At 59.6% G+C, this 115,343-nt stretch carries 99 protein-coding genes and 2 tRNA genes (2 of these 101 running past the window's edge); 54 read left to right on the forward strand and 47 right to left on the reverse strand.

Going from position 1 to position 115,343, the window contains the following annotated elements; translation table 11 throughout:
- The 4 genes in view from infC to WC529_02540 are tightly spaced (each overlapping or abutting the next) and all read left to right on the forward strand, a layout consistent with a single transcriptional unit that may run on beyond the window.
- Positions 1 to 400: the 3' portion of a translation initiation factor IF-3 gene (gene infC / locus WC529_02525; protein ID MFA5113154.1), read on the forward strand. 140 nt of this gene lie to the left of the window's left edge; only the last 400 of its 540 coding nucleotides appear in the window; the start codon falls outside the window, past its left edge; it ends in the stop codon at positions 398 to 400.
- Positions 357 to 563, forward strand: coding sequence for a 50S ribosomal protein L35 (rpmI, locus tag WC529_02530; protein MFA5113155.1), 207 nt, complete (start codon positions 357 to 359; stop codon positions 561 to 563). The genes infC and rpmI overlap by 44 nt, the downstream gene beginning before the upstream one ends.
- On the forward strand, positions 556 to 906 hold the full coding sequence (gene rplT / locus WC529_02535) for a 50S ribosomal protein L20 (protein MFA5113156.1): 351 nt from the start codon (positions 556 to 558) through the stop codon (positions 904 to 906). Before rpmI ends, rplT begins: the two co-directional genes overlap by 8 nt.
- A complete protein-coding gene (locus tag WC529_02540; protein ID MFA5113157.1) occupies positions 903 to 1,394 on the forward strand; it encodes a bifunctional nuclease family protein in 492 nt (163 codons plus the stop codon). Before rplT ends, WC529_02540 begins: the two co-directional genes overlap by 4 nt.
- Here the strand turns inward: WC529_02540 and WC529_02545 are convergent.
- The 10 genes from WC529_02545 to ybgC form a co-directional block, all read right to left on the reverse strand.
- The gene (locus WC529_02545) at positions 1,391 to 1,750 is read right to left on the reverse strand and encodes an EamA family transporter (protein MFA5113158.1); all 360 of its coding nucleotides are present in this window, start codon (positions 1,748 to 1,750) and stop codon (positions 1,391 to 1,393) included. The two genes, WC529_02540 and WC529_02545, sit on opposite strands and share 4 nt — an antisense overlap.
- Entirely contained in the window at positions 1,747 to 2,070 is a 324-nt protein-coding gene (locus WC529_02550; protein MFA5113159.1) for a hypothetical protein, read from the reverse strand. The genes WC529_02545 and WC529_02550 overlap by 4 nt, the downstream gene beginning before the upstream one ends.
- Positions 2,067 to 2,429: a type II secretion system protein gene (locus tag WC529_02555; protein MFA5113160.1), complete on the reverse strand. Its 363-nt coding sequence runs from the start codon at positions 2,427 to 2,429 to the stop codon at positions 2,067 to 2,069. Before WC529_02555 ends, WC529_02550 begins: the two co-directional genes overlap by 4 nt.
- On the reverse strand, positions 2,426 to 2,680 hold the full coding sequence (locus WC529_02560) for a prepilin-type N-terminal cleavage/methylation domain-containing protein (protein ID MFA5113161.1): 255 nt from the start codon (positions 2,678 to 2,680) through the stop codon (positions 2,426 to 2,428). The genes WC529_02555 and WC529_02560 overlap by 4 nt, the downstream gene beginning before the upstream one ends.
- On the reverse strand, positions 2,673 to 2,984 hold the full coding sequence (locus WC529_02565) for a type II secretion system protein (GenBank protein MFA5113162.1): 312 nt from the start codon (positions 2,982 to 2,984) through the stop codon (positions 2,673 to 2,675). Before WC529_02565 ends, WC529_02560 begins: the two co-directional genes overlap by 8 nt.
- 26 nt (positions 2,985 to 3,010) lie before the next feature.
- Positions 3,011 to 3,859 (reverse strand): pantoate--beta-alanine ligase, encoded by an 849-nt coding sequence (gene panC, locus WC529_02570; GenBank protein ID MFA5113163.1) that lies wholly within the window; start codon positions 3,857 to 3,859, stop codon positions 3,011 to 3,013.
- 95 nt (positions 3,860 to 3,954) lie between these two features.
- Positions 3,955 to 6,135 (reverse strand): type I DNA topoisomerase, encoded by a 2,181-nt coding sequence (gene topA, locus WC529_02575; GenBank protein ID MFA5113164.1) that lies wholly within the window; start codon positions 6,133 to 6,135, stop codon positions 3,955 to 3,957.
- A 93-nt stretch (positions 6,136 to 6,228) separates the two neighbouring features.
- Positions 6,229 to 7,878, reverse strand: coding sequence for a DNA mismatch repair endonuclease MutL (gene mutL, locus WC529_02580; protein MFA5113165.1), 1,650 nt, complete (start codon positions 7,876 to 7,878; stop codon positions 6,229 to 6,231).
- A 9-nt stretch (positions 7,879 to 7,887) separates the two neighbouring features.
- Complete coding sequence (locus tag WC529_02585; protein ID MFA5113166.1) at positions 7,888 to 8,460, reverse strand: hypothetical protein; 573 nt, start codon at positions 8,458 to 8,460, stop codon at positions 7,888 to 7,890.
- 34 nt (positions 8,461 to 8,494) lie between these two features.
- Positions 8,495 to 8,875 carry a tol-pal system-associated acyl-CoA thioesterase gene (gene ybgC, locus WC529_02590; GenBank protein MFA5113167.1) on the reverse strand — a complete coding sequence of 127 codons (381 nt, stop codon included), beginning with the start codon at positions 8,873 to 8,875 and terminating at the stop codon, positions 8,495 to 8,497.
- 57 nt (positions 8,876 to 8,932) lie between these two features.
- Here ybgC and WC529_02595 point away from each other — a divergent pair, with 57 nt between their 5' ends.
- Positions 8,933 to 9,745 carry a hypothetical protein gene (locus tag WC529_02595; protein MFA5113168.1) on the forward strand — a complete coding sequence of 271 codons (813 nt, stop codon included), beginning with the start codon at positions 8,933 to 8,935 and terminating at the stop codon, positions 9,743 to 9,745.
- On the opposite strand, the gene aroA is transcribed toward WC529_02595, so the two are convergent.
- Positions 9,742 to 11,043 (reverse strand): 3-phosphoshikimate 1-carboxyvinyltransferase, encoded by a 1,302-nt coding sequence (gene aroA, locus WC529_02600; GenBank protein ID MFA5113169.1) that lies wholly within the window; start codon positions 11,041 to 11,043, stop codon positions 9,742 to 9,744. The genes WC529_02595 and aroA overlap by 4 nt on opposite strands.
- A 59-nt stretch (positions 11,044 to 11,102) precedes the next feature.
- Here aroA and WC529_02605 point away from each other — a divergent pair, with 59 nt between their 5' ends.
- Positions 11,103 to 11,531, forward strand: coding sequence for a hypothetical protein (locus tag WC529_02605; protein ID MFA5113170.1), 429 nt, complete (start codon positions 11,103 to 11,105; stop codon positions 11,529 to 11,531).
- Positions 11,532 to 11,541: 10 nt separating this feature from the next.
- Here WC529_02605 and WC529_02610 read toward each other — a convergent pair whose 3' ends face one another.
- From WC529_02610 to WC529_02635, 6 genes are read right to left on the reverse strand one after another with little or no spacing between them, the layout of a single operon-like run.
- Positions 11,542 to 12,399: a prephenate dehydrogenase/arogenate dehydrogenase family protein gene (locus WC529_02610; protein ID MFA5113171.1), complete on the reverse strand. Its 858-nt coding sequence runs from the start codon at positions 12,397 to 12,399 to the stop codon at positions 11,542 to 11,544.
- Positions 12,396 to 13,139, reverse strand: coding sequence for a hypothetical protein (locus tag WC529_02615; protein ID MFA5113172.1), 744 nt, complete (start codon positions 13,137 to 13,139; stop codon positions 12,396 to 12,398). Before WC529_02615 ends, WC529_02610 begins: the two co-directional genes overlap by 4 nt.
- Complete coding sequence (locus WC529_02620) at positions 13,126 to 14,307, reverse strand: cofactor-independent phosphoglycerate mutase (GenBank protein ID MFA5113173.1); 1,182 nt, start codon at positions 14,305 to 14,307, stop codon at positions 13,126 to 13,128. The genes WC529_02615 and WC529_02620 overlap by 14 nt, the downstream gene beginning before the upstream one ends.
- The gene (locus WC529_02625) at positions 14,304 to 14,696 is read right to left on the reverse strand and encodes a hypothetical protein (protein MFA5113174.1); all 393 of its coding nucleotides are present in this window, start codon (positions 14,694 to 14,696) and stop codon (positions 14,304 to 14,306) included. The genes WC529_02620 and WC529_02625 overlap by 4 nt, the downstream gene beginning before the upstream one ends.
- On the reverse strand, positions 14,696 to 15,151 hold the full coding sequence (gene purE / locus WC529_02630; GenBank protein ID MFA5113175.1) for a 5-(carboxyamino)imidazole ribonucleotide mutase: 456 nt from the start codon (positions 15,149 to 15,151) through the stop codon (positions 14,696 to 14,698). Before purE ends, WC529_02625 begins: the two co-directional genes overlap by 1 nt.
- A gap of 13 nt (positions 15,152 to 15,164) precedes the next feature.
- Positions 15,165 to 16,400 (reverse strand): homocitrate synthase, encoded by a 1,236-nt coding sequence (locus WC529_02635; GenBank protein MFA5113176.1) that lies wholly within the window; start codon positions 16,398 to 16,400, stop codon positions 15,165 to 15,167.
- 75 nt (positions 16,401 to 16,475) lie between these two features.
- On the opposite strand from WC529_02635, the gene WC529_02640 reads away from it, so the two are divergent.
- Both WC529_02640 and WC529_02645 read left to right on the forward strand, forming a co-directional pair.
- Positions 16,476 to 17,327 (forward strand): shikimate dehydrogenase, encoded by an 852-nt coding sequence (locus WC529_02640; GenBank protein ID MFA5113177.1) that lies wholly within the window; start codon positions 16,476 to 16,478, stop codon positions 17,325 to 17,327.
- Positions 17,328 to 17,387: 60 nt separating this feature from the next.
- Positions 17,388 to 18,368 (forward strand): GspE/PulE family protein, encoded by a 981-nt coding sequence (locus WC529_02645; protein MFA5113178.1) that lies wholly within the window; start codon positions 17,388 to 17,390, stop codon positions 18,366 to 18,368.
- On the opposite strand, the gene WC529_02650 is transcribed toward WC529_02645, so the two are convergent.
- Genes WC529_02650 through WC529_02665 form a run of 4 tightly spaced genes read right to left on the reverse strand, consistent with a single transcriptional unit; the run spans position 18,331 to position 24,898 of the window.
- A complete protein-coding gene (locus WC529_02650; protein MFA5113179.1) occupies positions 18,331 to 18,582 on the reverse strand; it encodes a hypothetical protein in 252 nt (83 codons plus the stop codon). The genes WC529_02645 and WC529_02650 overlap by 38 nt on opposite strands.
- A complete protein-coding gene (locus tag WC529_02655; GenBank protein ID MFA5113180.1) occupies positions 18,583 to 19,593 on the reverse strand; it encodes a ribose-phosphate pyrophosphokinase-like domain-containing protein in 1,011 nt (336 codons plus the stop codon).
- A gap of 1 nt (position 19,594) precedes the next feature.
- The gene (prs, locus tag WC529_02660) at positions 19,595 to 20,749 is read right to left on the reverse strand and encodes a ribose-phosphate diphosphokinase (protein MFA5113181.1); all 1,155 of its coding nucleotides are present in this window, start codon (positions 20,747 to 20,749) and stop codon (positions 19,595 to 19,597) included.
- A 51-nt stretch (positions 20,750 to 20,800) separates the two neighbouring features.
- Positions 20,801 to 24,898 (reverse strand): BamA/TamA family outer membrane protein, encoded by a 4,098-nt coding sequence (locus tag WC529_02665; protein ID MFA5113182.1) that lies wholly within the window; start codon positions 24,896 to 24,898, stop codon positions 20,801 to 20,803.
- A 68-nt stretch (positions 24,899 to 24,966) separates the two neighbouring features.
- Between WC529_02665 and WC529_02670 the strand changes: the two genes are divergently transcribed.
- A complete protein-coding gene (locus tag WC529_02670; protein MFA5113183.1) occupies positions 24,967 to 25,686 on the forward strand; it encodes a lysophospholipid acyltransferase family protein in 720 nt (239 codons plus the stop codon).
- Here the strand turns inward: WC529_02670 and radA are convergent.
- Positions 25,655 to 27,010, reverse strand: coding sequence for a DNA repair protein RadA (gene radA, locus WC529_02675; protein MFA5113184.1), 1,356 nt, complete (start codon positions 27,008 to 27,010; stop codon positions 25,655 to 25,657). The genes WC529_02670 and radA overlap by 32 nt on opposite strands.
- The gene (locus WC529_02680) at positions 27,007 to 29,370 is read right to left on the reverse strand and encodes an ATP-dependent Clp protease ATP-binding subunit (protein MFA5113185.1); all 2,364 of its coding nucleotides are present in this window, start codon (positions 29,368 to 29,370) and stop codon (positions 27,007 to 27,009) included. The genes radA and WC529_02680 overlap by 4 nt, the downstream gene beginning before the upstream one ends.
- Before the next feature lie 90 nt (positions 29,371 to 29,460).
- On the opposite strand from WC529_02680, the gene WC529_02685 reads away from it, so the two are divergent.
- The gene (locus WC529_02685) at positions 29,461 to 29,649 is read left to right on the forward strand and encodes a hypothetical protein (GenBank protein ID MFA5113186.1); all 189 of its coding nucleotides are present in this window, start codon (positions 29,461 to 29,463) and stop codon (positions 29,647 to 29,649) included.
- On the opposite strand, the gene WC529_02690 is transcribed toward WC529_02685, so the two are convergent.
- The 4 genes from WC529_02690 to WC529_02705 are packed head-to-tail and all read right to left on the reverse strand — an operon-like array spanning position 29,646 to position 35,642.
- Positions 29,646 to 31,844, reverse strand: a complete 2,199-nt coding sequence (locus WC529_02690; protein ID MFA5113187.1) for an ATP-binding protein — start codon at positions 31,842 to 31,844, stop codon at positions 29,646 to 29,648. The two genes, WC529_02685 and WC529_02690, sit on opposite strands and share 4 nt — an antisense overlap.
- Positions 31,844 to 32,734 carry a hypothetical protein gene (locus WC529_02695; protein MFA5113188.1) on the reverse strand — a complete coding sequence of 297 codons (891 nt, stop codon included), beginning with the start codon at positions 32,732 to 32,734 and terminating at the stop codon, positions 31,844 to 31,846. The genes WC529_02690 and WC529_02695 overlap by 1 nt, the downstream gene beginning before the upstream one ends.
- Complete coding sequence (locus WC529_02700; GenBank protein MFA5113189.1) at positions 32,731 to 34,416, reverse strand: S-layer homology domain-containing protein; 1,686 nt, start codon at positions 34,414 to 34,416, stop codon at positions 32,731 to 32,733. The genes WC529_02695 and WC529_02700 overlap by 4 nt, the downstream gene beginning before the upstream one ends.
- Positions 34,413 to 35,642, reverse strand: a complete 1,230-nt coding sequence (locus WC529_02705) for an S-layer homology domain-containing protein (protein ID MFA5113190.1) — start codon at positions 35,640 to 35,642, stop codon at positions 34,413 to 34,415. The genes WC529_02700 and WC529_02705 overlap by 4 nt, the downstream gene beginning before the upstream one ends.
- 41 nt (positions 35,643 to 35,683) lie before the next feature.
- Between WC529_02705 and WC529_02710 the strand changes: the two genes are divergently transcribed.
- Together WC529_02710 and WC529_02715 are read left to right on the forward strand one after the other, a co-directional pair.
- The gene (locus tag WC529_02710; GenBank protein MFA5113191.1) at positions 35,684 to 37,915 is read left to right on the forward strand and encodes an AAA family ATPase; all 2,232 of its coding nucleotides are present in this window, start codon (positions 35,684 to 35,686) and stop codon (positions 37,913 to 37,915) included.
- The gene (locus WC529_02715; protein ID MFA5113192.1) at positions 37,915 to 40,674 is read left to right on the forward strand and encodes a hypothetical protein; all 2,760 of its coding nucleotides are present in this window, start codon (positions 37,915 to 37,917) and stop codon (positions 40,672 to 40,674) included. Before WC529_02710 ends, WC529_02715 begins: the two co-directional genes overlap by 1 nt.
- Here WC529_02715 and metK read toward each other — a convergent pair.
- Complete coding sequence (metK, locus tag WC529_02720; GenBank protein ID MFA5113193.1) at positions 40,671 to 41,867, reverse strand: methionine adenosyltransferase; 1,197 nt, start codon at positions 41,865 to 41,867, stop codon at positions 40,671 to 40,673. The genes WC529_02715 and metK overlap by 4 nt on opposite strands.
- 76 nt (positions 41,868 to 41,943) lie before the next feature.
- On the opposite strand from metK, the gene WC529_02725 reads away from it, so the two are divergent.
- Positions 41,944 to 43,788 carry a DUF2723 domain-containing protein gene (locus WC529_02725; protein MFA5113194.1) on the forward strand — a complete coding sequence of 615 codons (1,845 nt, stop codon included), beginning with the start codon at positions 41,944 to 41,946 and terminating at the stop codon, positions 43,786 to 43,788.
- A gap of 3 nt (positions 43,789 to 43,791) precedes the next feature.
- Here the strand turns inward: WC529_02725 and WC529_02730 are convergent, their stop codons facing one another.
- Entirely contained in the window at positions 43,792 to 44,889 is a 1,098-nt protein-coding gene (locus tag WC529_02730; protein MFA5113195.1) for a YCF48-related protein, read from the reverse strand.
- Positions 44,890 to 44,948: 59 nt separating this feature from the next.
- Here WC529_02730 and WC529_02735 point away from each other — a divergent pair, with 59 nt between their 5' ends.
- The 15 genes from WC529_02735 to WC529_02805 are packed head-to-tail and all read left to right on the forward strand — an operon-like array spanning position 44,949 to position 60,196.
- A complete protein-coding gene (locus WC529_02735; GenBank protein MFA5113196.1) occupies positions 44,949 to 45,374 on the forward strand; it encodes a hypothetical protein in 426 nt (141 codons plus the stop codon).
- Complete coding sequence (gene xerC / locus WC529_02740) at positions 45,364 to 46,239, forward strand: tyrosine recombinase XerC (GenBank protein MFA5113197.1); 876 nt, start codon at positions 45,364 to 45,366, stop codon at positions 46,237 to 46,239. Before WC529_02735 ends, xerC begins: the two co-directional genes overlap by 11 nt.
- A gap of 17 nt (positions 46,240 to 46,256) precedes the next feature.
- Positions 46,257 to 46,694 carry a DUF177 domain-containing protein gene (locus WC529_02745; GenBank protein ID MFA5113198.1) on the forward strand — a complete coding sequence of 146 codons (438 nt, stop codon included), beginning with the start codon at positions 46,257 to 46,259 and terminating at the stop codon, positions 46,692 to 46,694.
- 1 nt (position 46,695) lies between these two features.
- Positions 46,696 to 46,920, forward strand: a complete 225-nt coding sequence (gene rpmF / locus WC529_02750; protein MFA5113199.1) for a 50S ribosomal protein L32 — start codon at positions 46,696 to 46,698, stop codon at positions 46,918 to 46,920.
- Entirely contained in the window at positions 46,920 to 47,903 is a 984-nt protein-coding gene (gene plsX / locus WC529_02755) for a phosphate acyltransferase PlsX (GenBank protein MFA5113200.1), read from the forward strand. Before rpmF ends, plsX begins: the two co-directional genes overlap by 1 nt.
- Positions 47,900 to 48,862, forward strand: a complete 963-nt coding sequence (locus WC529_02760; GenBank protein MFA5113201.1) for a beta-ketoacyl-ACP synthase III — start codon at positions 47,900 to 47,902, stop codon at positions 48,860 to 48,862. The genes plsX and WC529_02760 overlap by 4 nt, the downstream gene beginning before the upstream one ends.
- Positions 48,863 to 48,872: 10 nt before the next feature.
- On the forward strand, positions 48,873 to 50,033 hold the full coding sequence (locus WC529_02765; protein MFA5113202.1) for an acyl-CoA dehydrogenase family protein: 1,161 nt from the start codon (positions 48,873 to 48,875) through the stop codon (positions 50,031 to 50,033).
- 1 nt (position 50,034) lies between these two features.
- Positions 50,035 to 50,817, forward strand: coding sequence for an electron transfer flavoprotein subunit beta/FixA family protein (locus WC529_02770; GenBank protein ID MFA5113203.1), 783 nt, complete (start codon positions 50,035 to 50,037; stop codon positions 50,815 to 50,817).
- Positions 50,817 to 52,046, forward strand: coding sequence for an electron transfer flavoprotein subunit alpha (locus WC529_02775; protein MFA5113204.1), 1,230 nt, complete (start codon positions 50,817 to 50,819; stop codon positions 52,044 to 52,046). The genes WC529_02770 and WC529_02775 overlap by 1 nt, the downstream gene beginning before the upstream one ends.
- A complete protein-coding gene (gene fabD / locus WC529_02780; protein MFA5113205.1) occupies positions 52,047 to 52,922 on the forward strand; it encodes an ACP S-malonyltransferase in 876 nt (291 codons plus the stop codon).
- Positions 52,903 to 53,646, forward strand: a complete 744-nt coding sequence (gene fabG / locus WC529_02785; protein ID MFA5113206.1) for a 3-oxoacyl-[acyl-carrier-protein] reductase — start codon at positions 52,903 to 52,905, stop codon at positions 53,644 to 53,646. The genes fabD and fabG overlap by 20 nt, the downstream gene beginning before the upstream one ends.
- Before the next feature lie 43 nt (positions 53,647 to 53,689).
- Positions 53,690 to 53,935 (forward strand): acyl carrier protein, encoded by a 246-nt coding sequence (gene acpP, locus WC529_02790; protein MFA5113207.1) that lies wholly within the window; start codon positions 53,690 to 53,692, stop codon positions 53,933 to 53,935.
- Between the two features lie 3 nt (positions 53,936 to 53,938).
- On the forward strand, positions 53,939 to 54,901 hold the full coding sequence (locus WC529_02795; GenBank protein MFA5113208.1) for a nitronate monooxygenase: 963 nt from the start codon (positions 53,939 to 53,941) through the stop codon (positions 54,899 to 54,901).
- Positions 54,895 to 56,136, forward strand: coding sequence for a beta-ketoacyl-ACP synthase II (gene fabF / locus WC529_02800; protein ID MFA5113209.1), 1,242 nt, complete (start codon positions 54,895 to 54,897; stop codon positions 56,134 to 56,136). Before WC529_02795 ends, fabF begins: the two co-directional genes overlap by 7 nt.
- A 16-nt stretch (positions 56,137 to 56,152) precedes the next feature.
- On the forward strand, positions 56,153 to 60,196 hold the full coding sequence (locus WC529_02805; GenBank protein ID MFA5113210.1) for a hypothetical protein: 4,044 nt from the start codon (positions 56,153 to 56,155) through the stop codon (positions 60,194 to 60,196).
- Here WC529_02805 and WC529_02810 read toward each other — a convergent pair.
- Positions 60,193 to 62,406, reverse strand: a complete 2,214-nt coding sequence (locus WC529_02810) for a S8 family serine peptidase (GenBank protein ID MFA5113211.1) — start codon at positions 62,404 to 62,406, stop codon at positions 60,193 to 60,195. The genes WC529_02805 and WC529_02810 overlap by 4 nt on opposite strands.
- Positions 62,407 to 62,448: 42 nt before the next feature.
- Between WC529_02810 and WC529_02815 the strand changes: the two genes are divergently transcribed.
- The 10 genes from WC529_02815 to WC529_02860 all read left to right on the forward strand — a co-directional run bounded on the left by WC529_02815 (position 62,449) and on the right by WC529_02860 (position 70,149).
- A complete protein-coding gene (locus WC529_02815; GenBank protein MFA5113212.1) occupies positions 62,449 to 63,645 on the forward strand; it encodes an aminotransferase class III-fold pyridoxal phosphate-dependent enzyme in 1,197 nt (398 codons plus the stop codon).
- Positions 63,638 to 64,153, forward strand: a complete 516-nt coding sequence (gene rlmB, locus WC529_02820) for a 23S rRNA (guanosine(2251)-2'-O)-methyltransferase RlmB (GenBank protein MFA5113213.1) — start codon at positions 63,638 to 63,640, stop codon at positions 64,151 to 64,153. Before WC529_02815 ends, rlmB begins: the two co-directional genes overlap by 8 nt.
- Before the next feature lies 1 nt (position 64,154).
- Positions 64,155 to 64,280: a hypothetical protein gene (locus WC529_02825; protein ID MFA5113214.1), complete on the forward strand. Its 126-nt coding sequence runs from the start codon at positions 64,155 to 64,157 to the stop codon at positions 64,278 to 64,280.
- Between the two features lie 66 nt (positions 64,281 to 64,346).
- Positions 64,347 to 64,429 (forward strand) — tRNA-Tyr (locus tag WC529_02830).
- A gap of 40 nt (positions 64,430 to 64,469) precedes the next feature.
- On the forward strand, positions 64,470 to 66,914 hold the full coding sequence (locus WC529_02835; GenBank protein ID MFA5113215.1) for a glycosyltransferase: 2,445 nt from the start codon (positions 64,470 to 64,472) through the stop codon (positions 66,912 to 66,914).
- Positions 66,915 to 66,980: 66 nt separating this feature from the next.
- A complete protein-coding gene (locus WC529_02840) occupies positions 66,981 to 67,184 on the forward strand; it encodes a DUF2892 domain-containing protein (GenBank protein MFA5113216.1) in 204 nt (67 codons plus the stop codon).
- A complete protein-coding gene (locus WC529_02845; protein ID MFA5113217.1) occupies positions 67,184 to 67,678 on the forward strand; it encodes a hypothetical protein in 495 nt (164 codons plus the stop codon). The genes WC529_02840 and WC529_02845 overlap by 1 nt, the downstream gene beginning before the upstream one ends.
- A gap of 5 nt (positions 67,679 to 67,683) precedes the next feature.
- Complete coding sequence (locus WC529_02850) at positions 67,684 to 69,522, forward strand: AsmA family protein (GenBank protein MFA5113218.1); 1,839 nt, start codon at positions 67,684 to 67,686, stop codon at positions 69,520 to 69,522.
- A gap of 63 nt (positions 69,523 to 69,585) precedes the next feature.
- Positions 69,586 to 69,915: a hypothetical protein gene (locus WC529_02855; GenBank protein MFA5113219.1), complete on the forward strand. Its 330-nt coding sequence runs from the start codon at positions 69,586 to 69,588 to the stop codon at positions 69,913 to 69,915.
- 69 nt (positions 69,916 to 69,984) lie between these two features.
- Positions 69,985 to 70,149 (forward strand): hypothetical protein, encoded by a 165-nt coding sequence (locus WC529_02860; protein ID MFA5113220.1) that lies wholly within the window; start codon positions 69,985 to 69,987, stop codon positions 70,147 to 70,149.
- Between the two features lie 6 nt (positions 70,150 to 70,155).
- Here WC529_02860 and WC529_02865 read toward each other — a convergent pair whose 3' ends face one another.
- Complete coding sequence (locus tag WC529_02865) at positions 70,156 to 71,112, reverse strand: SPFH domain-containing protein (protein MFA5113221.1); 957 nt, start codon at positions 71,110 to 71,112, stop codon at positions 70,156 to 70,158.
- A 41-nt stretch (positions 71,113 to 71,153) separates the two neighbouring features.
- Between WC529_02865 and pyrE the strand changes: the two genes are divergently transcribed.
- From pyrE to WC529_02880, 3 genes are all read left to right on the forward strand, one after another.
- Positions 71,154 to 71,672 (forward strand): orotate phosphoribosyltransferase, encoded by a 519-nt coding sequence (gene pyrE, locus WC529_02870; protein ID MFA5113222.1) that lies wholly within the window; start codon positions 71,154 to 71,156, stop codon positions 71,670 to 71,672.
- Positions 71,673 to 71,686: 14 nt separating this feature from the next.
- Positions 71,687 to 71,759 (forward strand) — tRNA-Thr (locus WC529_02875).
- Positions 71,760 to 71,787: 28 nt separating this feature from the next.
- Entirely contained in the window at positions 71,788 to 72,858 is a 1,071-nt protein-coding gene (locus WC529_02880) for a CHASE4 domain-containing protein (GenBank protein MFA5113223.1), read from the forward strand.
- Here WC529_02880 and WC529_02885 read toward each other — a convergent pair.
- The gene (locus WC529_02885; GenBank protein ID MFA5113224.1) at positions 72,855 to 73,811 is read right to left on the reverse strand and encodes a hypothetical protein; all 957 of its coding nucleotides are present in this window, start codon (positions 73,809 to 73,811) and stop codon (positions 72,855 to 72,857) included. The genes WC529_02880 and WC529_02885 overlap by 4 nt on opposite strands.
- Before the next feature lie 118 nt (positions 73,812 to 73,929).
- Between WC529_02885 and tuf the strand changes: the two genes are divergently transcribed.
- Genes tuf through lpxB form a run of 5 tightly spaced genes read left to right on the forward strand, consistent with a single transcriptional unit; the run spans position 73,930 to position 79,679 of the window.
- Positions 73,930 to 75,123, forward strand: a complete 1,194-nt coding sequence (gene tuf, locus WC529_02890) for an elongation factor Tu (protein ID MFA5113225.1) — start codon at positions 73,930 to 73,932, stop codon at positions 75,121 to 75,123.
- Positions 75,124 to 75,134: 11 nt separating this feature from the next.
- A complete protein-coding gene (locus WC529_02895; protein MFA5113226.1) occupies positions 75,135 to 76,463 on the forward strand; it encodes a VanW family protein in 1,329 nt (442 codons plus the stop codon).
- 44 nt (positions 76,464 to 76,507) lie between these two features.
- On the forward strand, positions 76,508 to 77,296 hold the full coding sequence (gene lpxC / locus WC529_02900; protein MFA5113227.1) for a UDP-3-O-acyl-N-acetylglucosamine deacetylase: 789 nt from the start codon (positions 76,508 to 76,510) through the stop codon (positions 77,294 to 77,296).
- The gene (gene lpxA, locus WC529_02905; GenBank protein MFA5113228.1) at positions 77,293 to 78,576 is read left to right on the forward strand and encodes an acyl-ACP--UDP-N-acetylglucosamine O-acyltransferase; all 1,284 of its coding nucleotides are present in this window, start codon (positions 77,293 to 77,295) and stop codon (positions 78,574 to 78,576) included. Before lpxC ends, lpxA begins: the two co-directional genes overlap by 4 nt.
- Before the next feature lie 5 nt (positions 78,577 to 78,581).
- Positions 78,582 to 79,679, forward strand: coding sequence for a lipid-A-disaccharide synthase (lpxB, locus tag WC529_02910; protein MFA5113229.1), 1,098 nt, complete (start codon positions 78,582 to 78,584; stop codon positions 79,677 to 79,679).
- On the opposite strand, the gene WC529_02915 is transcribed toward lpxB, so the two are convergent.
- The 11 genes from WC529_02915 to WC529_02965 all read right to left on the reverse strand — a co-directional run bounded on the left by WC529_02915 (position 79,676) and on the right by WC529_02965 (position 100,409).
- Positions 79,676 to 83,605: a S8 family serine peptidase gene (locus WC529_02915; protein MFA5113230.1), complete on the reverse strand. Its 3,930-nt coding sequence runs from the start codon at positions 83,603 to 83,605 to the stop codon at positions 79,676 to 79,678. The genes lpxB and WC529_02915 overlap by 4 nt on opposite strands.
- 95 nt (positions 83,606 to 83,700) lie before the next feature.
- A complete protein-coding gene (locus tag WC529_02920; GenBank protein ID MFA5113231.1) occupies positions 83,701 to 84,888 on the reverse strand; it encodes a hypothetical protein in 1,188 nt (395 codons plus the stop codon).
- A gap of 10 nt (positions 84,889 to 84,898) precedes the next feature.
- Positions 84,899 to 86,896, reverse strand: a complete 1,998-nt coding sequence (locus WC529_02925) for a hypothetical protein (GenBank protein MFA5113232.1) — start codon at positions 86,894 to 86,896, stop codon at positions 84,899 to 84,901.
- A gap of 56 nt (positions 86,897 to 86,952) precedes the next feature.
- The gene (locus tag WC529_02930) at positions 86,953 to 88,407 is read right to left on the reverse strand and encodes an Ig domain-containing protein (protein MFA5113233.1); all 1,455 of its coding nucleotides are present in this window, start codon (positions 88,405 to 88,407) and stop codon (positions 86,953 to 86,955) included.
- A gap of 14 nt (positions 88,408 to 88,421) precedes the next feature.
- Positions 88,422 to 89,642, reverse strand: coding sequence for a hypothetical protein (locus WC529_02935; protein MFA5113234.1), 1,221 nt, complete (start codon positions 89,640 to 89,642; stop codon positions 88,422 to 88,424).
- A 32-nt stretch (positions 89,643 to 89,674) separates the two neighbouring features.
- Complete coding sequence (locus WC529_02940) at positions 89,675 to 91,261, reverse strand: carboxypeptidase-like regulatory domain-containing protein (protein MFA5113235.1); 1,587 nt, start codon at positions 91,259 to 91,261, stop codon at positions 89,675 to 89,677.
- Positions 91,262 to 91,282: 21 nt separating this feature from the next.
- Positions 91,283 to 92,575: a hypothetical protein gene (locus WC529_02945; protein MFA5113236.1), complete on the reverse strand. Its 1,293-nt coding sequence runs from the start codon at positions 92,573 to 92,575 to the stop codon at positions 91,283 to 91,285.
- Between the two features lie 27 nt (positions 92,576 to 92,602).
- Positions 92,603 to 93,826: a hypothetical protein gene (locus WC529_02950; protein MFA5113237.1), complete on the reverse strand. Its 1,224-nt coding sequence runs from the start codon at positions 93,824 to 93,826 to the stop codon at positions 92,603 to 92,605.
- Positions 93,827 to 93,838: 12 nt separating this feature from the next.
- Positions 93,839 to 96,517, reverse strand: coding sequence for a tail fiber domain-containing protein (locus WC529_02955; protein ID MFA5113238.1), 2,679 nt, complete (start codon positions 96,515 to 96,517; stop codon positions 93,839 to 93,841).
- 25 nt (positions 96,518 to 96,542) lie between these two features.
- Positions 96,543 to 98,447: an S-layer homology domain-containing protein gene (locus tag WC529_02960; GenBank protein MFA5113239.1), complete on the reverse strand. Its 1,905-nt coding sequence runs from the start codon at positions 98,445 to 98,447 to the stop codon at positions 96,543 to 96,545.
- Between the two features lie 6 nt (positions 98,448 to 98,453).
- Positions 98,454 to 100,409: a YCF48-related protein gene (locus WC529_02965; GenBank protein MFA5113240.1), complete on the reverse strand. Its 1,956-nt coding sequence runs from the start codon at positions 100,407 to 100,409 to the stop codon at positions 98,454 to 98,456.
- A 147-nt stretch (positions 100,410 to 100,556) separates the two neighbouring features.
- On the opposite strand from WC529_02965, the gene WC529_02970 reads away from it, so the two are divergent.
- From WC529_02970 to rseP, 8 genes are all read left to right on the forward strand, one after another.
- Positions 100,557 to 102,623, forward strand: coding sequence for a hypothetical protein (locus WC529_02970; GenBank protein MFA5113241.1), 2,067 nt, complete (start codon positions 100,557 to 100,559; stop codon positions 102,621 to 102,623).
- Positions 102,624 to 102,671: 48 nt separating this feature from the next.
- Positions 102,672 to 103,955: a PorV/PorQ family protein gene (locus WC529_02975; GenBank protein ID MFA5113242.1), complete on the forward strand. Its 1,284-nt coding sequence runs from the start codon at positions 102,672 to 102,674 to the stop codon at positions 103,953 to 103,955.
- A 99-nt stretch (positions 103,956 to 104,054) separates the two neighbouring features.
- Positions 104,055 to 106,256, forward strand: a complete 2,202-nt coding sequence (locus WC529_02980) for a DUF1565 domain-containing protein (protein ID MFA5113243.1) — start codon at positions 104,055 to 104,057, stop codon at positions 106,254 to 106,256.
- The gene (locus tag WC529_02985) at positions 106,256 to 107,563 is read left to right on the forward strand and encodes an S-layer homology domain-containing protein (protein ID MFA5113244.1); all 1,308 of its coding nucleotides are present in this window, start codon (positions 106,256 to 106,258) and stop codon (positions 107,561 to 107,563) included. Before WC529_02980 ends, WC529_02985 begins: the two co-directional genes overlap by 1 nt.
- Positions 107,564 to 107,615: 52 nt before the next feature.
- Positions 107,616 to 108,806 carry a hypothetical protein gene (locus tag WC529_02990; GenBank protein ID MFA5113245.1) on the forward strand — a complete coding sequence of 397 codons (1,191 nt, stop codon included), beginning with the start codon at positions 107,616 to 107,618 and terminating at the stop codon, positions 108,804 to 108,806.
- Positions 108,807 to 108,844: 38 nt separating this feature from the next.
- Positions 108,845 to 109,951: a DegT/DnrJ/EryC1/StrS family aminotransferase gene (locus WC529_02995; GenBank protein MFA5113246.1), complete on the forward strand. Its 1,107-nt coding sequence runs from the start codon at positions 108,845 to 108,847 to the stop codon at positions 109,949 to 109,951.
- Positions 109,948 to 110,868, forward strand: coding sequence for a Gfo/Idh/MocA family oxidoreductase (locus tag WC529_03000; GenBank protein ID MFA5113247.1), 921 nt, complete (start codon positions 109,948 to 109,950; stop codon positions 110,866 to 110,868). The genes WC529_02995 and WC529_03000 overlap by 4 nt, the downstream gene beginning before the upstream one ends.
- 4 nt (positions 110,869 to 110,872) lie before the next feature.
- Positions 110,873 to 111,904, forward strand: a complete 1,032-nt coding sequence (gene rseP / locus WC529_03005) for an RIP metalloprotease RseP (GenBank protein MFA5113248.1) — start codon at positions 110,873 to 110,875, stop codon at positions 111,902 to 111,904.
- A 4-nt stretch (positions 111,905 to 111,908) separates the two neighbouring features.
- Here rseP and folD read toward each other — a convergent pair whose 3' ends face one another.
- The 4 genes in view from folD to WC529_03025 are tightly spaced (at most 49 nt apart) and all read right to left on the reverse strand, a layout consistent with a single transcriptional unit that may run on beyond the window.
- Positions 111,909 to 112,760 (reverse strand): bifunctional methylenetetrahydrofolate dehydrogenase/methenyltetrahydrofolate cyclohydrolase FolD, encoded by an 852-nt coding sequence (folD, locus tag WC529_03010; protein MFA5113249.1) that lies wholly within the window; start codon positions 112,758 to 112,760, stop codon positions 111,909 to 111,911.
- A gap of 49 nt (positions 112,761 to 112,809) precedes the next feature.
- Positions 112,810 to 114,156: a tRNA uridine-5-carboxymethylaminomethyl(34) synthesis GTPase MnmE gene (gene mnmE / locus WC529_03015; GenBank protein ID MFA5113250.1), complete on the reverse strand. Its 1,347-nt coding sequence runs from the start codon at positions 114,154 to 114,156 to the stop codon at positions 112,810 to 112,812.
- Between the two features lie 12 nt (positions 114,157 to 114,168).
- Positions 114,169 to 114,792: an RNA-binding cell elongation regulator Jag/EloR gene (gene jag / locus WC529_03020; GenBank protein ID MFA5113251.1), complete on the reverse strand. Its 624-nt coding sequence runs from the start codon at positions 114,790 to 114,792 to the stop codon at positions 114,169 to 114,171.
- Positions 114,789 to 115,343 carry the 3' portion of a YidC/Oxa1 family membrane protein insertase gene (locus WC529_03025; protein MFA5113252.1) on the reverse strand. The gene runs 69 nt beyond the window's last position, so 555 of the gene's 624 nt are visible here — the last part of the coding sequence; its start codon lies off the right edge, out of view; the stop codon is at positions 114,789 to 114,791. The genes jag and WC529_03025 overlap by 4 nt, the downstream gene beginning before the upstream one ends.

Genomic DNA, 115,343 nt, shown 5'->3' on the forward strand with positions numbered 1-115,343 from the left:
ACCGCCGGTCGCGCGGATCGCCGATTACGGGAAGCTAAAGTACGAGCTCGCCAAGAAGGACAAGGAATCGCGCAAGTCGTCGAAAATCGGGACGATCAAAGAGGTCAAACTTTCGCCGAAGATCGCGTTACATGATTTTGACGTCCGGGTCGACAAGACCAAAGAGCTGATCGACAAGGGCCACAAGGTCAAGATCGTCATTATGTTCCGGGGCCGGGAAATGGCCCACGTTAATTTAGGCCGCAGAGTGCTGGACCGCGTGCTCGAAGCGGTCAAGGAGGTGGCGAAAGCGGATGCCCCGTCCAAGCTGGAGGGAAAGAACCTGCATCTGATGCTTTCGCCGGTGAAAAAACAACATGCCGAAGATCAAGACAAGAAAAGCAGCAGCGAAACGGTTTGAGGTCAAGAAATCGGGCAAGATCATGCGCCGGTCAGCCGGTCTGCGCCACATCTTGGAATGGAAATCGTCCCGCCAGCGCCGGAAACTGCGCCGTAAATCGGTCGTTGCCCGCTCCGACGAGCGGCGGATCCGCGACATGATCCCGGGAGGGTCCAATGGTTAGAGTTAAAAGAGGTTTCACCGCCCGCCGCCGCAAGAAAAAACTTTTTGCCAAGACGCGCGGCTTTCGCATCACCCAGCGGACCCAGCTCCGGCGCGCTAAACAGGCCGTTATCAAGGCCGGGGTCCACGCTACCCGCCACCGCCGCGACAAGAAGGGGACGATGCGCCGGCTCTGGACGACCCGGATCAACGCCGCCGCCCGCCTCCTGGGGATCAAATACAACCAGCTGATCCATTCCCTGAAGCTGGCGAACATCAAGCTGGATCGCAAGATCCTGGCCGATCTCGCCCTGCAGGACCCGAAGACCTTCGCCACGATCGTTAACGCCGCCCGAAAACAATGATCGAAATGCAGGTCGGGGGGCTTGGTTTTGACCCCCGCAACCTCTCGCCGCTGGTGCTGCTCCGCGATCAGGAAGAGCTCAATTTCCTGCCGATCTGGATCGGCGTCTTTGAAGCGGCCGCCATCGCCATGGAACTGCAGAACGTCCAACCGCCCCGCCCCATGACCCATGATCTATTACGCAACGCGATCGAAACCCTGGGCGGCAAGCTGAAAAAAGTCGTGATCAACGACGTCAAGGACGGCACCTTCTACGCCACGGTCGAGGTCGAGGTCAAGGACAACAAGGTCATCAACCTCGACGCCCGCCCCTCCGACGCTATCGCGCTAGCCGTGCGCGGCCACACCCCGATCTTCGTTTCCGAGGTCGTGATGATGCAGGCCAAGCTGGTCAATTCCGAGAAAGACGCGGAAGAAACCAAGAAGTTCAAGGATTTTATCGAGAACATCCGCCCCGAAGACTTCACCAAGTACTACAAGCAGGACTAGCTTCTCGAGATCAGGAAGACCCCGAGGATAATAACGACGATCCCGGTCCAGCGGATCAGGGAAACGTGTTCCTTAAAGAAAAAGACCGATAACAGCGCGACCAGGACGTAGCCAAAGCTGACCATCGGATACACCAGGCTAAGCGGCATCCGCGAAAGAACGACCAGCCAGAAGACCGAAGAGAGGCCGAAGCAAGCCAGCCCGGCAAAGACCCACGGATTAAGGAAGATCGGGACAAGCTTGACCAGCAGCTGGCTGACCGGGAACGTTCCGAACGCGATCATCCCCCGCTTCATCAGTAGCTGGCCGGCGATCGCCAGGGTGATCGAAACGATCATGATCAGATAATTCATCATTTTATTGCTCCCTCCAAAACATAAACCGCTTTGCCTTTGTATCCTATCGCTTGAAGCCCGGGTTTCCCCATCTCCCGGACCACTTTGTATCGCCCTTCGCCCAGCGCCCGCTCTTCTGTCCCGTACCAGCCCGGATTACGCGTTAACTGTCCCCTTGCCCATGTCAACCCGCCCTTGGCCAACCAGTAAGCTTTTTCCCGGTCGATGAGCAGAACGGCTGTTACCTGCTCATTATAGACCATTTTCACGAGCATTACACCCAGCGCGAGCAATAAACCGGCCAGGACCGTCGCGATGATCAGCGCCGCCCCTCTTTTCATGGGGTCGCGACCTCCCAGGAAAGGTCGTCAAGTTGCACGACGACCCTTTTGGCCGCCAGAGGGGTAAAGAGCAGCCGTCCGATCTCCCCGGGTGAAGTTAAATAGGCGACCGTCCCGTTCTTCCGGCGCTGAACCTTACCGGCCTCATAAGAATAAGCGATGGTCGGATCGCCCGCCCGCAGGTCGGTCGTGATCCTTTCGGCGACCAGGTTCTTGATCTGGGCCAGGCTCGCTTGCTTAGTTAACTTCCGCCAGTTCCGCCAATAACTGCCGAAAGCCAGCGTGATCGTACCCGCTACCAAAGCGAAAAGCGTTAAAGCAACGACCAGCTCGACTAGAGTAAAGCCCCGGCGCGTCATTCCTTGCCCCGCAACGAATAAAGACGGACCGGCGGCGCTTCGATCATGATCACTTCGAGCTCAGCCGAGGCCGGCGCCGAGTAAGCGGCGGTCATTTTGCTCCTCGCTTCGTAAAGAGTCCGGGAAAGCCCGGCTGTTCTGGCGTGGCTCCGGCAAGCTGCCCGGTAAAGATAGCTCGCTGACGATAACGAGGTCAGCAGGATAGTTAGCGCCGTCAGCAGCTCGACCAGGGTAAAGCCTTTTCTATTCAATCCTGACCCTCCCGACCGAGGAAACGATGATCTTTCTGTGCGGTGAAAGGGTTAAAGTCCCGCTATAACCGGGCAGAGGGAAACCGGAACCGGCGAACTTGAACGGCAAGCGCTCGACCGTCTGCGCCCGCGTCAGCGCTTCGATCTCCGCTCGTCTCAAGTCGGCAGCGCGCGTCCCGCATTCCCCTTCGATCAAGGCGGTTTGGCGGAGTTTCATTAATGGAGGGGAAGAAACGGTCAGGATTATCCCGACGATCGCAATAACTACCAGCAGTTCAACTACAGTAAACCCCCGCCGCCCCATCCTGCCAACCCCCTTAGTCCCTGATCCTACCCCGCGTCAACCATAATATTATCGATCAATCTCGCCTTGCCCAAATAGGCGGCGACGGCAAAAACGACCTTCCCTTTTAGCTTCTTCACTTCCGCCAGGGTTTCCGGATCGACCGCCGCCAGGTAATCGAGGCGGACCGCCGGTTCGGTGCCGATCAGCGAGCGGAGCTTGTACATTATCTTGTTCAGGTCGCGCTCGCCCGCGCCGACCAATTTCTGGGCCTGCATCAGCGCCCGATAAAGGATGGTCGCCGTTTTTCTCTCCCGGGCCGTCAGGTAAGCGTTGCGCGAGCTCATGGCCAGCCCGTCGAACTCGCGGACGGTCGGCAGGGAGACGATCTCCACCGGCAGGTCGAGATCGCGGGCCATTTGCCGGATAACGACCTGTTGCTGGTAATCTTTCAGGCCGAACAGGGCGACGTCGGGCAGCACGATATTAAAAAGCTTGGCGACGATGGTCGTCACGCCGCGAAAATGGGCCGGGCGCGAGCGGCCGCAAAGTTTCCGGGACAGGCCCTCGACCTCGACGTAGGTCTTGAAGCCGGGCGGGAACATCCGTCCGGCGGCCGGGACAAAGAGGGCGTCGACCCCCAGCTCCTTGAGCGCCTTTTTGTCGCGCCCCAGGCGGCGCGGGTACTTTTTCCGGTCCTCGCTCGGGCCGAACTGGATCGGGTTGACGAAGATCGAAACTACGACCACGTCCGCCCGCTTGCGCGCTTGCGCGACCAGGGAGAGATGCCCCTCGTGGAGCGCCCCCATGGTCGGCACCAGCGCGACGCGCTTGCCGTGCGCCTTCGCTTTTTGGGAATAGAGCCGCATCTCGCCGGGGTCGCGGATCTCGCGCATTTTAGTGGCCGAGCCGGTAGCGGGCGATCGCCCAGAGCACCGCGGCCACGCTCAGGGCGATCGCTTTCAGCGCCAGGTTCTTGGTAAAGAAATCTTTAAGCATTGCCCGGCGCCTCGCCGCTCTTCTTGGGCGGCTCTTCGCTCTTGGGACGCTGCCAGGTGGCAAAATCGCACTTGGGATAATTGCTGCAGCTGTAGAAGAGCCGGCCTTTCTTGGTCCGCCGCTCCACCAGGTCGCCGCCGCACTTGGGACATTTGACCCCGAGCTTTTTCAGGATCGACTTGATGTTCTTGCAGTCGGGATAACCGCTGCAAGCCAGGAACTCGCCGAACCGGCCGCGCTTGACCACCATCGGCTTGCCGCACTTCTCGCAGTTCTCCGCCAGCGCCGCGAACCGGGCCTCCTCCTCCGGCAGATTCTTGGTGAACTTGCATTTCGGGTAGGTGGAACAGGCAATGAACTTGCCGAAACGCCCTTCGCGGATCACCAGCTTGTTGCCGCAGGTCGGGCAGTTCTCGTCGGTCATAATCTCGGTCTTGACCTTTTCCATCTTTACGTCGGCTTCGGCCAGGGCGGCTTTGAACGGTTCGTAGAACTCCTTCAGAGCGTTCCCCCATTGCAGTTTTCCCTCCGCCACTTCGTCCAGCTGGTCTTCCATCCGGGCGGTGAACTTGACGTCCAGGATCAGCGGGAAATGCTTGACCAGCAGGCCGTTGACCGTGACCCCGACCTCGGTCGGCTTCAGCGCCTTCCCTTCCTTGGTCACGTACCCCCGGTCCTGAACGGTCGAGATGATCGGCGCGTAGGTCGACGGCCGGCCGATGCCGCGCTGCTCCAGCTCCTTGACCAGCGACGCCTCGGTGTAGCGCGGCGGCGGTTCGGTAAAATGCTGGGCCGGCGCGACCTTCAGGAGCGTCAGCGCTTCCCCTTCTTTCAGCGGCGGCAGGAAGCCTTCTCTTTCTTCCGCCGGCTCGTTCTCGTCGGTGCTCTCGACGTAAAGCTTGAGAAAACCCTCGAACTTGATGACCGAGCCGTTGGCCCGGAGCAGGTATTCGCCGGCCGCGATGTCGACCGCGGTCTGGTCGAACACGGCCGCTTCCATCTGGCAGGCGACGAACCGTTTCCAGATCAATTCGTACAGCTTGAACTCGTCCCCCTTCAGGTCCTCTTTCAATTTGTCCGGGGAACGCAGGACCGAGGTCGGGCGGACCGCCTCGTGGGCGTCCTGCGCCTGTTTCTTCTTCTTGTAATGGATCGGCGCGGCCGGCAGGAACTGCTTGCCGTAGCTCTCGGCGATATATTTTCTGACCTCCAGCTCGGCCTCGTGCGCGATGCGGACCGAGTCGGTGCGCATGTAGGTGATCAGACCGACGCGCCCGTGCCCTTTGACCTCTTCGCCCTCGTACAGTTTCTGCGCCAGGGTCATCGTTTTCTTGGCCGAGAAACCGAGCTTGCGGGCCGCCTCCTGCTGCAGCGTGCTGGTGATGAACGGCGGGGCCGGGTGGCGCTTTTGTTCTTTCTTGCGGACTTCCTTGACCGCGTAAGCGGCGTCTTCCAGCGCTTTGGCGATCTGCTGCGCGTCCGCCGCCGAGCCGATGACCTTCCCTTTCTCCTTCGGCCGGACGCCGAGCGCCGTTTCGCCCCGGGCGACCAGCTTGGCGGCGAATTCCGTGCCCGCCAGGCTGGCAAGGTTGGCGATGATATCCCAGTACTCTTCTTTTTTGAACTTGCCGATCTCTTCTTCCCGCTCGCAGATCAGGCGGACCGCGACCGATTGGACCCGGCCGGCCGACAGGCCTTTACGGACCTTTTTCCAAAGGAGCGGGCTAAGCTTGTAACCGACCAGGCGGTCGAGGATCCGGCGCGCCTGCTGGGCGTCGACCCGGGGAAGGTTGATCTTGCGCGGGTGTTTCACCGCTTCGGTGACCGCCTCTTTGGTGATCTCGTTGAACTCGATCCTTTTGACCTTGCCGTTCCCTCCCAGGATGGTCTGCAGATGCCAGGCGATCGCTTCCCCTTCCCGGTCCGGGTCGGGAGCCAGGTAGATCAGCTTGGCCTTGGCGGCGGCGCTTTTCAGCTCCTTGACGATCTTTTCCTTCCCTTTAATGATCTGGTAGTTCGGCTCAAAGTCCTTATCGACTTTGACGCCGAGCGACTTGGCCGGCAGGTCGCGGATATGTCCCCCGCAGGCGGCCACGGCAAAGTCCTTCCCCAGGAACTTTTCCAGTGTCCGGGCCTTGGCGGGCGATTCGACAATTACTAAATTCTTGGCCATTGCGAACCTATACTATCAGACATGTTAATAAACTGTCAAATTACCAGCAATTTTATTGCCACGCTTAGCGAGGCCGGAGTGTAGTGGTTTTCGTCAGCGGCCGAAGCGTTTGGCCAGCTCTTCCGGGGTTATCCTGACCATCGTGGGCCGGCCATGGGGACAGGTCAGCGGGTTCTCGGTCGCGTAAAGGTCCTTGATCAGGCCTGCCATCTCCTGGGGGGTCAGCGGGTCGCCGGCCTTGATCGCGCTGTGGCAGGCGACCAGTTTCCTGATATTCTCTCTTTTAACTTCTAACTGGGTACTGCCGCCGGTTTCCAGCAGCTCGGTCACGATATCGAGCAGGAGCTGCTTGACCGGGATCTTGGCCGAAACAGCCGGAACAGCCCGGACAATAAAACTATTCCCGCCAAATTCGGCGATCTCGAAGCCGATCCCCTTGAGGTTGTCCAGGTTGCTCATTAACGCCATCGTCTCCCCGACCGACAGTTCGATCGTCTCCGGAATTAATAACGACTGGCTGCTCGCGACCCGCGGCCCGCGGCTCAACTGGTCGTAAATGATCCGTTCGTGGGCGGCGTGCTGGTCGATCAGCGTCAGTTCGCGGCCATCGGTCGCCACTATATATGTAGGCATTAGTTGATAGATCGGCGTTAGCGGTTGAGTTTCTGACAAGGCTGACTCCGGTATCTCGAAGTTGGGTGTAGGTTGTAAGGCCAAGAAGCCGGACGGGATGTTGGAAATAGGAAGTTGGTCGGCTGTTCCCATCTCCACCATCTCACTGCCGCCTTCCCTTCCGGCCTCTTCGCCTGTAACCTGACTTCTAACCTCCAAAGCCTCCCGGACCGCTTCCCTAACAGCCTGCATGACCATAGTGTTGTCCGCGAATTTAACCTCGCGTTTGGTCGGGTGAACGTTAACGTCCACCTGGCGCGGATCGATCTCAATGAACAAAATGGCGACCGGGTAACGGTTGTTCGGGATCAGCGTCCGGCAGGCTTCTTCCAGGGCGCGGTTGAGCAGAAAATTCTTGATGTAACGGCCGTTGACGAAAAAGGTCTCGTAATTCTTGTCCAGGCGGCTAATGGTCGGGCGGCTGACCAGTCCGACCACCCTCCCGGCGGCGAACGGACGGTCGACCTCGACCAGCTCCCGGGCCAATTCCGCGCCGTAGATCGCGAGGACCGCGTCGAGCAAGTTTCCCGTGCCCGGCGAATTGATCAGCGGCTTCCCGTCCGAGATCAGGCGGAAAGCGACGCCCGGGCAGGCCAACGCGTACTTGGCGATAATATCGCCGATGTGACCGAGCTCGGTCGCGTTCGACTTAAGGAATTTTTTGCGGGCCGGGGTGTTGTAAAAAAGCGCGCCGACCTCGACCGTCAGTCCGTTCCCCGACGGGTTCGGCTCGATCTTCATTTGCGCGATGCTGGCGATCGACGGGAGCGCTTCGCCGCGAAAGCCGAGGGTCTTGATGGCAAAGAGATCGTCAGCGGTCGCGATCTTGGAGGTAGAATGGCGCTGCAGGGCCAGTTCGATCTCGGCGGCGGTCATCCCGCTCCCGTTATCGGCCACCCCGATCAGTTTCTTGCCGGCATCCTGGACCTCGACGCTGATCTGGCTGGCCCCGGCGTCCAGCGCGTTCTCGATCAGCTCCTTAACGACCGAGGCAGGCCGTTCGATCACTTCACCAGCGGCTATCTTGTTAATAAGGTCATCGGACAGGACCTGGATCGGGTGTTTGTTCACCCCTCCATTTTACCTTAACGGGCGGGGTAAAAAAAGGTTGCGGCCTTCGATCTTTTCTCCCGGTTTGACCACTTGCCCGGCCGCCAGCGTCAACTCGCCCCACAGTTCGCTGTTTTCCCGGAGAATGATCGGCTTGTCCGCCTGCGTGTCGAAACGGACCCCGTCGCCGATGTATGTACCCCGGAAAGCCAGTACTTTTCCCTTTCCGTTAACCCCGAATTCGTCGTGGTTCCGGTTCACGTAATCAGGTATGCCCAGCGTGTCCGCCAGCGGCAGAGTCTCCCGCAACGCGTAGTCCAGGATTTCGATCGGGATGATCATCGCCCGGCAGGTTTGCTGGACGAACTTCAGCCGCGGCTGCGCGTCAAGGATGTTCAGATAGGGAAGCCCCCGCCCGGCCGAGATCTCCGCCAGCTCATCCAATAAGCGGTCATCGTTTTCCAGCCGCTCCATCAAGGAACGATTGGGATGAGCGGTCAAAAGTTGCCGGTCGATCCGGACCCGTTCAAAAGAATGCCTGAACTTGCCTGCCGGCCGGTAAATATGCGAACCGCCGGAATCGGAAATAATACGGACGCCCATAGTAATTGGTTATCAGGCGATCAGCGGGGTGATTTCACCGCAATTCGGCGGGGAGGCGGACCGGGCGGAAGCCGTCGGCGCTCAAGGCGCAAAGCGTGATCCGGGCGGAAACCAGCGCCTTGCTCCCTTTGAGAACTTGCTGTTGAAAAACGACCCGGGCCGGGGTGGTCTCGGCAATCTCCGTGGTAACAGTTAACTCATCATCATAAACCGCCGGGGCATGGTAATCGCATTCGACCCTGATGACGGCAAAAAGGATCCCTTGCTTTTCCTTGAATTCTTTAACCTTAAGCCCCATTTGGCGGAGCAGTTCCGTTCTCCCCCGCTCGAATAAACCCAGATAGTTCGCGTAGTAGACGACTCCCTCGGCATCGGTGTCCTGGTAAATGACCCGGTGGGCGAACTGGTGTTTCATGGCTTAATTATAACATGGCTGAAATTAATCGGGCCGGCCAACGAAAACAATAGTGATATGGGCACGCCTGCGCTGCAGAGATTAGTCGCCAGGATGGCGAAAAGATACCCGACCGCTAACTACGGCTGGGGTAACGCCGCCCGTTCCGGCCGCCTGGCCAGGGCCGGCGATACGGTCGTGCTTTATCCCGCTAACGTTCGGGAACAATTCGACTGCCTGACGGCCAGCGTCAGCGCCAAGGCCGCGATCACTAAAGCCGGTTATGACGCGACCATTCTCGGCCTGTCCATCCCGATCGGCGACACCGGCGCCTTTGCGCATAATGTCGTCGAGGTGAGCGGCGAGCGCGGCGACTGCACCCTGGTCGGCTTTACGCCGCTCGACCGCCTGCTGGGGATCGATCCGCTCCGCCATTTCACCCCGGCCGCTTACAAGCAATTGACCAGGGAGTGCGATGGCTATTTTTTCGGGGTCATGAGCGCGGAGCCGGCGACCGAGCTGCAGCTTGACGAACAATTCTACCCGTTCCGGGCGCGCTTTGCGGACCGGACGCTGGTCCTGACCGAGATCAGTTACCGGCGCAGCTTCTTCTCCCACCACTTCCAGCTGCGCGGCGCATTCATCGATTTTGACGCGGCGAACTACCGCCTGGTCGAAAACCACCCGCTGGAAGCCACTTATTCGTTCAACCGGATGTGCAAGAGCGTGCGGCTTTTCCCTGATTTCTGGCAGGAGATCTCGGCCAATCGGCGCCGCTGGTCGTTCAATGAGGATTTTTCCCCCGCTACCCTGAACCGCCCCTGGCCGATCCTGGAAGCGCTGCGGGAAGACTGGCCGGACTTCGCCCGCCTGATCTCCCAGCTGTTTTAGCGGAGAACGCTCTTCAGCAGCGGCTCGAACCCGGGGAAAGAAGTCTCGATGCAATCGGTATTATCAATGATCGTTTCGCCCCGGGCGATCAGGCCGGCAACCGCCAGCGCCATGGCGATCCGGTGGTCGCCGTAGCTTTCGCACCGCGCCCCGGTCAGTTTCGCCGGACCGGTGATCCGTAAACCGTCAGCCAATTCCTCTACCGCCGCGCCGAGCTTGCGCAGTTCGGTCGCTACGGTCTTGATCCGGTCGCTCTCCTTGATCCGCAGCTCCTGCGCCCCGCGGATCTCGGTCACTCCTTCGGCCTGCGTCGCGGCGACCGCGATGATCGGGATCTCGTCGATGATCCGGGGAATGATCTCGCCGTCGAGCTTGATCGCTTTCAGCCGGCCGCTCCGGATAATGATGTCCGCTCTCGGCTCTCCCGCCAGCAGCCGTTCGTTCTCCACCCTGACCTGCGCCCCCATCCGGTGCAGGACGTCAAGAATCCCGGTCCGGGTCGGATTGGTGCCGATGTTGTTTAAGCGCAGTTCACTCCCCGGGACCAGCGTTGCGCCGATCAGGAAAAAAGCGGCCGAGGAAATGTCGCCGGGAACGTCGATCTCCGTCCCGTCGAATTCCTGCTGACCCGTGACTCGCGACTCGCGACCCGTAACGGTAATGGCCGCCCCGAAATGGGCCAGCATCCGCTCGGTATGGTCGCGCGAAGCGGTCCTTTCCGTCACGCTGGTCGTGCCGGCCGCAAAAAGACCGGCCAGCAGGATGGCGGACTTGACCTGCGCCGACGCGACCGGCAGCTCGTAAGCGATCGCCCGTAAATTGCCGCCAAAGATCTTTAGCGGCGGATAAAGCTCTTCTCTCGCCCCCCCGCCCCGGCGCCCCTCCAGGCTCGCGCCCATCTCCCGCAGCGGCAACGCGACCCGCCCCATCGGCCGTTTCCGGATCGATTCGTCCCCGTCGATCTCTACGGGAAACGCCTGCCCGGCCAGGATCCCCGAGATCAACCGGATCGTCGTGCCGGAATTGCCGACGTATAACGGTTCGGACGGTTTGACCAGCCCTTTAAGCCCCTTCCCTGTGATCGTGACCCGCGACCCGTGACTCGCGGCTTCGATCCCTAATTTTCTCAAGCAGTCGATCGTCGCCAGGCAGTCGGCGCTGGGGAGAAAATTATCGATCACCGTGGCGCCGCGCGCCAGCGCGCCGATCATGACGGCGCGGTGGGAGATCGACTTGTCGCCGGGAACGGCGATCGCGCCGCGCAGGCTTTGCGCCGGAAAGACGTGCAAGTTTTCCATCAAAAGTGATTATAACACCAAGGCCTGAAATTTTCTATTTGACCGGGCGAAATATGGGCATGATCACCCGTCGCGCCTGTTTGCGCCTGCTCAGTTACTCCGCCGCCGCGCTGGCCTTGCCGGCCGGCTGCCGGAACAGCGAACGTTTTCGGCTGACGCCGGGCGCGGTCCTGTCCGACCTGCGGGCAAATGAAGTGCTCGGTAAAATGCGCGATTGCCGGCTCTCGTTCCGGTCCAAGCACATTGAAAAATTGACCGAGCGGGGGAAGGAGGCGCTCACGATCGTCCAGCGCGGCCTGATCGTACTGAGTTTGATCGGCGTTGAACCAGCGGAATTCAACTTCGGCGTGTACGGGCCGCAAACCGCGGCCGCGGTCGAAAAACTGCAAAGCTGGGGAAGGTTAACGCTGGATGGCGATCATTTTGCCTGCCGTGAGCTGCAGCTGTTGGAACAAGGGCTGGAAGCCAAGCTTAACGAGGAAGAGTGAGCGCGGAAGCCTACTGGTAGATCGAGTCGCGGAACTGTTTCGCCTTATCCAATTCGGCCTTTAATTCCTCGCCCTGCCCCGCCTTGATCAGCCGTTCCAATTGTCCCAGGGCCTTTTTGAAGCCGCCGATCATCTTCAAGACCGCTTTTTTATTGGTCGTGAACATGTCCACGCCGAGGATCGGGTCGCCGGAAGCGACGCGGGTCGTGTCGCGGAACCCGGAGGCGGCGCATTGCTTCATCAAGGCTTGTTCCGGCTCCGCGGCTACCGCGTTAACCAACGCCGCCGCGAGCACCAGCGGCAGGTGGCTGACCGCCGCGACCGCCAGGTCGTGTTTCCTGGGCTCCATTTCCACGATCTTAACGCCGAGCTGACCGAGCAGCTGGCCGACTTGTTCCAGCGCCCGAATGCTGGTGCGGCCTGTCCGCGTCAGCAGCCAGCTCTTCCCCTGGAACAGGTCGGGCTCGGCCGCCTCCAGCTTACTGGTTTCTTTCCCCGCCATCGGGTGGCCGCCGACAAAAAAGACGCCGCGCGGCAGCAGCCGTTCCGCCTGCGCCACGATCTCCTGCTTCGAGCTGCCGACGTCGGTCACGATCGCTCCCTTCTTCAGGGCCGGCGCGATATCCTTGATGACCGCCGTGATCAGGTTGATCGGCGTGCAAACAAAGACCAGGTCGGCGTCCGCCACGCCCTTGACGTGATCGGTCGTCCCTTCGTCAATCGCCCCCAGCTGTTTGGCCAGGTCGATCGTCTCGGCCCGCCGGGGGATCCCGACGACCTTCAATTTGGCGGCAGGCGGCAGCTGTTTCTTCAACGCCAGCCCCAGCGAACCGCCGATCAAGCCTAAACCGATGATCGCTATTCTCATGGCTTAATATTATAACCTTTCTCGTTTTTTTCGGCCAGCTTATCGATCTCCGCCGCGATCTGCCCCAGCTCGTCCAGCGAGGAGTCGCAGATCCGCGCCCGCGATTGGCCGCCAGTGATCTGCCGGAGAGCAGTCAAATAACGCCGCAGCCGCAGGCCGGTGGAGTTCGCGATCAGGTAGCCGTAGTAATAAAGGAAAAGGAAGCCGAGCGGGGCCAGGATAATGTCCAGCAGCAGGACCTGGTTGATCCGTTCGATGAATTTCATCTCCGCCAGCTCGGTGTAGCTGCGGCTCCGCTCGATCTCGTAAAAGGTCCGGCCGTCAAGGAGGTTGAAGGTCCTCGTCAGTTCAGCCGGGGACCCGCGCCCCACCAGGATCAGCTCGGCTTGCATCCGGAATCGATTGATATCGGTGACCAGCACGATCAAGTCGAGCGGGATGCCGCCCTGTTTCAAGGTCAGGTACTTATCGAGGGCGAGATCAATCAAGGTCAGGCTCCGCCTGGCCCGCTCCGGATTGTCCGGCAAGCTCATTTTCGCCTGCAAGACGCCGGCCCGGATCGTCTGCAGGCTGTCGAGCTGCCGCCAGGAGTCGTTCATCAGGCGGTTATAATCGCCGACGATCGTCGCGAAATGCCGGCTGCTCATCGAGAAAAGGATGACCAGGACCAAGATCCCGGTCAAATAACCGGCCATGATCTTGAGCGGGAACGACCAATCCCGGAAGCTAAGGTCCTTCAAATAACTGCTCCAATAGCCGGGCGCCGGCCGCGACCCGGAACTTCGACCGTTGCAGCGCCCGCTCGTTATAGGCCGCGATCCCCGTCGGCTCGCCGTCGTCCCGGGAATCGTAGATCAGGAACGGCACGTCGGCCCGCGTGTGCGTCATGTATTTGATCGGCGTCGGATGGTCGGGCAATACCAAAATTTTAACTTTTAACTTTTGACTTTTAACTTTCTTAAGGATGGTCCCAACGACCAGCCGGTCGAAATCCTCGATCGCCTTGATCTTGTGCCGCACGTTCCCCTCGTGGCCGGCCTCGTCCGGGGCTTCGACGTGGACAAAGACGACGTCATGACGCCGCAAGGCCCGCAGGGCGTATTCCGCTTTCCCCCGGAAGTTGGTATCCAAGTAACCGGTCGCTCCCGGCACGTCGAGCACGCTCATCCCGAGCGTCTTGCCCAAGCCCTTGAGCAGGTGAACGGCGGTAATGATCGCTGCGCGCTTGCCGAAGCGCGCCCGGAACGACGGCAGATGCGGCGTGGCCCCCTGTCCCCACGGCCAGATCAGCGTCGCCTTGCTCCCTAGCTGATGCAGGATGACTTCCGCTTCGTTCATCAAGCGGATAACCTGTCCCTCTCCCCGGCCGCGCGGCAGGTAAGGAGAGATCTTTTTGCCGGTAATGTCGTGAGGCGCGGTGGTCTTGAGCCTGGCCAGCGTCCCCCGTTTATCATCCTTCATGACCAGGAGGTTGCGATAACTTAATCCCGGGTAAAATTTGACCGCCTTTCCCCCGATCTCTTTATTCAGCCGGGCAAAGACCCGCCGCGCTTCGGCCGTGGCGACATGGCCCGCGGTAAAATCCTTCATCTTGCCGCCGGCAATGCCGACCAGGTTGCAGCGAAAAGCGACTTCGCCCGGCGCCAGTTTAACGCCGAGGCTTGCCGCTTCCAGCGGGCCGCGGCCGGTGTAATATTTTTTCGGGTCGTAACCGAAGATGCTCATCGCGGCGACGTCGGAGCCGGGTTCCAGCCCGGCCGGGACGTTATTCGTCCAGCCGCACAAGGCGCTCTGCGCCAGATGGTCGAGATTCGGGGTTTTAGCGTATTCCAGCGGGGTTTTGCCGCCCAGCTGTTTGAGCGGCAAGTCCGCCATCCCGTCGCCGATCAGGACGAGGTATTTTGTCATTTTTTCTTGGCGGGAGCGTCCGGGCCAAGCAGGTCGATCTCATCCGGGATCTTGATCTTCACCGCCGGAACGGTCACTTCCCTGGTCGGCGCGGCAATGATCTTTTCTTTGATGAACGAGTTCACTTGCGGCGCCCCGTTCTCCACCGCCGGATAAGCCGCCTTGATCATGACCGTCGAGAGGTTAACGAAATATGACCCCTCCAGGGTCTTGCGGGCTTCGCCGGAGATCATCGTCGTGTCCAGCAGCAGCCGGGCGGCGATCGTGAAGATAAGCAGGAAGATCAGGACAAAAACGATATTCTTGGCTGTTTTCAACAAACCGCCGGCGTTTTTCAAAAGATAGAACAGGATCAAAACGCCGATGACGATGTCAATGACGTTCAGCATCACTTTTTGGCCATCCCTTGCTTGAAGTGTTTCAGCTTGGCCGCCAGCGCCGGGTATTTTAACGCCAGGATCTGGGCCGCCAGGATAGCCGCGTTCTTCGCGCCGTCGATCGCCACCGTCGCCACCGGCACGCCCGGCGGCATCTGGACGATGGAGAACAAGGCGTCATGGCCGCCCAATCCGGCCGAATGGAGCGGGATGCCGATCACCGGCAGGTGCGTGTGCGCCGCCACTACTCCCGGCAGCGCCGCCGCCATCCCGGCCGCCGCGATGATCAGGTCGTAATTCCGCTCGGCGCTTTTGGCGTACTGTTCAACTTGCCTGGGGTTGCGGTGGGCGGAGGCGACGGTGATATCGTAGGCGATGCCGAACGCTTTGAGCTGGGCCTCGGCCTTGGCCAGCGCCGGCAGGTCTGACTTGCTTCCCAGAATGATCCCGACTCTTGGCTTAGCCATTGTTGCGCTCCTTTTATTCAGGAGTCACGGTCATGATCTTGCGGGCCTGTTCCGGATATTTGGCGCAGAAAAGCAATTCCGCTTTGGTCAGCGGCTTTTGCGTGTGCACGTTGGCGTAGCGCGTCAGCTCCAGGACCCGCTCGGCTTCCTTGTCGTCCTTGAACTCGACCTCCAGCTTGCCGTAAACGTTGCGGAATCCTTTGATCCCGCTGTACTCGCCGACGGTGATCAGCCGGCCGGTCTCCACCAGCTCGGGCTCGCCGCGGCCGAGCTCCTCATAATCGTACAGCTCGTAATTGCGCCGGTCCTTGAGCGCCCCGTCGGCGTGGATGCCCGATTCGTGGGCGAACGCGTTCGCCCCTACCCCGACCTGGTTGACCGGGATCGGGATGCGGAAAGCGTAGGAAGCGTAATTGGCGATCTGCCAGGCCTTGTTCAGCTTGATCGTTTCGGGCAGCAGATTCTGGTCGCGCAGGCCGCTGCTGTATTTCAGCGCCAGCAGACAGGAAAGCAGGTCGGCGTTGCCGGCGCGCTCGCCGACCGCGTTGACCGTCGTGTTGATGTAAGCGTCCTGCCCGCCGGCCACTGCGCCCCTGGCCCCCATCACCGAGCAGGCGACCGCCATCCCGAGGTCGTTGTGGCAGTGGAGCTCGATCGGCAACTTGATCTCCTGCGCCAGGATCTTGATCCGGTTGTAGATCGTCTGCGGGTCGTCCGCGCCGAGCGTGTCGCAATAGCGCAGCCGTTTGGCGCCGTGCTCTTTGGCCGCCTTGCCGTATTTGACCAGGTAGTCGAGCTCGGTCCGGGAAGCGTCTTCCGCGTTGACGCCGACCGTTTCGGCGCCGAGCTTATAAGCGGTGTCGACCGCTTCCGCCATGCTGCCGATGATCTGGTCTTCCGACAGTTTCCCCATGAACTTATTCTCCAGCATGATGTTGGAGGTGGAGATCGACAGGTTAAGGTGCTTGATCTTCGGGGTCAGCTTGAAAGAAAGCTCGACGTCTTTCTTGATCGCCCGGGCCCAGCCTTCCAGCTTGATGGGCGAGAGAACGCCCATTGCCGCCAGTTCCAGGTTCGCGTTGAGGTAATTGGTCTCGTGTTTGGTGAAGGGAAAACCGAACTCGGACTGGAAGATCCCCATCTCGTTCAGGTACATGTTAATGATCGTTTTTTCCAGTTTGGCCAGGCCGATCCGCGAGGTCTGGACCCCGTCGCGGTTAGTTACGTCGATGATATAAACCTTTGGCATCTTTTTTCCTCCTTATCCTCTCAAATTATAGCGAAAATTTGTATATTTTTCAAGCCGTGATATACTATGAAAGTCATGCGCAAAATAGTCGGTATTATCGGCCACCCGCTCGGCCACAGCGTCTCGCCGGCCATGCATAACGCGGCCTATCGCGAACTCGGGCTGGATTACGAATACCTGCCGTTCGAGGTCCAGCCGGAAGACCTGCCGGAAGCCCTGAACGGTTTCCGGGCGCTCCACATGGCCGGTTTCAACGTCACCATCCCGCACAAGGAACGGATCGTCCCCCTGCTGGACGAGGTGACCAAGCTTGCCCGGATCATCGGCGCCGTCAATACGGTAGAGAACCAGGACGGCCGGCTGGTCGGCTACAATACGGACGGGCCCGGTTTCCTCAACGCGCTGACGGAAGAGGCGGGTTTCGAACCGAAAGGAAAAGAAGCGGTCGTCCTCGGCGCCGGCGGCGCCGCGCGCGCCGTGGCGATCATGCTGGCCGAGGTCGGGGCGAAAAGGGTGACCGTCACCGATGTCGATGAATTCAAAGGCCAGGAACTGGCTGAATACCTCGGTACCTTGTCAAAAACCAAAGCCACATTTGAAAAGATCGGCAGCGCAAGCCTAAAAGAGTCGATCGCCGGCGCCGACCTGCTCGTCAACGCCACCCCGGTCGGGATGCACCCCAACGTTAATGATTCGCCTTTGCCGGACAAGGTCAAACTGAACAAAAAAACCGTCGTTTACGATCTGGTCTATAATCCGGCGGAGACTAAACTGTTGAAAACCGCCCAAGCTGCCGGCTGCCGGGCAGTGAGCGGCCTCGGGATGCTCGTTCAACAGGGGGCATTGGCCTTCACGGTCCTGACCGGCGAAGAAGCGCCGCTCGAAACGATGTGGAACGCCGCGAAAAAAGCCCTCCGCGCCAACTGACGAAAATCACTACACTTCCGCCCCGCTGAGCGTGGCAATAATCTTGCTGTATTTTCTGCTATGGAAGCCACTGGTGTTGTTGCCCTGCTGGACGACCTCTTAAGCAAGGCGATCGAGCTCGGCGCCTCCGACATTCATCTGGAGCCGCGGGAAGAATTCTTCCGCGTCCGTTTCCGGGTCGACGGGCTGCTGCAGGACGGGGCCCCGGTCAATAAGCACAAACAGGCCGCCCTGCTCTCCCGGGTCAAGGTCCTGGTTAACCTGGACATCGCGGAAAACCGGCTGCCGCAGGACGGGCGGGCAACGAGCAAGCATCACGACCTGCGGGTCTCGATCCTGCCGACGATCCACGGGGAAAAAGCGGTCATCCGCCTGCTTAACCGGAAACACGCGCACTGGCGCCTCGACCAGCTCGGCCTCGAGTCCCGCGATCTGGCGAACTACCGGTCGCTGATCAATAAAAAAACCGGTCTGCTCCTGGTGACCGGGCCGACCGGTTCGGGTAAAACAACGACTTTATACGCCACCCTGGCCGAACTGAATTCCAAAGAAGTGAACATTGTGACGATCGAGGACCCGGTGGAATACCAATTGCCGGGAATCAACCAGGTCCCGGTCAATACCAAGTCCGGCCTGACGTTCGCCCGGGGCTTGCGCTCCATCCTCCGGCAGGATCCCGACATCATCATGATCGGCGAGATCCGCGACCTGGAAACGGCGCGGATCGCCATTCAGGCCGCCCTGACGGGGCACCTGGTCCTGGCCACCCTGCATACTAATGACGCTCCCTCGGCGGTCACCCGGCTGGTGGAAATGGGGATCGAAAGTTTTTTAGTGGAAGCGACCGTGATCGGCGTGGTCGCCCAGCGGCTGGTCAGGACATTAACGGGGGGCGCCCTGAAAGGGCGGACCGGGCTTTACGAAATACTGATCGGTTCCCGGGTAACGGCAGAACGACGGACCATGGCCGACGATGGGCGGGATAAGATCGAGCGGGGGATCACTACCCTAGCGGAGGTTGCTCGGGTTCTTTCAGATTAAGCAGCTCGGCCGCCAGCTGTTTGATCTTTTCGAACAGGTTGGCAGCGGCCTGGTGCGGATTGATCCGGCAGCAGCCCCGGCAGCTGGCGAATTTGATCCGGGGCGCGGTGCAGACCTCTTCATAATAATAGAGGCACTGGCGGACGCTACCTTTCGCTCCGGCGCCGGTGATCTGGCCGGTCCCGGAAAAATCTTCGACGCGCGTAACTTCCATTTAGCCTCCCTGTAGACGGAACTTTTCCAGCAGCGCTTTGGTGACCAGCCCAATGGTGGAAAAGACCCTCATTTTGGGCAGCAGCGGGGCTTGCGCCTGCGATTTAACCGCGCCGTTGACCAGCCATTTTTCGCCCGGGATCCCGATCGTATCGGTCGTGACGACCGCTTTGACCAGGTCGTTCTGCTCCAGTTCCCGCCTGATCGCCGCGCCGAAGATCGCGTGGGCGACCGCCACGTGCACCCCGGTCGCGCCGCTGGCGCCGAGCAGGTCGAGGCCGCGGGCCAGTTTATCCCAGGAGGAAATTTTATAGTCGATCAAGCTGACCGGCATTCCTACGACCGGGTCGCCTTGCAACCGGGCGGCAACCACTTTCTTGCCCGACTTGGACAGGTCAAACCTGATCGCGGTCTTGCCGGCTTGCCAATCTGCCTCTTGTTTAAGGCCCTGCGACAAGCCCATTTCATTGATCATCCGGTATGTTTCCAGCGACGAGGTCACCAGCCGCTGGCCGACGGTCGTGAAATAGTCCTCAAAGAGCGGCAGGGCGCTGATATTGGTCAGCGGAATGCCCGGCTGGATGATCAGCCCTTCCCTGATCAGGTCGATCGCCGGCTGCCTGATCAGCGCCTTGCTCTCTCCCCGGAGCGCGATAGTGTCATAAGGGATCCCGATCATCATCAGGCTCTTGATCCCGGCGTAGAGCGGGGCCAAATCGGCCGCCTTGGGGAAATGGAGGCCGACGAAATCGACCCCTTTGACGTCCATCCGCCGCAGACCGTCATGCATGATCAGCAGGCGAACGGCGTCCTGGCTGGCGGTCTGCGGATTAAAGGTAAAAAGGACGGTCGCCGATTTTCCCCGCAGGCTCTCCCGCGGTTTGGAAAAAAGCTCCCCGCAGGAAAAGACCGTGTGCTGGTACGGGACCAGGCGCAGCCCCGCCTCTTTCGCGACGCGCTGCGCGAAATAATGCGGGACCGACGGAGTATGGATTAGTACTCTTTGCGTCATGTTATGTTTCGCTCTGATAGCCGACGATCGTCCGTTCCAGGAACGTCCGGCTGATCACTTCGGCCAACAGCGGCGCGAAATTCAGGACGACCAGCCTGTCTCCCAGTTTCGCCCTGGTCTCGGCCGCCACCGCGATCGTGTTGACGACCCCGATCCGGTCGATCAGCCCCTCGTCGACCAGGCGCCGCAGCCGCTCGGCCGCGGGGCCCGACAGCACACCGTGCACCGCCACTACCAGGATCCGCCTGGCCCCTTCCGCCTTCAGCTTGAGCACCGCTTTTTCGATCGTCCCGCCGGTATCGATCATGTCGTCGACGATCACGACGACCTTGCCGCGCACGTTGCCCAGCACCCGGCTCTCGATCTGGGTCTTGCCGGTCGCGTCCTTTCTCCCCCGGACCTTGACGATCTCGATGACGTGCCGGTGCGCCTCCGCGCCGTAGATATCCTCGGCGATCTTCTTCGCCATTCTGACCCGGCCGATATCCGGCCCGGTGATCACGCCCCTGTGCCGGTCGGCGCCCAGCTGCTCTTTAATGAATATGTTGACCATCAGGGAGCGGGCGTCCAGATGGTCGACCGGGATCGGGAACGCCGCCTCGATCGCCGCCGAATGGAGGTTCACTACCACCAGACGGTCGACCACGCGTTTCTCGCAGATCCGGAAAAGCAAACCGCTGTTCAGGCCGCTCGCCTTCAGGTAATAGACGCCGGAGATCAGCTTTGCCATGGCCGCCGCCGAGATCGGCTCGCGCGGTTCGGCCTTGCGCTCCTGGCGGGCGTAAGGGAAATGCAGCAGCGAGATCACGACCTTGGCCGGCCGTTTGGCCTGGGGGAGTTTGGCGATCTCGGTCAGGAGCGCGTGAAGCTGCATGACATCTTCATTGATCGTGCCGGTGTTCGCGGTATGGACAATGAAGAGTTCGCGGCCTGCCAGACTTCCCGGTAAATGGGCTTCCCACAGGCCGGACAAACTTTTTTGAAAACCGACCGCGAGCAGTGGCGTCCCCAGCCGCCGGGCGACATCGCTCGCCAGCGACACGTTCGCCGGGGTCGTCAGCAAGGCGATCCGCTTGCCGTGGTTGCCTGTTGCCTTATTGGCCAGTTGTTCGATCCTGGTCAAGAAGCGCGCATTGATTCTACCTAAGCTGACCATATTGTGTTATCGGGCGTCAGACCGCGAAATTTCACTCTTAACCCGCTCCTTTTAGTACTGGGGGGCCGGCGAGCCGACCGCAAAACCGATCCCGGCCGGGAAACCGTAATAAACGTTCAACAATCCCAGGAACGGGATGGCTAAACGGACCCCGCCACCTACTCCCCAACCGAACGTGGTCCGTCCGGAAAAATTGAAGATCGCCCCAATGTCGGCAAAAACATAAGGTTGGACCTTGGCGTACTCTCCGTACTCGCCGATATTCCAGACCGGCGACCTCAGCTCCACCGTGCCGGCGCTGATCATCGGCCCGTATTGCGCGAAGTTCTTGGCCCCGCGGACATAACCATTCCCGCCCAGGGCGAAAAGGTCGCTCCCGAGCACGTTATAACCGATCTCCCCTTTGGCGCCGAACATCAGGACAAAATCGGCCGGCAGGGCAAAATACTTTTCCGCCGCGATCCCGGCCTTGATAAAGCCGGCCGCCGGCATCCCGCCGTAATAAACGCCCGGCTGAACGTAGAACGTGGCAAATTGGCCTTCCGACGGGAGCAGCCAATCGTCCCGGTCGTCGTAATCGACGCTGATCCGGAACCCGTTGCGCAGGTAGTTTGCCCCGGCATCGTTCTGGACATAGTGCAGGCTGGGGGAGAAGTGGAGGCCGACGTATTGCGACAGCTGGATCCCGAGATCGACGGCCCCGCCATTCATGATCTCCAGCCCCCCGGTCGTCAGGTCGCGCTGGCCAAAACGCTCGGCATTGATCCCGAACGAGACCGGGTAACTCTGGCCTAAACGGAAAAGGTGCGGGTCGCGGTAATAAAGCCGGCCTTCCAGCAGGCTGAAGCTTTTGAACCCCTCCCCGTAAAACCAGTGATAAGCGACGCCGCCGCCCAACAGCTCACCCCCGCCCAGTAAATTGTTGATCCCGCCGTCGAGATACACTTTCGCGTCCATCGTCCCGCCGCCGCCGCCCACTTTCAGGAACGCCGGCGGTTTTTCCGCTATCTCGATCTCCAGCTTGGCTTCACCGCTCCGGTCATCCACGGTCACGCGCCAATCGACGATGTCAAAGGTCTTCAGCCGCAGGCGGGCGACCTTCAGCGCCTCGGCGATCTTCGCTTCATCGATCTCGTCGCCGGTCTTGAACCCGAAATACCCCAGTTCGCGCAGTATTGCCTCATCCTTGGTCTCGATCGGCACCAGGGAATTGGGCCGGTGTTTCTCGATCTTGATTTTCTTAACGGTCGGCTCGTTGAGGTGAACGACCAGGATCCCCGAACGGGTCGTTTCGTGGCTGACGATCAGCCGATAACCGCCTGCCTCGTACAGATCGCGCAAGCCCTGCTCGATCGCTGCGGGCTTGTCCCCTTCCAGCCAGTGGCCGTAGAGGATCGCCGTGGCCCGCAAAGCGTGATGCGGGAAATGCGGCGAACTTTCCAGAATGATATCGGCCGGCATGATGTCGGAGTTATGCAGGTATTCGATCTCGCGCTCGATGTCCGCCTGGCCGGGAACCTCGGCCAGGATCTTCTCAAAATAAGTTTGCGCCTGTTCCTTGTCGTCGCGGGCCAGGGACATGTAAGCCAGGTCCAGGAGCAACTGCAACCGGATCATTTGGTCCGTCGCCCGGCTAAGATTCTCGGTAAAAACCGCGGTTGCGGCATCGTAATCTCCCAGGCGCCAGAGCTGGATCGCCGCTTTCAGCCGCGGCTGGTCGTCCGGCCCGGCCTGCAGGATCTCAAGCTGGCCGTTCAACGCAGCCAGGGCGAACTTCCGGTATTGTCCCCGTTGCGCCTGGCTCTTTGCTCCGCTCCTAGCCTGATAAAGCGCGAATTCCGCCGCTTGCTCGAGCGCCGGCCGCTCTTTGTCCTCGATCGCCGTTTCGATCGCGGCATCCAAACTATCGAGCGCGAACCGGCCCAGATGCTCCTGGTCTTTGGCCAGCTCCAGCAGCGTGGCATAGTCTTTCTTGGCCGCGGCGATCTCGATCAGGGAGCTTATGGCCTGCCGGAAAAATGCGGCCGTCCGCTCTTGTTGCTTGGCGATATCAAGCTTTGCTTCTTTGACGGTCGGGCCGAGCCGGTCCAGCATGCCGCCCGCCTGCGAAACCAGGCGGAAGCAGGCAAAGGCGGTCTCCAGATCGTTGGTATCTTCCGCCAGTTCCAGTAAGTCGTCAAAGCGGTCCTCGGCCAGCGACCAAACCGCTTTCCGCTTGGCCGCTAATCCTTCCTTGAGCGCCGGATCAATGTCCGGACGGGCGGAAAAAACCAGGACCGCGAAATAATTTTCGAGGGTGGACTGAAAAAGCGCGGTCAGTGCCGGGCGGTCTTTTTTGGCCAGCGCTTTGTCCCATTCGTAATCGGAGGTCAACCATTCCAGATTGCTTTCCGCTTCCGCGGCGTAATCCCGCTCCAGCGCCTTGAGCTCGTCGATCAGCTCTTTTTCGACCAGCCCTTTTTTTGAGCCGGCCAGCTGCGCGGCGGCGTTCTGGCGCAAAACCGAGAATTCCCGGGCGTTGGCCAGATAAAAATTGGCGTCATGGCTCTGTTGCCGGTAGCGATTAACGGTCCGCGCCTCGAACTGCGGCATCTCGGCCAAAAAACCGGCCAGTTGTTCTTTGCTGTATTTCGGTTTCTTGTGCTTGACCGCGTGGATGATCATGTTGACCGGATTGGCAAAATACAGCAGGTCGCCGGTCAATCTGACCAGCAGCCGCAGCGGGTTCGGCGAAAACCTGGCCGACAGCTGGGCATATTGCAGCCGGCATTGGAGCTTCATTTTTTGCCAGCGGGCGAAAACCGCCGCGTACGCCAGCCCTGGCTCCGGCGCCTTTAAAGCCAGCTCAAAAGCGCGCCGGTAAGCGGTCAGCGCGGCGTCAAACTTACCGTTGCCCGCCTGCAGATCGCCGCGCATCGCATAAAGTTCGGCATCGTCCGGTCTTTTCTCCAGTAAACCGTCGATGACCGCCAGCGCCTGATCTTCCTCGTCCAGCTGGTTCAGGATCGGGACCAGCCGGATGCCGGCCTCGCTCGAGCGCGGATCGAGCGATAACACCTTGTAACATTCGGTCCGCGCCCGCTTTAAGTCGTCTTCGCTCCCCTGCAGCTGTCCGCGCAACAGCAGCGCGTCGACCAGTTTCAGGCGGAAAGTGATATTTTCCGGGTCGCGGTCAATTGCCGCCTGGTAAAAGTCGATCGCCTGACCAATCTTGGCCTGGGCGGCTTTTTCCTCTTCCTTTTGCTGGTCGACATTGGCCAACAGCAGGGAAACATCGCCCAGCTTGACGCGGGAAATGGCTTGCGCCGCCGGCGCATTATCGACCAGCAGCGCCCGCCGGTAACAACTTTCGGCCAGCGGCAGAAGTTCCCCTTGCGAGCGCCAGTGCGTTTGCGTATTCGCCCAGAGCAGCAAATAATCGCCGAACTTGTTCAAGAGCGCGCCGTCGTTCACCCGGGCGATCAACCCGGCCGCCCCGATCCGCAGATCGTTATCCGGCAGAGACCAGCCGGTTTCCAGCTGCAGCAGGCGGGCGAACGTCTCCGCCGCCCGCAGCGCCTTGCCTTCGCGAACGTAAAGCTGGGCGTAAAAATCGTAGTAACGGACGTCTTTGACTTTTTCCCGCAGGAGGCTTTCCAGCCGTTCTTTCAATTGCTGGACGTCGATCCGGTTATTCTTAAAAAGCGTTTGGGCGATCAGGAACTTCAAGGCCGCCCTGGTCTCGCGCGAATCGATCGCCGCGACCTGGCGGTCCAATTGCTTGATGAAGGTGTCGTCAAGCGGGCCGGTGATAATCTTGTCGAGCAGGTAAAAAGCAGCTAGGTCGGCCTCCTTGATCTCCAATGTTTTCATTTCGCCGCGGTGCTCGTCGACCAGCTCCTGTAGGTTCAGATAGCGCAGTTGGATGCTGAGGTCGATCGGTTGCTCGTTTTCCGCCGGTAGTTGAGCGGTCTCGATCGGGATCACTGTTCCATCTTCCAGCGTGATCAGCGCGGCAAGCTGTACGGGGATCGGCGCCGGAGAGGTGGCCGGTACAGGGGCGACGGACGGGTCGGCCGGTGTGACAGCCGGATTTACCGGCGGTTGGGTAACCGTTAACGGTCTTAAGGGGTCGAGTCTTAGGCTAGCTCCGGTGATTGGTCCACTCATGGCATTTCCCGATATATATCGTCATTTTCCCGGACTAATTTCGCTGTTTTTGCTATAATGATGAGGAAATGATCGTCATTAGGTTCGCTCATACGTTCCTGCTCTACCTGTACACGGTCGTCAGCTTCTTTGTCGGCTGCGCGATCATTTTCTGTTTTTACCCGTTCGCGCGCAACAAACACCGGTTGTTCCAGAACGCCGCCCATCTCTGGGCAAAAACGATCGCCTTTATGTCCGGGATCAGTGTCACGGTCCAGGGCTTGGAAAATGTGCCGAAAAACCAGCCGCTGATCATCGTCGCCAACCACCAGGGAGCGGCCGATATCCCGGTCCTGCTGGCCAAGATCCCGGTCTGCTTCCGCTTTGCCATCAAAAAAGAGCTGTTCGGTATCCCGGTCTTCGGTTGGTACCTCCGCCAGGCCGGTTATTTCCCGATCGACCGGGCGCTGATCCTCTCCGCCTATAAGATGGTCGAGCGGATCATCGAGATCCTTAAGACCGGCGAATCGGTCATGATCTTTCCCGAAGGGACGCGGAGCCGCGACGGTTCGCTGGGCGAGTTCAAGCGGGGAAGCTTAATGGCGGCGCTCAAGGCGGGAGTGCCGGTCCTGCCGGTCGCCATCGACGGCAGCTACAACATCATGCCGCGCGGCACCTGGCTGGTCCGCCCGACCAAGGTTTTCCTGGGGATCGGCAAGCCGATCCTGATCGGCTCGGAAGCGGAGTATGACGCGAAAGTAAAAGAGGTCCGCGAGACTATTGCAGCGCTGCTGCCAAAGCGCCCTTAAGGTCGGCGACGCCGATCAGTTCGATCCGCGTTTTTTTCAGCTCTTTAAAGTTGTTCTGCGGGATGATTATCGACTTAAAACCGAGCTTTTCCGCCTCTTTGACCCGCCGTTCAATGTGGTCGACCGAGCGGATCTCGCCGGATAAACCGACTTCGCCCAGCGCGGCGACCTTTTGTTCGAGCGGCTTGTTCTTGTAGCCGGAAGCGATCGCCAGGGCGATCGGCAGGTCAACGGCCGGTTCGGTCGCCTGGATGCCGCCGGCGGCGCTGGCAAAGACGTCCATGACCGAAAGCTTGAGGTTGAGGTGCCGCTCCAATACGGCAATGATCATCGCGAAGCGGCTCAGGTCGACGCCGGTCACTTTGCGCGACGGATAGGCCATCTTGGTCGGCGCGACCAGCGCCTGGACCTCGACCAGCAGCGGCCGCGAACCTTCCATGATCGCGGTCACGACCGAGCCGGGGGCGTTGGCCGGGCGTTCCGATAAAAATAGTTCCGACGGGTTCGCCACTTCGGCCAGGCCGCTCTCCTTCATTTCGAAAATGCCGATCTCGTTAGTAGAGCCGAACCGGTTCTTGGTCGCCCGGAGCAGGCGGTATTGCTTGTGCTGTTCCCCTTCGAAATAGAGGACCGTGTCGACGACGTGCTCCAACACGCGCGGGCCGGCGATGTTCCCTTCTTTGGTGACATGGCCGACGATAAAGATCGGGATGCCGGTCGACTTGGCGATCCGGACCAGGTAGGCGGCGCACTCCCGGACCTGGGCGACCGAGCTCGGCGCCGAGGCGACGTCCTCGCGGAAGATCGTCTGGATCGAGTCGATCACGATGAATTGCGGCTTGAGCTCCTCGCTCGCCTTTTCGACGGCAAAAAGGTTGGTCTCCGGATAAATGATCAGGTTTTTGGACAGCGTCCCCAAACGTTCGGCCCGCAGGCGGATCTGCTTGGCCGATTCTTCGCCGGAAACGTAGAGCACCTTGGCTTTTTTGGCCAGCGCTTCGGCCGCCTGCAGCATCAGGGTTGATTTGCCGATCCCCGGCTCGCCGGCCAGCAGGACGACCGACCCGGCTACCACTCCCCCGCCCAGGACCCGGTCCAATTCGGCGATCCCCGTTCCAATCCGCTCTTCAACCTTGTAGTCGACTTCCGTGATCGGAACAGGTTTTTGGGCGTTGGCGTTTGGCTTTTGCAGCCCTTTTGGATGTTTGAGGTTGGAAGTTGGCAGTTCCTCCACCAGGCTGTTCCATTCCTGGCAGGAGGGGCATTGCCCGTACCAGCGGGGGAAATCCTGGCCGCAGGCCTGGCAAACGAACCGGGCGGTCATCGCGCCCGGCCGGCCAGATGGCCGCCGGCGGCCGGCTTGGACCGCGGGCGCCTGGCCCGGGCGGCCGGCGCGGTCTTGGCCTCTTGCGGCGGCCGCTCTACGAACTTTTTCGGCTTGCCGGAGAAGACCATCTTCTCTTTTTTGATATCGGCCTTGATCTCCGTGCCGAACTCGAACCGCCCCCGCAGCACTTCTTCGGAGAGCGGATCTTCCAGCTTTTCTTCCAGCGCCCGGCGGAGCGGCCGCGCCCCGTATTTGGGGTCGTAGCTCTTGTCGACCAGGAACTGTTTCGCTTTTTTGCTCAGGACGAGCAGGAAGCCTTTCTCCTCCAGCCGCTGGTTGACTTCCGCCAGCATCACGTCGATGATCGCCGCCAGGTCCTCTTTGGCCAGCGGCCGGAAAACGACCGACTCGTCCACCCGGTTCAGGAACTCCGGCCGGAAGCTCTTTTTCAATTGTTCCAGGACGGTCGCTTTCATCTTTTCGTAGCCGGCCTGGGCGTCGTCCCGCGTCACGAAACCGATCTGGCTTTCCTTGCGGAGCAGGTCGGCGCCGACGTTGCTGGTCATAATGATGACCGTGTTCTTGAAATCGATCTGGTGTCCCTGCGCGTCGGTGACCTGCCCTTCGTCCAGGATCTGCAGCAGGATGTTCATCACGTCGGGGTGCGCTTTTTCAATCTCGTCGAACAGCACGACCGAGTGCGGCCGCCGGCGGACCGGTTCCGTCAGCTGCCCCCCTTCGCCGAAACCGACGTAGCCGGGCGGCGAGCCGACCAGCCGGGAAACGGTGTGCGATTCCAGGTATTCCGACATGTCGAGCCGGATCATGGCGTCGGTCTCGCCGAACAGGAACTCGGCCAGCCTTTTGGCCAGTTCGGTCTTGCCGACCCCGGAGGGGCCGAGGAAGATAAAAGAGCCGATCGGCCGGCGCGGGTCCTTGAGCCCGGCCCGGGCGCGGCGGATCGACCGGGCGATCACCTTGATCGCTTCTTCCTGGCCGATGACCTTGGCGCTCAATTCCGCTTCCATCTTCAGCAGCCGCTCCGTTTCGGCGGCGGTCAGCTGGGTGACCGGGACCGAGGTCCAGGCGGAAACGACCTGGGCGATCACTTCGGCGTCAACGATCTTGTTCTCTCCCCCTTTTAACATGATGCGGGAGGCCGCTTCATCGATCAGGTCGATCGCTTTGTCGGGAAGAAAGCGGTCGGGGATATAGCGGGCGGACAATCGTCCCGCCGCCAGCAGCGCGTCGTCGGTAATCTTAACTTTGTGGAACTCTTCGTAGCGGGCCCGCAAGCCCTTGAGGATCTCGATCGTCTCCGCCACGGACGGCTCGCCGACCATGACCGACTGGAAACGGCGTTCCAGGGCCGGGTCGGACTCGATCCGCTTGCGGTATTCGTCGATCGTGGTCGCGCCGATGCACTGGATCTCGCCGCGGGCGAGCGCCGGCTTCAGGATGTTGGCCGCGTCCATCGCCCCTTCGGCAGCGCCGGCGCCGATCAGGGTGTGCAGCTCGTCGATAAAAAGGACCACGCTCTCGCTCTTGATCACTTCGTCGATCACTTTTTTCAGCCGCTCCTCGAATTCGCCGCGGTAGCGGGTGCCGGCGATCAGCAGCCCCAGGTCAAGCGAGACCAGCCGTTTGTTCTGCAGCGTCCGGGGAATGTCCCCGGCCACGATCTTTTGCGCCAGCCCTTCGACGATCGCCGTCTTGCCGACCCCCGCCTCGCCGATCAGCACCGGGTTGTTCTTGCGGCGCCGCGACAGGATCTGGGTGACGCGCTCGATCTCGCGGGCGCGCCCGACGACCGGATCGAGCTTTTTCTCGGTCGCCAGCGTGGTCAGGTCGCGGCCGTAGAGCTCGAGCAGCGGCGTCTTGCCGCTGCGGGGCGTTTTTTTCAGGGCCGCGGCCGGTCCTTCGCCGAGCAGGCTCACGATCTTGCTGCGGGCCGAGGTCCAGGTGATCCCCAGGTCTCCCAGCGCCTTGTTGACCAGGCCGCTGCTGTCGCGCAGCAAGCCGAGGAACAGGTGCTCCACACCAACATAATTATGGCCCAGGCCCCGCGCCTCGTCCCAGGCGTATTCGATCACTTTCTTGGCCTGGGCGTTGAACGGCAGTTCCAGCGCCAGCGCCCCCTCGGGCGCCGCCGCCCCCACCTCGGTCTCCAGGCTTTCCTTCAGCGCCGGGGGGTCGACGTGGAAGTATTCCAGCGTCTTAACGACGATCGGCTCCGATTCGCGCAGCATCCCCAGCAGAAAATGCTCCCCGCCGACAAAGCCGCAGCGGAGCCTTTTCGCCTCTTCCTGGGAAGCCATGATGACGCGGATCGCCCGCTCGGTAAAACGCTCGAACATAAGCGAATTATAACACAAGTTTTAGCCGCTTAATTACGATAAATATAGTGAGGGCGTGAGGCAATGAGCGAGGAAAAGCCCGAAAAAATAATGGATAACAGCAGCCTGACGATCGGCAATACCACCTATAAGACCGGCGGCAACATCGTTTTTGCCGACTGCGAAGAAGGCGCCTACTACCTGGCCGAAAGCGCCGTGCTCGATAACATGGACAAGGCGATCGAGAACGGCATTCTGGTCAACGGCATGCAAAGCTTGATGAAAAAGATCCGCGGCTAGAGCTTCTGCGGCAGCGTAATAATAAACGTCGTCCCCTTGCCCCCCCGGCTTCTGACCTTCACCGAGCCCTTGTGTTCTTCGATGATCCGGAGCGTGATCGGCAATCCCATCCCGGTCCCGGTCATCTTGGTGGTGAAGAACGGGTCGAACAGACTCTTTAAATTTTGTTCCGAGATCCCTTCGCCGGTATCGGTGATCTCGATAAAGACCACCGGGATGGGCTTGCCCAAGTCCTCTTCCTCACCCCAAACGATCTCGTCCCCTTTCTGCACTCCCTGGCGCCCCCGGATCTTGCCGAGCTTGATCACTTCGCCGATATCGGTCTTGACGATCAGTTCGCCGCCCTTGTCCATCGCTTCGATCGCGTTCTTGATGATGTTAACGAACGCCTGCGACAGCTGGCCGGCATCGCCGGAGATCTCGGGCAGCTCCGCCAGCTTTTTGGTCACGCTGACGTCGTGTTTCTTGCACTCGCTCTCGAACAGCAGCAGGACCTCTTCCAGCAGCGAGTTGACGTCCACCTTGGTGAGCTCCGGCTTCATCGGCCGGCCGAACTTGAGCAGGCTCTCCGCGATCCGGTTGATCCGCTCGATCTCGGTGGGGATAATGGCGGAGAATTTTTCCCGGAACTCCTTGTCGTCCCATTTTTGCTGCAGCAGCTGGGTGAATGTGCGCAGCGAAACGAGCGGGTTCTTGATCTCGTGGGCCATGCCGGCCGCCATGGTCCCGAGCGAGGCCAGCTTCTCCGACAGGATCAGCCGTTCCTGGCTGTCGCGCAGGTCGCGGGTCATCTGGTTAAAGGCGGTCGCCAGTTTGCCGATCTCGTCGTTGGAATCGACGGCGATCTTGTAGCCGAGCTCGCCGCGCGACACCGCTTCGGTCCCCCGGATCAGCTCCATGATCGGCCGCTCGATCGAGCGGGCGAAGAATATCCCGGTCAGGGCGGTCAGCAGGATCCCGGCGATCACGAACAGGAGCGAGTTCGTTTCCAGCCGCCGCATCTCAAAATAAGCGGTCTCGATCGGCTGCTGCACCACCACGCCCCAGCCGAAACGCCTGACCGGCACGAAAGCGCCGACCACTTTGGCGCCCAATTCGTTGCGGAACTCCGCGACCCCCTCTTTGCCGGCCAGCAGCCGGCCGACCGCTTCATTGGCCAGCATCGATTGGCGCTGCAGCGCCACCTTGCGGTCAGGATGGGCGATGACCGCGCCGGTCCGGTCGATCACGAACGCTTCCGCCATTTCCGGCGGGGCGGTCCGGGCCAGGATATTATGCAGCGCGTCGGGCGACGGTTCCGCGTCGCTGGCGCCGATCTTGGCGGCGATCTCCGCCGCGCTCTTCAGGTAGGCCGCCTGGATGCTCTTGGAGAGGGCGCTCTTGCTGATGTTGATCGTGGCCACGGTCGTCGCCTCGAACAGGATGATGATCAGCAGGACAAAGATCAGCATCAACTTGAAGAGGATCCGCGTGCGCAGGAAGCGGAGCGGCGCGGCCGCCTCGGGCGATTCGGGCGGGATCAATTCGGCCAGGATCAGGGCCAGGGCGGCAATCATGGTCACGATCCAAAACGCCAGCAGGTACCCCGCCTCGCCGTAACGGCCGTAAGCGACCGACAGCGGGAACGTCGCCAGGACCAGCAAGGCGGCCAAACCGGAATAGACCGATAAGACGCGCCGGCCGCCGGCCGACCGGAAAGCCGACCAGAAAGACAGGCCGGCCAGAAAGGCCCAGACAAAGGCAAAGAACGGTTTGACGGAAACCAGGTTGGAAAAATAGACCAGCGGCTCAATAACGTCTTCCCGGTAAGCGAGGTTAACGGTCGAATCGAAGACCTGGAAGATCAGGCCGCCGGTGAAAAAGAGGAGCAAGAGCGTGACCAGGTGCCCCCAGCGGAGCGCGAACTTCTCGACGATAAACAGCCAGAGGGCAAAAGCGCAGAGCGCCAGGCTGGTATAGACCCAGCGTTGGACCGGGATCAGCTCCGGCGCCCCCCACCCCAGGTCGAACATCAGCTGGGAAAATATCCCCAGGGCGACGTACAGGAAAAAGAACAGGAGCGTCAGCGCAAAAGCCAGGTCTTTGGAGCGGCGCCCCAGCAAAAACACGCGGATAAACGTCAGCGCCCCGGACAGGAGGATCCCGGCCGTGAAGATCTCCGTAAAGATACTGATGATCGTCAGGTTGGAAAGCATTATTTGACCACCGTCAGGGTCGCTTCGCCGACCGCCAGGCCGCCGACCAGGTTGGTGACCTGGAGCGGAATGATATAGGTCCCGGCCGGCACTTCTCTGGCCAGGGTGAACTGCAGCGACCAGATGTTATCGGCCGCCGCCGCATCCCCGTTCTCGCCGCCGTTCAGCAAACCGACCCGGTCGCCCAGCCGGAGCGCCCGCAGGTCGGCGGTCACGCCGGACACATCCTCCAGCCTGCCGGGATTGTCGACTTTCACCGTTATTGTAACCAAACTCTTTCCGTCTGCCAAGACCCTTTCCGGCTGGCAGCGGGCGTCCAGGATCGTCGGGTTCTTTTTGACATCCAACGAGGTTTTAGCCAATGCCAGCCATCCCTTTTTGTTGGCGACCGCCACCGGGATATCTTTGGCCCCCATCTCGATCCGGGGCGAAACGCTGGTCTGCAGGGTAAAGACGCCGTCGCTCGCCTTGTCGTCGCCGAACAGGCCGTTGTCGACCAGCATCGTGTTCGGCAGCCGGCCGATCGCCGACAGGTCGGCCCGGACCCCGGCGATGTTGACCAGCCCGCCCGGATCGTCAACCGACGCGATCAGCTCCACGACCGTCCGGCCGTCCGGCGGCGCTTTCTTCGGCAACGCCCTGACGTAATTAATGACCGGCGTCAGCCGGACGCGGTTGACCTTGGAAACGTCATAACCGACCGTCCAGGAAAGCAGCTCGCCGATCTTCTGTTTCATAAAATCGGTCGCCGAGAGCATCATGACCGCTTCGCCTTTCGTCAGCGTTTCCCCTTCGACCGCTTTCGGCTGCGCGCCGGCCGGCGGCGCCAGCCAAAGCAACGCGCCCAGCAACAACCAACCGATCAGTAGTAGTCTGCTTGAGTTCTTCACTTTTGGGCCTTTTTCAGGATCGAGAACAGCTTCTCGCCCTCTTCCTTGGACACCGGCGATCCCGGCCGGAAATAACCGTCCGGGAACGGCTTCATCAGGTTCCAATCGGTCACCGCCTTGATGTACGGCGCCAGGGGATTGTCCTTGGAGACGTCGGGATAAACGTCCTTATCAACTTTAGGGAGGCGGTTGCCGGTCGATTTTGCCAACCAGGAAGCCAGTTCGCCCCGGGTGATGCTGGCGTCGAGCCGGAATTCCGCTTCGGCCGTGACCTCGATCACGCCGAGCGTGACCAGCTCTTCGACTTTCTGTTTGCGCGCGGCGATCTCCGCCTCTTTTTTCCGGAGCGCGGCCTTTTCCGCCTCATCCTTGGCCCGCTCCAGCTCCCGCTTGACGTCCTTTTCTTCCGCGACCTTGATCCGGGCTTTGCGCAGGACCTTGTATTTCCAGCTCTTCTTGTCGCCTTCGTAGCGCGCCTCGACAATTATTAAATTCTTCTCGAACTGCAGCGGGACGACGACCTTGAACGTGTTATCCTCCGCCGTGGCGGCCCGCAGGTCGTTGACGTAGACCTCCACGCCCGGTTTGACCCGGCCGAAGACTTCGATCTTGTCTTCGTAAGTGATGATATTGTCTTCGAGCGAGATCTTCTCCAGCGCCGACTCCAGGTAGAGCGACGGTTTGTCCACGTCGAGCTTTTTCAGGACGATCCAGTCCTTCGGGAAGTAGAGCACGGAGCAGTAGAACAGCGCTTCGTCGCGCAGCGGCTCGCGGCAGATCACCAGGTCGGCGCCCCAGCTTTCGGTCCGGTAACCGGCGCCGAAATTCAGGCCGGAGACGACGCTGTCCACTTTCAACTGCTGCATGACGCCGGTCCGGAAGAACCAGGTCTTGTTCAGCCCCCATTCGCCGCCCAGGCGGACCAGCGGCTTCCCGCTGGCATAGTTCAGTTCCCCGGCCACGGTCAGCTCGCGGCCTTCCAGGAAAACCGGCGTGTTCAGATCGCCGATCACCCTGGCCGAGCCGCCCAGCTTAAACGACGCCGGCACCCCTTCTTCTCCCCCCTGGTCCCAGTAAAGAACGCCGCCGCCCAGGGCTTTGGCCGGCAGGAAATTTTGGGCGGCAAAGCCGACGGACCACCATTCGGTCGCCTTGTACAGCACGCCAAGGTCCAGGTCCCAGCCGGTCGCCGACCGGTCGCGCACGCCGGTGCGGCGCAAGGTTTCGCCTAACAAGCCCTTGATCGCCAGTCCGACGCCGACCTTTTGCCAAGCCGGGTTTTTATATAACGCGGGGATAAAGTTCAGTTTGGTCCCGTATGAAAGCAGGACCACGTTGCTGTTGGTACTGGCCACTCCGGAGCCGCTGGGGATATCGTTCAGTTTTTGGCTGACGACCGCCAGGCCGAGGGAAGAGCCAAAGCCGGTCGGATAAGCCTGCAGCGCGACCAGGTTGTCAAAATCCTTGATGGTCAGCGCGATCCCCTTGACCCAGGCCAAACCGCCGGGATTGTACAGCGCCGAGTTAACGTCGTCGGCAAGCCCGGTGAACGCCCCCCCCATCCCCAGCGGCCGCGCGGCCACTTCCAGGCGGAGCGGGTTGAGCCCGATCTCCGCCAGTTCCGCCGCGGCCGGCCCGCAGCAGCAGAGGCACAGCGCCAATAACAGCGTTAACCTTTTCATTCCGTTACCGTCAAGTATTCCTCGCTCTTGCCTTCCCAACCGAGCCGGTCGGCGGCGGTTACCCGCAGCGCCTTGTCGCCGGTCGTTGTCGGTTCGTAAGAAATGTTCAGCGAGTAGATCAGGTCGCCGGCGGTCTCGTCGCCGGCCGTGGCATCGTCGAACATTTCCGCGTCCGGCATGCCGCCGACCGCGGTCAGGTCGATCTTGACCCGGGCGATCGGCACGAACGATTCCCGGGAAGCGATCGCCGCCCGCAGCCGGATGGTCGAGAGCTTGCCGGCCGGCACGGTGGCCGGCTCGATCGTGAAAGCGGCGATCTGCGGCGCCACGTTCAGGCGGCAGAGCCGGTCGGGCCCGTAGCCGGACTCAAAATCGGAGAGGGCGCGGACGCCGAGCTGGGAAGCGTAAAAGCGGGAGATCAGCGTGGCGGCTTCAGCGCGGGTGATCGCCCGTTCCGGGTCGTAGACCGGCAGATCGGGCGACACGCCGATGACCAGGCCGCGTTCCCGGGCGGTGTAGATTGGCGCCGCCCCGGTCTCCTCCTGCGGGACGTCGCGGAACAACGGAGTGATCCTGGCGATGATGCCGAGCCCCTCGGCCTTGACCGCGATCTCGGCGGCTTCCCGCCGGGAGATCGGCTCGTCGATCCCGAAGATCTCCCGGGAGAACGGGACCATGTAACCACGGTCGGTCACCGCTTTCACGAACGGGGCCCGCCAGTGCTCCTTGGGGACGTCAAAGAAAACGTCGCTTTCCAGCGACGGGATCGTCAGTTTCTTGACCTTTGCCAGCCAGGTGGCAAATTCGCCGCGGGTGGCCGGATTGGCCGGATAAAAATTGCCGTCCGGGTATCCTTCAACGTAACCGAGGGTGGAAGTGTAAACGATCTGGCCCCGGGCCCAATGCTTTTTCCCCTCGTACGACTCTTCAATGTCGGGGTAGGTCACCAGCCGGAGGACGCGGACCGACTTGCTTTCCTTCCGCCCGGCAACCGTGACCAGGTTTTTCCCGCCGCGCAGGACCAGCCCGCAGGCAAAAGTCCCGTCTTCGGCCGCGGTAAAAGGCACGCCGTTGAACAAAAGCGGCTCGCCCGGGTCGGCTTTGCCCTGCGCCATCAAGGTTTCGTTAAAGGTCAGGAATTTATCGGTCGGGTTAAAAAGCCTGATTTCCGCGGCGACGGTCGACACAAGGAGAAAAACGGGGAGAAACCGGAGTAATTTTCTCATTGCGTGACCATTTTAACATATGCTAATATAATGTAAACCTAATGTTTTTAAAGTCATTGACCCTGCGCGGCTTCAAAACCTTCGCTGACGCGACAGAGATCGAATTCGGGCCCGAAGCCAGGATCACCGCGGTCGTCGGCCCGAACGGCTGCGGCAAGAGCAACGTCATGGACGCGACCCGCTGGGTCCTGGGCGAAGACAACCCCCGCCACCTGCGCGTCGCCGCCCTCTCCGACATCATCTTCGCCGGCACCTCCAAACGCAAGCCGCTCTCCATGGCGGAGATCGCCCTGCTGTTCGATAACAGCTCCGGCAAGCTCCCGGTCCCGTTCAGCGAAGTGGTCATCAAGCGGCGCACTTTCCGCGAAGGGGAAAGCGAATTTTACATCAACAAGAACCTCTGCCGGCTCAAGGATATCAAAGACCTGTTATTGGACACCGGCCTGGGCGAAGGGACCTACTCGATCATCACCCAGGGACAGGTGGACGCTATCCTCTCCAGCAAGGGGGAGGACCGGCGGGCGGTCTTCGAGGAAGCCGCCGGCATCAACAAGTACAAGACTCGTAAGCTGAACGCGGAAAAAAAGCTGATCGCCGCCGAACAGAACCTCCTCCGGATCAACGACCTCAAGGTCGAGGTCGGCGAACACCTGATCACCCTGGAGGAGCAAGCCCGCCGCGCCCAGGAATACCTGAAGGTCCAAAGTGAGGTCAAGGAGATCGAGATCGGGCTGATCAAGAAACTGGTCGGCTCCCTGCTCGAGAAAAAGTTCAAGCTCGAGGAAGAATTGGCCCAGGCCCGCCAGGCCTCGGCCGCCAAGGTCGCCGCCGAGCAGCAGTCCGAAGCCGAGCTGGTCGCGCTCAAGGAACAGCTCCGCGCCCTGGAAGTCCAGATCGAGGAACAGACCGTCCAGCTCGACTCGGAAAAAGACCGCCTGCGCGACGCCGAACTGAACCGCCGTTTCCTCGAGGGCGAACTGCAGAGGGAAGAAGGTTTGCTCGCCGGGCTGACCGCCAAACAGGCCGAGCTGCAGCAAAAGATCGAAGAGCTGAAGCGCCGGCAAGCGGGCGGCGGGGAAACGGCCGCCGGCGATCAGCCGCTGGGAGTCTCGGTCCGGCAATTGATCGGGGAAGCGCACCGCCTGATGGCAACGCTGGCGGGGATCGCCGCTTTCTTCGGCCTGGAAAGCTCGTTCCAGGTGGTCGGCCGTAAGGACCTCGACGCCACTTATAATTTACAGATCGAACTGTTGGCCGGAGAACAGCAGCGGACCGCCGCGGAACTGGAACGGACCCGGTTCGGCCTGCAGGCGCACCAGAGCGAATTGTCCGGTGCCGCCGCCGCCGAGAGCGCCGGTTCCGCCAAGTCGGTCCTGCTCGACCGGATCGGCGAGTTGAAGAGCGAAAGGGAAAAGATCAACCAGCGGATCGCCCAGCTGGAAGAAGCCATCCGTCAGCAGGAAAAAGAGGAGCGCGCCAAGGGCGAGACCACGACCGCGCTGGAGATCGGCCTGGCCAAGATCGAAGGGGAAATGCTCGGCTTAACAGAAAAGCTGTCCAGCGAGTACAGCTTGACCCTGCCCGAGCTGGAATCCCTCCCTTACGCCGTGACCAACGTCGGCAAGGCCCGGTCCGACGTCGAGGAGGGAAAGCGCCGCCTGCGGGCGCTGGAGCCGGTCAACCTGCTGGCGATCGAGGAGTTTGAAAAGACCAAAGAACGGCTCTCGTTCATCGAGGCCCAATTGGCCGACCTGGCCGCTGCCCGGGAGAATTTAAAAAATCTGATCCTCGAGCTCGACCAGCGCGCGGAAGATAATTTCGTCAAGACGATGGAGCAGCTCTCTGTCGTCTTCTCCGAAACTTTCGCCAAGCTGTTCGCCGGCGGCGAGGCCAAGATCAATCTGGCGCCCGGCGTGTCGGTGCTGGAGGCCGACATCGAGATCTCCGTCCGCCCTTCCGGCCGGCGCTGGCTGCCGCTGACCCTGCTCTCCGGCGGGGAGCGCTCCCTCTCGGCGATCGCCATCCTGTTCTCCCTGATGAAGATCCGCCCTTCGCCGTTCTGTTTTCTGGACGAGGTCGACGCCGCCCTGGACGAAGCGAACATCGGCCGTTTCACGGAGATGCTCAAGGATTTCTCCGCCGCTACCCAAATCATCGTTATCACGCACAACAAGCGGACGATGGCGGCGGCCGACAACATCTACGGAGTGACCATGGAGGAGCCGGGCGTCTCCAAGGTGATCTCCATGAAGCTGACCGAAGCCGCCGTCTGATGGAAACCCGAAAGATCCCCTGGACAAATTGGCTTTTAATCCTGAGTGCTTGTTTAGTATTTAGTATTTCGTGTTTAGGATTTTGGTCCGCTTCCGCCCAATCCAAAGACGATCCTCCCCCGCCCCCGGCCAAAGAGCCGCAGCCGCTCTGGGGCAGTTATGGCCTGGAGATCTGTAATACCAAAGGGAACACTCCCCAGCAGAACCCGCGGGTCGCCGCGCTGACCGACGGTTCCCAGCTGATCGTCTGGGAAGACGGCCGATACGGCTTCTCCACGATCTTTGCCCAGAAAGTCGACAGCCGCGGCAACAAGCTTTGGGACGAGGTCGGCGTCGGTCTTTGCCGGGCGCACGGCAACCAGAACAACGCCCAGCTGATCGACGATGGTAACGGCGGGGCGATCATCGTTTGGCAAGGCTATTGTAACGGCAACGCCGATATTGTCGCCCAGCGGCTCGACGCCCGGGGCACCCTGCTCTGGGGCGAACAAGGCGTGATCGTCTGTTCCGCCGAGGCGGGTCAATTCGCGCCGGAACTGGCGACCGACGGGGCCGGCGGCGCGATCATCGTCTGGCACGATTACCGGAGCGGTGCCGGCGAGGACGTCTACGCCCAGCGCCTTTCCAGTGCCGGTGTCCCGCTCTGGCGGGCTAACGGCCTGCCGGTCAGCGCAGCGGCGGGGACCCAATGGTATCCCCAGATCGCGACGGACGGCGCCGGCGGGGCGTACATCGCCTGGTCCGACGGCCGCGTCAGTTCCGCCGATAATAATATTTATTGCCAGCGGCTCGATCCGGCCGGGAAAGCGCTCTGGCCCCAGGACGGACTCCCGGTCTGTGAGGCGGCGCAAAACCAGGAACGGCCGGTAATGATCGCCACAGTCCAGGGACCGCTCCTCGCCTGGAACGATTCCCGCAACGGCAACACCGATATTTTCGCCCAAAAGTTAAATCCGAGCGGGGCCCCCTCCTGGGCTAAAGACGGCGTCGCCGTAACGCTGGCGCCGTTCAACCAGACCGGCCCGAAACTGGCGGACGACGGGGCCGGCGGCGCCGTTGTCGCCTGGACCGATAACCGGGAAGAAGAGAGTGCGATCTACGCCCAGCGGCTTACCGCCGACGGGAACAGCAATTGGGAAGAGAATGGCCGCTTGCTGGCCAAAGCGCCGGCCAAGCAGGTAAATCCGGAGCTGATCAAGCTCAAAAGCGCGGATTGGCTGGCGGTCTTTGAAGATTACCGGAAAGGTTATCCGCTCCTCTTCGCGCAAAAGATCAACAGCGCCGGCGTCCTGCTCTGGCAGCCGACCGGCGAACCGGTCGCGCCGGTCGTCGGGCCGCAGGAAAAGCCCGCCGCCGCCTTGACCGCCGACGGCAACTGTTACCTGGTCTGGGAAGACCGGCGCCGGGGTAATTTCGACCTGTTTTCCCAGGTCCTGGACGGCGATCAGGGAGACCCCCTGCTGGCGCCCGGCGGCGCGGCGCTCAGCGACACGCACGGCTCGGTCATCCACCAGAACGTGAACCTGATCGACTCCGGCAACGGCAATATCATCATGGTGTTCGAGGACGCCCGCAACGGGTTCATCAATATTTACGCGCAAAAGATCAGCAGTGGCGGGACCCTGCTCTGGGGGAGGGACGGCTTGCCCCTGGCCAAGATCAAAGCCGATCAGATCAATCCGTGCCTGATCCCCGACGGGGCCGGCGGGGCGATCGTCGCCTGGGAAGACCAGCGCAACCCGAACGCTCCCCGGATCTTCGCTCAACGCCTCAGCGGCAACGGCGCCAAGGTTTGGGAGAAAGGGAGCGCACCGGTCACCAAGATCGAGGCGCGGCAAAGCAAGCCCGAGATCATCGGCGATGGAGCGGGCGGCGCGATCATCTGCTGGGAAGACGAACGGGACGCGCTCAGCATTAAAGACATTTTCGCCCAGCGCCTTTCCCCTAAGGGCGAGCTCTTATGGGGCAAGGGCGGTATCGCCGTCGGCAACGAGAACGGCGAGCAGGCCGAGGCCGCCATGGTCGCCGACGGGGCCGGCGGCGCGATCGTCGCCTGGACCGATTACCGCCGGGGGGAAAGGAATCCCGACGTCTACGCGCAGCGGTTGAACGCCGGGGGGAAGCCGCTCTGGGCCAAGGACGGCGTACTGGTTTGCGGCGCGCCCGACATCCAAAGAACGCCGCAGGTCAAGCGGGACGGCGAAGGCGGAGCGATCATCTCCTGGACCGACAAAGGGGGCGGCAGCTACGACATTTACGCGCAACGGTTGAACGCCGAAGGCAAGACCCTGTGGTTGACCGACGGCATCCCGATCAACCAGGCGGCCCGCACCCAGCAAAATCCGCAGATCGACAGCGGCCAGATCCTCGTTTGGGAAGATTACCGCTTGGGGAACTGGGATATCTTCGCCAATTCGGTCTCCAGCCAGGGCAAACTGGCCTGGGGCGAAGAAGGGGTCCCGGTGGTGTCGCTGCCGCTGACGCAGTACGCGCCGGTGATCGCCCCCTGGAAAGGGCGGGGATTATTGGTCGCCTGGGAAGATTACCGGAACGGCAAACAATACGAGATCTTCGCCCAAAAGTTGAGCGCCGAAGGAAGGCCGGAATGGCCGGCGAACGGGATCATGGTCAAAACGACCAACGGCGCGCGCGCGCCCAAACTGCTTGCCCTCCCGAACGAAGCCGCCTTCATCGTGATCTGGGAAGATTACACCGGCGGCGGCAAGGCCATCTTCGGCCAGAAATTCCAGCTGGACTAGGACTGGCCGGCTTTCTTTTTCAAGCCCGCCGCTTTATCGGTTTTTTCCCACGGCAGATCAAGCTCCGGCCGCCCAAAGTGGCCGTACGCCGCGACCTGTTTATAGATCGGCCGGCGCAGCTGCAGTTGCTTGATGATCATGCCGGGCCGCAGGTCAAAATTTTCGGCCACCAGCTTGCCGAGCTTAGCGTCCGGGATCTCGCCGGTGCCGAAAGTGTCGACCATGATCGACAGCGGCCGGGCGACGCCGATCGCGTAAGCGATCTGGACCTCGCATTTTTTCGCCAAGCCTGCCGCCACGATGTTCTTCGCTACCCAGCGCGCCGCGTAAGTGCCGGAGCGGTCGACCTTGGTCGGGTCTTTGCCGGAAAACGCCCCTCCCCCGTGGCGGGCGTAACCGCCGTAGGTATCAACGATGATCTTGCGCCCCGTCACTCCGGTATCCCCCTGCGGCCCGCCGATCACGAACCGCCCGGTCGGGTTAACAAAATACTTGATCTTGTCGTCGACCAGCTCCGCCGGCAGCGTCGGCAGGATCACCCGCTCGATGATCTCGGCCTTCATCTGCTTGGCGTCGACTTCCGGGGCATGTTGGGCGGCGATCAGCACCGTGTCGATCCGGACCGGCTTATCGTCTTCGTACTGGATAGTGACCTGCGATTTCCCGTCCGGGCGGAGGTATGACAGCTCGTCGGTCCGGCGCACTTCGGCTAACCGCTTGGCAAGCTTGTGGGCCAGGGTGATCGGCAGCGGCATCAGTTCTTTGGTCTCGTCGCAGGCGAACCCGAACATCAGTCCCTGGTCCCCAGCCCCCAGTCCCTCTAAGTCTTCCTTTACGACCTCGCCCCCCCTGATCTCCAGCGCTTTATCGACGCCGCGGGCGATATCTTTCGACTGGCCCTGGATCGCCACCATCACGCCGCACATCTCGTAGTCAAAACCGTACTTGGCGCGGGTATAGCCGGCGTTCTTGATCGCTTCGCGGACGATCTGGGGGATCTCGACGTAGCAGCCGGTCGTTACCTCGCCGGCGACGATACAAAGCCCGTTGGTGACCAGCGCTTCCACGGCGACCCGGCCGTGCGGATCGTTTTTCATGATCGCGTCCAGGATACTGTCGGAGATCTGGTCGCAAAGCTTGTCGGGGTGGCCTTCCGTGACGGATTCGGACGTAAAAAGATAGTTCTTCTTCATTTTTTTCTCCTCCCTCTTGCGAGCGGACCGGATACTGCAATGAACTTGCTGCTATTGTATAATGTTATTAGTCACCATGTCAAAAAAGACCTTAGCCGTCCTGTTGGTATTCTGCCTGACGTTCGCCGTTTATCTGCTGACGCTCTGCCCGACCGTCGCGCCGCGCGACAGCGGCGAGCTGATCACCGCCGCTTACACTCTCGGGATCCCGCATTCGCCCGGTTATCCGCTCTACACCATGCTCGGCAAGCTGTTCGCCTTTATCCCCCTCGGCTCCATCGCCTGGCGGGTCAATCTTTTTTCCGCCGTCTGCGCCGCCGCGGCCGCCAGCCTGACGTTCCTGCTGATCGCCGGCTTGACCAAAAGCCTGCTCGCCGCCGCGGCCGCCGCGCTCCTGCTCGCCTTCTCGCCGATCTTTTGGTGGCAGGCGGTCGTCGCCGAAGTTTTCCAGCTTAACTTGCTGTTTGCCGTCGCGACGGTCAGCCTGATCGTCTGGTGGTCGAGGACCAAAGAGCTCAAACGGCTGCTGCTGTTCGCCTTTGTCTACGGGCTGAGTTTCTCCCACCATCATACGACGGCGCTGCTGGCCCCCGGCTTTCTCTATTTCATCTGGGCGAACGACCGGACGATCTTTTGGCAATGGAAAAAGATCTTATCCGGCATCTTTGCCTTTGCCCTAGGACTCATCCCTTATGCCTACCTCCCGATCCGCTCCCTGGCGAATCCTTATATCGATTGGGGCGATCCGCAAAACCTGACGAACTTTATCCAGGTCGTGACCAGGTCGCAATTCGGGTCAATGAAGCTGGACCCGTCGGTGCCGAACGCCGCCTGGTCTTTCTCCTTGGCGCTCGCTCAAGCCCGAACGCTCCTCGGCTGGCTGCTCGACAGTTTTGTTTGCCTCGGCGTCCTGGTCGGGCTGATCGGCGCGGCGGCTAACTACAAGGCCGACCGCAAACTTTTCTGGTTCTGCCTGCTCCTCTTCGCCTGCGCCGGCCCGCTCTTTATCCTGCTGTCGCGTTATCCGCTTGACGACATTTATTATTATCCGTACTGCGCGTCGATGCTGAGCCGGTTCATGCTCCCGGCCATGTTCGTGTTCGCCGTCTGGGTCGGCTACGGCGCCGCCGCCCTGCTAACCTGGGCCAAGGGATATCGGGCTAAATTATTTGTCGCGCTCCTGCTCCTGGCGCTCCCCTGCCTTTCTTTCTCGCTCCATTACGCCAAAGCGGACAAAAGCCATTTTTATTATGTCGACGATCTGGCCAGGAACGTCCTGCTGTCGGTTAAGCCTAACGGGATCATCTTTGGCAATTCCGACAGCTCGCTTTTCAGCCTCTGGTATTTGCAGGGAGCCGAGGGTTTACGGCCGGACGTCCGGATCGTCAGCGGCACGCCGCACAAGTGGCGGGCGTTCCAGCTGCTGCGGCGCTATCCCGGGCTAGTCGCTGTCGAGCCGAGCGATCGGGCGATCGCCGCCCGGATCGACGCTTATCCCGACGGGATAGCGTTCCTGGCCGATATTATCAGCACTAACCTAGACAAAGCGCCGATCTACGTCGATATCAACAGCGCCCCGGAATTCCGGGCTTTTTACCCGCGCTTTGCCCCGGCCGGGATGATCTACGAGATCCTGCCGACGGCCGATCAGGCGGCAAAATTACGGGCGCTGGAAGGAAGCAAGCCGCTCTGGGGTAAATATCAGTTCCGTTCGCCGCTCGGCTCGGCCGATCGCGACGATTATTTTCAGTACGAGATCCTCAACCTTTACGCCGAAGCGCGTAATTATTCCGGCGTGGTTTTTGCTCTGAACAATCGCTATCAGGAAGCGAGGGGAGAGTTCCAGGCCGCTCTAGCCGTCCTGCCGGACCACCGGAACGCGCTTACCAACCTGGCCAAACTGAAAAGCCTCGGCTATTGAGGATCAGGGCGCGTATCTAAATATCGTGCCGCCGGCGCCGATCGCCCACCCTTCGGTGCTGGAAAGAAAAAATACGTCGTATAGGTCCGCGGCCGTCCCGCTCCCCTGAATTTCCCAATCAGCCCCGCTATTCGTCGTATGGAGGACCGTCCCGCCGGTCCCGACCGCCCAACCCTCAAAAGTATTAATAAAGTTGACCCCGTACAGGTCTGCTGACGTCCTGCTGCTTTGCGGCGACCAGGCGCCGCTGTCCCAATTCATGATGTTCAAGATCGTGCCGCCGTCGCCAACCGCCCAGCCGATATGCAGCTGGCTGCCGGGGAAACAGACCGCTCGCAATGTCCCGGTCGTGCCGCTCGTTCGCGTGCTCCAGCTGGAGCCGTTGGCCGTTCGGATAATGGTCCCGCCCGCTCCGACCGCGACGCCGTAGGCGGTGGTAATACACTGGACCTTTCTCAGGTCATAGCTGGTCCCGCTGCTCTGGGTTGACCAGTTCGCGCCGCCGTCAGACGTCTGCATGACCAACCCATTGTTGCCGACGACCCACGCCTCAAGCGTGCTGACGAGCGAAGCGCCGTACAGATCTTCGGTCGTGCCGCTGGTCAGCGGCGCCCAGGTCCACCCGCTGTCCGTGCTCCGCAAGATGAGCCCGTTGTCGCCCGGCAAGAGTTCGATGTTTATGCCCGCAGCCCAGAAATACTCATAGCCGCGCAGCGTTTCCGGCGTGCCGCTGGCAATGACCGACCAATTGCCGGGAGTAGAGTATGAGCTGGAGATTATTTTCCCGCTTTTACCGACCGCCCAGGCCCGGTAATTGCTGCTGCCGGTGCCGTAAGCGAACATTCCCAGCAGGTCCTCGGCCGTGGAGCTGGTTTCCGGCGACCAGACCGTCGTGGTCGTAGTGCTGGTCGTCGTGGTAGTCGTGGTGGTCGTGGTGCTGGTCGTGGCGATCGTGGTGGTCGAAGTGGCGGGCGCGGAAGTGGTCGTTGTGACCGGCGCGGCGGTGGTCGTGGTCGTGTCCACTCCGGTCCCGCAACCGGCCAAGCTAACGGCTAACAAGGCAAAGAGTAAAACGGCAAAGGCGACAATTGTTTTTTTCATAAGGCCATTTTAACAACCGTGGTTTGCTTAGTCAACAAAAAGCCCATATAATATATGTAATGGGGAACCTGAGCGAGAATTTTAACCACAAGGATTTTGCCTGCAAATGCGGGAAATGCCGGAACGAATACCGCATCCATCTCGGGTTGGTCGGTATCCTGGAGAACATCGCCGTCCATTTCAAGAAACGGCCCAAGGTCCTGGCCGGCTATTACTGTGAGGACCAGATCGAAGCGATGAAGCGCGAAAAGATCAGCTGGCACTCCAAGGGGAAAGCCGCCCACATCACGCTGGACGGCATCCCGGCCAAGGATGTCTTCAAATACGCGGAAACGATCGAAGGAGTTAACGGCCTCGGTTTGTACGTCGATGAGAACGCCGTCCATCTCGATACCCGCCCGGTCGAAAAGAAAGAAGCCTGGATCAAAGAAAAGGGGAAATATTATCCGCTGACCGCCGACAAGCGGGCGCAATATGGACTCTAGCCTCCTCCCCGCCTATCTCAATTACCTGCGCAACGAACGGCGTTATTCCGACCACACGGCCAGCAATTACGCGCGCGATCTCCGGTTCCTCGTCAAGTTCCTCGACCGGCAGGACGTCGACCGGCTGGCGGCGCGGGAGTACCTGCTGGCGCTGGAAAAGAAGAAATACTCGCGCCGGTCGATCGCCCGCAAGCTGTCGGCCGCCCGTTCGTTCTTCCGTTATTTGCAAAGAGAGAAAAAGATCAGGGCCAATCCTTTCCAAAACCTGTTAACACCCAAGCTGCCGAAAAAACTGCCGAATTTCCTTTACCCGGAGGAGATCAAGGCCCTTTTCAACGCGGTTGACAGCGCCAAGGCGCCCGGGAAGCGGGATATGGCGATCCTGGAAATGATCTATGGGACCGGGATGCGGGTCATTGAGGTTACCCGGCTCAACGTTAATGACCTCGACCAGGATGATAACGAGATTCGGGTCTTTGGCAAGGGTTCCAAGGAGCGGATCGTCCTTTACGGCTCACACGCCCGGACAGCCCTGAAAGAGTATCTGGCCGGCGCCCGGAAAGAGCTCCTCAAGGGGGCTAAGTCCGCCGCCCTCTTTGTCGGCCGGCGGGGGAGCCGGTTAACGCCCCGGCAGGTGGAGCGGCTGATCCACTTCTACGCCAAAAAGGCGGGGCTCCAGAAAAAAGTGACCCCCCATACTCTCCGCCATTCGTTCGCCACCCACCTTCTGGAGGGGGGAGCCGACCTCCGGATGGTCCAGGAGCTGCTGGGCCACGTCTCCCTGTCGACCACCCAGGTCTATACCCACGTGACCAAGGAACGCCTGAAAAAGGTCTACGACCTTGCGCACCCCCGGGCTAAATGATATAATTTGACGTTGTTGTGAGACTTGACCTGACAGACCTCCTCCGGAATACGGGTAATGAGGCCAATATTGACGAGGAGTTGAAGGTCAACTTCGCCGAAGACGGCCTGAGGGCGACCAAGCCGGTCCATGTCAGGCTCCATTTGGCCAACACCGGCCCCCTGGTCCTGATGGATGGGACTGCGGAGACTGAGTTCGAGCTGGAATGTTCGCGCTGCGGGAAGATGTTCACCACCTCGCTGGCCGCTGATATTTCCGAAGAATACTCGAAAAATCCGCGGGAGGTCACTGTCCAGAAAGGGAAAGAGGTCGAGCTCCGTGACGAGGATTTTGTTTACCGGATCGAGCCCGACAATACCCTGGACCTGAACGAGGTGGCCCGGCAAGATTTGATCCTGGCCCTACCGCTGCAGACCATCTGCGGCGGGTGCCAGAGCAATAAAGGAGAGAAATAAAATGCCAGTACCGAAAAAACGACACTCGAACATCAGGCAGGGAAAGCGGCGGTTTTCCAATTATCGTTTAAAGTCGACCAACATCGGCAAATGCCCGCAATGCGGCGCCCCGGCTCTCCCGCACCAGGTTTGCATGAACTGCGGCACCTATAAGGGGAAGCAGGTCATCAAGCTCAAGGAAAAGAAAGGGGAGAAGAAAGGGAAACAGAAGGGACCTAAAGAGTGATCCGGATCGCCCTCGACGCCATGGGGGGCGATCACGCCCCCGGCGAGATAGTCAAAGGCGCTGTTCTCGCTTCCCTTGAATACCCGGTCAGCATCAGTCTGGTCGGCGATAAACCGCGGCTCGAAAAAGAGCTTTCCCAGTACAAAAAACGGGGAAACCTCTCCATTGTCCACGCCACCGAAACGATCGGCAATGACGAGCCACCGGTTGCCGCCGTCAAGCAAAAAAAGGATTCTTCCCTCAACGTCGCCATCTCTCTGGTCAAGAATAAAGCGGCCGACGCCGTCGTCTCGGCCGGCAACACCGGCGCGCTTATGGCCGCCGGCCTCTTTGGGCTGGGGCGGGTGTCCGGCATTGAACGCCCGGCGATCGCCACTATTTTCCCTACCCCGGCGGGCCCGATCTTACTGTTAGACATGGGCGCTAACGTCGATTGCAAGCCGAAACATCTCCAGCAATTCGGCGAAATGGGGGCCCAGTACGCGGAGCACGTCATGCACATCAAGAACCCGCGCGTCGGCCTGCTCAACATCGGCGAAGAAAAGGAAAAAGGGAACCAGCTGGCAGTGGAAAGCTGGCCGCTCCTCAAGGAAGCCCGGATCAACTTTGTCGGCAACGTGGAATCGAAGGAGATCCTTTCCGCCAAGGTCGACGTGGTGGTCGCCGACGGCTTTGTCGGCAACTTAATATTAAAATTCGGCGAATCGATCAGCGCCTACACGGTCAATCTCCTCAAGCAGGAGCTCAACAAGAATTTGATCACCAAGTTCGCCGCTTTTCTCCTTTTGCCGGCGCTCGGCAACATCAAGAAGAGCGTCGATTACGACGAGGCGGGCGGCGCGCCGATGCTCGGCATTAACGGCGTGGTTTACAAGGCGCACGGCCGGGCCAAGGCGAAAGCGATCAAGAACGCCGTCCGGGTCGCGATCGAGGCGGTCAAGGAAGACCTGGTCGGCTGTATCTCAAAAATGGAGGCAAGATGAAAGCGAAGATACTCGGGACCGGTTCGGCTCTGCCCAGCAAGATCGTCACGAATGACGACCTCTCCAAGATCGTCGACACCAATGACGCCTGGATCCAGGAACGGACCGGCATTAAGGAGCGCCGGGTCTCGGACGCGGGGACCGCGACCTCGGACCTCGCGCTGATCGCCGCCGAACGGGCGCTGGCCGCCGCGAAAATTTCTCCCGACCAGCTCGACCTGATAATCGTCTGCACCTGCAGCCCCGACATGCTCTTCCCGTCCACCGCCTGCATCCTCCAGGGGAAAATTAAGGCGACCAACGCGGCCGCTTTCGACCTCTCGGCCGCCTGTTCCGGCTTCAACTTCGGGTTAACGGCCGCCAGCAGCCTGATCCAGAGCGGCCAGTTCAAAACGATCCTCCTGGTCGGCGCTGATACCTTAACTAAATACTTGGATTGGACCGACCGCGGCACCTGCATCCTCTTCGGCGACGGGGCCGGAGCGGTCGTTTTAACCGCGACCGATAAGAACGAGGGGGTCCTGGCTAGCCTGATCCGGGCGGAAGGGAGCCTCGGCCATTTTCTGACGATGCCGGGGGGCGGTTCGCGCGACCCGGAAGAGAAAAACGGCCGTTTTATCAAGATGAACGGCAAGGAAGTGTTCAAATTCGCCGTTCGGGCGCTCGAGACCTCCGTCCGGGACATCCTGCTTCAGGCGGGAAAAACGATCGCCGACATCGACCTCTTCATCCCCCATCAGGCCAATATCAGGATAATTGAACATGTCAGCAAGAAGATGGGGTTGCCAAAGGAAAAGGTTTATGTTAATCTCCACAAGTACGGCAATACCTCGGCAGCTTCCGTCCCCATCGCCTTGGACGAAGCACTGGCTGAAGGGAAGATAAAATCAGGCGATCTTTTGATCCTTTCTGGTTTTGGTGCCGGATTAACCTACGGCTCGAATCTGATCAAATGGTAGGGGGTAAGTTATGCTCGATTATGGCTTGACCGAAGAACAACAGATGGTCCGCGACCTGGCCCGGAAAGTTTCTCTGGAAAAAGCCCTCCCCAAGCGGGCGGAATGGGACGAGACCGGCGAATTCCCCTGGGAGGCGTTAAAAGCTTACGCGGCGGCGGACCTCTGCGGCCTCTACATCCCGGAAGACCTTGGCGGCATGGGCCAGAGCGTTTTTAATTTCTGCCTGGCCACCGAGGAGATCAGCCGGATCTGCGGCGGCGTCGGCGTCTCCTTTGCCGCTTCCGCCCTCGGCTCGACCCCGATCCTCCTCTTCGGCACCCCGGAACAGAAAAAGAAATACATGCCCGACATCGCCGCCGGCAAAAAACTGGCGGCTTTCGGCCTGACCGAAGCGAACGCCGGGTCGGACGCGGCCGGCATGGAAACGACCGCCAAAAAAGACGGCGACTACTTCATCATTAACGGGACCAAACAGTGGATCACCAACGGCGGCGAAGCGGAAACCTATTCCGTGATCGCGATCTCGGACAAGAACAAGGGGGCGCGCGGCGCCACCGCTTTTATCCTGGAAAAAGGGATGCCCGGCTTCACCTTCGGCAAGAAAGAGAACAAGATGGGGATCCGCTGTTCCGCGACCCGCGAGCTCGTCTTCCAGGACTGCAAGGTCCACAAGAGCCAGATCCTCGGCCGGGAAGGGATGGGCTTCATCGTGGCGATGAAGACGCTCGATATGACGCGGCCCGGCATCGGCGCCCAGGCGGTCGGCATCGCCCAGGGGGCGCTGGATGAGGCGCTCAAGTACGCCCGCGAGCGGGTCCAGTTCGGCAAGCCGCTCAGCTCGCTGCAGGCGATCCAGCACATGCTGGCCGACATGTCGACCCAGATCGAAGCGGCCCGCTCGCTCGTCTACGCCTGCGCCCGGATGATCGACGCCGGCGCCAAGGACTTTACCCTCCCCGCCTGCCAGGCAAAGCTCTTCGCGTCCGACGTCGCGATGAAAGTGACGATCGACGCCATCCAGATCCTCGGCGGCTACGGCTACATGAAGGAGTATCCGGTCGAGAAGATGGCCCGCGACGCCAAGATCACCCAGATCTACGAGGGGACGAACCAGATCCAGCGGAACCAGATCGCCCTTTCGCTGATCAAAGAGCTGGCTTCTTCGAAGTAGCATGGACATCATCGTTTGTATCAAGCAGGTTCCGGATACAACCGAGGTCCGGATCAATCCGGAGACCAACACCCTCATCCGCGAAGGCGTTCCCTCCATTGTTAACCCTTTCGACGAAAATGCCGTCGAAGCCGCCCTGCAGTTAAAGGAAAAACACGGCGGCAAAGTAACGGTCGTCACCATGGGCCCGCCGCAGGCGGCCGAAGCGCTCAAGACGACGGTCGCCATGGGAGCGGACGAAGTCGTGCTCGTTTCCGACCGCGCCTTTGCCGGCTCCGACACCTGGGCCACTTCCTACACCCTCTCGCAAACGATCAAGCAGCTCGGGCATTATGACCTGATCCTCTGCGGCAAGCAGGCGATCGACGGCGATACCGCCCAGGTCGGTCCCGGCATCGCCGAATGGCTGGGCATACCGCAAGTCACCTTCGCGGTCAAGGTCGAGGTCAACGGTCCCAAGCTGACGGTGGAAAGAATGCTGGAGGAGAACAACGAAAAGGTGGAATGCCCTCTCCCGGCCGTTATTACCGTCGTCAAACAGATGAACGAGCCGCGCCTCCCCTCCCTCAAAGGGATGATGCGGGCCAAAAAAGCGGAAGTTAAGATGATGAACGCCGCGCAGATCGAGGGCGACCCCAAGAACCTCGGCCTGAACGGCTCCCCCACTTCGGTCGTCCGGATCTTCACCCCGCCGGCGAAAGGCGGCGGCCAGATCCTGGCCGGCGAGCCGGCGGAGATCGTGGATAAACTGCTCGGCAAGCTCAAAGAGAGGAAGACGATCTGATGAGCATTAAAATCTTACTGGATAAATGTACGGGCTGCACTCTTTGCGTCAAAGCCTGCCCGTTCGCGGCGATCAAAATGATCGACCGCCCGGCCGACGCTCCCGGCAAGGGAAAAAAAGTCGCGGTCATCGACCTTGACACCTGTACCCTGTGCGGCGCCTGCGTCGAGTCCTGCAAGTTCGGCGCGATCGAGCTGAAAAAAGAGCTCGGCGGCACCGACCACGATCTCTCGCATTTTAAAGGCGTCTGGGTTTTCGCCGAACAGCGCGAAGGCAAGGTCCAGGCGGTCGCTTATGAGCTCCTGACCGAAGGGAGAAAACTGGCCGGCGACCTGAAGACCGAGATCTGCGCCATCCTCTGCGGCGACGCCGCTATTGAGGAAGAGGTCGAACACCTTTTCGCTTACGGCGCGGATAAAGTTTACCTGATCACCCATCCGGAGCTTAAGCATTACCACACCGCCCCCTACACCAGCGCGGTCGCCGAGGCGATCACCAAGTACAAACCGGAAATAATGCTCCTGGGCGCGACGACCATGGGCCGCGATCTCGCCGCCCGCCTGGCGATCCGGGTCGGCGCCGGCTTAACGGCCGACTGCACCGGCCTCGATATCGATCCGGCCAAGAAAATTTTATTGCAGACCCGGCCCGCGTTCGGCGGCAACATCATGGCGACCATTCAAACCGTCCGGCACCGGCCGCAGATGTCAACGGTCCGCCCTAAAGTTTTTAAGAAGGTCAAGGTTGCTAACCCGAAAAAGGGCGAAGTCATTAAATTCCAGCCGGCGATCGGCGCCGAAGACCTGGCCGTTAAACTGCTGGAGGTCATTAAGGACGAGAGCGTTAAGGTGAACCTGGCCGAAGCGGAGATCATCGTCTCCGGCGGCCGCGGCCTGCAGGAAGCGAAGAACTTCAAATTGATCGAAGAGCTGGCTGCCGTCCTCGGCGGCGCGGTCGGCGCCTCGCGCGCTACCGTCGATGCCGGCTGGATCAGCGCTCACCACCAGGTCGGCCAGACCGGGAAAACTGTTTCGCCCAAACTTTATATCGCCTGCGGTATCGCCGGCAAGATCCAGCACCTGGCCGGTATGCAGTCTTCGGACACGATCGTCGCGATCAATAAGGACCCGGATGCGCCGATCTTCAAAGTCGCGACTTACGGTATTGTCGGGGACCTGTTCGAATACGTCCCCTTGCTCACCCGCAAGATCAAAGAATTACGAGGTTAAATGACAACCGCTTTCGTATTCCCGGGCCAGGGGTCGCAGTCGGTGGGGATGGGGAAAGAGCTGGCCGAAAAATATCTCGACCGGGCCAATGCCGTCCTCGGCTTTGACCTGAAAAAGATCGTCCTGGAAGGCCCCGAGGATGAACTCAAGAAAACCGCTATCCAGCAGCCGGCTATTTTCACCGTTAGTGCTGCCATGTATGAGCGACTCGCGACCCGTGACCCGCGACCCGTGACATTTGCCGGCCATTCCCTCGGCGAATACTCGGCGTTATATGCCGCCGGCGTCATTTCGTTCGAGGACGGGGTCAAGACCGTTAACCTCCGCGGCCAGTATATGCAGGAAGCGGTCCCGGCCGGCCAGGGGGCGATGGCGGCCCTCCTTGGCGGCGACCGGCAAGCGATCGCTAACATTTGTAAAGAAGTTGGCAATGTCTGGCCGGCAAACTTTAACTCGCCCGGCCAGGTCGTTATTTCGGGGACCAAGTCAGGCGTTGACGCTGCCGCCGGGAAGCTGAAAGCGGCCGGCGTCAAAAAGATCATCCCGCTCGCCGTCTCCGCCCCTTTCCACTGCCCGCTGATGCAGCCGGCCGCGGATAAACTGGCGGAGCAGCTGAACAGGATCACCTTCCAGGACGCGGCGATCCCGGTCTACGCTAACGTGACCGCCGCTCCCGTCACCGCCGCCGCCGAGATCAAACAGCTGTTAATTAAACAAGTTACCGGTTCTGTCCTCTGGGAAGATTCGATCAATAAAATGGTCGCTGCCGGAGTTAACTCGTTCGTGGAAGTCGGCCCGGGCAAAGTCTTGACCGGCCTGATCAAGAAGATCAACGCCGGCGTGGAGGTAAAAAGTTATGACGAATTTAAAGGATAAGGTCGCCTTGGTCACCGGCTCGGCCCAGGGGATCGGCAAGGCGATCGCCGTCGCGTTCGCCAAGGCCGGGGCGAACATCGTCGTTTCCGACATCAATCTGGAGCTGGCGCAGCAAACGGCCAAAGAGATCGCCGCGCTCGGCGTCAAAACGCTGGCGGTCAAGACCAACGTCGCCGATCCGGCCGACGTGGAAAGAGCGGTCGGCGAGATCGTCGCCGCCCTGGGGCGGATCGACATCCTGGTCAACAACGCCGGGATCACCAAGGACAACTTGCTGGTCCGGATGAAGAAAGAGGAGTGGGACGCCGTCCTGGCCGTCAACCTGACCGGCGTCTTTAACTGCACCAAGACAGTTGGCACCTTGATGATGAAGCAGCGGTGCGGTAAAATAGTGAATATCGCCTCGATCGTTGGCCAGATGGGGAATTTCGGCCAGGCCAACTACGCGGCGAGCAAGGGCGGGGTCATCGCCTTTACCAAGACGGTGGCCAAGGAGCTCTCTTCGCGGGGGGTCAATTGCAACGCGATCGCCCCCGGGTTCATCCAAACCGCGATGACGGACAAATTGTCCGAGGACGTTAAGAAAAAAATGATGGAGCAGATCCCGCTCGGCAAGCTGGGCACGCCGGAAGACATCGCCAGCGCGGCGCTCTTCCTGTCGGGCCCGGAGTCCGATTACGTTACCGGTCAGGTCCTGGCCGTTAATGGCGGAATGTACATGTAGTTTAGAGTTTAGTATTTAGAGTTTAATAAGGAGGAGGTGGAACATGGACGAAAATCAGGCTTTTGAAGCAGTTAAAAAGGTGGTCACCGAGCAGCTCGGCGTTTCCGACGCGGAAGTGAAGCGCGAGTCATCTTTCGTCGACGACCTGGGCGCCGATTCGCTCGACACCGTTGAGCTGGTCATGGCGTTGGAAGAGGCGTTCGGGATGGAAATTCCGGACGAGGACGCCGAGAAGATCAAAACGATCGGCGATACCATTAATTACGTGATGCAACACGGAAAGAAGTAAAACATGGACCTGCCGCAGCTCAAAATAGATAAGCTGACCGCCCGGCTCCCGATCATTCAGGGAGGGATGGCGGTCAGGATCTCCACCGGGACGCTCGCCGGCGCGGTCGCCGCGACCGGCGCGATCGGCATTATCGGCGCCTCCGGGATGGCTTTTGACGAGCTGCGGAAAGAGATCCAGATCGCGCGGGGGTTGGCGCGGGGAGGCATTGTCGGCATCAACATCATGTTTGCCGCCCGGGAGTTCTGGGGAATTGTCCAGACGGCCATTCAGGAGAAGATCGACCTGATCATCACCGGCGCTGGTTTTTCCCGAGACATTTTCAAGGTTGGACGGGACGGGAATACTCCCATCGTCTCGATTGTCTCCTCCGCCCGCCTCGCCGAGACCGCCCAAAGGCTCGGCGCCGCGGCGATCGTGGTCGAAGGCAAGGAAGCGGGCGGGCACCTCGGCACCGACCGCTCCGTCTGGGATATCTTCCCCGAGGTCCTGAAGGCGGTCAATTTACCGGTCATCGCCGCCGGCGGCATCATCAACGGCGCGGAAATGTGCCGGGCCCTGAAAATGGGGGCGTCCGGCGTGCAGATCGCGACCCGCTTCGTCCTGGCCGAGGAGTGCGCCGCCGCCCCGGAATATAAGCGGAAGTACCAAACGGCGACCAAGGATGACGTTGTCCTGATCTCTTCCCCGGTCGGCATGCCGGGCCGGGCGATCAAGTCGGCATTCGTCGAAAAGATCCTGGCGAAAAAAGCCCCCCGCCCCGTCGGCTGCGATTTCTGCCTCAAGCATTGTTCCCTGGAATACTGCATCATCCAGGCGCTGATCAACTCCCAGAAAGGGGACGTCGAGCATGGCGTGGTCTTCTCGGGCGAATACGTCTGGAAGATCCCCGACCGGTCGATCAAGCCGGCCGCCCAGATCGTTAAAGAGCTGGTCCAGGAAGCCGCGGAGGCGAAAGATTGCTGAACCCCAGGGTAGTGATCACCGGCCTCGGCGCCATTACCCCGATCGGCATCGGCAAGGACGCTTTTTGGGAGAACCTGTCCGCCGGTAAAAGCGGCGTTGGCCGCATTACCCACTTCGACCCGACCGGTTTTGACACGCAGATCGCCGCCCAGGTCAACGATTTCGATCCCTCCCTCTACATGGACAAAAAAGAGGCGCGCCGCCTGGCCCGCTTCCTGCAATTCGCCATCGCCGCCGGCCAGCTCGCCGTCCAGGACGCCGGTCTGGCCATCACGCCCGAGAACGCGGCCGACATCGGCGTGATCGTCGGCTCCGGGATCGGCGGCATCGATTATTTGGAAGAGATGGCTTACACCTTGAAGGACAAGGGCCCCAGCCGCATCTCTCCTTTCACCGTCCCCTACATGATCACCGACATGGCGGCCGGGATGATCTCGATCAAGACCGGCGCCAAAGGCCCGAACCTCTGCATCGTCACCGCCTGCGCGACCGGCACCCACTGCCTCGGCGAAGCTTATAAAACGATCCAGCGCGGCGCCGCCAAGGCGGTGATCGCCGGGGGCAGCGAGGCCGCCATCACCCCGCTCGGCGTGGCCAGCTTTATCGCGGCCGGCGCCCTGTCGAACCAGAACGCCGAACCAACCCGCGCCAGCCGGCCGTTCGATAAGGCGCGCAGCGGCTTTGTCATGGGCGAAGGGGCCGGCATCCTGGTCCTGGAAGAACTGGAGTTCGCCAAAGCGCGCGGCGCCAATATTCTGGCCGAGATCATCGGCTACGGCGCCAGCGGCGACGCCAACCACATCACCGCCCCCGCCCCCGGCGGCGAAGGGGCGGCTCGCGCCCTGCGGGCGGCGCTCAAAGACGCCAACCTTAAGCCGGAGGAGATCGATTACGTCAACGCCCACGGCACTTCGACCGAATTGAACGACAAATACGAGACCATGGCGCTCAAGACCGCTTTCGGCGACCACGCCCACAAGCTGGCGATCAGCTCCAATAAATCGATGGTCGGCCACCTGCTCGGCGCTTCCGGCGCGGTCGAGGCGATCGCCACCGTCATGTCGATCCGGCATCAGGTCGCTCCGCCCACGATCAACCAGGAGAATCCCGATCCGGAGTGCGACCTCGATTACGTGCCGAACCGGGCCCGGCCGCTGAAGATCACTACCGCCCTTTCCAGTTCTTTCGGTTTCGGCGGCCACAACGCGATCATTGTAGTCAAAAAATACGCCTGATGTTATAATACGGCGTGTGAAAAAGCTCGCCGCCGCTTTCATTATTATTATGCTGTCCGCCGCCATTGCCTTGGCGGAAAGCGCCTACCCGCAGATCGACATCTCCGGCTTCAAGAAATGGGAACAGAAAAAGGTCGAGGTTGACCCCGCCCGGAACTACTTCTCCGGCCTGACCCAGCTCGGCGGCTACTACCAGACCTATTCCGGCGGGCCCTGGCAGGAACGGCTGCAGCTCCGGATCCTCGGCCAGCTGTCGGAGAATCTCTCGGTCGCTTATGACCTGGATCAGCAGCCGGAAACGCCGGAAAAGTTCGACGTCAAGGTCAAGTACTACAACACCGAGCTGACCTTCGGCGATTTTACCGCCAACTTTACCGGCAACGAGTTCGTTTCCGCTTCCAAGTACCTGAACGGCGTCATGCTGACCGCCAAGGAGCCCTGGTACGACGTCGTCGCCGTCCCTTCCGCGAAGCTCAAGTCGCAAACCCAGGCGCTGACCTCGCAAAAAGGGACGAATACCAAAGGCCCCTATAATCTCGGCCACGGTTCGATCGTCGAGGGCTCGGAGCAGATCCAGCTCAACGGCATCTACCTGACGCGCAACGTCGATTACACCATCGATTATTTTGAAGGCAAGGTGACCTTCAACCGCCTGCTCAACGAGACCGACGAGTTCAAGTACTCTTACGAATACACCAACATCCTCGATCTGTTCTTCCCGTCGCTCTCCAAACGCGACTTTTTCGGTTTTCAGAGCCGCTTTACCATCGACCCGGAAAAATTCGGCAAGCCCGCGCCCAAAGAGGAGCCGGTAATTTCGCCCGCGCGGGAGGTTTTCCCCTCTTCCGGCTCGGCCGAGCCCGAGGTCCAGGAAGAAGAATCGTCCGGCCGTTATCGGGTGCGCAACGCCCCGTTGGTCAAGTTCAGTGAAACCCTCTCCTTTATGGGGACCCAGCTGAAAAAGAACGAAGATTATATCATCCGTTACGATACCGGCGAGATCAAGCTGATGACCAGGTTCCTGCCGACTTCGGAAGAAGCGCTGGCGATCGAGTATTCCTATTACCAGACGTCCGGCGAAGTGGAAATGGTCTCCGGCATCGGCAGCCGCGGGCCCTACCGGACCTCGTTTCGGCAACTGGTGCCCGAGAGCGAGCGGGTCGAGGTTGACGGGAAGCTTTTTGTCCGGGACCTCGATTACACCATCGACTACGGTAAAGGGGAAATGCTGTTCGGCGTGGTGATCGGGCCGACGTCGCAGATCAAGATCGGCTACCGGCACAGCGTACTGGCCCTGCCGCCGGAAACCCCTTCCAAGTTCCCGAAAGAGCTGAAGCTCGGCGCCACCTATTTGCGTGAGTCGGCCAAGAAAAGCACCACCAGCGCCCCCACCTCGGTGATCGAATCCTTTACCGGCCAAACCGCGATCACCAACGGGCATATCATTTACCTAAAGAACCGGCCGGTCGCGACCACCGCCGAGGCAGCCATCGTGGTCCGGCTCTTCCAGGGCGGCGTGAGCCGCGAACTGACCTGGGAGGTCGATTACGCCGTCCCGACCACCGAGAGCGACCCGACCGGCCAGACAATCGTGACCCCCAACGTGCCGCTCGCCTATATCACCGACCGGAGCGACCCGAGCGACGGCTACGATACCGGCTCCCTCTGGCTCAACAACGACCGGCTTAACATCCAGCCGACCGACGAGATCACCGTCACTTACGGTTACACCAAGAGCATCGTCAGCAAGTACAGCGGGGTCGGCGACGGCACCCGCGGGCCGTACTATCTGCGCAACACGCTCAATATCGTGCCGGGGACGGAAACGGTCCAGGTCTGGGAACAGGGCGCTTCGGCCATCACGACCTACACCCGGAACACCAGTTTCGACGCCAATGCCGGCGACACCGGCTATTCGATCAATTACAACAACACCAACCCGTCGATCACCTTCAACACCGAGCTGTCCACGACCAAGAATTTCCAGGTGATCTACCAGTACGTCCCCTCGTCTTCCGACCAAAGCGGCGACATCGCCCAGTCGGCTTTCGGCCTGGACGGCGGCTTCAAGATCGGCGACGTCTTCAAGATCGACTCTTCCTACGCGAAGAGCGAGAGCGACCAGGTCTTTGTGGCGGAAACGACCAATGAAACGTTCAGCGGCAGCGGGACCAAGACCTACGTCCTCCATTCCGGCGCCGACCTGATCGACGGCTCCGAACAGATCTTCGTCAACAATAAATTATTGAACCGGGACATCGATTATTTCATCAGTTATACCAAGCCCGGCCAGTTCAATTTCTACTACATCACCCCGACCACGCTCGACGCGATCTCGGTCCAGTACAACTACCAGTCGGCCTCCGGGGTCGTGGCCGGCACCAAGGTCAAGACCGACACCGCTTTCCGGCTCGGCGCCGAGACCCGGCTCTGGGGCGACATGCTGACGATCAACGGTACGACCAAGCGGATCGGTTTCGATTTCTCGCCGCTCGGCAGCACCGCCATCGGCAACGGCTCGGAATACGAAGAGTACAACATGAACTTCAAGCCGACCTGGCAGCAGTTCTTCAGCAACTACTCGTACAAGTTCAACAAGAGCCCGATTGGCACCACCCGCAAGACTTTCCTGCGCACCTACGACCATTCGATCGCGACCGGCGTCAATCCGGGCGGCTTGGCCAAGCTCGATCTCGGTTACCGCCGTTTCGACTCGCTCGACGACCCGTTGGCCAACGACGCCCTGCACAACAGCGACAATCTCCAGGAATCCTATTCGGCCGGCCTGGCCCCGGTCGACTGGTCCCGCGGGCCGTTGACCCTGAACCAGAAATACGAACTGCGCAAGACCACGTCCAAGACCGACACTGTCGACCGCACGGCGAACCTTTCGACCTCGACGATCGATTATTACCGCGCCGGCGGCGGCCTGAAGTTTACCGACCGTTTTTCCGCGGGGATCGATTTCCAGTACAACGAAACGACCGGCCTCAACTCGCAGGAAACCGTCGCCAACAACACGCAGTCGATCGACAACGCCTATAACGCCCAGCTCGACCTGACGATGCTCTTTTTGCAAAAGTGGATCGCCCGGGCCTCGTTCCAGGACCACCAGGACCTCAAGTCGCTGCCGACCCCGGAAAGCTCGGTCAAGACCAAGAACGAGACCTACCACATGGACCTGACCCCGTTCTCGATCCTGACCGGCTCGCTCGATCATAACCGGCAGGAACGGACCTCTTACGTGACCGGCGGGGAAAACCCGCTCAGCCTGCGCACCGCCGGCTCGGCCCGGCTGACGCCGTTCTCTTTCCTTTCCCTCGGCGTCAACGGGAGCAAGAGCGAGACCATCCCGGAAACCGGTTCTCTCTACAAAGCGACCGGCAGCGCCAAGGCCGGCGATCTCGACTTCACGCCGCTCTCGCTCTCGTTCGCCCGGCTCAACACCCACTTTGCCGTGGCCAACACCCGGCAGACCGGCCCGCAGGGCACCGTGCCGGTTTCGACCCTGACCGATACCTTGTCGCAGAATTACACGCTCAACCTGAGCCCGGTACCGATCCTGCCGCTGACCTTCGGCTTTATCTCCGAGGACTACAAGAACAAGAATAACTCGCCGACCGCGCCGGTCACCACGGAAACGCAGAACCAGACCACCACGGCCAACGCCACTTTGACCCTCCCCTTCCTGCCGCAGTTGGCGGTCGGGGCGGATTACAACCAGAAGATCACCAAGAATCTCTTGACCGGCGACGCCCGGCCGAAAACGGTGACCAATGGCAAAGCCAGCTACCAGGTTTTCAGCTGGGGGCAATTGATCTACGACCTGTCGCAGGAGATCAACAAGGGCGAGGTCCAGGCCGGTTCGGTGGTCGATCTTGACTTGGTCAAGACCACTACGACGATCAGCATGAACATCACCATCCCGGTCGACAATCCGGTGCTGTCAAACTTTAACGTGCTGGCTTCGATCAAGCAGGTGGATTACATCAACAATAAGAACCATAATGACGACTTCAAGGCGAAACTGATCTCGTTCGAAGGGACGATGAACTTTTAGTTGAGGACGATTATCTTGCCCCGCCCGATGACTTTCCGGTCCGCGGTGATCTGGTAGAAGTAAACGCCGTTCTCGACCGGCTCCCCGTACTGGTTCCGGCCGTTCCAGGCCGGGCCGTTGTGCCCGGCTTTCCCGCCGTCCTCGCCCGCTAAGTAATTTTGCCGCCAGATCAGGTTGCCGTTCAGGTCGAACAAATAGATGGTCGCGTCGAAATTGCCGGCCAGAGAATAAACGAACGCGGTCTCGGCCGTGGCCGAGCGGTTCAGGGGATTGGGGAGCGCGTAAGCCAAAGGGACGCCCGGCTGCGGCTCAACCTCTTTGGTGGGGGTTTGCCGCTCGACCTGCACGATCACGCTGTCCTGGCCAACGTTGCCGGCCAGGTCGGTGGCGGTCAAACGGATAGTGTAAACGCCCGCCAGTCCGCTTGTTTCCCAGGTGCCCAGCGCGCCGCCGCTTACCGCATTATAGTATTGGCCGATCGCCTGGAAAGCGGTCGGGTTCAGGCCCGGGCCGTACTCCAGCCGGTAGTTGTCCAGGTGATCGTCCGTGGCTTTGCCGACGATCTGGAGCCGGCCGGTGACCGCCGCCCCCGCGGCCGGCGCCGTGATCGCCGCTTCCGGCGACGTATTGTCCACTATAATGGCGACCGAGGCGTCAGCCGAGGCCAGATCGGCCGTGATCACCCGCAGGCGGACCGTGTAATTGCCGTTCAGCCCGGCCGTATCCCAGAGCCCCAGGCGGCCGGCCGCTTCGACCGAAACAAAACTGCTGGTGATCAGCGCCTCCACGGAGCCGCCGCGCAGCGCTTCCAGCTGGAAAGAGCGGAAGTTCCAGCCGCCCGCTTTGCCGGTCACTTCGACGATCCCGCGGGCGTAGGTCCCGCTCGGCGGCGCGTCGATCTCGGAGATCACCCCGGCCAGGGCGCGGTAAACGTTGATCCGTCCGCTCCCCAGTTTTCCTTTGTACAGCGGGTTCAGGTCATCGATGTCGTCGGCCGCTTCGCTGATCTGGCTCATCACTTTGTCGACCGTCATGCCCGGGCTCAAGCCCCTGACGAGGGCGGCCAGCGCCGCGACGTAGGGCGAAGCCAGGGAGGTCCCGTTCCAGCCGCTGCTGTAACCGCCGTCCTTGTCGGTCGTGTAAATGGCGCTGCCGGGGGCGGTCACGTCGACCCAAAGGCTGTCCGCGTAACCGACAACATCTTTCCGGCTGTAATTGGAAGCCTGGGTCCGGCCGGTCTCGCTGTCGATCCCGGTCCAGACCGATCGTTTGTCGCCGGTGTCGGTCGCGGCGACCGCGATAACGGTCGGATAGACGGCGGGATAAGTGTTCCAATCGACGCTCCCGTTGCCGGCGGCGGCCACCAGGATTATCCCCTCATCGTATGCGTCCTGGCAGCGGTCCCTGAGGTTCGCCGGGTTCTCTTCCGCGTAACGGTCGACCCCGGTGTTATACTGCCCCAAACTCAGGTTCGCCACGGTTACATTGACCCCGGTCGATTTGAGCGCCGCCAGGTAAGCCAATGCCTGGGAAATGGTGGAAACCAGCCCGCTCCCCGTGCTGTCCAGGACCTTGATCGGCAGGATCTTGCAGTTCCAGTCCAGGCCGGCGATCCCTTTGCCGTTATTGCTGACCGCGCCGATCACGCCGGAGATCGCCGTGCCGTGCCCGTAATCGTCCAGCGGGTCGTCGTCGTCGTTGACGAAATCCTTGGCGTAGGCCAGGTTAACGCGGCCGACGAAATCTTCGTGGTTATAATTTATCCCGGTATCGAGGACGGCGACCAGGACCTCGTTGGTGCCGCTCGTCTTTTCCCAGGCCTGGGGGGCCGCGATCTTCGGCAATCCCCACTGCTGGGGGTAGTAAGGATCGTTGGGGATGACCTCAAAAGCGCGGACGCGCGAATCGGGAGCGGCGGTAACGACGTTGGCGTCTTGCCGGAATTCGTCCGCCGCCGCGCTGGCGTCCTTGTCCTTGGGCAGGACGACCAGATAGTCGTCCGCCAGATAGGTCCAGTCGGGGCGGATCCGCAAGGCGGCGGCATAAAGCGGCTTGACCTCGACCGCATTATATTTGGCCGCCAGCGCGCGGACCGATGAGGCGGATACGCCGCGCGCCTTGAACTTGACGATCAGCTGATTGGGGCCTGCCGCTTGAGCGGCGCAGAAAAGCAAACAGCAGACGATAAAAGTTGAAAGCAGCCGCGACATTGGTTGAAGTATAGCATAACTTTAGCGTATAATAAAAGTATCATGCCAACATTAAAACAACGCGGTTTAAAGGTCATGTCCCCGGTCCTCGGCAAATATTTCGACGATTTCGAGATCAAGGGAGCCAAGGGCGGTTACTTGATCGGCCTGGACGGCAGAAAGTATCTCGATTTCGCCACCGGCATCGCCTGCTGCGTGATCGGCCATTGCCATCCGAAAGTTTCCGCCGCTGTTAAAAAGCAAGCGGACACCCTGCTCCACACCTGCATCGGCGTCGCTTATTACGAAGGTTATGTCAAACTGGCGGAAGAGCTGCAAAAGGTCGCCCCGCTGAAGGACGCGCAGGCGTTCTTTTGCCAGAGCGGCAGCGAGGCGATCGAATCCTCCTTGAAGTTGGCCAAGTACGCGACCAAAAAGCCGGGGATCATTGCTTTTCAAGGGGGGTTCCACGGCCGGACGCTCGGCGCTCTTTCCATCACCACTTCAAAAATGAAATACCGCGACGGTTACGAGCCGCTCCTGCCGGAAGTCTACGTCGCCCCGCTCGATCTCAAGGTCGTTGCCGGATTGCTGGAGACCAAACAGATCGCCGGGATCATCATTGAACCGGTCCTCGGCGAAGGCGGCTATATCGTGGTCAAAAAAGAGTTCCTCCAGGGGCTGCGCCGGCTGGCCGACCAATACGGCGCCTTGCTGATCTTTGACGAGGTCCAGACCGGGATCGGCCGCACCGGCAAGTGGTTCGCCTGCCAGCACGCCGGAGTATCTCCCGACATTATTGCCCTGGCCAAAGGGATCGCCTCCGGCCTGCCGCTCGGCGCCTGCCTGGCCAAAGCGGAAGTGATGGCCAAATGGTCCCCCGGCGCCCACGGTTCGACCTTTGGCGGCAATCCGGTCAGCTGCGCCGCCGCGATCGCGACGCTGCAGGTGATCAAAGAGCAAAAACTGCTGGCCAACGCGGCCAAGCTGGGCGGCTACCTGATCGGCGAACTGAAAAAACTGCAAAAGAAATATCCGGCGATCAAGGATGTCCGCGGTCTTGGCCTGATGATCGGCGTCGACTTTGGCGCCAACCCCCCGGTCAAGTCGATCATGAACCAGTGCCTCAAGCAGGGTGTCCTGATGATCCCGACCGGGGCCGACGGCACGGTCATGCGCCTGATCCCGCCGCTCAACGTCACCCGGGCGCAGGTCGACCAGGCGCTGCAGGCCTTTGCCGCCGCTCTCGAGAATGTTTAAGTACTGCGACCTGTCAGCCCTGCTGGCGGCCGCCGCGGCCAAGAACGAGCCCCCGTTCCTTCTCATCCTCGACGGGCTGGAAGACCCCCACAACTTTGGCGCCATCCTGCGTACCGCCGAGGCGGCCGGCGTCCACGGCATCGTCATCAGAAAAATGCGCCAGGTCCCGGTAACCGAAACGGTCTTCAAGGTCTCGACCGGCGCCGCCGAGCTGGTCCCCGTCGCCCGGGTCCCCAACATCGCCGAGGCCGTCCGCCGGCTTCAGGACGAATCTTTGACGGTAATCGGGCTTGAAATCGACGGAAAGAGGTTATATAATCAGGCAGATTACCGGGGCGGGGTCGCTTTTGTCGTCGGCAGCGAAGGGGCCGGGCTCTCCCGTCTCGTCAAGGAACGTTGCGATGAAGTGGTCCGCCTGCCGATGCGCGGCCGGATCAATTCCCTGAACGCGTCAGTGGCTACAGGCATTGTCCTGTACGAAGTCTTAAGACAAAGGGAGGTGAAATGAAATGGCAGAAAAAGTAATGAAGTGCGGTATCAAGAAACAGAAAGGATACCTTTATTTCATCGACAAGAAAGGTGATATCTCCCGCGCCAAAATGGCCCGCGGCCGGAAGAAATCCAAGAAACGGTAGTCTTTTTGCGAATCCGCCAAAGGCGGGTAATTAACTTGCTCGCCTTTGCGCGGGTTCTTTTTTTGTGGAGAGGTAGCGAAGTGGTCAAACGCATCTGACTGTAAATCAGACGGCTTACGCCTTCGAAGGTTCAAATCCTTCCCTCTCCATTTTTCTCTCTTACTCAGATCGACCCGGCGGCATTAGCGAATGGCAAACGAAACAAATAGCCCCCTGCTCTCGATAATCATCCTCGGCGAGAATGACGGCTCGTTCCCGCCGGACGCTCTGCAAAGCGCCGAACAGGCGGACAAGGCGCTGGCGGAGATCGTCCTCGCCCCCCACGGCGCGGCCGGGCGGGCGGCGGCGCTCAATACCGCGATCGCCGCGGTAAACGGCAAATATCTTCTCATTCTCGACTCCGGCAATTTTATCCGGCCCGGCTACCTGGAAAAAGCCTTGCCGCTGCTGGCAAGCGACCCGAACGTCGCCGTTGTCTATTCCGACAGCGAAGCGTTCGGCGCGCGGAACGAAACGGTCAAGGCGTGGGACTTCACGCCGCTCCGGCTGCTGCACGCTGATTTTATCCCCCGCTGCGCCTTGTTCCGCCGCGCCGCGTGGCAGGCGGCCGGCGGCTACGACGAATCGCTGCCGGATTGGGAGGATTGGGATCTCTGGCTCAAGATCTGCGGACAAGGCGGCCGCTTCGCTTACTTGCCGGAACCGTTCTGCTTGTCGCGCGTCAGGCCCGGCGCGGCCCATAGCTGGCGGCCGGACGCGGAAAAAGACGGCGACCTGCTCGGTTGTTTTTACCGGAAGCACCTGCCGCTCCTCCGAACGGCCCTGGCTGACGGCATCAAGCGGTCGGCGGAAGCGGCTGTTCTCCAGCAGCGGCTGGACAAAAGCAAAGCCCCTAGCTGGCCTCATAAGCTGGCGCGGCGGTTAAAGTCCCTGGCTCGCGCTCTCTTTTTTTTTAGGGCGCGTCCTCCCCAACAAAAAACTCCGCCAGCGGCCTTCGGCTACGACGCTTGGATCAGGCGCCGGTTAAGCGCCCGGACGGTCGAGCGGCTCCGTTCGCAAGCCAGGGCCTTTCCCTATCGGCCGTTGATCAGCGTGATCATGCCGGTTTGCGATATCGCTCCCGGCATCCTGCGATTGAGCCTCGGCTCGGTCCTTGGCCAGCTCTACGAGAACTGGCAGCTCTGCGTCGCGGACGCCAGCACTCGCCCCGACGTCGCTCAGGTTTTGCAGGAATTGACGGCCGCCGACCGGCGGATCAAATTGGTTAAAACTGCCGCCGGGAGCGGCATCGCCGACAACACTAACGCGGCGCTCGCCCTGGCCGACGGCGAGTTCGTCGCTTTCCTGGACCATGACGACGAATTGACCGCCGACGCGCTGCTGGTGGTAGTGGCCCGGCTGCAAACGGACCGGGATGCCGATCTGCTTTACAGCGATGAAGATAAGATCGGCGTTGACGGCGAATATTGCCACCCGTTCTTTAAACCCGATTGGTCGCCCGACCTACTGCTCGGCATCAACTATATCTGCCACCTGTGCGTCCTGCGGAAAAGCCTGCTGGACCGCACCGGTCCGCTACGGCGGGAATACGACGGCTGCCAGGATTACGACCTGCTGCTGCGCGTTACCGAGCTGACCGGCAAGATCGTCCATCTCCCCGCCGTCCTTTATCACTGGCGGATGAGCCCGAGCTCCTGCGCCGGGTCAGCCGACGCCAAGCCGGACGTCTTTACCCGGACGCGGGCGGTGCTTGAGGACGCCCTGCGGCGGCGCCGGCTTAACGCCCGGCCGCAGGCGAGCGGCAATATTTGGCTGCACCATGTTCGCTACGCCCTGCCAAACCATCCGCTGGTCAGCATCATTATCCCGACCCGGGACCGGCCGGATCTGATCGAAAAGTGCGTTGCCTCCATCCTGGCGAAAACCGATTATGCGCCTTATGAAATGATCATTATTAATAACGGCTCAGGGCGGCCCACCGCGCCGGACTCCCCGGCCAACCGGGTAAGGGTTATCGACTTGCCGGGACAGTTCAACTATTCAGCGATAAATAATTTCGCGGCCGGGCAGGCTCAAGGCGAAGTGCTGGTATTACTGAATGACGATACGGAAGTGCTCGAGCCGGCGTGGTTAACGGCGCTGGTCGAACAGGCGCTGCGGCCCGAGGTTGGGGCGGTCGGCGGCAAATTATTGTACCCGGACGGGACCATCCAACACGCGGGAGTGATCGAATCCCCTTACGGCCACCTGCACGCCTTTGCCCGGCAACCGGAAAACAAGAACGAGTTCTCCCTGGCGAACGCCATCAGGGACTGCGGCGCCGTCACCGGCGCTTGCCTGGCGATCCGGCGTGAAGCCTGGGAGCGGGTTGGCGGCTTAGATGAAAATTACCGGGTCATCCTTAGCGATGTCGACCTCTGCCATAAATTACGGCAGGCAGGATTGCTGATCGTTTATACCCCGTTAGCCCGCCTTTACCACCTTGAATCCGCCTCCCGGGGAACGGCCTGGTATCCGGAAGACGCGGCCGTCTTCCAGGCCAAATGGCGAAAGGGGCTCCCCCTTGACGACCCCTATTACAACCCGAACCTCAGTCTTGCCCCGGACCGGACCTTTCTCTGGCGCGGCTATTAACCCCTTTACTTCCGCGCCTGCAACGCTATAATAATGCTGTAGCCGATCCCTAAAGGAGGGTTAATAATGTCAGATATTAAGATGAACATGAGCACCTTTGACCGTTTCGCCCGGATCATCATCGGTGGCGTCCTGCTGCTGCTGGCGACTTACGTGCCGGTCAGCGGCCTAGTGGCTTGGCTCCTGGTCGTTGTCGGGCTTATCCTGATGCTGACCGGCCTGGCCGGCTGGTGCCCGTTGTATTCCCTGTTGAAGATCAGCACAAAATAATGAAGCGGCTCCTCTCCCTCCTGTTGCTCGGCGCTTTTTTGCTGGGGCTAGTACCTTTGGCGCCGGTCGCTGTCCGCTCGGCCGAAGGCAAGGCCCGCAAAAAGATCGTGCGGCGGGTAAAGAAAAAGAAAGCCGTTAAAAAGAAAAAGCGCGTTATCCGCAAGGCCAGGAAAGTCGCCAAAAAATCGGTCCGGCTGCCGAAAAAAACCGCACTTAAGAAGCCCGCGGCCAAAAAGCCGATCAAAGATGACGCTGAATACCAGCTGCCGGGCCGGACCGGCAATCTTACCCAGCGCTATTCCCTGGAAGAGGGGCTGGGAGAGCAAGAGGCCGACAACGTGATCGGCGAGCTCAAAGCCCTGGGGGCGGACGACGCCGCGATCGACGTCAACAATAACGCCCTGTCGGTCACTTTCAATCCCGCCGAGCTCTCCGCCATCGGCATCATCAAAAAGCTTAAAGAGCTCGGTTACACCGTTAAAAGGATAAATTAAAAGCTATGCTGAAAAAAACGCTCAAATGGGCGGGGATCGCGGCGGGAGGGCTGCTCCTCTTGCTGGTCATCGGGATAGTCGCCCTCCCCTTTGTCTTCCCGCTGGAAAAGATCAAGGATTTTGCCGTGGCCAAGATCAGCGAGACGATCCACCGCGAGGTCAAGATAGATAAGGTCTCGTTCGACCTCTTTTCCGGCATTAAACTGCAGGGCTTGTACGTCGGCAACCGGCCGGGATTTGCCAAACAGCCGTTCGTCACGGCCGACGCGATCGAGCTCCGCTATGCTTTCTGGCCGCTCTTCTCCCGGCAGGTGATCATCAAGGAGATCGCCCTGGTCAAGCCGCAGATCCTGGTCGAGAAGAACGCCCGCGGCGAATTCAATTTCTCGGACATGGTTGCCGGGAACGGCAAACCGGCGGCAAAACAGCCGGACAAGCCGGCCGCCAAGCCGCCTTTCGACCTTTTCGTTTCCTCCTTTAGCATCAAGAACGCCAAGCTGACGTATGCCGACCGCGCGGCCGGCACGGTCAACGAGGTCAAGAACTTTAACCTGAAGGTGGGCGGGTTCGAGCTGGCGCTCGTCAAGCCGATCGACCTGGCCGCTTCGGCCGTCGCCACCTATCAGGGGAAAGAGATCCCCCTCTCCCTCGGCGGCCAGATCGGCGTCAGCCTGGCGTCGGAAACGATCAACGTCAAGAACTTAACCCTGTCGATCGCGGGAGAAAGCCTCTCGGCCGGCGCGGCCGTCAGCGGCTGGCGCAAGGCGCCGCGGCTGAACGCGACGATCAGTTCGCAAAAGTTCAATGTCGACCCGCTGCTGGCCATCTTTGCCGGCGCGGCCAAAACCCCGTCGGCCAAACCGAAGCCGGGCGAGCTGACCAAAATGGTCAATGGCCTGACCGCGGCAATTCCCAGAAATGTCTCCGCCAATGTTAACCTGGATGTCGCCAACCTGACGTTCCAGAAATTCAAGGTCGACAAGATCGACGCATCGCTCGGCCTGGCCAACAAGGTCGCGACGGTCAAACTGAAAGGGGTCAAGATCTACGAGGGGCTCCTCTCCGGCAACTTGCAGGCGAACTTGAATACCCCCGGCCTCGCTTACGAAGTGAAGGATCTCCGGCTGTCCGGCTTCAACGCGAGCCCGTTCTCGAACGCCGTGGTCGAAACCTTCTTGACCGGTATGCCCGATTCAAAGGACCTGGTCAATAAGGTCTACGGGACACTCGATATTTCCACCTCCCTGACCGGCCGCGGCGTGGAGCCGGACGCCATTATGTCGAACCTGAATTTGCACGGTTCATTGGTCCTGAAGAATGGCGAATTAAAAAGGCTAAAAACCCTGGCCGAGATCGGGAAGACCCTGAAGTCGACCTCTCTCCAGCAGGACCTCAAGTTCGGCGCCCTTTACACGGCCTTTTCTTTTGCCAACCGGGTCGTTACCGCCAAGGCGCTGAAAGTCGAGGAAGCGGATTTTAAGCTTTATTTCAACGGCGGAGCCGACCTAAAAAGCCTGAAATGGGTGCCGGGCAATAAACTGACGCTTAAGCTTGCTCCCCACCTGACCAAAGACCTCCCCCGGGAGTACTCGATCTTCAAGGACGCCAAAGGGTGGTTCGAGCTCTCGTTTGAGATGACCGGTGACCTAAAAAAGCCCTTTCCTAAGCCAATTTTAGACAAGCCGCTCGAGGTCTTGACCGAAAAGGTCAAGGCCAAGATCGAAGCAAAGAAAGTCGAGATCGTCGAATCTGCCAAAACCGAGGTAGCCACTAAGGCAGCCGAGGTCAAAAAAGAGCTCGAAGAAAAGGCCAAAGGCGCTATCAAAGACCTCCTCAAGTTCTAGACCCGGCACGCAAGTTTTTCCCCTAATAACCCGATAATATAGGTAGAGAGAGGTGCTATCTATATGAAAAAAGCCTTAGTTGTAATTCTCGGATTGGTCATCCTGGCCGGGGTCGGTTTTGCCGCTGCCCATGAGCCGTATTCCCTGCAGGTCAAAAAGCTCTACTCTGTCCCGGACGAGAACTCGAATATCGTGTTTGATATCCCGATCGACGTTAAGCTCCTCGACATGTCCAACGACGGCAACTGGTACAAAGTCAGGATCTCTTTTAACCTCGGACCGTTAGGGTATACCTATGTCGGCTGGGCCAAGATCCCGGTCGGCGACATCATCGCCTCGCGGATGGAAAAGATCGCCAAGGTCGCCCCGGTCGAAGAAGTTACGGAAGAGTAACTGCTTGCGATAACCGTCCTCCCTTGTTATAATCCCGGAGGAATTAAGGGATATAAGGAGGACTCTACAATGGTCAGCAAGCTTATCAAGGTTATCCTCGGCCTCGCTCTCATCGCCCTCGGCGCCTGGTTGGTATTTCTCTGGTGGGGCGACCTGCTCGCTCTGGTCCGGGGCGGACTCGGGTTATTCCTGATCCTCTGCGGCCTGATCGCTTTTGCCCTGGTAGCAGATTAAGCTTAGCTATTTAGCCTCTTGATTTTTCTTGAAGGCCATGATGGCCTCCATGATCTCGATCGGCACGGCCAGGACAACCGTGTTGGACGCGGTCGGACCTAGCCCGTCGATCGTCTGAAGGGTACGCAACTGCATCGCCCCATTGCTGGCCGCCATCGTCTTGGCCGCTGCCGCCAGGTTGACCGCCGCCAGCATGTCCCCTTCCGCCTTGGTAATGTTCGCCCGCTTTTCCCGCTCGGCCGACGCCTGGCGCGACATCATCCGTTTCAGGTCCTCCGGCATGTTGATGTCCTGGATCTTGATGTTGGTGATCTCCAGCCCCCAGTTCTTGCTTTCCGCCTCGACGAACTTCTCGATCTCCTCGCCGATCTTCTGCCGCTCGGCCAGGAGCTCGTCAAGGGTCATGCCGCCGATCACGTCGCGCAGCGTCGCCTGGGCGAAGTTCGAGACCGCGTAGGTGTAGCTCTGGACGTTGACAATGGCCGCGATCGGGTCGACGACCTTGAAGTAGAGGACCGCGTCGATCGCCACCGGGACGTTGTCCTTGGTTATAACTTGTTGTTTCGGGATATCGAGCGTCTGGACCCGGGTATCAATGACCGCGGCCGCTTCGATGATCGGGATGATGAAGAACATCCCCGGCCCTCTTAACCCTTTCAGCTTACCGAGCCGGAGAACGATCGCCCTTTCCCACTGCAGGGCGATGCGGACCGCCGCGCTGACGAACCAGGCCAGGAAAAAAGTAACGACGAACGCAGCCCCGCCCAGGAACGTGCTGGTTGCCGCCAGGACGATCAGGCTGCAGAAGCCGCCGACCAACATAATGACCAAAAATAATAGCCCCGAGATCGCAAACCCCATAAAAAACTCCTCCCTTATTATTGACGCCCCGAGCGGCCGCTGTTTAACTATGCTTTCGGCTGCGGCCGGTACTTCTATATCGATCTGTTCGCTGTCGCCCATGATGGTTAATATTACCCCGGCAATCTGGTATAATCAAGCTGATGGACGCGGTCAATGAACTCAAAAAATTATTAAAAGATACCGGCGCGGTCAAGACCGGCGATTTTACCCTCTCCTCGGGGAAGAAAAGCGATTTTTACGTGGACTGCCGCAAGGTAACGCTGCACCCCAGGGGGGCGAAACTGGTCGGCAAGCTCGTCCTGGAAAAGATCAAAGGGCTCAAGGTCGACGCCGTTGGCGGCATGACCCTGGGCGCCGACCCGATCACCGGCGCCGTCGTCACCCTCTCCGACCTCCCCGGCTTTATCGTCCGGAAAAAGGAGAAGGAACACGGGACCCGGCAAAAGATCGAGGGGCATATCGCCCCCGGCTGGAACGTCGTCATCGTCGAGGACGTCGCCACGACCGGCGGCTCCGCCCGGCAGGCGATCGAGGCGGTCGAGCAAGCCGGGGCAAAGGTGGTCAAGGTCATTTCCGTGGTCGACCGGGAAGAGGGGGCGAAAGAGGCCCTGGCCAAGTACGACTTCGACCCGCTACTTAAAAAGTCCGAGTTCTTTTGATATAATGGCCGCGGGCCCGTGTAGCTCAGTTGGTAGAGCATTTCCATGGTAAGGAAAAGGTCGCCGGTTCGATTCCGGCCGCGGGCTTTTTGATCCAATCGGGCAAAGGAGAGCCATGAACTTCCGTTTGAAATTGCTGCTCGCCATAATTGTTACTTTTATTTTCTTCTTTTTCGCTTCCGACCAGATCGGCAAGAAGCTTATCTTCGGCAATTTCGATAAACTGGAGCGCGATTACGCGATCAGCGACATGGGCCGGGTCCTCTACTTTATCAACGATTCTTTTACCAGTTACGACGACACCTGCCGGGACTGGGCTTATTGGGACGATACCTACGCCTTTGTCCGGGATAAGAACGAAAAATACCGCCGGTCCAACCTGACCCCGCAAACCTTTGACAACCTCCGGATCCATTTGCTGATGATGTTCGACGAAAAAGGCCGGGTGGTGTACGCTTCCGGTTATAACAATTCGGCCGATACGCTTCAGCCGCTCGGTTCGGCGGCCGAAAAGGCGCTGATCGCCGGTTTTACTTGCAAAGTGATCAATAAAGGGAGCCAGGGAGTGATCATGATGCCCGAAGGGGCAATGCTGGTCAATGCCCGGCCGATCATTCAAAGCAGCCAAACCGGCCCGATCAGGGGGACATTGGTAATGGGCCGTTATTTTGACGCGTTCCGTCTCAGGCGCCTGACCTCGGTGACCCATCTTTATGCCCAGGCTTATTCGCTCAACCAGGAAAACATCCCTGCCGACGTCAAGGCAGCCCTCCCGGCCCTCGCTTCTTCACCGATCAAGCTGGACAATCATAAACAAACGATGGTCGGCTATCTGCTGATGAATGACGTTTTTCGCCGGCCGGCCCTGGTCTTTCGCATCGAAATGCCCCGGACCCTTTATTTCCAATCCCAGATGTTCTCCAGTTTGTTGTCGATCATTCGCCTATCCGCTTTCTTTTTCACCGGGCTGGTCACCTTGCTGATCCTGCAGCCGCTGGTGATCGCGCCGATCGACCGGGTCAATAAAGAATTAAACCAAATAATGGACCACTGTAACCTGATGCAGGGGGCAAAGCTGGCCGCACCGACCGACAAGGACGAGCTGGCTACTTTACAAACATCCGTGGATAATATGCTAAAAGAACTGGAGCGGCGCCACCAACCAGACCGCGACCCCGAACCTTAAGGAAGGGTCGTGAACGACAACTGGGCCCCCTCGATCTCCCCTCCGCTGTATTGCAGCCGCGCCACGAAATAATAGAGGCTGTTCCTGGTTAAGCCGCTCCGGTTCGTGTTATACGAACCCGAACCGTTCCTGATCGCCCAAGCCGTATAGGTCCAGGTCGCTACGCCGGACCGCCGGTATTTGAACTGCACTTGCCCGGTCGCGTACCCCCCGAAATTATAGGTCATGTTCAGGCGGGCGTTGTTGCGGCCGATGCTGGTAGCTGCCTGGGTCACAACGCTGGGCGGCGCCGGCGGCGTCGTGGTGGTCGTGACCGTGGTGGTGGTTGTGGTCGTCGTAGTTGGCGCCGCTGTAGTGGTTGTCGATGTCGTAGTCGACGTTGAGGACGTTGTTGTTGACGTGGTCGTTGTGCTGGTCGTAGTCGACGTAGAAGTCGTGGTTGTTGTGGTACTGGTAGTCGTTGAAGTCGTGCTGGTCGTGGTCAATGGAGTTGTCGTTGGCGGCGGCATGATGGTCGTGGTGGTCGGCGCTTCGATCAGCCGGAACAAGCCGGAAAGTTCGACGCGGTACTCATAAGTATTGCCGGTCGGGGTGAATTGCCAGGTGTTCGCGCTCAACTTCTGCCAATCCCTCTTGACCGGCTCCTGCAGGACCACGCCAAAAAAAGGGTTGGTGTTGGTGGCATAGGACCCGGCCTCGGCCGAATCCAGCTCGGGGGGGAAGTTCCTGGTCCCGCCCTGCTGCGGGTCGAGGAAGTAGATCATGACCCCGGTCTTGATCGCCTCGGCCGTCGATTTTTCCACCGATTCCTGGGCGACCGGCTCAAAATTGCGGTATACGGAAAAAGCGATCGCCACGATGATGCTCAGGATCACCATCACCATGATCGTGCTTATTAAAGTGAAGCCCCCTTTTGTTCTCATGGCAAACCGGCAGCCCTTCCACCTGCTCACCGTGTGGCTATTATAGCAGATATCCCGGTTTTACAACTTGACAATCCCCCCCGGTTTTAGGGTATAATACAACGTTGCCTAAAAAATAGGTCACGAATCACTTTAGGAGGTATGTATCATGGCAAGAGAAAAATTCGAGAGAAAAAAACCGCACTGCAACGTCGGGACGATCGGGCACGTCGACCACGGTAAGACCACGCTGACCTCGGCGATCACCAGCGTGCTGGCCGCCAAGGGCATGGCCAAGGCGAAGAAGTTCGACGAGATCGACAGCGCGCCGGAAGAAAAGGCCCGCGGTATCACCATCGCCATCGCCCACGTCGAGTACGAGACCGACAAGCGGCATTACGCCCACATCGACTGCCCCGGACACGCCGACTACGTCAAGAACATGGTCATCGGCGCGGCCCAGATGGACGGCGCGATCCTGGTCGTGGCCGCCACCGACGGCCCCATGCCGCAGACCCGCGAACATATCCTGTTAGCCCACCAGGTCAACGTTCCGGCCATGGTCGTGTTCCTGAACAAGTGCGACATGGTGGACGACAAAGAGCTGATCGACCTGGTCGAGGTGGAGACCCGCGACCTGCTCAATAAGTACAAATTCGACGGCGATAAAGTGCCGGTCATCCGCGGTTCCGCCCTCAAGGCGATGGAAAACCCGGACCCGAAAGGCGAAGCCGCCAAGTGCATCCTGGAGCTGATGGACGCCGTTGACAACTACATCCCGAACCCGCAGCGGCCGCTCGACCAGCCGTTCCTGATGCCGATCGAAGACGTCTTCACCATCACCGGCCGCGGCACCGTCGGCACCGGCCGCATCACCCGCGGACGGGTCAAGGTCGGCGAAGAGGTCGAGATCATCGGTCTCGGCAGCCATAAGAAAGCCGTCGCCACCGGCGTCGAAATGTTCCGCAAGACGCTGGACGAAGGCCTGGCCGGCGACAACATCGGCCTGCTCCTGCGCGGCGTGGAAAAAGAAGAGCTGATGCGCGGCATGGTCGTCGCCAAACCCGGCTCGATCAAGCCCCACAAGAAGTTCGAAGCCCAGGTTTACGTGCTGACCAAGGAAGAGGGCGGCCGCCACACGCCGTTCTTCAACGGTTACAAACCGCAGTTCTTCATCAACACGACCGACGTGACCGGCGAGATCAAGCTGCCGGACAAGGTCGAAATGGTCATGCCGGGCGACAACATCGTGATGACCGTTGAGCTGATCACCGACGTCGCCGTGGAAGAAGGCCTCCGCTTCGCGATCCGCGAAGGCGGCCGCACGGTCGGCGCCGGCGCGGTTTCCAAGATCCTCGCCTAGCAGCCCGTTAGTTGAGGACGCTGATCAAAGTATTCGGGGTCGTGGCGGCAGCCTCGCTGCTCGTCACGGCCGGCCTGATCGGCTTTGATTTCTTCCAGGTCCAGGAGAAATTCCCCGCGCAGACCTATATCGGCGCGGTCAACGTCTCCGGGCTCGACCAGCCGCAAGCCCTCGACAAGATCCGCTCCCTGAACCCTTCCCAGGTCTTCGCGCCGGCCGTTTCCTTTGAGGCGGAAAAAGAAAGTTTCTCTTATTCCCCCGAAGAGCTCGGCGTCACCGTCAACTACGAAGAGAGCATAAAACAGGCCTTTAAAATGACCCACCAGGATGGCTATATCCGGGAGCTGAAGGAGCGCCTGACCGAGGGGATGATCCACTGCCCTGTTGTCCTGTCGCTGAACGAGAACAAATTGCGCGATGCGCTGGAAACCCTGGCCAACAAGATCCGCTCCGATTCCCAGGACGCTTCGATCATCCTTTACGAAGAGACCGGCGGCTACCATATCGAACCGGAGGAAATGGGGCGCGAGGTCAATATCGATGACACCGTCAAAGAGTTCAAGGCCGCCCTGGCGGCCGAAAAAAAGACCTTCCCGGTCGTCATTGAGTACGAGGAGCCGTACATCACGGAAAAGGAGCTCCGCGCCGCGCCGCCGGCTCACCGCCTCTCCGCCTTCACCACCTATTACGGCAAACACGATTCGCCTAACCGAATCCACAACATCCGGCTGGTCGCCTCCTGGATCAACAACACCATCCTGATGCCGGGCGAGGTTTTTTCGGTCGGGGACATCCTGGGCGACATCACGCCGGAACGCGGGTTCAAGGAAGCTTTCGTGATCATGAAGGGGGAACTGGTCCCGCAGCTGGGCGGCGGCTCCTGCCAGATCGCAACAACCCTGTACAACACCATCCAGCTGGCCGACGTCAAGGTCGTCCAGCGGCGGAGCCATTCGATGTATTTTAATATCTACCCGCTCGGCCGCGACGCCGGCGTGTTCCCCCCGTCGCTCGATTTCAAGTTCGAGAACGACACCGGCCACCCGCTCCTGATCAAGGCGCTTGCCACCAACCGGCGGCTCTCTTTCCGGCTCTACGGGACGCCGACCGGCAAGACGGTCAAGTTCACCTACCCGCGCGTTCATATGCTGACCGAATCCGGGTACGTCCCGGCCACGGTCCGGGCGGTGCTGGCCGCCGACGCGCCGTTCAAGACCGAAGTGACCCGCACGGTCTTCGACAAAGAAGGCAAAGAGCTGAAGAGCGAAAAGATCCTCAGCTTCTACAAGCTTTATGGAGAAAAAGAAAATGTGCCGATTGCCAGGCCTGAACCAAGATAACCAAAACTCGAAATACTAAACTCTAAATTCTAAACAAATCCGAAATGCGAAACCCGAAATTCCAAACAACGATCAAAAAGGCTTTTACCCTGGAGGGGATCGGGCTGCATAGCGGGGCAAAGGTCTCCGCGACGGTCGCGCCAGCTGAAGCAGGCGCCGGGGTAACGTTCAACGGGACCCGAGCAATCCTGTCTAACGTAACCGCGACAAAACGGGCAACTACAATTGGCAACGTGGCCATGGTCGAGCATCTTCTTTCGGCCGCCGCCGGCCTTGGCATCGACAACCTTGCCGTTATTGTTCAGGGGCCGGAAATTCCTGTTCTAGATGGGAGTGCTTTGCCTTGGGTTGAGGCCTTGGAAAAGGCGGGAATTCTCCCCCTCTCCTCACTACTTACCCCTCTCATCATTCAACAACCTATCCGCCTAACCACCCAGGATGCCTCCCTGGAAGCCTTCCCTTACGATGGCTTCGAGGTCGAATTTATGGTAGACTTTAAAGGGGTTGGAGAGCAGAAATTCGCTTATAACGCTGAAAAAATGAGCTATAAGGCGGAGATCGCCCCGGCCCGGACATTTGGCTATCTTGAAGAGATCGACGCGCTAAAAGCGCAGGGCTTGGGTCTGGGGGCATCTTACGACAACGCTCTGGTCTTAAATAACAGCGGCTACGTCAACGAACCCCGGTTCCCCGATGAGCCGGCCCGCCACAAGATACTGGACCTGATCGGCGACCTGGCGCTGCTGGGAAGACCGCTTAAGGCCCGGCTCAAGGCCAGCCGCTCCGGCCACAAGTTGAACGCGGAATTAGTAAGGAGGATATTACAGCCATGAACGAAGTGAACATCGATATCAAGGAGATCATGAAAACGATCCCCCATCGTTACCCCTTCCTGCTGATCGACCGGGTGATCGAACTGGAAGAAGGAAAACGGGCCGTCGCCATCAAGAACGTGACGATGAACGAGCCGCAATTCACCGGCCATTTCCCCGGCATCCCGATCATGCCCGGCGTTCTTATTATTGAAGCGCTCGCCCAGGTCGGCTGCGTCATGGCGCTCCGGCAGCCTTCGGCCGAAGGGAAGATCGTCCTTTTTGCCGGGATCGACGGCGTCCGCTTCCGGCGGCAGGTCATTCCCGGCGACCAGCTCCGGCTGGAGGTAGAAACTGTCTGGGTGCGCGGCCCGCTCGGCAAAATGAAGGGGAAGGCGACCGTTAACGGCGAAGTCGCCGCTGAGGGCGAATTCACCTTCTCGCTCGCAGACCCGGCCGCCGGCAGCGCCAAGGTCCACCCAACCGCAACCGTCCACAAGAACGCCGTGCTGGGCAAGAACGTCGAGATCGGCCCCGACACCGTGATCGGCGCCGACGTCAAGATCGGCGACGGCACGAAAGTCGGCGCCCATTGCCTCATTACCGGCTGGACGACGATCGGCAAGGAGAACGCCATCCACAACGGGACGGCGATCGGCCTGCCGCCCCAGGACGTTAAATACAAAGGGGAAAAAGGCGAGATCATCATCGGCGACAAGAACATCATCCGCGAGTTTGTCACGATCCACATCCCTTCCGCCGGCGGGGAGACGCGTATCGGCAACGAATGCTTCATCATGGTCCACGCCCACGTGCCGCACAACTGCCGGATCGGCAACCAGGTGATCCTCGGCGGGTACGTCGGTTTGGCCGGCTACACGGAGATCGGCGACCAGGTCATCATCGGCGGGCTGGCGGGGGTCCACCAGTTCTGCCGGATCGGCCGGCTGACGATGGTCGGCGCCCAGTCCAAGGTCACCCAGGATATCGCCCCGTTCATGCTGGTGGAAGGGAACCCGGCGCAGGTCCGCGGGATCAACAGCATCGGCATCCAGCGGCGCGGCATCAGCCAGGAATCCCATTCGGAGATCAAGAAAGCGTTCAAGCTCCTCTACGAATCGGGCCACACTACCGCCGAAGCCGCCAAAGAGATCAAGAAACGGCTCCGGCCGCTCCCCGAGATCGAGCAGATCGTCGCTTTCCTCGAACAGGAAAGCCACCGCGGGATCAGCAAGAAGACCGCCCTGGAAGAAGAGGCGGAAGAGCTGCTTCTCCCCGACATCCCCGAACTCGGCATATGAAAATAATGGTCAGCGCCGGGGAGGTCTCCGGCGATGTCCACGGCTCGTACCTGGTCAAGGAGCTGAAAAAGCTTCGCCCTGACCTGGCGTTTTTCGGTCTCGGCTCCGAACGGCTGGCCGAAGCCGGTGTTGATATTAGATTTGACATCATCAAGCGCGGTTCGATCGGGATCCTGGAAGCCCTGCCCAATGTTTTCCCGCTATTTTCTATTTTCCGCAAGGTCAAGAAGCTCGTTTTAGCGGAAAAGCCTGATCTTGTCATCCTGATCGACTCGCAGGGGATCAACCTGCCGCTCGCCAAGTTCTGCAAAGCGGTCGGCATCAAGACTGTTTACTACATCGCGCCGCAGGAGTGGCTCTGGGGAACGCCGCGCGGCGTTAAACATGTCGCGCAGATCGTCGACCTGATCGTCGCTATTTTTCCGCGCGAATACGAAGCATATAAGGCCGCCGGCGCCAATGTCATCTACGAGGGGCACCCTTTGATCGACATTGTCCAAGCCCCCCAGCCCCTTAGTCCCCGATCCCCTAGTCCCCGTATTTCCCTCTGTCCAGGAAGCCGGATGCAGGAGATCGGGGGGCTGTTGCCGATCCTGTTAAAAGCCGGTGAATTGATAAAAAAGGAGCTCCCTGACGCCGAGTTTCTCATCCCGGTCTCGTCGCGCAATCTCTTTCAGGAGATATTCGCCCTGGTCGGCGACTTCCGGCCGATGGCGGTCTTCGGCAAAACGTATGAGACCCTCGCTTCGTCCAATCTAGCGATCTGCACTTCCGGAACGATCAATTTCGAAGCCTCCCTGCTCGGTGTTCCCAACATTATGACCTATAAATTATCCCGGCTGACTTACTGGGCCGGCAAATATATCCTGAAGATCGACCGGAAGATCAAATATTTCTGCATGCCGAACATTCTGATGGATAATTTAGTCATCCCTGAATTGGTGATGGAAAACGCGACCGCGGAAAAGATCGCTCAAGAAGCTTTGGCTATTTTGCGCGACACTCAGCGGCAGGAGAAAATGAAAAAGGAGTTCGTTAAACTAAAAGGGGAACTCGGCCGGCCGGGAATGATCGGCCGGATCGCTAAGTCTATCCTCGCCTAAGCCCCGATCACCGAGCAACCGCAGCCGCCGCCCCCGCCCCTGATCTCGTCGTCCCCGCCCGGCGTATCGGTATCATCGCTCGTATCGGTGTCATCGATCGTATCCGTATCATCGATCGTGTCGGTATCGTCATAGGTGTCGGTCTCTTCGTCCGTATCGGAATCGGTGTCAATGATCCCCGGTGTAGCGGTCGCGGTGGACGACCAGGGGCCTAAGTTGACCGGGTCGGCGTTATCGTACGCCAGGACCCGGAACTCGTATTCGTCGTGGTTGGCCAGGCCGGTGACGGTAGCGCTGGCAACATTGCCGGCATCCGTTTCGATCCAGGCGCCGGCGGCGGCAACGTTGCGGTAAGCAACGATATACCCGGCCAGGTCGGTCAGCGGCGAACCGTCGATATTCGTTCCCGGCGGGAGCCAGCTGACGGTCGACTGGGATTCTTCTTCGCTCGTCGCCGCCACTCCGGTCGGCGCCGCCGGGGAGAGCGCATCAACGATGTCAACCGTATATACTTCGGTCGTCATGGCATTGCTGGCAACGTCGACCGCTTCCAGGTAATATTCCAGCGCCGGCTGGACGACCGCAGGCGCGGCAATATTAGCGCTATAGCTCGATCCGGTCCCGGACATAGGCAAGCTTTGCCAGGCGGTCTCGCCGGCCGTCCGGAAATGGAGATAAACGGTATCGACCGCGGCGTTATCGGTCACTGTCGCTTCTATCGTCAGTTGTTGATATGCCTCGGCGGTGGCCGGCGGCAGGTGGTCGATCAGCGGCGCGATCGGGTCGGTAACGGTGACGGAAAGGACGTCTTGCGGGGCGCAATTCGGCTCGAGCCGGGGGTTGAGGTAACGGTCGTGGGCGACATAGTAATAATTGATCTCCTGGTTATACTGGGCGACGGCCAACGGGATATCCGCCGTCCACTCTTCGCCGGAGATATTGGCCATTTCGACATAGCTATAAGCCGACTCGGCCGCTGGCTTGTAATAGACCCTTCCCCGCACTACCCCGGCCGGATCGCTGAACGTCGCGCCGACCGTGATCGGATAGCCGGCGATCGCGGTTGTCGATTCCGGCGCGATCGTTGGCGGGATGATGTCGCTGTTATAATTGTAAGTGCGGCGGGAATCGTGAGTAAAAAGCGGCCACGGGTTTGCTTCCGGCTCCCATTCGGCGTCGAGTTCCCACCAGTAAACGGTGGAGCCGACAGACATTCCTTCAAACCATTCCGTGACGGCGATCAAGTCGGTCCGGCAATCGCCGTCGAAGTTGCCGAGCATCATCCGGTTATGTTCTTCGAGTGAAGTGCTGATCGTCTTGGGGAAGCCGGGGAGAGAAACTCCGCCGCCGTTCCAGGCGTTGATCTGGTTCGAAGACATCGCCAGGATATCTGCCGTCCCGTCGCCGTCAACATCGCCCAGTAAAAGCTTTCCGCCGGCCGCCTTTGGCCAGCCAGGGAGAGGCGTTCCAGCCATATTATAAAGATAGGTGTTGTCGGCATTGCTGGCGGCGATTTCCAGGGCGCCATCGCCGTTGACGTCGCCGATAGCGATATTCGTTGTCTCGTGGTTCTGCGGCCATCCCGTTAGCGGGCTAAACTGGCCGTTATACCCTCTAAAGTTCGTCACCGTCCCAACAAAGTACTCATCGCTTCCGTTGCCATCCAGGTCGGCCACGGCATAAGCCCTGACCGCTTCCCCCGACGCTAAAATATAGGGGCTGCTGGAGGAGTACGCCCCGCTACCATCAACAATGTTCAGGTAGTTATCCGCTTCCGAATTCATGCTGTAATCGAAGACGATCTCTTGTTCCCCGTTGCCGTCAAAATCGCCAATGGCGCACTGGTTAACAGGGCCGGGCGCCAACGGCCAACCGGTCAGATTAAGCCCCCCGCTGTCCAAGAAATATACCCGCCCCGCCGTCCCGGTGCTTGTCCCTGCGATTATATCGATATAATCCGGGCTATTAAGCTTACTTAAGGCCAGGCAATCATAAAAGTTTTCCCACACATTTACCGGGCTTTTTGGCCATCCGGCGCCGATTATCCCGTCGGCGCCCCAAAGATATATTTTATTCCCTGCCGGATCGGCCGACCATTGGCTGCTGATCACGTCGTTGAACAGATCGTTGTTTATGTCGCCAATGGCGATCGATTTACTGCCCGATAGAGTAGTGGCCGGCCAGGAAGCGAGCGTCGAATAATCGCCGGCCTGGATGCTGACTTTCCCGTCGTAGCCGATCGCGATCTCCATGAATCCATCCGCGTTCATGTCCGCACGGGTCAGGTCGTAAACAACTTCTGTCTGCGTCAATGGGTACCCGCTCTTGGCCATGCTATCAACTACAAAATATGTAGTGGAGAGAGAATTGTTGCCGCTACTGTCGTAGGTCGTCAGGCGGATCGCATAGGTCCCATTATCCGGGAAGTTGATCGTCGCCAGATCGCCGTTCGCGACGGGAGTCGTCCCTCCAGCCGTCAACGTTACTCCCGTTACCGACCAAATAGTCGGACTGGTCCCCTCGCCCCATTCCACGATATAGTAGGCAAAATCGACGCATTCCGCCCGGCCGGTGACCATTATATCGCCCGGCTCATAAGTAGCCGCGGGAATAGGCGAGAAAATGCGTGACTCGGGGTAGTTGGTCGTGTCCATCTCCGTCAGGGCGCGCGCAACGTTGATCCGCCCCCAGCCGCTGAAATAATCCCACCCCGGCTGGTTTAGATCGTCCGCCGAACGACGGATAATGGTCTTGACCTGGGCGGGGGTCAGCACCGGGTTTTGCGCCAGGATCAGCGATGCCAGGCCGGCAACGAGCGGAGACGCGACCGAAGTCCCGTCGACCGAGATTGCGCCGCCGCCCAAATGAGTCGTATAAATATCCTGCGCGGGAGCATAAATGTCGACAAAGGGGCCGTTGTTATATAGGGAGCCGCCTCCCGGATCGAGCCCGCCGACCGAGATGACCCCGTTTAACGCCGCCGGATAGAACGGTTGGCTGGTCCCGTCGTTCCCGGCGCCGCCCACTATCACGCAGCCAAGCGCGATCGCATAATCGATCGTATCCTGGATGTACTCGGTGAAAAAGTACGCCCCCCAACTGCAGTTGATCACGCACGGGCCGCCAATGTTATCGGCCGCGTAGACGATGGCGTCGTAGCCGTCATTCGTCTTGATCGCCATTATCCTGGCGTACCAATCCAGCCCCGCCACCGCTTCTCCGTTGTTCCCCGTCGCCGCCGCCGCTCCGGCCACTTCCGTCCCGTGGCCGGCTGAGCCGATAATGCCCCCGCCTTCGTCATAGATATTATTATCGCTGGAGCAAAAGTTCCAGCCGTTGATATCATCAATATAACCGTTGCCGTCGTCATCGATCCCGTTGTCCGCCGTTTCGCCGCTGTTGACCCATAGCCGCCCCGCCAAGTCCGGATGGCTGTAATCGATACCGCTGTCGACGATCGCGATCGTGACAGACGAGGAGCCGGTCGAAATATCCCAGCCCGCCGGCGCGGAGATCTGGGGGAGGTGCCATTGGGAACCGTAATTGGTATCGTCGGGAGTGGTCGTTTTGGCGGGGATGCTGACCGGTTCCGCGTATATCACCCGCGGGTCGCGTCTCAGTTTTTCCAGCGCCTTGAGAAGATCGGCGCCCGGCGACAATTTCCAGCGGTAAATGTTGGTCAGATCGGGCAGTTTTTGTCCGGCCGCCCTTTGCAAGGCCGCCTTTTTGGGCCGGGGCTTGAATGCCCGGCGGTAACCTGCGCCGTTGTAGTCATGAGTTAGCCTGTCGGGATCGACTCCCGGCTTGAGCTTGATAATGACTTCGTCCGGCACATATTGCAGGGGCAGCAGGGCGACAGGCCAAGCCTGACCGCCCGTAACGCCTCCGGCGCCCTTAATGGCGCTGGTCGCTGCGGGATCTGACATTCCGGAAGATTATCGGTCTGCAATTTTGGGGATTTCAGGGACTTTTCCCTCTCCATCGGCGATGGAGAGGGGTGTGCTACCGCGGGTGAGGTGCTTTAGTCAACCAGCGTCATCTTCACCTTGCCAAGCAGGCGATTGTCGTCCTTGGCCAGGATGGTGCCGACGTAGATGGCGTTGCCGGCCAGGTATCCCTGGTCGCTCCGGCCATCCCATTCAACCTTGTTGACGCCGGCCGAGCCGCCTTCGCTGCCGGCCAGGCAGTTCCAGCGCTTGATCCGCATGCCGCCGACGCCGATCAGGTAAATGTCGATATTGGCGTCGGTCGACAGGGTGTACTGGATGTAGACCTTCTTCTGCTTGGAGATGCTGAACGGCGACGGATAGGTGATCGGCGTGCCGATCAGGCGGACCGGACCGCCCATCACTTCGACCGAGGCGATCTCGGTAGCGGTCGTCGCGGCGGCGATCAGGCCGCTGGAAGTGGCTTTGACCTTGAACGAATGCTCGCCTTCGCTGAGCGCTTCTTCAAAGGTGTATTTAACGGTCATGCTGCTAACTTTCCCTTCGTCGGCTCCCGTTCCCGCCGCGTAAACCGTGGAAGCGACGTTGGCGGCGGTCAGGGAGAGCGTCCTCGCGGTCGCCGTTCCCTCGTCGACAACGATCGAGTGCGATTCGATGTTCCGGGCCAGGGTGAACGGGCTGTCCATCCCCATTTCCACCTTGATGTCCGGGGTGCTGGAAATAACGAACTTCTCTCCCTTGGCGACCAGCACTTTTTGGTAGAGGCGGTTGCCGAACCAGATCTTGATCCGCGGGGCCGGCTCGCCGCCGACTTCGGTCGTGACGACTATGGCCAGGCCCTTCCCTTTGGCCAGGATCAGCGTCCCCGAGGCGAGGTCGAGCCCCGCGCCGGTGATCTTGACGCTGACCGGGTCTGATCCGTAGCCGTTGGCCGGGTCGCTCGGGTTGTCGTTGGGAATGGAAACATAGTATGTTTCGCCGACCGTCAGCGAGCTGAATTTAAGCCCGTAGGTATTTAACATATACTGCCCGGTGGCCTTGGCGACCCCGGCCAGCCCGATCTTATCGAAAGAGTATTTCCCGGCCATCGCTTCATCGGCTGTTTTGTAAAAAATGACGTAGCGCCCTTCCACCGTCTTGCCGTCTTCGGAATCCTGCGCTCCGCCCTTTACCCAATATTGCGGATAGAACGGCAGGGTGTACGCGACTACCGCCGCCGCCGCTATCAACGCTATTAACAGTCCGATGTAAGCTCTTTTCATTATTCCTTCCCTAAGGGAGAGTTAAGGTAAAGTCCTCGTTCACGAACACCTGGTATCCTTCGCCCGCGGTGACCAAGAAGTCGGTCCCCTCGCCGGCCGGGGTCCAGCCGAGCGCCGTGCCGGTGGTCCTGTCCCATTTACCGACGACAATAACGACGCTCTTCCCCGCCTTGGCGTTGATCACGTTGATCAGCTGGCTCGCGTTGGTGACGGTCGCGCCGGTCGCTTCCTTCAAGCCGCTCGGAATGGTGATCGAGTTGACGATCAGTTTATCCGTGGCCGAGGCCTTGAGCGGGAAGGTCATACTGCCGCTGCCGCCGGGCACTACGCGGCCGCCGGACAGCACGCCGCCGGAGAACTGGTGCCCGGCAATGGAGGCGGCGCTGGTCGGATCGAGCGCCGTGCCGGCATTGTAGGCGAACGCCTTAAAGTAGTAGATCGTCCCCCCGGTCGTGTCGAGCGTCTCGCCGGCGAAGTTCGCCAGCGGCGCTTCGGTCAGCAATCCCGCCTCGGCCGGCGTCGGCCCCGGCTGGTTCAATACCATCTTGGCGATCGCCGGGTTATCCAGGTGCGAGGTTGTCGTCAGGTCCGCCCAAGCCCCCAGGCTGGTGGTGCCGATGATCAGCGCGCCGCCAAAGAACGCTTCGGGCGGGTTATTCCAGCGGAAAGCTAGCCCGCTGGACGAGGCAAGTGAAAGGAAGTTCTTCAGCGCGGTCGGGGCCACGCCCGGCGCGGCCGACTTTTGCGTCGCTGCCGACCAGTTGTTCCCCTGCTCTCTCGGCGGGCCGGCAACCGCCCGGTCGTAAGCATACAGGGCATAATAATAAACCTTGCCGTTCGTCAGGCCGTTGTCGACGTAGCTGGTCCCGGTCCCTTTATAAATAACGACCGCGTTCGCGTCGCCGGGCGGGTTCGCGCCGACCGCCGGGGCCGGTGTTCCGTCGCTATTGCCGCTGGCGTTGCTGAAAGTCGGCGCCGGCATGCCGGTTTCTTTTCTCAGCAAGATAACGCCGCCCAGATCGGGGGCGCCCGGGTTCGTCCAGGAGATCGTCAGCTTCTTGTCGGCGGCGGCGATCGCCATGCCGGTCGGCGCGCCCGGCGCGGTGTAGTCGTGCGGCGTCGCCGATAACTGGGTAGTATTCGCTTCTTCGTTCCGGGTCGGCAAACAATCGTCCAGGCCGTGCGCGGTAAAATAATAGGTCGTACAATCGCTCAGCTGTTCCATGGCCGTCCCCGGGATCCCGGTATCCGGACCGTTGGTGTAGGCGGAGGCGTTGATCGCCGAACCGTTAACCTTGCTCCCCAGCGTGCCCGAGGCTTCGCTCCGGTATAAGTTGTAGCGGAGTTTGGTGCCGGAAGCGTAGATCGTTTCGGCGTTCTCTTTCTTGTCGTTGGCCGCCGCTTCGTTCGCCGCCCAACCGAGGGAGACCGTGTTTCCCTTGGTCGTGTCGGCCGCGGTGTTGAGCCCAACAAAGTTCGGCACCTTGGACGCCTCTAAGTGGATGGTGGTATCGGTCGCGTCGACCGGGTCGACGATGCTGCCGGTAACCGCGGTCCCCGACTGCACGACTGAGACGTTGTTCACCCGGTCGGTCATGGTGAAGCGGATATAGTAGGTCTCGCTGCCGACCGTCGCCCCCTGGTTAACGTGGAAGCTGATCGTTGCCAGCGTTTTGCTGGCGCCGGCCGCGACCGCCAGCGGCACCTTGCCGGAGGCCGGATCGGTCTTCAGCTGATAGCGGATCGAGCCCGGCGTGGCGACATTGTTTTCGGAGACGACAAAGTTCGCCGAGTTCGCCTGGGTGACCGCGATGGACGCTTGCTCCAGAATGTTGCTTTCGTAATCGATGTAGAGCTTGGCGGCGTCGACATTGACAGCCGCGCCGGTGTTGTTGGTGTAAATGACGTTGACTGTGCCGGTGGCGCCGACCTCAACATAGCGGTATTCGGCCCGGCCGACGTACGGCGCGGAGAACTCGAGCTTGGCGGCGGCGGCTGTCGCGAGCACCCCTCCTATTAGCAAAAATATTAAGGCTTTTTTCATGTTCCTCTTGCTCCTCCTTTTTATGGCGTGACCGCCGGCACATAGCCGTGCGGGCCAGGATCGTTCAGTTCCAGGGCCAGGTTATTAAATGAACCGTACCACCAGCTCGTGTCGATGACGTCGACCAGGCCGTTCTGGTCCAGATCGGACCGAATGAACGGATCGGCCGGGTCGTCCTCGCCGGTGGCGTTAAATCTGGTGAACAGGCGATACCAGTGCGAGGTATCGACCACGTCGATGTAATTGTTGCCGTCCATGTCGCCGGCCCGCAGCATCGTCCGGCCATTGGCCGTGACCAGCGCCGGCGGCTTGCCGGACGGCGCGTAGCAGGTTTCGTTATAAACTCTGGTCGCCGGGTCGTCGATCACCAGCGTATCGCCGGTCAATTCGAGGCGGGTCGTCGACGCCGCCGTATCCGCGCCGGTGTACAGCGTGATCTTCCGGCTGGTGATCGCGGAAAGGTGCCCGATGCCGACCAGTGTCGGCGTTAACCACTGCTTGACCGCCAGGTAATAGTCGCCGTTGGGGAGCGGCGCGACGGCGCCGAACTCTGTCCCGTCCGGCTTCAGGAAGCCGTTCATCCCGGTCGTGTTGCCGCTCTGGTCGAGAATGACGTCGGCGTAACCGACGATCGTCGTCGCCGTATCGGGCGACACGCCGGACCGCGCTTCGATCCGGACATATTTCGGCGCCGCGTGGCTAAAGGTCGTCGCGTTGGCCAGCGCCTGGAAGAGAAGTGTCGGCTTGATCTGCGGCCCGTAAGCGATGATCTGGATCGCGTAAGTGACCGACAAGGTCAGGTTCGCTTCCACGAACTGGCCGGTGGCGTCGGTCACCCTGATCGTGATGTTATAGGTGCCGGCGGTCGACGGCGTTCCGCTGATCAAGCCGTTGGAAGTATTAAGCGTAATACCCGGCGGCAGGTCGCCCGAAGTAATCGACCAGGTCAGCGGGTCGGTCCCGCCTTCGGCGGAAACGATCGCGCTATACGGCTGGCCGACGGTCGCGTTCGGCAAGGCCGAGATCGTGATGTGGAGGCTGATCTCCGGATCGGTCACCCCTTCGCCGGCCGCCAGCGCAAGCAAGTCGGCGGCCAGGTTCTTATAGCCGTTATTCAAGTCGGCCGTGCTGATAATGACATCTTTCTGGTTGACGCCGAATCCGCCCTTGTTGACCACCCCGATAAAGTAAGTCGTGGTCGACAAGGGAAGCATTCTCAGGTCGTCCATGGCGTTGATCTTGAACTGACCGTAAATATCGGTGGTCGCGTCGGCGTAAGCCGCGGCGGTATCGCCGGTCACTTTGTAGAATATGACCTTGAACCCGGAAAGGTCGGTTAAACCGCTGGCGCCGGCATTGACCACCCCGTTCACCCAGTAGGCGGCCGGGTACGGCGCCAGCTGCTGCGCGGCGAAAACGCTCCCCGCCAGCAGGGCCGCCGTGATCAATATTGCCGTTAGTAACTTACGCGCCATGGTTCTCCTTCTGTTTATTTGTACCCGGTCAGCGTCATGGTAAAGGCGTCTTTGTCGACGCTAACTTGATACGGCCGGTCCTGGACGATCGAAGCCGCCAATATGTTCGCGACCGAATCTCCTGTGGCGACAGTCAGACCGGTATCGATCGCCGTTCCGGAGTAGCTGATCGCCGTCAGACCGACGTGCTTCTGGGTGTCGGCGTCGTACCAGCCGAACACTTTAACCGTTTGCTGCGCGGCCTTTTCGTTGATCTTTTCGATCAGCGCCTGGACGGTCAGCGTTTTCGGCGCGCCGGTGGTTATTTCCGTCGTGCCATCCCAGATCCCGCTCGACGCGGTGAACGGAATAGAGAGCGTGTTGATGCCGGACGACGGCCTCTTAAAGTACCAGGTAACGGGCACCAGGGTGGGACCGCCGGTCCCGCCGGTTAAAGTGGTCCACGCCGGATCGAGCGGAGCGCCGACCGTTGAGCCGAACCAGTTATAGGCCTTGGGGACAAATTGGTATGTTCCGGCAATGACCAGCGGGTCGGTGCTCGTGGAAAGGACCAGCGTGCCATTCGTGTATTTTGTCGCCGTCCCGCCCGCGCCCGGATAGGTCACATCTATTGAATATTTAGTCGTGCCTGGCGAAACCGCTGCAGTTTGGATCACTTTAGGCGTTGTTTCGCTGCAAACAACCGGGACTGTCAGCGTCAGAAACTGGTTCGTTGTGCTGCCGTCCCTTTGCGACGCTTCAACGACCGAGCCGATCGTCGGGGCGTTCGGCGCTTCTTCGAAATAATTTGCCGAAAAGTTCTTGAGCCACTGCATTGAAGAAGCGATGTTCGAGCCCAAGGCTAATGTTTGCGTCACGGTCTTATCGTCGCTATAACCCTGCGTGCCGTACCCGTATTTCCCGCCGGCTTTGTATCTTACTGTAATATTGATCAAATTTTCGGCAAAATAGAACCGGTTAAACGCCGGCTTCCCTCCAGCCGCCGGGAGTTCATCGATCGTTCCATAAGGAACAAGCGGCGTCCCGTCCTGGTCGGGCGTCGGCAAGCTGGCGGAATTATAAAACTTCAACTCGCCTGCCAGATAAGCCGCTTTTGGGTCGCTGACCCCGGTGATGGTGCAGTCCGGCGAGCCGATGCTTTTTTCGATCTTAATATATCCTGACGCAAAGGCTGCTCCCGCCAGCAATAACACCAGCAGTGCAGTCAACCCTCCTTTGATATTGAAATTTTTCATATTATCTCCCTCCATTAATTTATCACTACCTTCTAAGGCCTCGGCGCGTTCCAGTCGATTGGATCGGCATCCAGCTTGTGATAGTACCAGTATCCCTTCCCAATTTCGATCGGCGTATCAGCCCAGGCCGGATCGATCTTGGAAACAGGGATCAACCCGATTCCATCCCACTTTTGGATCACATCTTCATCTGTCGGGCCCGTGCCTAGCCCAAAGTTGTCAACAATATAATTGATCGGGTAAGGAGCCGCAATCAGGTTAAAGCTACCTCTGATCTGGCTGCTAAAGTCTGTGTTCTTGACCACTCCAACCATGCGCAATGCTCGCGGGTCTGCCCCAGTTCCGTCGGTTAATGGCCGGTAGACCCACAATCCCTTACCAAGCGTTATCTCGAAGGGCGGAGTTCCCCAGCCACCCGCCGTATCATTGTAGGAAGCCGGATCCAACATCCAGTTGTTCGGATTAAAATCGGTCGTTTTCCATGACTGGATGATGCTTTCGTTCGGCAATTGTGCGCCAACAATATTAGGTATGCTTCCATCAATGTGGTTGTTATCGGGCGAGCCGGACGGCGTCGTCGGGTAGAACGGCACGCCGACCAAGTTAAAGCCTTTGGCGAGATCCCATGTATACTTGACCGCGGTGATGGAGTTCTCCGAGTCTGCCATCCGGAGCGCCGGGTCGGAGGTGGTGACGACGCGGTAATACCGGATCGGCACGGCGGCGTCGGTGATGAGCTTAGATGTTACTCCGGCGACTTCCGAACCGAGGTTAACGCTGTAATCATCCGGGTTCGTAGAGAACGGCCCGCCGTCCTTGGCATAAATATGAATGGTATATCCGGCCGGCGTATCGTAATCCCAGTGGAGGATCACGTTGCCGTTCGTCATCCTTTCGATCCAGGTCTTCCGGACCTTGCCGGTGTCGGCATTGCCGCCGACGCTTAACCGGAAGCCGACCCAGGTAACGTTATTGGCGGTAACCGCCGCCGTCTTATTGACCGTGCCGTAGCTCGCCTTGGAACAGGCCAGCGCGTAAGATCCCGGATCGAAATTGTCCAGCAAATAGGCGCCGCTGGTGTCGGAGGTATCGGAGGCGCCGGTATTGGCGATAATGGTCGCGCCCGCTACCACCGCCCCGACTTCGTCGGTCACGATGCCGGCGATCTGGCCTTTGCCCGCCTGCGGCCCGCCGCCATTGATCAGCGTCAAGCCGGTAGTAATATAACCTTTGGACCAGTCAACCGTGCAGATCTCCGACGAACCGTAGTTGTTCGTAACGCCGCCCCAGTCCCTGACCACGGCGACGTTGAACACCGGCTTGCCGCCGATCTCCATATAGTTGTCGTCCTTGTGGTAAAAGAAGAGGTCATAGGCGTTAAAGTAGAACACGCCGCCGGTCCCCACTTCCGCCGTCACGACTTTGGTGCTGTCGAAAGTCGTGGCGTAAAGAATGACCGGGCGGCCGGCTAATTGGCCGCTCGGGTCGTTGACCGTCCCCTTGACCCAGTAGAACGGCATGGTGCCGGCTTGCGGCGCCGGCCAAACTGCCGCCGCGGCGCCGGCGAATATCGCCAGTCCGAGCAGCAGCAGTGTCAGTATCTTGATCCGTTTAAACAAAAATTTCCCCTTTGTTATCGCCTATTGGCTATTCTTTAAAACGAACTCGATCTTGGCCGGCGGCGCCGTGACCCCGTCCGCGTTGACCGTGCCGATATAGAACTGCGCGCCCATCCCCTCTTTAAGCGGCGAGGCCTTCAATGCCGCCGCAGCCGAAGAAGCGTCCGGATCGTTCAATGGCAGCAGTACATAGCTCGGCGTCTGGGTCGTTGCCAGCCAGCTGCCGACCGTGGAAACAACCTTATTCCCGGCCGCAGTGTTAATGACCTTGACCAGGTCGTAAGCCATTTTGACTTCATTTGTCGTGCTGCCGTCATAATTGGTAAAGTTGAGCGCCGCGCCCAGTTTATCGTACGCGAACCACGGCCCCGGCGACGGCATAGCGATAAAGTTCATCCCCGCGCCGAGCGGTGCCTGCGATTCCAGCGTGATAACGTACGTGCCGGAGCCCGCGCCGCCGAACTTCGTGGTGAACGTGTAGGTGTTCGGGGCCGCGCTCGGACCGAACGCGTTCCAGCCGGTGGTCAGCAGGGTGTAGGTCGTTCCCGCCGTGAGCGCCAGGTTGTCCGGGGCCGCGGCGATCCGGCCGATCAGCTTGGTCGCCGGCGTGCTCGCGTGCGGCAGGGCGGAGAAACCGACCACTTCCAGCGACATGCCGCTGTAGGAATAATTGGTGTCATAGCCGAGCGTCAGGAACGCTTCACCCATGCTGACGTTCACCTGGTTAACAACGCCGCCGGTCGAATTGGTCACGGTCGGGGCCGGCGGTGCGCCTGCCGTCTTTTCGGTCCCGCCCAGGGTCCAGCTGGCGCCGACAATCAGGCCGAACGCGGTCGCGTCGGCCGGGACGGAATACGCCGTCAGGATCGAGTATCTGATAGTGCTCCAAACCACGGGGACGATCTTTTTGCCCAGCACCAGGTTATCTATGTCAACGTCGAGCCCGCTGCCAAAGTTGACGCTGGTCGTTGGCCCGGTCATGACCTTCAGGTTCGTCCCGTCATATTGGCAAGTAAAGGAGATCGCCGGCGAATAGACGGTCGTGCCGACCTTGGCCAGTTTCGGCACCGTAATGTCGGTGGAGATCGCCGTGCCGTCGATCATCGGCTTGATGAAGCCGGCAATGATGTCGCTTTCGCCCCAGCCGGCCGGCACTTGCAGTACTATGATGTCCCGGTTTTGCAGAGCCGTCGTTAAAGAGAGCGATCCCTGTCTGAGCTGCATCGACATGCTTTCCGCGTTGGCGACGGAGCATAACAAGATCAAGCTTAAGGCCAGCAACCCACCTTTCACCAAAAATTTACTTACTCTCATCTTATTCCCCCTTTTACTTTGTGCGCCTTATTCGGCAAGGCTCATTGATTGATAACTCAAACCGGCCGCGTTCAAGCCCCAGCTAAAAGCCGTGACCGAAGCGGGATTATTCGATTGATAGAAGTAGCCCCTGCCGCCCTTAAAATCAAGGACCGGCGGAGAAAGCGTCCAGGTGATCGCTGCTCCCGAGACAACCGCCTTTGCCTTATCGTATGTCGGATTAGCCGCTGACGTTTTCTTGAAGACCGTGTCGTTGTTAGACGCGAAGTTAAATAAATTTGCCCCTTCGCCGTCCGGGATCGCCCTGGGAACCGCCATGGAAACGATCGCGAAGCCGCCATTCCCATAGATCCTCGAGGAACCCACCAACTGGACGCTGCCGAGCAGTGTTAACATCTTCGATGCGCTGGTCTTGACAAAACATCCTGTTCCGGCCGGGATGGTGAGCGAGAACGGATCGCTCCAGGCGGAACCGTTGTATATCGCTTTGTCGTAAGTCGGATTGCCGGAGGTCTTTTTAAAGATCATGTCTTGGTCCGACCAGTTCGCGATAAAATCGCTGACCAGATGACCTTCGCCTTTTACTAAATGGACGCCCACCAAATTGAAGCCGCTGGAAAGCTGGATATTGATCTTGCCGACCGCTTCCGCGCTCGGTATGTAGTAGCTGTATTGTGTCGACGGGATCGTCGACCAAAGAGCCTTATAATAAACTTCACCCGTCCCCATTTTCACCTGGTTTTGGTGAACTAATTTATTATCCGCATAGGTGAATGTTCCATATCCATCCGGCGTTGGAGAGACCAACGCGCCGCCGGAGGCGATCAGCTTCCATTTGGCCGCCGAATAGTCGTTTAAATATTCACCGGCGCCGTTGCCTATTAACGCGAAGATCTGCGGGTTATCTGTCGTTTCCCAAGTTATTTCGACGTTATTGCCGTTGGCGGATATGTATAATTTATAAGTCCCATCCGCGGCAATTCCCTGGTCGTCCAGCAAGCCCAGGATCCCGGGAGTGATCCGGATCAGGCCGGTATCGTTCTGGAAATTAGCGCCTGCCGGCTCGCCGAATGTCTGGTAAAGCTTGATCGTCGCGTTCGCTTCTTTGGTCCCGCCGCCGTTGGCCGTGTCATACAGCGTGATCTGGGGGTCCGCGTTTATCAGCTTATCCGCGTACACCACGCCGCCGATGGCCAACACCATGGCCGCGACCAGCGAGATCCTAATTACTAAATTCGAAACTCTAAACAAATGCTTCTCCCCTTACTTCGCCGACTTGTCCTCCAGCGCTTTGATCCGCGCCTTCAGCGCTTCGTTCTCCGCTTTCAATTCCTTGATCGCTTCGACAAAGAGGGCGCTAAAGCCATTGTAGTTGACCGCTTTATAGCCGTCCGGCCCTTCGCTGACCAACTCCGGCGCCACCTTCTCAATCTCCTGAGCGATCAACCCGAGCTGGGTCGTCCCCGGCAATCCTTTGGCCCCCGCATCCTTCCACTTATAGCTTACGCCTTGCAGTGCAGCAACCCTATTAAGCGAGCCGGAGAGCGGCGCTATGTCACTCTTAAGCCGCATATCTGAGAAGACAATGCCAACTGTTGAGTAACTATACTTACCGATCGACGTACCGTAAGTTATTTCGTCAGCTGTTAGTAACGGCGCTTTCATCCGACCAGTATTGTTATTAATCTGATAAGCGGCCTTCCAACCACTCGAGCCCCTTACCCCCAACGCCGTTGTTGCCGGATAGTTCACCGTGGCAGGGAAATGCGCGAAAAGCGCCGAGTAGGTTGTGCCTGCCGTGTTATCAGCGATCCAGATCCCCGGAGCTTGCCCGCCGTTCGTCTCCGGCAAAAGAACAAGGTTTTTCTTGGTCCCGACCGCAAGGTCGTTGATATATTGCGTCTTGAAAACGTTGTTGGTAAGCCTAGCGTCGGCGATTGTGCCGGTCGTGATATTGGCCGCGTTAAGGCTGGTCAGGTTCGCTCCGCTGATAGCCGGAAGCGCCCCGGTTAACTTCGACGCGGTAATGCCGCTAGCGATCTTCGCATCGGTAACCGCGCTGGCCGCTATATCGGCCGTGGCAATGGTGTTCCTTTGCGCGATCGTTCCCAATCCAGCCGAAGCTTGCAGTTTGGTGAATGTCAGGTCGAAGTCTGACGCCACTTTGTGCCACGAACCGCCTACCACGTTCTGGTAGAGACCGGCACCGTAGCTGCCTGATGGTGCGGTCAGATTAAAGAATGAACCGAGTGAGTAGTTCCCGGTGTAGCCCGTGCCTGCTGACGGTAAGGCCGTCCCGCTGGGCGCGACTTGCGAGAACGACAGCAATCCCGATACTTTTGACGCCGGCACGGCGGAGACGTTGCTTAAGTCGGTCTTCGCGTAACCGTCCAGAGCAACCGTGGTCAGGAAGTCGCCGCTCAAGTTTTGGACCTTGCTCATGTTCGTTGCCAATTTTTGCAGGCTTGATCCCGCCTTCAGCCGGTAAGTTGTGGTAACGCCGCTTTTGCTCGTATAGGTCCAATCCGACGCCGCGTTGCCGCTCATCCCCATCACGTGTTCTGCCAGCGCAACCCGGTCCTCAACGTCCGACCCTACCGGGTCGCCAGGGTCGGTTACCGGGCCTGCCGGATCGATCTTCTCAACCGATTGCATAAATTCCGGCAACTCAATTTTGAAGCTCCCTTTGGTGACCCAAATCTTGACATCCCCTTCAGCGCTGGAGCTGACTTGGTCGACCACTCTGACCGGGACATTAACAACCGTGGCCCCCGTCGACGGGACCATGGTCGTGAAAACGATCTGGCCGGTCGTTGGGCCAAATATAACGTCCGAAACCGCTACCGTGATCGGGGGTAAAGGTAAATAACCACCGTCGGGCACGTGATACGCCGTTACAGTTCCCCGAAGATTCCAGAGGTAGTCGGGGACCCCTCCGCTGGCCTGCATCGTTACAGAAAAATCAGCTATCCCGGCCGAGGCTTTCATGACGTTTATAATCTTGTGTAAAGTGACCGGCTGCTTTTTAACCATGATGTTTCTTTCTTCGACAGCAACCTGGTTATAAAAATCTTTCATCCTAACCGTCAATTTTCTCCAGCCTTCTGTGGCGGTAAGCGCTACAGAGCCATTTAGCTGCGCCCTTTGCGTTGCCGTGGGGCCGGTACTAACCGTCAACGCCGACGGATTGATCCCCGTAACAGCCGGCTCGATTGAAACCGTCCAGGTAAAGGTCGGTGTCCCGGCGCCGGCTTTTCGTTCAAATACGCCTGACCAAGGTTTTCCAATATAGAAATAATCAGCGGGGTCGGTACTAATGGTAAACGCCGGAGAAGAAGTTACTCCCGTTATCGCTCCCTGGACGTTCATGTTCCCCCGGACCAGCAAGTCGCCGTTAATGTCACATTCGTAACCCGTTGTCACTTCCGGGGTCATGACGCCGACGCCGACGTTCGTGACCCGCAGCTTACTAAGGTCGCTGTAGCCCTGGATATCCAGGCCGTTGCCGGCGCCAACGCCGGTGCCGCCGGTCCTGATCCTGGCGACGTCATTCCACCAACCCAGGCTGACGCTCGCATTGTCGTTGTTGGGATTTCTGCTGATCACATGTCCCGCTGTTATCGCGTAGGGAGCAGCAGTTAATGCCTGGCCCGGTAAAGCAGTGCCGTTCACTTCGACGGTAACTACGGCGTATTCGGGGAGCAATAACGCGGTCTTTGACCCCAACTGGACGCTGAAAAAACCTTTTTCATCGATGTTAAGTTCGGTCGCGGTGTAGCTTTCCGACCAGCTGTTGATCCTGAACACGACGGTTTGGCTGCCGGTCGGCGCCCCTTTCTTGAAGACCCCCTGGAAGTTTATTTTTTGCGGGACCGCCCAGCCCGGACTCGCCACCACCAGCGCCACAAAAAGGACCACGACCGCCATCATTAATTTTTTCATTTTATTTCCTCCTAATCGACTTTTCTTAGTATGTGTCCCAGTTCAAGAGGTCTTTCTTCAAGACCTGCTGCACGTAATCGGTGCGATAGAGCATCTCCACCGTTTCCGCTCTGGTCAATTGCTTGTTCGGCTCAAAGTTCAGCCCTTTCAGATACTGCAAGATATTAACTTTATTGCTCCCGGCGATGATCTTGGCCGCCCAGTGGTTGCCGGCGACGTCCGGGAAGTCGCGGGCGTAGGTCTCTTCGCTGACGCCGGCAAAGCGGGCGATCATTGCCAGCCCTTCGGCGCGGGTGATCTTGCCGTTCGGTTTAAAGACGTTGCCGGGGTAGCCCTTGACGACGCCGAGCGCCGCCGCTTCCGCGACGAACGCGCTGGCCCAGTGCTTCCCGGGGACGTCCTTGAACGCCGCCGCCGTTAACGCCGCCTCTGCCGTCGACGCGTTCTGTTTCCTGGTCTTCATCAGTAGTGAGCACATTTCGGCGCGGGAAATGCCGCCCTCCGGCTTGAACGTGCCGTCGGGATAACCGGTGATGATGTTCTGCATCGCCAGGAGCGAGATCGGCTTGTCAACCCAGTAGCCGATGACAACGTCCGGGAAGGTCGTTAAGCGGAGCAGGCGGACCTTGGACGAGCCGACCAGCTTGCCCCGGTCGTCGCTGCCGGCCAGGATGATGCCGTTCTTGCCGATCTTCAGTTCCACCTCGGTCGAGATGTCCCCCTTCAGGTTCATCTTGACCGGCTGGCCGTTGATCGTGGCGGTGCGGATCCGGCTGTTCGCCGCGTGCGCGTGGACCCGCGTCGCGCCGGCAAACGTGATCGTCTTGTCATCGGGCGAAGTAAAGGTGAATGGGTCCTTGCTGCTCTCAACGGCCGGCGGCAGGTAGTTGTAAGAGAGCGAGAAGAAATGGTTGTCGATATTCGGCGCGCCGGCGAAAGCGTGGTAGGCGTAGTCGAACCGGAACCCGCCGAAATACATGCCGACGCCGTAAGTCGGATCGGAATAAGTCGTCAGGCCGCCGTTGCCGTCGCCGCCGGCATCCTGGTCGATACCGGCCCGGATCGCCAGGATCGAGACCGGCTTCCATTCCGCGCCCAAATGCATGACCGGCGGATACCCGGCCAGCGAAGGATGGAGGTCGATGTCGGTCATGATCTTGAGCTCGTGGTCCCCGTATTTCGCCAGCGCTTTATCTTTGCCGAGCACGGAAAAGGCGGCGCCGGTCTCGATCACCGCCGGGTACGATTCTTCGTGGCCGCCGGAGTATGTCAGTTTGCCGCCCAGGCCGGCGGGGAGAGCGTTTTGCACCGCCATACCGAGCGCTAGCCAGCGCAGCGGCGTGTATTTGATGCCGAAGTCGAGCTCCTGGCCGGAGGCGTCGCCGTTCTGGATCCCGTCGCCGTAGAGGCGCGCCCGGAATAATTTAACACTGGTGCCGAGCGTGATCTTGTCCGCTTGCGGGACCTGTTTGACGTAAGGGATCTTGTCCGCTTTGTTGCCGTAAGAGAAGACCATGGCGGCGTTGTCGTTCCCCATGGTCGGCTGGCTCGGGTCGATCGTGTAGATCGGATCGGCCGGGTCGGACCCCGCTTCGATCGTGGTGGCGAACGCCCCGGCGATCGAGGTCCCGGCGTAACCAAAACCGAAAACGCCGTACTCGGTCGGATATAAGCCGGAAAAAGAGAGATAGCTGTATTCGTCGAGGAATTTACCGGACATAGAAGACAATTGCCACCCGGAAACGTCGCCCATGCCGGCCGGGTTGGTGTACATCGCGCCGGTATCGTCGGCCAGGGCGATATACGCTTTACCAAGCCCCAGGACGCGGCCGTTCGGTACGTATCTCGTCGGGTCTTGCGCGACATACTGGGCGCAGGCAACGCCCGCCAGTAAAACGGCGGCCACTATGGCGGTTAATATTCGTTTCATTCTTGTTTATCTAACGGCTGCCGGCTTGATCATGATCCGGTTCTCGACGATCTTCTTGTTCTTTTCGTCAAAAACCAGCAAGGTGTAAAGTCCCGACGTCAGATAGGGGGCCATTTTCGCCCTTTCGATCACAAAGTCGACTTTGTTCGTCGCCGGCGGATTGAACGTGAAGGTTTCTTCCCACATCTTGCGGCCATAGCCGTCGCTCAGCACCGCTTTGAGGTAGCTGATCTGCACACCCTTGGGAAGACGGATAAAGGCGGGCATGGCCCCTTTGGTTTCCGGGTCCCAGGTCTTTTCTTTCATGCCGCCGTAACCGATGGCGCCGTTCCCCGCCCCGGTCGCCGGGACGATCGCCCCGGTCTCGCCCGTGCTGGGGACAGCCACCCGGACCAGGAGATATTGCTGGCGGTTGTTGCCGGCCGCGTCTTCGGTATAAATGATCAGGGCCGCGTCCTTGCCGCCGGCGGTAGTCGGCAGGCTGAACTGATACCCGGCCTCAATGCTGACCGGCGAAATAAGGCTGACCGAGCTTTCCGGAATGAGATAGTCATAGCTGGCTCCATCCAGATTAATAATGAACCTGACGATCTTGGTCATATTATTGCTGGAAGTAGCCTCGATCGTCATGATGTCGTTGCGGCTGATCGTAGTCCGCGGGGTAACGACGCTCCCTTCCGTGGTCGGCGGCAGGTAAACGCTGCGGGAAGCGCCGGCGCCGAACCAAACCCGGGGGATCTGGACCGTCGCCCCGTTGGCGGCTACCACCAGCGCCCCGGTTTCCGTGGAAACGGTCGCGTCGCCGTTGGTGACCGTAACATCCCAGGCCCCGGTGGTTACCTCCGGAGTGGTTATTATATATGTAAGAAGCCGGCTGTCCGATTCATAGCTGGAATAGAGCACGGTTATGCCGCTTTTCCCTGTCGCCTCAAAGGTCGCGTAGGCGCCGGCAATAAACCCGCTGCCGACAACCTCCACCGTCCCCATCCAGCCCGATTTGATCGAACTTGGGGTTACTCCGGTGATCCGGGGAGATTCCAGCTTGTAAATGTTCCCGCCGGCACCGGCCAGGAAGGCAAAAACCGAGATATTTGGGCTGGTTCCGACCGTTTTGACCGAAATATCCCTAATATCGGCGGCGGGCGTCAGGGCATAAGTGGTCCAGCTTAAGGCGCCGTCCGCGGTCAGTGCGACCGTGCCGGCATCCCCGACCACCCAACCAAAGCCTTCTGTGACAAAATAAAGGGAATTAAGGTTCGCGACCAAGCCGGCGGAGATCTCGCTCCAATTTGCCCCGCCGTCGAGCGATTTCAAGACCAACCCGGAGGCGCCGACCGCGTAGCCGACCGAAGCACTTGCCAGCATCACGTCCCTGACCGCGCCGGTGCCGGTCCAGACCTCCGTCCCATTACGGATAATAGCGTAATTGACCGAGTCTTTCCTTTGGCCCCAAACGAAGATGTCCCCGGCCTCGCTTATATAAGCGCCCTGGATATTCAGATTGCTTTGCAGTTCGGGAGTCCAGTTTGCGCCGCTATCGGTCGATCGATACAGGTAGCTGTCGCCGGATGAGCCGTTGGAGGCGGCGATCGCCCGGGCCGCGCCGCTGAAGCCGATCTTGAGCAGGTTTGCCGTGCCGACCCCGGCGAGCGCGACGGGAGAGAACGTTTCGCCGTCATCGAGCGACTTGAGCAGGGTGCCGGACGCGCCGGCGGCATAGAGCTCGCCGGCTGCCGGGGCAGCCACGTCATATAATGTTTGCGCCGTACCGGTAACTTTTGCTTCCCAGGTGACGCCGCTGTTGCCGGTCTTTAAAAAGGTCCCGTTATTGCCGACGGAGAAGCCGATGGCCGAAGCGGGGAAATAACAAGCCTGGAGATCTTGAGTGGTCGTTGACTCTTGCGTTACCCATCCCGCCCACGCGAGGGGAGCAAGCAGAGCCACGATGAAAAAACTTTTCATCAGCCGCATTACCGCATAATAATAGCACACCACACAACAATGTGCAATACCTTTTTACGCTCATTCTTCTTCCTTCCGGTTTGATTTTGGCCCGATTTCTTGCTATAATTACTCGTTGATCCTTTTCGCAAGGGGGTACCATATATTATGTATAAGAAACTCTTGTGCGCGGCTCTTATTGGCTTGGCCCTGCTGACTTTTTCCCATCCAGCCGCAGCCGCTTTTGACGGCCCGCAAACCTTTACCGTCACGGAAACCGGCGATGACGATAACGAAGGGACGTTCCGCTGGGCTGTCTATCAGTCCAATTCCAATGTCGGCCACCGCGACACGATCGCATTTAATATTCCGACTTCCGATCCCAGCTACCAGTCCGGCGACGGTGCCCACTGGTGGAAGATCGCGCTCGGCCCGCCGATCAATATCACTGACGAAGTGATCATCGACGGCACCACCCAAACGACTAATGTGGGAAATGTTAACCCCTACGGCCCTGAGATCCTGCTGACTAAATCGGGCGACGCGATGAACGACGGCTTGACGATCGCCGCCTCCAACGTGACGGTCAAGGGGCTTTGCATCAGCGGCTTTGGCCAGAACGGCGTTTATGTTTACGGCGGGGACGTCAGCAACACAGTTGTCTCCGGTTGTTACATCGGAACCAACGCCGTCGGCTCCGCCGCCTTGGCCAACACCAAGAACGGCATTTATATCCTGACCGGCCCCGACTACACCCTGATCGGCGGTTCGTCCGAGGCGGAGCGGAACGTCATTTCCGGCAACACCGAGAGCGGCATTTATTTCTCGTCCCGCGGTGAAGGGGTGGAATCGCTGATGAACCTGCACTCCACGGTCATCGGCAATTATATCGGGACCGACCGGACCGGCGCGGCCGCGATCCCCAATGGCGATTACGGCGTTTGTCTCCGCGAATATACCCGCCTCACCCGCATCGGCGGCCTTAATGCCGGCGAAAGGAACGTCATTTCCGGCAATACCAGGGCCGGTGTCATAGTCGGCCATATAACCGCTTACTACACCGTGATCGCCGGCAACTATCTCGGCCTTGACCGGACCGGTACGGCCGCTTTAGGGAACGGCACCCATGGCGTCCTCTTCCAGGCCAAATACACGACAGTTGAGGCGAACGTCATTTCCGGCAATGCCGCCGGGATATCCTTTAACGGCACCAGCGCCACCAATGCCGTTATCCGGGGAAATTACGTCGGCACCGACGCGACTGGCGCCTCTGCCCTGCCGAATACGATGGCTGGCATCGTGGCGTGGAACGGCGCCAACAGCAACGTGATCGGCCCGGGAAACATTATCGCTTTTAACCCGGCCGGCCTGGCCCTCAGCGGCGAGACGACTGTCAGCAACCAGATCACCCAGAACTCGATTTTCCAGAACAACGGCCTTGGCATTTTCCTGCTGGACGGGGCTAACCATCTGTTGGCCGCGCCAACCATCGAATCGGCCGTCTTTAACGCCGACGATACCGTTCTGACCGTGACCGGCGTCTGTACTCCGTCGGCGATCGTGGAGCTCTTCCGCTCCGACCCCGCCGGCGCGTCGCTCCTGACCGCCGAGGGAAAAACCTATCTCGGCTCGGCGACCGCCGATCTTACCGGTAACTGGTCCGCCGCCCTGACCGGCGCGGCGGGCGGCGGCCAGGTCTGCGCCACGGCGACTCAGCCTGTCGCAAGGATCGTCGCTAACTTTGTCCGGCCTTCGGCCGCCCGCATCGAGCCGGATTATTTTAATACCTCCGCGTTCTCGGGGCGCTACCCAGTGCCGACGACAACGACCACCACCACGACGACCACGACTACCACTACGCCCAGCTCAACGACGTCGACGGTGACCACCACCTCAACGACCACGACCACCACCTACCCGATCCCGGACGGATCGGTCGTTTCTCGGATCTATCCGTGGATCACCGGCGCGGCCGCCGGCGGTTCCGCCAGGATCGATCTCGACTTTTCCTCCAAGGTGGCGGGCGAAGGTTTTGTCCGGGTCGTGGATAACCTGACTGGCGAAGAATATCTCGGCTGGACGCCTGTCACCCTGAAGGTCGGCTCCAACCTGGTCCCGGTCACGCTGGTCGACCCGCGGGCCTACGGCAAGCTGATCATCGTCATGTTGAAAGTTCCGTCCGGTGACGGCGGCTTCAAGCTCTACAGCATTAAAACGATCGTCGAAAAGAAATAACGGTTCCGGCAAGGAGGGTTAGCTATTATCAGGAGGGGGTCGCTCGCGCTGCTTGCGCTCGCGCTATTCCTTGCCGGCGCGGGAAACGCGGTCTATTTTAGCGGCAGCACCGGCGCCCGGCCGTTAGCCCTGGGCAACGGCTACGTCGGCCTGGCCGACGACGCCGCCTCGCTCTTTGCCAATCCCGCCGGCCTGGCTTCCCTCGGCCGCCCCGCCGTGACCAGCATGTATTCCCAGCCGGATGCCGATACGACTTTTTCCTCGCTCGGCGGCGGCTTGCCGTTTTTCGGCGGCTTTCTCGGCATTGGCTACCGCGCGCAAACCGTGGCCGGCGTTCAGGTCTCGACCGAAGTTTTCAGCTTCACCGACCAGGACATCATGTTCGCTTACTCGCGCCAGCTGGGAGAGCAGCTTTCGTTCGGCCTCGATTACCGCCTTCTCGCCAAAGGCCCTTCCCGCGCCTATCCCGGCTCGGACGGGGCCACCGCCAACGGCAGTTCGGCGGACTTTTCCCTGAAATATAATTACCAGCCGAATTTTTCTCTCGGCCTGGTCTGGCGCGAGATCGGCGGCCGTTTTAATTACCAGAACGGCGCCGTCGAGAACTTCCCGACCAATGTTACCGTTGGCGGCGCTTACCGTTGGCGGCCGGACCTGACCTATACCCTTGACGTCAACAAGGAAAACGGCCAACCTCTCCTGCTCCATTCCGGACTGGAATGGTCGCCGGCCTCGCTGATCTCGCTCCGCTTCGGCGTTGACCAGACCGCCGCCGGCGCTTCCGCCCATTCCAACATTACCTCCGGCCTCGGCATCCACCTGGGCGGTTTTGCCATCGATTACGCGCTTTACAGCTGGAAGGACCAATCCCGCGCTTCGATCCACTATTTCTCCATCAGTTACGCGCCGCCCGCCAAGAAAGCGGCCGTCCCCGTAACTTATTATCCGACGCCGGAACCGACCCCCGAGGTCAAGATCCCGCGCATCAGCTTCCCCGACCTGCCGGCCAAGCACTGGGGGAAGAACGAGATCGAGCAACTCGCGACCGCCGGCGTCATCTGGGGATATCCCGACGGGACGTTCCAGCCGAACAAAAAATTGACGCGCGCCGAATTCGCGGCGATCGTGGCCGCCGCCAAGCACCTGGAACCGGCGCCGGTCGACAACGCCAACAAGCTAATCACCCGGGGAGAAGCCGCCAAATTGCTCGACCTGACCGAGCCCGTTTCCCGCGCCAAAGCCCCTCTCACCCGGGCGGAAGCGGCACTGATGATCTACCAGACCCCGTTCGGCCAGGCCGCGATCAAGCGTTTGCCGCCGCTCGCCGACTGACCGTTCCCTCGCCCGCTTTGCCGAATGCCGCGCAAATGTGCTACAATGGGCGCACTTTACTTCCAAGGAGGGGCACCCTTGATCTTTTTAAAGCGCTTTTTGTCCTTTCTGACGCTCTTGCTCGTTTGTGCTACGTCCGCCTCTGCCACGACTTACTACGTTAATGTGAATACGGGGGACAATTCCCGCTCCTCCGCCGAGGCGCAAAATCCGTCCACCCCCTGGAAGAACGTTTCTTACGCCGTTGCCTCCGTCGAGTCCGGCTCGCTGGTCATGGTCGCCGCCGGACATTATTCCACTTTCGAGGGCGAGCGCGCCTACTATAGTCTTCCCGGCGGGATCTCGGTCAGCGGCGAATCGACTTCCACCGTCACGATCGAAGGGACGATCGGCAAGGGGATCGTTTTTCTCTCTCTCGACACCGGCTCTTCGCTCGCCAACTGCCATGTCACTACCGGCACTTACCTCATTTCCTCCTGGCCAGACGACACTCCCGGCGGCTCCCTGCTCTACATTTGGGGGCAAAACGTGCTGGTCAGAGATGTTCTAGTCACCAACCTGAGCGGCCGCGGCGCCGCGATCGATTTTCGCGACGGTTCCTCCGGCACCGTTTCCGGCTGCTTGATCACCGGCATGTACGGGATCTGGATCAACACTATAAATACCGTGACGGCTGAGTTGAATTCGGTCGTCTGGTGTTACTCTGGGCTTCGGGCGGTCGGCGGGACCGTTCGCGCCAGCGGCAACATCATCAGCTGCCGCCCGATGTTGACCGACATATACGGGACCGGGATAGTCGGGACCGCCACGTTCGCGCTCGATCATAATTGCGTTTGGGGGAATAATACCAATTACAGCGGCGTCACTCCCGGCCTGACCGATATCAGCGTGCTTCCCCGCTTCCTGAACGGCTCGAGCAGCACCGGCGATTTTCGGCTCTTCGCCGATTCTCCCTGCCTCGGCACCGGGCCGGGCGGCAAGAATATCGGCTTTTATCAGGGGAGCGGCGTCGGCACTTCGAATTTCCGGGAGACTGCTTACGTCTCCGGAACCGGGAGCGATATTCCGCGTCCCGGGGCCGGGAGCGAATCGAGCCCCTGGCGTTCGATCACCCAGGCGGCCAATTACGCGGAGACCGCCATTTACGCCGGTGCCGGGCTTTATACCGCCGCCGCCGGGGAAACTTTTCCGCTTGGCGCCTACCCTTACCTGCGCAGCCTGCGCGGCGTTTCGCCGGACCTGGCAACGATCGAAGGCGATGCTTCTTCCATTCTCAGGTTTGTTTACCCGCTAACCCTGGAGGGATTCACCCTGATCAACAGCTCCGTTACCCCCGACGGTTCAATTCTCCTGGTCAATAGCCCGAACGTCCGCGGCGACGCGATCGGCAACCGGTTGTTCTGGTCCGGCGCCTACCCGGCTTTTTCCTGCGGCGTCTACGTCAAAAACTCCGAAGGCCTGGTCCGCAACAACGAGATCCGCAACGTTCACTACGGCGTGTCTGTTTATAAGAATAGTCACGCGGAGACCGCTACCGTCGAGGGGAACACCATTGTCAAATGCCGCGTCGGCGTGGCCGCCCTCAATGACACGGTGTATGCCAAGAACAACATCATCTGCAGCAGTCCGGAAGGGATAGCGCTCCCCAACAGCGTTGGGATCTACAGCTCGGGGGAAACCATTTGTTCATACAATAATGTTTACCTCAACGCGGCAAATTACCAAAATGAGTTCGGCGGCAGCGGCGCCGCCCCCGGCACCGGCTCGCTCTCGCTGGAAGCCCTTTTTAACGACGTTGCCCGCGACGATTACCGCCTGAAGCCCGGCTCGCCCTGCCTCGGCGCCGGGGAAGGCGGCGCGAATATCGGCGCGTACTCCGTCGTGACGACTACGACGACCACGACCACGTCTCTTGCGCCGACCACCACGACCACCACCTCGACCGCCGCGCCGACCTCGACGACGACCACGTCGACCACAACAACCACGACCACGCCGATCCCGGCCGACAAGAGCTTCTCGGCGATCCGCTTCGGCGTTAGTCCGGCCTCAACCGGGGGCGCCGCCCGCATCAATCTTGATTTCGCTTCTCGGGTCAACGCCGACGTCACCGCGCTGATCGAGGACCTTAGCTCCACGCCGCCGACGCCGATCAAGGTCGTCCGCTTCAATATCCGCGAGGGACAAAACATTCTCGACCTGGCGACCGAGCGCTCGTGGGGCGGCAAGCCGGTCCGGATCACGATCATCGGGCCAAGCGGCGATAAATACGTTACCAAGGGGATCGTACCGGCATATTGATGAGAGCGCTCGCGCTTTTACTATTTTTATTCGCCGCGCTCGTTTCTGCCAGCCAGGGCGCCTATTTTTCCCACAGCACCGGCGCCCGTCCCCTGGGGATGGGCAACGCTTATTACGGCCTGGCCGATGACGCCTCCGCCCTTTTTACCAATCCCGCCGGATTGGCGGACCTGCGCAGCTTTGCCCTGATCAGCACTTACACCCAACCGGACCCGGACATTATGTTCACTTCCTTGGGCGGCGCGGCGCCCTTCCTCGGCGGCGTTGTCGGCGCCGGCTACCGCGGGCAAACGATTTCCGGGCTCCAGATCTCGTCCGAGATCGTCAGCTTAACCAACCAGGAACTGCTCGTTAGTTACTCCCGGCGGCTGAGCGAAGCGGTTTTCCTGGCCGCCGATTATCGTTCGCTCGCCAAGTATCCGTCGAAGGATTATCCCGGCTCCGACGGCGCCTCCGGCAGCGGCGGCGCGCTCGATCTTTCCTTAAAGTATCTTTACCTCCCTTATCTGTCCTTTGGCCTCGCCTGGCAGGAGATCGGCGGCCGGTTTAATTATAAGAACGGCGTTACCGAAACTTTTCCGGCCAATATCGTTGTCGGGTCTGCCTGGCGGCTCCGCCCGGAGCTGCTCCTCGACGTTGACGTCAGCAAAGAAGACGGCAAGGCGTTCTTGCTTCATTCCGGCGTTGAGTGGTCGCCGGTGAGCGCGTTCTCCCTGCGGCTGGGCGCCGATCAATCCGCGACCGCCAGCGAGGTTTTTGTCAATTTGACCGGCGGTCTGGGGGTAAGGTTCGCCGGTTTTTCCCTGGATTACGCGTTCTACCGCCAGGGCGATATTTCTCAAGCGGTTTCCCATTATTTTTCCGTCGGCTATCTGGCGCCGATCCGGCCGCGCCCCGTCTCCGCCGAAGCGGCCGGCATTCCTTCGCCGGAGCCGGTGGCCCCGGTCAAGATCGAGCGCGTTCGTTTCCCCGACGTTCCTTACGGGTATTACGCGAAAGAACCGATCGAACTTTTAGCGACGGCCGGAGTTATTTGGGGATATCCCGATAAAATGTTCCGGCCGAACCGGAAGGTTTCCCGCTCCGAGTTTGCGGCGATCCTGTCCGCCGCCAAGCACATTGAAGCGCCGGCCGTCGATAATCCCAACAAATTGGTCACTCGCGCGGAAGCCGCGGCCCAACTTGATTTCACCGACCCCGTCTCCCGCCCCAATCAACCCATCACCCGGGCGGAGATCGTGATGATGATCTATAATACTCCGCTCGGCCAGTCCGCCATTAAGCGCTTGCCGCCCCTTACCGACTGATCATCGCCTGAAATTTCCCCCGTTTTATTACGATAATCATTCGTGGTGAACTATGTCCGCTAAAGTCGGCGGCTTGCCGCCGGTTGTACCAAAAACTAACGGCGCGGAGCGCTTGGCCCCGCGTCCGCCCATTACCGTCGGCTCCGTCGTGAAAGGGGCCGCCGGCAGCTATCTGGTCAAACGTTTATTTGCCGAAGGCGGGATGTCCCGGCTGTTCCTTGTCGAGGATAACGCCGGCCGTTCCCATCTTTTAAAGCAGATCTTTAATTTGGCGTCTTTTCCCGTGGAGACGCAGGCCGATCTTTCGATCCGGTATTTACGCGAGATCGACGCGCTCCGTTCGCTTTCCCGCAATAACGATCCCCGGTTCGTCAAGCTTATCGATCACGACCCCTCCACCCCGCCCGATTTCTACGTTATGGAACTTTTACCCAACGCCCAGGACCTGGACAAAGCGATGGTCGAATGGGGCCGCGTTATTCCCGTCTTGTCCGCGAAAATTATCGGCCGCGTCCTGGGGGCGCTCGACCTGCTCGCCCGCGTTTCCGCTTCGCCCGGCAACTACGCGAAGTTCGCCCATCGCGATATTAAGCCGGGGAATATCATGTTCTGTTCCGAGGCGGGATCGATCAAGCGCGTTATCTTGATCGATCTTGGCATCCTGCGCCTCCCCGACTTGAAGTTAACCGCCACCGGCCAGTATTTTGGGACGCCGAACTATTCCGCCCCGGAAACTATTTTGTACGGCGCGTCGATCGCCGACCAGCGCTCCGATATTTTCTCTCTCGGCGCTGTGCTCTATTACCTGCTGGTCGGTCGCGAAGCTTTTGACCTGGTTACCAGCCGCGTTTCGCCCGCTTCCTTCCAGGAGTTCGGCGCCAACGCTAATTTGGTCTGGCAATCACTGTCTTCCGCCGGCTATATCGACGCTAACGGTAATATTTCGGAACGCTTTGACGACGGCCCCCGAAAATTCCGCCTGCCGATCACGACCGATGAGGCCGCCCTGAGCCGGATCTACGAGATCTTGCGCGCCGCCCATTGGTCGACCCGTTTTGCCGCCTTCGCTTCTAATCCCGCGCCGACCATCGCCGCGCTGTACGCCAACAAGCCGGCCGATGTCCCCGGCGATCTCTGGCAGATAGTTTTTCGCGCCATGGCCCCGGCGCCCGATGGCCGTTTTCGTACTTATCCCGAATTCGGCTCGGCGCTGGAGCAGTTTCTCGCTTCTCTCCCCAAGTAACTTTTCTTCTTTTCGTTTTGATGATATAATCTTTCCTAATGGGAGTCCCTTTTTTCGATATTTCCCGGCAAAACAATTCGCAAAAAGCCGAACTTGACGGCGCCATCTCGGCCGTTATCGCTTCCGGCCGCTATATCCTGGGGGAAAACGTCGCCGCCCTGGAAAAAGAGGTCGCCGCCTATGTTGGCGTTAAATACGCGGTTGGGGTCGCCTCCGGCACGGATGCCCTGCACCTTGCCCTCCGCGCTGCCGGCATTAAGCCCGGCGATGAAGTTATTACCACCCCTTTCACTTTTGTCGCTACGGCCGAAGCGATCGCCTATTGCGGCGCTACTCCTGTTTTCGTTGATATAGAGCCAAATACCTTTAATCTTGATGTCGCGAGCCTCGAGTCGCGAGTCTCGAGTCGCACCAAAGCGATCCTCCCCGTCCACCTTTATGGACAGGCTTGCCAGATGGATCGGGTCATGGCGATCGCTAAAAAGCATAATTTGGCGGTTATCGAGGACTGCGCCCAGGCAATGGGGGCGACCTTTAACGGGCAACAAGTCGGCTCTTTTGGCGCGGCCGGCTGCTTTTCCTTCTTCCCGACCAAGAATGTCGGTTGTTTTGGCGACGGCGGCATGGTCACGACCAACGATCAGGCGATCTTCGAGGAATTAAAGGTTTTGCGCGGCCATGGGAGCCGTAAGACTTACCATTATGACATTATTGGTTATAATAGCCGCCTCGATGAACTGCAGGCCACTATTTTGCGCGTTAAATTAAGAAATATTGAGGCCCTGATCAAGGCGCGCCGCCACAACGCCAGCTTATACCGCCAGCAATTTCTCGGGTTGGCCGACCTCCGGCTGCCTTTTGAGCTGCCGGAAGGCCGGCATACGTTCAACCAGTTCACTGTCCGCGCGACTGGTCGCGACGCTTTATTTGAACACCTCAAGACCAAAGGGGTTCCGGCTATGGTTTACTACCCCCTTTCCCTGCACCAGCAAAAAGCGTTCGCTACGCTTGGTCATAAGGCAGGCGATTTCCCGGCCAGCGAGCTTGCCCAGACCGAGGTCCTCTCCCTCCCGATCTTCCCCGAGCTCTCCGGGGCCGAGATCGAGACTGTTGCCCAGGCAGTCAAAGAATTCTTTAAAAGATGAGGCGCGGCGGCGGGCTGAAAATCGGCATCATCGGCGTCGGCTCCATGGGGAAAAACCACGCCCGGGTCGCCGCCGATCTCCCCGGCGTTCGCTTGGTTGGGGTCGCCGATGCCAATCCTTCCCTGGCCGAAGAATCCGGCAAGCATCTTGACGTCCCCTGGTTTTCCGATTACCTGCAGCTTCTCCCGGAAGTTGAGGCGGCGGTCGTGGTCACCCCGACCAGCACTCATTTTGAGGTTGCCCAAACCTGCCTGGCGGCCGGCAAACATCTGCTGGTGGAAAAACCGCTGACCGGCGCCTCCAGCCTTGCCCGGACCCTGGCTTCCCAGGCCGCGGAAAAACAGTTGGTCCTGGCCGTTGGCATGGTCGAGCGTTTTAACCCCGCCTTCCAAAAGTTGTTGAAAGAGATCAAGGGGGAAAAGATCATCGGCATTGACATTAAGCGGCTAAGCGCCTTTCCGGAAAGGATCACTGACACCGATGTGGTTTTTGATATGATGATCCATGATCTCGACCTTGCCTTGCAGATCTTCCCCGAGGAGATCATCGATATCAAGGCCAAGGGGGAAAAGATCCGGACCAAGCGGTTTGACCGGCTGGTCACCACTTTTACGCACAAGACCGGGACCATTACCAGGATCGAGGCCTCTCGTGTTTTTGGCTCTAAATCAAGGAAAATAACGGTTACGACCGATCGCGCGCTTTACGAAGCCGACCTGTTGGAAAAGAAAGTTTATATCCGCGATTTTTCCTCCCCAACACCCAGCACCGTTCCGGTAAAGTCCGTTGACCAGCTGACCGAGGAACAAAAAGATTTTATTACAGCGATCAAGTCCGTCCGCCCGCCCCTGGTTTCCGGCGGCGATTTTATTCGCGTCCTGGAGCTGACGGAGGAGGTCATCAAACATGCTTCTTAACATCGTGGCTTTTTTGGTTGTCTTCACTTTCATTGCCCTGGTCCATGAGCTTGGGCATTTTATCTGGGCCAAACGGGCTGGGATCCGGGTCATTGAATTTGGCTTTGGTTTTGGCCCGCGGCTTTTTGCCAGGGAAAAAGGCGGCACCGTTTTTTCCCTGAACCTGATCCCCATCCTGGCCTTTGTCCGGATCGCCGGCGAAGGGGAAGACAAGGAAGACCTTGACACCCCCCCGGCCGAAAGGTACCAGGCCAAAAACGTCGGCCAAAAATTTATGGCGATCTTTGCCGGCCCGGCCATGAACCTGGCGGCCGCTTTCGTTATCCTGTCACTGCTCTTTCTTTGTGCCGGCGTTCCGGCCGGCGTTTCTACCGAAGTCGGCTCTGTGACCAAAAATTCGCCCGCGGAACTTGCCGGCCTGCGGCCCGGCGATCGCCTCGTTTCGATCAACGGCCGGGAGTATCGAGAGATGGAAAAGGCGATCGACTTTATCCACCAAAGCAAGGGGGGCGCTCTGGCCCTTGTTGTCCAAAGGGGGGGCAAGAACCTTACCCTTTCTGCCGCGCCAAAATACAACCCTAAACTCAAACTCTCCCTGCTCGGGTTTTCGCCCAAGCCGATCTATGAGCGGGTCAATCCGTTCCTGGCGATCTACCATGGGCTTACTCAAACCGGCGGGATGATCGTGATGACCCTGGCAATTGTTTGGCAACTGCTCCTGGGGGCGGTGTCGATCCGTGACCTTGCCGGCCCGATCGGCATTGCCCAGATCACCGGCCGCTATGCCGAGTCCGGGGTAGTTTCCCTGACCTACTTTACCGCTTTCATCAGCGTCAACGTTGGGGTCCTCAACCTGCTCCCGATCCCGGCTCTGGATGGCGGCCGGCTTATCTTTATCCTGCTGGAGTGGTTGCGCAGAAAGCCGGTCGATCAGAAGCTGGAAATGAATATCAACCAGTGGGGCTTCATTGCGTTGCTGGCGTTAATGGCGTTGGTCTCTTTCAACGACATCCTGCGGCTCTTTTCCCGGCCGTAGCGCTTTAGCCTTTCTTCCCCTCGGCCGCCTTAAGCGTGTTCTGTAAAAGCATGGCAATGGTCATTGGGCCAACCCCTCCCGGAACCGGAGAAATGTAGCTTGCCCTTTCCTTGGCTTTTTCAAACTCGACATCCCCTACCCACTTCTCCCCTACCCGGTTCATTCCAACGTCAATGACAACCGCGCCTTTTTTAACCATCGCCCCCTTAATGAGTTCGGGAACGCCAACGGCAGCGATCAAAATATCTCCCCTGCCAACTACCCCGCCAAGGGCCTTGGTCCGGGAGTGGCAGATAGTAACGGTTGCGTGCTTGGCCAGTAACATGATCGCGATCGGCTTCCCTACGATGTTGCTCCGGCCAACCACGACCGCCTCTTTCCCCTTAATTTCCACCCCTGTGGATAACAGCATTTCCATTACTCCCCGGGGGGTGCAAGGGAGAAGCTTGGCTTCTTCGCCGCGCAGCAACTTTCCCATGTTCAGCGGGTGGATCCCATCGGCATCTTTTGCCGGGTCGATCTCTCCCAGGATCTCGATCTCGTTGAGCCCTTTTGGCAGCGGGAGTTGGACTAACAACCCATCTACTTTTGGGTCATTGTTTAGCTGCCTGATGATCTTGATTATCTCCTCTTGGCTGGTCTCCGCCGGCAGCCTTTTTACTTCCGATTCCATCGCCACTTCCTGACAGGCCCTTTCCTTATTTCTGACATAGGTTTGTGATGCCGGATCTTCCCCCACCAGGATCACTACCAGCCGCGGCCGCTTCTCTCCCCGCGCGACCCGCTCCGCTATTTGGACGGCCACCCCTTCTCTGATCTTTTTTGCCAGTGCTTTTCCATCAATAATTATCCCCATAAGTTATCCACACTCCTTTTCCACAGGGTCGGCCCTAAGGCCCCCTCCGCTACTTACCCACACAGAATCGTGAAAAGATCCCGCCGATCACTTCTGCCGAAACATCTTCTCCGCCAATCTCTCCCAGCGCGATAATTGCCTTTTTCAAGTCTTCGGCCACCAGTTCGCCGCAATCCTCTCTATTAAGGGCCGCCAGCCCTCTTATAAGCGATTCCCTGGCCTTTGTCAAGCACTCCCGGTGCCTTTCGTTGATCAGTGAAATTGGCCCCTGCCTGACCAATGACCTTGTTAACAACTTTCTTTTGATCGCCTCTTTTAGCCGGCCTACCCCTTTTCCGTTTTTGGCCGATGTTGTATGGTGTGGATAAATACTGTTCACTTGTTCCTTTCTCGGGAGGTCCGCCTTATTCCCTACCAGCAAAAACCGCCTCTTTTTAAGCCCGGCGATCAGCGCCTTTTCTCTGGACCCGAGCCCCCTGGTAAGGTCGAAAACCACCAAGGCCAGGTCGGCATTTTTTAGCTCGTTTTCCGCTCTCCGGACCCCGGCCAATTCGGCCTCTCCCCGGCCGCCCCGCAACCCCGCCGTGTCAATTAAAACAACCGGCATTCCCCCCAGGCTGATCATCTCTTCTATGGTGTCCCTGGTCGTGCCGGGCTCCTTGCTTACAATGGCCCTCTCGCTCATTATCAACGCGTTCAGCAGGCTTGATTTGCCTACGTTCGGCCTCCCCGCGATCACCACCCTGGCTCCCTCTCTGATCATCCGCCCTTCTTCGGCCCCGGCCAGGGCGGCGCCGATTCTTTTGATCTGTTTTTCGATCTGCCGCTTTATCTCCTTCTTTTTAAACATGATGTCGTCCGGGAAGTCAATTGCCGCCTCGGTCTCCCCCAACGCACCAAGCAAAGCCCGCCTTACCCCCCGCACCTCGTCCCCCACCGTCCCTGCCATTTGTTTGTTGGCATTAATTATCGCCGCCTCCGCCCCCGACTGGATCAGGTCGATCACCGCCTCCGCCTGCGTAAGGTCGATCTTCCCCCCCAAGAAAGCCCTCTTGGTAAACTCGCCGGGCTCAGCCAGCCTTGCTCCGCTAGCAATGATCGCCGACAAGGCCTTCTTTAGTACCACCGGCGAACCGTGACAGCTTATTTCCACGACATCTTCGCCCGTATAGCTCTGCGGCGCCTTCATATAAGCCGTCATTGCCTGGTCAAACTTGACGCCGTCCTGCTTTATCCAGGCCAACCTAAGCTTGTGTGAAGGGATTTTCCCTTTAAATGAGGTGATCTTGCGAAGAATTGGCAGTGCTCGCTTACCGGATATCCTTATAACTCCGAGCCCGGCCTGCCCTAGCGGCGTAGCGATCGCGGCAATGGTATCATCAAGGGAATGTTTCACGTGAAACAGCCCCTATTGCTTGGGGGCTATCACCATTCGCCGGTCCTTCCCCTCGCCCTTGCTATAGCTGGTTACCCTTTCGTTGCTCGCCAAATAAAGGTGGATCGCCCTTCTGTCGGCCGGTTCCATATATGGCAGCACCTTTTCTTGCCCTGTGCTGGCGACCTCTTCGGCAATATCCGCCGCGAGCCGCTCCAGCACCTTGACCCGCTTCTCCCGATAGCCGCCGGCGTCTATCCTTACTCTGATGCGTTCGCCAACCGCCTTACCAGTCATGGCCCCAACTACTGTCTCCAGCGCCTTGAGCATTGCCCCTTCTTTCCCGATAATTCTGCCCATATCCTCGCCTTTGACCGCCATGGAGACCTCCTCGGCACTTGACGAAACGATCTCCGCAACCGCCAACATCCCCATTTTATCTAGTATGTTCTGCAAAATTTCTCTTGCCTCTTCTCCCCCGCCAGCCAGCAGCGTCGCCTCGATTTCCGCCTCTTCCCCGCCGATTATCCCCATCATCGCCGGTTTTCCTTCATTAATTACTTTAATTTTCAATTTGTCCTTTTCACAGCCAAGCACGGCGGCCGCCGCTTCAATTGCTTCGTTGGCCGTTTTCCCCTTCATTTTGATCGTTTTCATGATACTTTCCTCCCCCTTACTCGCCAGGTCATAATATACGTTTGCTGGGCCCACCCCATTAAATTGGAGATGATCCAGTATATTTGCACCCCGGCGGCAAAATTATAGCTTATAAAAGTGATAAATAAAGGCATAAATGCCATCATCGCCTGGCTTTGCCCGGTCGTTTGCGGCATGGATTTCTGGGAAAGCCAGGTCGTTACCCCAATTAGTATGGGCAAAACGAAATACGGGTCATGTGCGGTGATATTATTGATCCAGCCCGGGATAAATGACGCATTTTGGCCGGCAAGCGCGACAAACTCCTTGCTTTGCAGGGCCCAAAATAAGGCCAAAAAGAAGGGAATCTTCAATAATACCGGCAAACAGCCCCCCAGCGGGTTAACCCCCTCGGTTTTATAGGCGGCCATCATCTCTTTCTGCAGCTCTTTTGGATCGTCTTTATACTTCTTTTGGATTTCATTGATCCTGGGCTGCAACCGCTGCATGGCCGACATTTGCTGGATCGACGACAAAGTTAACGGGTACAGCGCGATATTTACCGCTATCGT

The organism is Candidatus Margulisiibacteriota bacterium (genome assembly GCA_041650855.1).
In the GTDB taxonomy this organism is placed as follows: Bacteria; Margulisbacteria; WOR-1; order O2-12-FULL-45-9; family XYB2-FULL-48-7; genus JALOPZ01.

Coding starts and splice junctions, on each gene's coding strand:
- rpmI (MFA5113155.1), top strand. CDS start 357: ATGCCGAAGATCAAGACAAGAAAAGCAGCAGCGAAACGGTTTGAGGTC.
- xerC (MFA5113197.1), top strand. CDS start 45,364: ATGGACTCTAGCCTCCTCCCCGCCTATCTCAATTACCTGCGCAACGAA.
- lpxC (MFA5113227.1), top strand. CDS start 76,508: ATGCGAAACCCGAAATTCCAAACAACGATCAAAAAGGCTTTTACCCTG.
- WC529_02810 (MFA5113211.1), bottom strand. CDS start 62,406: ATGTCGCGGCTGCTTTCAACTTTTATCGTCTGCTGTTTGCTTTTCTGC.
- WC529_02545 (MFA5113158.1), bottom strand. CDS start 1,750: ATGATGAATTATCTGATCATGATCGTTTCGATCACCCTGGCGATCGCC.
- fabD (MFA5113205.1), top strand. CDS start 52,047: ATGACAACCGCTTTCGTATTCCCGGGCCAGGGGTCGCAGTCGGTGGGG.
- rpmF (MFA5113199.1), top strand. CDS start 46,696: ATGCCAGTACCGAAAAAACGACACTCGAACATCAGGCAGGGAAAGCGG.
- prs (MFA5113181.1), bottom strand. CDS start 20,749: ATGGTCAGCTTAGGTAGAATCAATGCGCGCTTCTTGACCAGGATCGAA.
- radA (MFA5113184.1), bottom strand. CDS start 27,010: ATGACCGCCCGGTTCGTTTGCCAGGCCTGCGGCCAGGATTTCCCCCGC.
- rplT (MFA5113156.1), top strand. CDS start 556: ATGGTTAGAGTTAAAAGAGGTTTCACCGCCCGCCGCCGCAAGAAAAAA.
- folD (MFA5113249.1), bottom strand. CDS start 112,760: ATGGGGATAATTATTGATGGAAAAGCACTGGCAAAAAAGATCAGAGAA.
- WC529_02760 (MFA5113201.1), top strand. CDS start 47,900: ATGAAAGCGAAGATACTCGGGACCGGTTCGGCTCTGCCCAGCAAGATC.
- WC529_02555 (MFA5113160.1), bottom strand. CDS start 2,429: ATGACGCGCCGGGGCTTTACTCTAGTCGAGCTGGTCGTTGCTTTAACG.
- WC529_02585 (MFA5113166.1), bottom strand. CDS start 8,460: ATGGGCGTCCGTATTATTTCCGATTCCGGCGGTTCGCATATTTACCGG.
- panC (MFA5113163.1), bottom strand. CDS start 3,859: ATGCGCGAGATCCGCGACCCCGGCGAGATGCGGCTCTATTCCCAAAAA.
- WC529_02770 (MFA5113203.1), top strand. CDS start 50,035: ATGGACATCATCGTTTGTATCAAGCAGGTTCCGGATACAACCGAGGTC.
- jag (MFA5113251.1), bottom strand. CDS start 114,792: ATGAAAACGATCAAAATGAAGGGGAAAACGGCCAACGAAGCAATTGAA.
- WC529_02850 (MFA5113218.1), top strand. CDS start 67,684: ATGCTGAAAAAAACGCTCAAATGGGCGGGGATCGCGGCGGGAGGGCTG.
- WC529_02970 (MFA5113241.1), top strand. CDS start 100,557: ATGTATAAGAAACTCTTGTGCGCGGCTCTTATTGGCTTGGCCCTGCTG.
- WC529_02665 (MFA5113182.1), bottom strand. CDS start 24,898: ATGAGTGGACCAATCACCGGAGCTAGCCTAAGACTCGACCCCTTAAGA.
- WC529_02550 (MFA5113159.1), bottom strand. CDS start 2,070: ATGAAAAGAGGGGCGGCGCTGATCATCGCGACGGTCCTGGCCGGTTTA.
- WC529_02645 (MFA5113178.1), top strand. CDS start 17,388: ATGGAAGCCACTGGTGTTGTTGCCCTGCTGGACGACCTCTTAAGCAAG.
- WC529_02765 (MFA5113202.1), top strand. CDS start 48,873: ATGCTCGATTATGGCTTGACCGAAGAACAACAGATGGTCCGCGACCTG.
- WC529_02685 (MFA5113186.1), top strand. CDS start 29,461: ATGGATAACAGCAGCCTGACGATCGGCAATACCACCTATAAGACCGGC.
- WC529_02795 (MFA5113208.1), top strand. CDS start 53,939: ATGGACCTGCCGCAGCTCAAAATAGATAAGCTGACCGCCCGGCTCCCG.
- WC529_03000 (MFA5113247.1), top strand. CDS start 109,948: ATGAGGCGCGGCGGCGGGCTGAAAATCGGCATCATCGGCGTCGGCTCC.
- WC529_02855 (MFA5113219.1), top strand. CDS start 69,586: ATGAAAAAAGCCTTAGTTGTAATTCTCGGATTGGTCATCCTGGCCGGG.
- WC529_02840 (MFA5113216.1), top strand. CDS start 66,981: ATGTCAGATATTAAGATGAACATGAGCACCTTTGACCGTTTCGCCCGG.
- WC529_02565 (MFA5113162.1), bottom strand. CDS start 2,984: ATGGGGCGGCGGGGGTTTACTGTAGTTGAACTGCTGGTAGTTATTGCG.
- WC529_02620 (MFA5113173.1), bottom strand. CDS start 14,307: ATGACAAAATACCTCGTCCTGATCGGCGACGGGATGGCGGACTTGCCG.
- WC529_02815 (MFA5113212.1), top strand. CDS start 62,449: ATGCCAACATTAAAACAACGCGGTTTAAAGGTCATGTCCCCGGTCCTC.
- WC529_02835 (MFA5113215.1), top strand. CDS start 64,470: ATGGCAAACGAAACAAATAGCCCCCTGCTCTCGATAATCATCCTCGGC.
- ybgC (MFA5113167.1), bottom strand. CDS start 8,875: ATGAAACACCAGTTCGCCCACCGGGTCATTTACCAGGACACCGATGCC.
- WC529_02935 (MFA5113234.1), bottom strand. CDS start 89,642: ATGAAAAATTTCAATATCAAAGGAGGGTTGACTGCACTGCTGGTGTTA.
- WC529_02825 (MFA5113214.1), top strand. CDS start 64,155: ATGGCAGAAAAAGTAATGAAGTGCGGTATCAAGAAACAGAAAGGATAC.
- WC529_02725 (MFA5113194.1), top strand. CDS start 41,944: ATGTCAAAAAAGACCTTAGCCGTCCTGTTGGTATTCTGCCTGACGTTC.
- WC529_02680 (MFA5113185.1), bottom strand. CDS start 29,370: ATGTTCGAGCGTTTTACCGAGCGGGCGATCCGCGTCATCATGGCTTCC.
- WC529_02775 (MFA5113204.1), top strand. CDS start 50,817: ATGAGCATTAAAATCTTACTGGATAAATGTACGGGCTGCACTCTTTGC.
- lpxB (MFA5113229.1), top strand. CDS start 78,582: ATGGTCAGCGCCGGGGAGGTCTCCGGCGATGTCCACGGCTCGTACCTG.
- metK (MFA5113193.1), bottom strand. CDS start 41,867: ATGAAGAAGAACTATCTTTTTACGTCCGAATCCGTCACGGAAGGCCAC.
- tuf (MFA5113225.1), top strand. CDS start 73,930: ATGGCAAGAGAAAAATTCGAGAGAAAAAAACCGCACTGCAACGTCGGG.
- WC529_02670 (MFA5113183.1), top strand. CDS start 24,967: ATGATCGTCATTAGGTTCGCTCATACGTTCCTGCTCTACCTGTACACG.
- WC529_02730 (MFA5113195.1), bottom strand. CDS start 44,889: ATGAAAAAAACAATTGTCGCCTTTGCCGTTTTACTCTTTGCCTTGTTA.
- WC529_02845 (MFA5113217.1), top strand. CDS start 67,184: ATGAAGCGGCTCCTCTCCCTCCTGTTGCTCGGCGCTTTTTTGCTGGGG.
- WC529_02995 (MFA5113246.1), top strand. CDS start 108,845: ATGGGAGTCCCTTTTTTCGATATTTCCCGGCAAAACAATTCGCAAAAA.
- lpxA (MFA5113228.1), top strand. CDS start 77,293: ATGAACGAAGTGAACATCGATATCAAGGAGATCATGAAAACGATCCCC.
- WC529_02540 (MFA5113157.1), top strand. CDS start 903: ATGATCGAAATGCAGGTCGGGGGGCTTGGTTTTGACCCCCGCAACCTC.
- WC529_02880 (MFA5113223.1), top strand. CDS start 71,788: ATGAACTTCCGTTTGAAATTGCTGCTCGCCATAATTGTTACTTTTATT.
- WC529_02965 (MFA5113240.1), bottom strand. CDS start 100,409: ATGAAAAGTTTTTTCATCGTGGCTCTGCTTGCTCCCCTCGCGTGGGCG.
- WC529_02655 (MFA5113180.1), bottom strand. CDS start 19,593: ATGACGCAAAGAGTACTAATCCATACTCCGTCGGTCCCGCATTATTTC.
- acpP (MFA5113207.1), top strand. CDS start 53,690: ATGGACGAAAATCAGGCTTTTGAAGCAGTTAAAAAGGTGGTCACCGAG.
- fabG (MFA5113206.1), top strand. CDS start 52,903: ATGACGAATTTAAAGGATAAGGTCGCCTTGGTCACCGGCTCGGCCCAG.
- WC529_02930 (MFA5113233.1), bottom strand. CDS start 88,407: ATGGCGCGTAAGTTACTAACGGCAATATTGATCACGGCGGCCCTGCTG.
- WC529_02960 (MFA5113239.1), bottom strand. CDS start 98,447: ATGAAACGAATATTAACCGCCATAGTGGCCGCCGTTTTACTGGCGGGC.
- WC529_02860 (MFA5113220.1), top strand. CDS start 69,985: ATGGTCAGCAAGCTTATCAAGGTTATCCTCGGCCTCGCTCTCATCGCC.
- WC529_02710 (MFA5113191.1), top strand. CDS start 35,684: ATGTTTTTAAAGTCATTGACCCTGCGCGGCTTCAAAACCTTCGCTGAC.
- topA (MFA5113164.1), bottom strand. CDS start 6,135: ATGGCCAAGAATTTAGTAATTGTCGAATCGCCCGCCAAGGCCCGGACA.
- WC529_02650 (MFA5113179.1), bottom strand. CDS start 18,582: ATGGAAGTTACGCGCGTCGAAGATTTTTCCGGGACCGGCCAGATCACC.
- WC529_02705 (MFA5113190.1), bottom strand. CDS start 35,642: ATGAGAAAATTACTCCGGTTTCTCCCCGTTTTTCTCCTTGTGTCGACC.
- aroA (MFA5113169.1), bottom strand. CDS start 11,043: ATGGAAAACTTGCACGTCTTTCCGGCGCAAAGCCTGCGCGGCGCGATC.
- WC529_02610 (MFA5113171.1), bottom strand. CDS start 12,399: ATGAGAATAGCGATCATCGGTTTAGGCTTGATCGGCGGTTCGCTGGGG.
- WC529_02945 (MFA5113236.1), bottom strand. CDS start 92,575: ATGAGAGTAAGTAAATTTTTGGTGAAAGGTGGGTTGCTGGCCTTAAGC.
- WC529_02715 (MFA5113192.1), top strand. CDS start 37,915: ATGGAAACCCGAAAGATCCCCTGGACAAATTGGCTTTTAATCCTGAGT.
- WC529_02990 (MFA5113245.1), top strand. CDS start 107,616: ATGTCCGCTAAAGTCGGCGGCTTGCCGCCGGTTGTACCAAAAACTAAC.
- WC529_02625 (MFA5113174.1), bottom strand. CDS start 14,696: ATGCTGAACGTCATTGACATCGTCATCGGCGTTTTGATCCTGTTCTAT.
- WC529_02595 (MFA5113168.1), top strand. CDS start 8,933: ATGGGCACGCCTGCGCTGCAGAGATTAGTCGCCAGGATGGCGAAAAGA.
- WC529_02690 (MFA5113187.1), bottom strand. CDS start 31,844: ATGCTTTCCAACCTGACGATCATCAGTATCTTTACGGAGATCTTCACG.
- WC529_02865 (MFA5113221.1), bottom strand. CDS start 71,112: ATGGGCGACAGCGAACAGATCGATATAGAAGTACCGGCCGCAGCCGAA.
- WC529_02920 (MFA5113231.1), bottom strand. CDS start 84,888: ATGAAAAGAGCTTACATCGGACTGTTAATAGCGTTGATAGCGGCGGCG.
- rlmB (MFA5113213.1), top strand. CDS start 63,638: ATGTTTAAGTACTGCGACCTGTCAGCCCTGCTGGCGGCCGCCGCGGCC.
- WC529_02985 (MFA5113244.1), top strand. CDS start 106,256: ATGAGAGCGCTCGCGCTTTTACTATTTTTATTCGCCGCGCTCGTTTCT.
- WC529_02640 (MFA5113177.1), top strand. CDS start 16,476: ATGCGCAAAATAGTCGGTATTATCGGCCACCCGCTCGGCCACAGCGTC.
- WC529_02735 (MFA5113196.1), top strand. CDS start 44,949: ATGGGGAACCTGAGCGAGAATTTTAACCACAAGGATTTTGCCTGCAAA.
- WC529_02700 (MFA5113189.1), bottom strand. CDS start 34,416: ATGAAAAGGTTAACGCTGTTATTGGCGCTGTGCCTCTGCTGCTGCGGG.
- WC529_02635 (MFA5113176.1), bottom strand. CDS start 16,400: ATGCCAAAGGTTTATATCATCGACGTAACTAACCGCGACGGGGTCCAG.
- purE (MFA5113175.1), bottom strand. CDS start 15,151: ATGGCTAAGCCAAGAGTCGGGATCATTCTGGGAAGCAAGTCAGACCTG.
- WC529_02605 (MFA5113170.1), top strand. CDS start 11,103: ATGATCACCCGTCGCGCCTGTTTGCGCCTGCTCAGTTACTCCGCCGCC.
- WC529_02915 (MFA5113230.1), bottom strand. CDS start 83,605: ATGTCAGATCCCGCAGCGACCAGCGCCATTAAGGGCGCCGGAGGCGTT.
- pyrE (MFA5113222.1), top strand. CDS start 71,154: ATGGACGCGGTCAATGAACTCAAAAAATTATTAAAAGATACCGGCGCG.
- WC529_02955 (MFA5113238.1), bottom strand. CDS start 96,517: ATGAAAAAATTAATGATGGCGGTCGTGGTCCTTTTTGTGGCGCTGGTG.